General features: G+C 62.2%; 90 protein-coding genes (1 of these 90 running past the window's edge). 27 read left to right on the forward strand and 63 right to left on the reverse strand.

Annotated elements, in window-relative coordinates:
* Window positions 1-116: 116 nt before the first annotated feature.
* On the reverse strand, window positions 117-2,513 hold the full coding sequence (gspD, locus tag PQR67_RS21510; RefSeq protein ID WP_408463662.1) for a type II secretion system secretin GspD: 2,397 nt from the start codon (window positions 2,511-2,513) through the stop codon (window positions 117-119).
* Window positions 2,514-2,912: 399 nt separating this feature from the next.
* On the opposite strand from gspD, the gene PQR67_RS21515 reads away from it, so the two are divergent.
* Entirely contained in the window at window positions 2,913-3,686 is a 774-nt protein-coding gene (locus PQR67_RS21515) for a cupredoxin domain-containing protein (protein WP_408463665.1), read from the forward strand.
* Window positions 3,687-4,058: 372 nt separating this feature from the next.
* Window positions 4,059-5,273 carry a substrate-binding domain-containing protein gene (locus PQR67_RS21520; RefSeq protein WP_408463668.1) on the forward strand — a complete coding sequence of 405 codons (1,215 nt, stop codon included), beginning with the start codon at window positions 4,059-4,061 and terminating at the stop codon, window positions 5,271-5,273.
* 205 nt (window positions 5,274-5,478) lie between these two features.
* Here the strand turns inward: PQR67_RS21520 and PQR67_RS21525 are convergent, their stop codons facing one another.
* The 5 genes from PQR67_RS21525 to PQR67_RS21545 form a co-directional block, all read right to left on the reverse strand.
* Complete coding sequence (locus tag PQR67_RS21525) at window positions 5,479-6,591, reverse strand: TIGR03032 family protein (protein WP_408463671.1); 1,113 nt, start codon at window positions 6,589-6,591, stop codon at window positions 5,479-5,481.
* A gap of 106 nt (window positions 6,592-6,697) precedes the next feature.
* Window positions 6,698-19,357, reverse strand: coding sequence for a filamentous hemagglutinin family protein (locus tag PQR67_RS21530; RefSeq protein WP_408463674.1), 12,660 nt, complete (start codon window positions 19,355-19,357; stop codon window positions 6,698-6,700).
* 253 nt (window positions 19,358-19,610) lie between these two features.
* The gene (locus tag PQR67_RS21535; protein WP_408463677.1) at window positions 19,611-21,842 is read right to left on the reverse strand and encodes a tetratricopeptide repeat protein; all 2,232 of its coding nucleotides are present in this window, start codon (window positions 21,840-21,842) and stop codon (window positions 19,611-19,613) included.
* 4 nt (window positions 21,843-21,846) lie between these two features.
* Window positions 21,847-24,072 carry a tetratricopeptide repeat protein gene (locus PQR67_RS21540; RefSeq protein WP_408463680.1) on the reverse strand — a complete coding sequence of 742 codons (2,226 nt, stop codon included), beginning with the start codon at window positions 24,070-24,072 and terminating at the stop codon, window positions 21,847-21,849.
* Window positions 24,062-26,347: a tetratricopeptide repeat protein gene (locus PQR67_RS21545; protein WP_408463683.1), complete on the reverse strand. Its 2,286-nt coding sequence runs from the start codon at window positions 26,345-26,347 to the stop codon at window positions 24,062-24,064. Before PQR67_RS21545 ends, PQR67_RS21540 begins: the two co-directional genes overlap by 11 nt.
* A gap of 377 nt (window positions 26,348-26,724) precedes the next feature.
* Here PQR67_RS21545 and gspI point away from each other — a divergent pair, with 377 nt between their 5' ends.
* The gene (gene gspI, locus PQR67_RS21550; protein ID WP_408463686.1) at window positions 26,725-27,132 is read left to right on the forward strand and encodes a type II secretion system minor pseudopilin GspI; all 408 of its coding nucleotides are present in this window, start codon (window positions 26,725-26,727) and stop codon (window positions 27,130-27,132) included.
* Window positions 27,132-27,809 carry a PulJ/GspJ family protein gene (locus PQR67_RS21555; protein WP_408463689.1) on the forward strand — a complete coding sequence of 226 codons (678 nt, stop codon included), beginning with the start codon at window positions 27,132-27,134 and terminating at the stop codon, window positions 27,807-27,809. The genes gspI and PQR67_RS21555 overlap by 1 nt, the downstream gene beginning before the upstream one ends.
* Here PQR67_RS21555 and PQR67_RS21560 read toward each other — a convergent pair.
* Window positions 27,784-28,395 (reverse strand): TetR/AcrR family transcriptional regulator, encoded by a 612-nt coding sequence (locus PQR67_RS21560; protein ID WP_408463692.1) that lies wholly within the window; start codon window positions 28,393-28,395, stop codon window positions 27,784-27,786. The genes PQR67_RS21555 and PQR67_RS21560 overlap by 26 nt on opposite strands.
* 44 nt (window positions 28,396-28,439) lie before the next feature.
* Entirely contained in the window at window positions 28,440-28,748 is a 309-nt protein-coding gene (locus PQR67_RS21565) for a type II toxin-antitoxin system Phd/YefM family antitoxin (RefSeq protein ID WP_408463694.1), read from the reverse strand.
* A 452-nt stretch (window positions 28,749-29,200) separates the two neighbouring features.
* Between PQR67_RS21565 and PQR67_RS21570 the strand changes: the two genes are divergently transcribed.
* The gene (locus tag PQR67_RS21570; protein ID WP_408463697.1) at window positions 29,201-30,892 is read left to right on the forward strand and encodes a phospholipase D-like domain-containing protein; all 1,692 of its coding nucleotides are present in this window, start codon (window positions 29,201-29,203) and stop codon (window positions 30,890-30,892) included.
* A gap of 108 nt (window positions 30,893-31,000) precedes the next feature.
* Here PQR67_RS21570 and PQR67_RS21575 read toward each other — a convergent pair whose 3' ends face one another.
* Together PQR67_RS21575 and PQR67_RS21580 are read right to left on the reverse strand one after the other, a co-directional pair.
* A complete protein-coding gene (locus PQR67_RS21575) occupies window positions 31,001-32,107 on the reverse strand; it encodes an iron-containing redox enzyme family protein (RefSeq protein WP_408463700.1) in 1,107 nt (368 codons plus the stop codon).
* A gap of 165 nt (window positions 32,108-32,272) precedes the next feature.
* Window positions 32,273-33,529 carry a flavin-dependent oxidoreductase gene (locus PQR67_RS21580; RefSeq protein WP_408463703.1) on the reverse strand — a complete coding sequence of 419 codons (1,257 nt, stop codon included), beginning with the start codon at window positions 33,527-33,529 and terminating at the stop codon, window positions 32,273-32,275.
* A gap of 323 nt (window positions 33,530-33,852) precedes the next feature.
* Between PQR67_RS21580 and gtdA the strand changes: the two genes are divergently transcribed.
* The 4 genes from gtdA to PQR67_RS21600 all read left to right on the forward strand — a co-directional run bounded on the left by gtdA (window position 33,853) and on the right by PQR67_RS21600 (window position 36,969).
* Window positions 33,853-34,905: a gentisate 1,2-dioxygenase gene (gtdA, locus tag PQR67_RS21585; RefSeq protein ID WP_408463706.1), complete on the forward strand. Its 1,053-nt coding sequence runs from the start codon at window positions 33,853-33,855 to the stop codon at window positions 34,903-34,905.
* A 44-nt stretch (window positions 34,906-34,949) separates the two neighbouring features.
* The gene (locus PQR67_RS21590) at window positions 34,950-35,648 is read left to right on the forward strand and encodes a fumarylacetoacetate hydrolase family protein (protein WP_408463709.1); all 699 of its coding nucleotides are present in this window, start codon (window positions 34,950-34,952) and stop codon (window positions 35,646-35,648) included.
* Between the two features lie 66 nt (window positions 35,649-35,714).
* Complete coding sequence (maiA, locus tag PQR67_RS21595; protein WP_408463712.1) at window positions 35,715-36,359, forward strand: maleylacetoacetate isomerase; 645 nt, start codon at window positions 35,715-35,717, stop codon at window positions 36,357-36,359.
* Between the two features lie 121 nt (window positions 36,360-36,480).
* Window positions 36,481-36,969, forward strand: a complete 489-nt coding sequence (locus PQR67_RS21600) for a MarR family winged helix-turn-helix transcriptional regulator (RefSeq protein ID WP_408435974.1) — start codon at window positions 36,481-36,483, stop codon at window positions 36,967-36,969.
* 86 nt (window positions 36,970-37,055) lie between these two features.
* Here PQR67_RS21600 and PQR67_RS21605 read toward each other — a convergent pair whose 3' ends face one another.
* Window positions 37,056-38,645, reverse strand: coding sequence for an ABC transporter substrate-binding protein (locus tag PQR67_RS21605; RefSeq protein ID WP_408463715.1), 1,590 nt, complete (start codon window positions 38,643-38,645; stop codon window positions 37,056-37,058).
* Window positions 38,646-39,044: 399 nt separating this feature from the next.
* Between PQR67_RS21605 and PQR67_RS21610 the strand changes: the two genes are divergently transcribed.
* Window positions 39,045-40,127: a porin gene (locus tag PQR67_RS21610; RefSeq protein WP_408463718.1), complete on the forward strand. Its 1,083-nt coding sequence runs from the start codon at window positions 39,045-39,047 to the stop codon at window positions 40,125-40,127.
* A 223-nt stretch (window positions 40,128-40,350) separates the two neighbouring features.
* Here PQR67_RS21610 and PQR67_RS21615 read toward each other — a convergent pair whose 3' ends face one another.
* The 14 genes from PQR67_RS21615 to PQR67_RS21680 all read right to left on the reverse strand — a co-directional run bounded on the left by PQR67_RS21615 (window position 40,351) and on the right by PQR67_RS21680 (window position 54,574).
* Entirely contained in the window at window positions 40,351-41,340 is a 990-nt protein-coding gene (locus PQR67_RS21615) for an ABC transporter ATP-binding protein (RefSeq protein WP_408463721.1), read from the reverse strand.
* The gene (locus PQR67_RS21620; RefSeq protein ID WP_408463724.1) at window positions 41,337-42,323 is read right to left on the reverse strand and encodes an ABC transporter ATP-binding protein; all 987 of its coding nucleotides are present in this window, start codon (window positions 42,321-42,323) and stop codon (window positions 41,337-41,339) included. Before PQR67_RS21620 ends, PQR67_RS21615 begins: the two co-directional genes overlap by 4 nt.
* Window positions 42,320-43,294, reverse strand: coding sequence for an ABC transporter permease (locus PQR67_RS21625; RefSeq protein WP_408463727.1), 975 nt, complete (start codon window positions 43,292-43,294; stop codon window positions 42,320-42,322). The genes PQR67_RS21620 and PQR67_RS21625 overlap by 4 nt, the downstream gene beginning before the upstream one ends.
* A 25-nt stretch (window positions 43,295-43,319) precedes the next feature.
* Window positions 43,320-44,297 carry an ABC transporter permease gene (locus PQR67_RS21630; RefSeq protein WP_408463730.1) on the reverse strand — a complete coding sequence of 326 codons (978 nt, stop codon included), beginning with the start codon at window positions 44,295-44,297 and terminating at the stop codon, window positions 43,320-43,322.
* 140 nt (window positions 44,298-44,437) lie between these two features.
* Window positions 44,438-45,565, reverse strand: a complete 1,128-nt coding sequence (hisC, locus tag PQR67_RS21635; RefSeq protein ID WP_408463733.1) for a histidinol-phosphate transaminase — start codon at window positions 45,563-45,565, stop codon at window positions 44,438-44,440.
* Between the two features lie 80 nt (window positions 45,566-45,645).
* Window positions 45,646-46,410, reverse strand: coding sequence for an HD domain-containing protein (locus PQR67_RS21640; protein WP_408463736.1), 765 nt, complete (start codon window positions 46,408-46,410; stop codon window positions 45,646-45,648).
* 58 nt (window positions 46,411-46,468) lie between these two features.
* Complete coding sequence (locus PQR67_RS21645; RefSeq protein WP_408463739.1) at window positions 46,469-47,137, reverse strand: 4-carboxy-4-hydroxy-2-oxoadipate aldolase/oxaloacetate decarboxylase; 669 nt, start codon at window positions 47,135-47,137, stop codon at window positions 46,469-46,471.
* 64 nt (window positions 47,138-47,201) lie between these two features.
* Window positions 47,202-47,975 (reverse strand): RraA family protein, encoded by a 774-nt coding sequence (locus tag PQR67_RS21650; protein WP_408463742.1) that lies wholly within the window; start codon window positions 47,973-47,975, stop codon window positions 47,202-47,204.
* Between the two features lie 2 nt (window positions 47,976-47,977).
* The gene (locus tag PQR67_RS21655) at window positions 47,978-48,661 is read right to left on the reverse strand and encodes an RraA family protein (protein WP_408463745.1); all 684 of its coding nucleotides are present in this window, start codon (window positions 48,659-48,661) and stop codon (window positions 47,978-47,980) included.
* 72 nt (window positions 48,662-48,733) lie between these two features.
* Window positions 48,734-49,741, reverse strand: coding sequence for a DODA-type extradiol aromatic ring-opening family dioxygenase (locus PQR67_RS21660; protein ID WP_408463748.1), 1,008 nt, complete (start codon window positions 49,739-49,741; stop codon window positions 48,734-48,736).
* A 40-nt stretch (window positions 49,742-49,781) separates the two neighbouring features.
* Window positions 49,782-50,819 (reverse strand): amidohydrolase family protein, encoded by a 1,038-nt coding sequence (locus tag PQR67_RS21665; protein ID WP_408463751.1) that lies wholly within the window; start codon window positions 50,817-50,819, stop codon window positions 49,782-49,784.
* A 26-nt stretch (window positions 50,820-50,845) separates the two neighbouring features.
* On the reverse strand, window positions 50,846-51,628 hold the full coding sequence (locus tag PQR67_RS21670) for a FadR/GntR family transcriptional regulator (RefSeq protein WP_408463754.1): 783 nt from the start codon (window positions 51,626-51,628) through the stop codon (window positions 50,846-50,848).
* A gap of 157 nt (window positions 51,629-51,785) precedes the next feature.
* On the reverse strand, window positions 51,786-53,234 hold the full coding sequence (locus PQR67_RS21675; protein WP_408463757.1) for an NAD-dependent succinate-semialdehyde dehydrogenase: 1,449 nt from the start codon (window positions 53,232-53,234) through the stop codon (window positions 51,786-51,788).
* A gap of 80 nt (window positions 53,235-53,314) precedes the next feature.
* Window positions 53,315-54,574 (reverse strand): Rieske 2Fe-2S domain-containing protein, encoded by a 1,260-nt coding sequence (locus PQR67_RS21680; RefSeq protein WP_408463760.1) that lies wholly within the window; start codon window positions 54,572-54,574, stop codon window positions 53,315-53,317.
* Window positions 54,575-54,831: 257 nt separating this feature from the next.
* On the opposite strand from PQR67_RS21680, the gene PQR67_RS21685 reads away from it, so the two are divergent.
* Together PQR67_RS21685 and PQR67_RS21690 are read left to right on the forward strand one after the other, a co-directional pair.
* Complete coding sequence (locus PQR67_RS21685; RefSeq protein WP_408463763.1) at window positions 54,832-55,791, forward strand: PDR/VanB family oxidoreductase; 960 nt, start codon at window positions 54,832-54,834, stop codon at window positions 55,789-55,791.
* Between the two features lie 156 nt (window positions 55,792-55,947).
* Window positions 55,948-56,697: a FadR/GntR family transcriptional regulator gene (locus PQR67_RS21690; RefSeq protein ID WP_153140113.1), complete on the forward strand. Its 750-nt coding sequence runs from the start codon at window positions 55,948-55,950 to the stop codon at window positions 56,695-56,697.
* Between the two features lie 158 nt (window positions 56,698-56,855).
* Here PQR67_RS21690 and PQR67_RS21695 read toward each other — a convergent pair whose 3' ends face one another.
* From PQR67_RS21695 to PQR67_RS21755, 13 genes are all read right to left on the reverse strand, one after another.
* Window positions 56,856-57,521, reverse strand: coding sequence for a hypothetical protein (locus PQR67_RS21695; protein ID WP_408463766.1), 666 nt, complete (start codon window positions 57,519-57,521; stop codon window positions 56,856-56,858).
* 87 nt (window positions 57,522-57,608) lie between these two features.
* Window positions 57,609-58,925 carry a pilus assembly protein TadG-related protein gene (locus tag PQR67_RS21700; protein WP_408463769.1) on the reverse strand — a complete coding sequence of 439 codons (1,317 nt, stop codon included), beginning with the start codon at window positions 58,923-58,925 and terminating at the stop codon, window positions 57,609-57,611.
* A 36-nt stretch (window positions 58,926-58,961) separates the two neighbouring features.
* Window positions 58,962-59,417, reverse strand: a complete 456-nt coding sequence (locus PQR67_RS21705) for a TadE/TadG family type IV pilus assembly protein (RefSeq protein WP_408463771.1) — start codon at window positions 59,415-59,417, stop codon at window positions 58,962-58,964.
* Between the two features lie 83 nt (window positions 59,418-59,500).
* Window positions 59,501-59,953: a TadE/TadG family type IV pilus assembly protein gene (locus PQR67_RS21710; protein ID WP_408463774.1), complete on the reverse strand. Its 453-nt coding sequence runs from the start codon at window positions 59,951-59,953 to the stop codon at window positions 59,501-59,503.
* Window positions 59,954-60,053: 100 nt separating this feature from the next.
* Complete coding sequence (locus tag PQR67_RS21715; protein WP_408463777.1) at window positions 60,054-61,025, reverse strand: type II secretion system F family protein; 972 nt, start codon at window positions 61,023-61,025, stop codon at window positions 60,054-60,056.
* Window positions 61,026-61,073: 48 nt separating this feature from the next.
* On the reverse strand, window positions 61,074-62,051 hold the full coding sequence (locus PQR67_RS21720) for a type II secretion system F family protein (protein ID WP_408463780.1): 978 nt from the start codon (window positions 62,049-62,051) through the stop codon (window positions 61,074-61,076).
* A gap of 52 nt (window positions 62,052-62,103) precedes the next feature.
* Window positions 62,104-63,471, reverse strand: coding sequence for a TadA family conjugal transfer-associated ATPase (locus PQR67_RS21725; RefSeq protein ID WP_408463782.1), 1,368 nt, complete (start codon window positions 63,469-63,471; stop codon window positions 62,104-62,106).
* A 25-nt stretch (window positions 63,472-63,496) separates the two neighbouring features.
* The gene (locus PQR67_RS21730; RefSeq protein ID WP_408463785.1) at window positions 63,497-64,705 is read right to left on the reverse strand and encodes a CpaE/TadZ family protein; all 1,209 of its coding nucleotides are present in this window, start codon (window positions 64,703-64,705) and stop codon (window positions 63,497-63,499) included.
* A gap of 128 nt (window positions 64,706-64,833) precedes the next feature.
* On the reverse strand, window positions 64,834-65,148 hold the full coding sequence (locus PQR67_RS21735; protein ID WP_408463788.1) for a hypothetical protein: 315 nt from the start codon (window positions 65,146-65,148) through the stop codon (window positions 64,834-64,836).
* A 20-nt stretch (window positions 65,149-65,168) separates the two neighbouring features.
* Window positions 65,169-67,082, reverse strand: a complete 1,914-nt coding sequence (locus tag PQR67_RS21740; RefSeq protein WP_408463791.1) for a type II and III secretion system protein family protein — start codon at window positions 67,080-67,082, stop codon at window positions 65,169-65,171.
* A gap of 101 nt (window positions 67,083-67,183) precedes the next feature.
* Entirely contained in the window at window positions 67,184-68,008 is an 825-nt protein-coding gene (gene cpaB, locus PQR67_RS21745; RefSeq protein WP_408463794.1) for a Flp pilus assembly protein CpaB, read from the reverse strand.
* A gap of 127 nt (window positions 68,009-68,135) precedes the next feature.
* Window positions 68,136-68,678: an A24 family peptidase gene (locus PQR67_RS21750; RefSeq protein ID WP_408463797.1), complete on the reverse strand. Its 543-nt coding sequence runs from the start codon at window positions 68,676-68,678 to the stop codon at window positions 68,136-68,138.
* A 179-nt stretch (window positions 68,679-68,857) separates the two neighbouring features.
* Window positions 68,858-69,028 carry a Flp family type IVb pilin gene (locus PQR67_RS21755; RefSeq protein WP_028198397.1) on the reverse strand — a complete coding sequence of 57 codons (171 nt, stop codon included), beginning with the start codon at window positions 69,026-69,028 and terminating at the stop codon, window positions 68,858-68,860.
* Window positions 69,029-69,817: 789 nt separating this feature from the next.
* On the opposite strand from PQR67_RS21755, the gene PQR67_RS21760 reads away from it, so the two are divergent.
* From PQR67_RS21760 to PQR67_RS21780, 5 genes are read left to right on the forward strand one after another with little or no spacing between them, the layout of a single operon-like run.
* On the forward strand, window positions 69,818-71,056 hold the full coding sequence (locus tag PQR67_RS21760) for a glycosyltransferase family 87 protein (protein ID WP_408463800.1): 1,239 nt from the start codon (window positions 69,818-69,820) through the stop codon (window positions 71,054-71,056).
* A complete protein-coding gene (locus PQR67_RS21765) occupies window positions 71,053-72,339 on the forward strand; it encodes a glycosyltransferase family 87 protein (protein WP_408463802.1) in 1,287 nt (428 codons plus the stop codon). The genes PQR67_RS21760 and PQR67_RS21765 overlap by 4 nt, the downstream gene beginning before the upstream one ends.
* Window positions 72,340-72,363: 24 nt before the next feature.
* On the forward strand, window positions 72,364-73,446 hold the full coding sequence (locus tag PQR67_RS21770) for a glycosyltransferase family 2 protein (protein WP_408463804.1): 1,083 nt from the start codon (window positions 72,364-72,366) through the stop codon (window positions 73,444-73,446).
* Window positions 73,447-73,487: 41 nt separating this feature from the next.
* Window positions 73,488-74,249 (forward strand): class I SAM-dependent methyltransferase, encoded by a 762-nt coding sequence (locus tag PQR67_RS21775; RefSeq protein WP_408464000.1) that lies wholly within the window; start codon window positions 73,488-73,490, stop codon window positions 74,247-74,249.
* Window positions 74,242-74,616, forward strand: coding sequence for a GtrA family protein (locus PQR67_RS21780; RefSeq protein ID WP_408463807.1), 375 nt, complete (start codon window positions 74,242-74,244; stop codon window positions 74,614-74,616). The genes PQR67_RS21775 and PQR67_RS21780 overlap by 8 nt, the downstream gene beginning before the upstream one ends.
* A 52-nt stretch (window positions 74,617-74,668) precedes the next feature.
* On the opposite strand, the gene PQR67_RS21785 is transcribed toward PQR67_RS21780, so the two are convergent.
* Complete coding sequence (locus PQR67_RS21785; protein WP_408463810.1) at window positions 74,669-76,099, reverse strand: GGDEF domain-containing protein; 1,431 nt, start codon at window positions 76,097-76,099, stop codon at window positions 74,669-74,671.
* A gap of 395 nt (window positions 76,100-76,494) precedes the next feature.
* Here PQR67_RS21785 and PQR67_RS21790 point away from each other — a divergent pair, with 395 nt between their 5' ends.
* On the forward strand, window positions 76,495-77,118 hold the full coding sequence (locus tag PQR67_RS21790; RefSeq protein WP_120342748.1) for a LysE family translocator: 624 nt from the start codon (window positions 76,495-76,497) through the stop codon (window positions 77,116-77,118).
* Window positions 77,119-77,134: 16 nt separating this feature from the next.
* Here the strand turns inward: PQR67_RS21790 and PQR67_RS21795 are convergent, their stop codons facing one another.
* Window positions 77,135-78,550, reverse strand: a complete 1,416-nt coding sequence (locus PQR67_RS21795) for an aminotransferase-like domain-containing protein (protein ID WP_408463813.1) — start codon at window positions 78,548-78,550, stop codon at window positions 77,135-77,137.
* Window positions 78,551-78,706: 156 nt separating this feature from the next.
* Here PQR67_RS21795 and aptA point away from each other — a divergent pair, with 156 nt between their 5' ends.
* Window positions 78,707-80,035, forward strand: a complete 1,329-nt coding sequence (aptA, locus tag PQR67_RS21800) for an omega-aminotransferase AptA (protein ID WP_408463816.1) — start codon at window positions 78,707-78,709, stop codon at window positions 80,033-80,035.
* Window positions 80,036-80,176: 141 nt separating this feature from the next.
* Here aptA and PQR67_RS21805 read toward each other — a convergent pair whose 3' ends face one another.
* Window positions 80,177-80,701 (reverse strand): DUF6496 domain-containing protein, encoded by a 525-nt coding sequence (locus tag PQR67_RS21805; RefSeq protein ID WP_408463819.1) that lies wholly within the window; start codon window positions 80,699-80,701, stop codon window positions 80,177-80,179.
* Between the two features lie 295 nt (window positions 80,702-80,996).
* Here PQR67_RS21805 and PQR67_RS21810 point away from each other — a divergent pair, with 295 nt between their 5' ends.
* Entirely contained in the window at window positions 80,997-81,248 is a 252-nt protein-coding gene (locus PQR67_RS21810; RefSeq protein WP_120342283.1) for a hypothetical protein, read from the forward strand.
* Between the two features lie 602 nt (window positions 81,249-81,850).
* Window positions 81,851-82,441 (forward strand): DinB family protein, encoded by a 591-nt coding sequence (locus PQR67_RS21815; protein WP_408463822.1) that lies wholly within the window; start codon window positions 81,851-81,853, stop codon window positions 82,439-82,441.
* A gap of 454 nt (window positions 82,442-82,895) precedes the next feature.
* On the opposite strand, the gene PQR67_RS21820 is transcribed toward PQR67_RS21815, so the two are convergent.
* The 11 genes from PQR67_RS21820 to PQR67_RS21870 form a co-directional block, all read right to left on the reverse strand.
* Complete coding sequence (locus PQR67_RS21820) at window positions 82,896-84,104, reverse strand: ABC transporter substrate-binding protein (protein ID WP_408463825.1); 1,209 nt, start codon at window positions 84,102-84,104, stop codon at window positions 82,896-82,898.
* Window positions 84,105-84,271: 167 nt separating this feature from the next.
* On the reverse strand, window positions 84,272-87,886 hold the full coding sequence (locus PQR67_RS21825; protein ID WP_408463828.1) for a molybdopterin cofactor-binding domain-containing protein: 3,615 nt from the start codon (window positions 87,884-87,886) through the stop codon (window positions 84,272-84,274).
* Window positions 87,883-88,389: a (2Fe-2S)-binding protein gene (locus PQR67_RS21830; protein ID WP_408463831.1), complete on the reverse strand. Its 507-nt coding sequence runs from the start codon at window positions 88,387-88,389 to the stop codon at window positions 87,883-87,885. The genes PQR67_RS21825 and PQR67_RS21830 overlap by 4 nt, the downstream gene beginning before the upstream one ends.
* Window positions 88,390-88,420: 31 nt before the next feature.
* Window positions 88,421-89,620, reverse strand: a complete 1,200-nt coding sequence (locus PQR67_RS21835; RefSeq protein ID WP_408463834.1) for an amidohydrolase family protein — start codon at window positions 89,618-89,620, stop codon at window positions 88,421-88,423.
* A 73-nt stretch (window positions 89,621-89,693) separates the two neighbouring features.
* Window positions 89,694-90,407 (reverse strand): ABC transporter ATP-binding protein, encoded by a 714-nt coding sequence (locus PQR67_RS21840; protein ID WP_120294299.1) that lies wholly within the window; start codon window positions 90,405-90,407, stop codon window positions 89,694-89,696.
* Window positions 90,404-91,213, reverse strand: a complete 810-nt coding sequence (locus PQR67_RS21845) for an ABC transporter ATP-binding protein (RefSeq protein ID WP_408463838.1) — start codon at window positions 91,211-91,213, stop codon at window positions 90,404-90,406. The genes PQR67_RS21840 and PQR67_RS21845 overlap by 4 nt, the downstream gene beginning before the upstream one ends.
* Window positions 91,210-93,150: an ABC transporter permease gene (locus PQR67_RS21850; protein WP_408463841.1), complete on the reverse strand. Its 1,941-nt coding sequence runs from the start codon at window positions 93,148-93,150 to the stop codon at window positions 91,210-91,212. Before PQR67_RS21850 ends, PQR67_RS21845 begins: the two co-directional genes overlap by 4 nt.
* A 27-nt stretch (window positions 93,151-93,177) precedes the next feature.
* Window positions 93,178-93,762, reverse strand: a complete 585-nt coding sequence (locus PQR67_RS21855) for an amino acid synthesis family protein (protein ID WP_408463844.1) — start codon at window positions 93,760-93,762, stop codon at window positions 93,178-93,180.
* Window positions 93,763-93,869: 107 nt separating this feature from the next.
* Window positions 93,870-94,460 carry an amino acid synthesis family protein gene (locus tag PQR67_RS21860; RefSeq protein WP_408463847.1) on the reverse strand — a complete coding sequence of 197 codons (591 nt, stop codon included), beginning with the start codon at window positions 94,458-94,460 and terminating at the stop codon, window positions 93,870-93,872.
* Window positions 94,436-95,374, reverse strand: a complete 939-nt coding sequence (locus tag PQR67_RS21865) for a UPF0280 family protein (RefSeq protein WP_408463850.1) — start codon at window positions 95,372-95,374, stop codon at window positions 94,436-94,438. The genes PQR67_RS21860 and PQR67_RS21865 overlap by 25 nt, the downstream gene beginning before the upstream one ends.
* A gap of 40 nt (window positions 95,375-95,414) precedes the next feature.
* Entirely contained in the window at window positions 95,415-97,019 is a 1,605-nt protein-coding gene (locus PQR67_RS21870; protein WP_408463853.1) for a 6-hydroxynicotinate reductase, read from the reverse strand.
* Window positions 97,020-97,433: 414 nt separating this feature from the next.
* Between PQR67_RS21870 and PQR67_RS21875 the strand changes: the two genes are divergently transcribed.
* Window positions 97,434-98,135, forward strand: a complete 702-nt coding sequence (locus tag PQR67_RS21875; protein WP_408463856.1) for a TetR family transcriptional regulator — start codon at window positions 97,434-97,436, stop codon at window positions 98,133-98,135.
* Window positions 98,136-98,195: 60 nt separating this feature from the next.
* Here the strand turns inward: PQR67_RS21875 and pcaC are convergent, their stop codons facing one another.
* The 5 genes from pcaC to PQR67_RS21900 all read right to left on the reverse strand — a co-directional run bounded on the left by pcaC (window position 98,196) and on the right by PQR67_RS21900 (window position 102,516).
* On the reverse strand, window positions 98,196-98,591 hold the full coding sequence (pcaC, locus tag PQR67_RS21880) for a 4-carboxymuconolactone decarboxylase (protein ID WP_120342295.1): 396 nt from the start codon (window positions 98,589-98,591) through the stop codon (window positions 98,196-98,198).
* The gene (gene pcaD, locus PQR67_RS21885) at window positions 98,588-99,379 is read right to left on the reverse strand and encodes a 3-oxoadipate enol-lactonase (protein WP_408463859.1); all 792 of its coding nucleotides are present in this window, start codon (window positions 99,377-99,379) and stop codon (window positions 98,588-98,590) included. Before pcaD ends, pcaC begins: the two co-directional genes overlap by 4 nt.
* A 4-nt stretch (window positions 99,380-99,383) precedes the next feature.
* Window positions 99,384-100,763, reverse strand: a complete 1,380-nt coding sequence (locus PQR67_RS21890; protein WP_408463862.1) for a 3-carboxy-cis,cis-muconate cycloisomerase — start codon at window positions 100,761-100,763, stop codon at window positions 99,384-99,386.
* 378 nt (window positions 100,764-101,141) lie between these two features.
* Window positions 101,142-101,801, reverse strand: coding sequence for a 3-oxoacid CoA-transferase subunit B (locus PQR67_RS21895; RefSeq protein ID WP_408463864.1), 660 nt, complete (start codon window positions 101,799-101,801; stop codon window positions 101,142-101,144).
* 10 nt (window positions 101,802-101,811) lie between these two features.
* Window positions 101,812-102,516, reverse strand: a complete 705-nt coding sequence (locus tag PQR67_RS21900; RefSeq protein ID WP_408463867.1) for a 3-oxoacid CoA-transferase subunit A — start codon at window positions 102,514-102,516, stop codon at window positions 101,812-101,814.
* Between the two features lie 1,053 nt (window positions 102,517-103,569).
* Here PQR67_RS21900 and PQR67_RS21905 point away from each other — a divergent pair.
* Window positions 103,570-104,499 (forward strand): LysR family transcriptional regulator, encoded by a 930-nt coding sequence (locus tag PQR67_RS21905; RefSeq protein ID WP_408463870.1) that lies wholly within the window; start codon window positions 103,570-103,572, stop codon window positions 104,497-104,499.
* A 123-nt stretch (window positions 104,500-104,622) separates the two neighbouring features.
* Window positions 104,623-105,261, forward strand: a complete 639-nt coding sequence (gene folE / locus PQR67_RS21910; RefSeq protein WP_408463872.1) for a GTP cyclohydrolase I FolE — start codon at window positions 104,623-104,625, stop codon at window positions 105,259-105,261.
* Between the two features lie 103 nt (window positions 105,262-105,364).
* Here folE and PQR67_RS21915 read toward each other — a convergent pair whose 3' ends face one another.
* Complete coding sequence (locus PQR67_RS21915; protein WP_408463875.1) at window positions 105,365-106,282, reverse strand: DMT family transporter; 918 nt, start codon at window positions 106,280-106,282, stop codon at window positions 105,365-105,367.
* Window positions 106,283-106,544: 262 nt separating this feature from the next.
* On the opposite strand from PQR67_RS21915, the gene PQR67_RS21920 reads away from it, so the two are divergent.
* Window positions 106,545-107,615, forward strand: a complete 1,071-nt coding sequence (locus PQR67_RS21920) for a VTT domain-containing protein (protein ID WP_408463878.1) — start codon at window positions 106,545-106,547, stop codon at window positions 107,613-107,615.
* A 60-nt stretch (window positions 107,616-107,675) separates the two neighbouring features.
* On the opposite strand, the gene PQR67_RS21925 is transcribed toward PQR67_RS21920, so the two are convergent.
* Together PQR67_RS21925 and PQR67_RS21930 are read right to left on the reverse strand one after the other, a co-directional pair.
* Complete coding sequence (locus tag PQR67_RS21925; protein ID WP_408463881.1) at window positions 107,676-109,250, reverse strand: diguanylate cyclase; 1,575 nt, start codon at window positions 109,248-109,250, stop codon at window positions 107,676-107,678.
* A 113-nt stretch (window positions 109,251-109,363) separates the two neighbouring features.
* Window positions 109,364-110,230 carry a CHAD domain-containing protein gene (locus tag PQR67_RS21930; protein WP_408463884.1) on the reverse strand — a complete coding sequence of 289 codons (867 nt, stop codon included), beginning with the start codon at window positions 110,228-110,230 and terminating at the stop codon, window positions 109,364-109,366.
* Between the two features lie 428 nt (window positions 110,231-110,658).
* Here PQR67_RS21930 and PQR67_RS21935 point away from each other — a divergent pair, with 428 nt between their 5' ends.
* Window positions 110,659-112,245 carry an inorganic phosphate transporter gene (locus PQR67_RS21935; protein WP_408463887.1) on the forward strand — a complete coding sequence of 529 codons (1,587 nt, stop codon included), beginning with the start codon at window positions 110,659-110,661 and terminating at the stop codon, window positions 112,243-112,245.
* Window positions 112,246-112,371: 126 nt separating this feature from the next.
* On the opposite strand, the gene ppk2 is transcribed toward PQR67_RS21935, so the two are convergent.
* Together ppk2 and PQR67_RS21945 are read right to left on the reverse strand one after the other, a co-directional pair.
* On the reverse strand, window positions 112,372-113,298 hold the full coding sequence (gene ppk2, locus PQR67_RS21940) for a polyphosphate kinase 2 (RefSeq protein ID WP_408463889.1): 927 nt from the start codon (window positions 113,296-113,298) through the stop codon (window positions 112,372-112,374).
* Window positions 113,299-113,486: 188 nt separating this feature from the next.
* Complete coding sequence (locus PQR67_RS21945) at window positions 113,487-113,921, reverse strand: VOC family protein (protein WP_408463892.1); 435 nt, start codon at window positions 113,919-113,921, stop codon at window positions 113,487-113,489.
* 180 nt (window positions 113,922-114,101) lie between these two features.
* On the opposite strand from PQR67_RS21945, the gene PQR67_RS21950 reads away from it, so the two are divergent.
* On the forward strand, window positions 114,102-115,148 hold the full coding sequence (locus PQR67_RS21950; protein WP_408463895.1) for a S1C family serine protease: 1,047 nt from the start codon (window positions 114,102-114,104) through the stop codon (window positions 115,146-115,148).
* Window positions 115,149-115,292: 144 nt separating this feature from the next.
* On the opposite strand, the gene ggt is transcribed toward PQR67_RS21950, so the two are convergent.
* On the reverse strand, window positions 115,293-115,343 hold the end of the coding sequence (gene ggt, locus PQR67_RS21955) for a gamma-glutamyltransferase (protein ID WP_408463898.1). 1,683 nt of this gene lie beyond the right edge of the window; the window shows 51 of its 1,734 coding nt (coding positions 1,684-1,734); its start codon lies off the right edge, out of view; it ends in the stop codon at window positions 115,293-115,295.

The raw sequence follows: 115,343 nt of genomic DNA on the forward strand, positions 1-115,343 counted from the left end.
CGTAGTGCCAGCCGGCATCGGCGATGCCTCTTCCGCGATATGTCCCGCCGCGCTCACACCGGCGCGCGCTGCGGGCGACGGCATCGACAACACGGACGCTGACGCTGAAGACGTGCTCACGGCTGCGCTCCGGGGGATGCGGTGGACGGTCCCGTGGTGACGGGGTTGGTCTGCACCGCGGGGTTCACCTGCACAGCGCCACCGTTCATGACAGGATTCGTCTGCACGGCGCCGCCATTCGTGACCGGAGCAGGAGCGGAATTCACCGGCGGCGCCATCTGCTGACGACGCATCTGGTCGAGATTGAACAGATTCATCGCCGGCGACCCACCCTGGCTCGGACCGAGCGGCATTGGCGGCACCACCGGGTCGTCGTTGTCCTTCAACAGGTTGTTATCCGACTTGTACGCGCCCGTCACGCCCTGCACGTAGTCGTAGCGGTTCGCCGTCACGGCCTGCGCCGTATCGCGATCGCTGATGATCACCGGGCGCAGGAATACCATGAGGTTGGTCTTCTGGCGGGTCTTCTGCTCCGAGCGGAACAACTGGCCAAGCCACGGAATATCGCCCAGCAGCGGCACCTTGCTGTTGCTGACCTGGTAGTTGTCCTGCATGAGCCCACCCAGCACGATGATCTCGCCATTGTCGGCAAGCACCGTCGATTGCAGCGAACGCTTGGTGAACTGCGGGCCGGCCGGGTTGGTCGACACATTGGTCGTGCCGTTCACGATCGCCGAGTCTTCCGTGTAGAGCTGCAGCTTGAGAACCCCGCCCGAGGTGATCTGCGGTTTGATGTGCAGCGTCAGACCCACATCGACGCGGTCGTAGGTATTGAACGCCGAACTCGCGTTGCCGCTCGTGAGATTCGAATACGAACCCGTCTGGATCGGTACGTTCGTGCCGACCACAATCTTCGCTTCCTCATTGTCGAGCGTGATGAGGTTAGGCGTAGACAGCACGTTTGCATCGGCGGTCTGCGAAAGCGCCTGCAACAGCGCGCCGAGCCCCTTCACACCAAAGATGTTGTGCACCCAGCCGACATTGAGCCCCTGCTGAAGACCAGAGCCGCTGACGAGCGCTCCGGCGAGACCACCGGTGGCGCCAGTCGCGGCGGCTGCCGCCGTCAGATTGACGATGCTGTTGCCGTTGCCCGTCGCCAGATTGGTGCCGGCGAAAACCTCGTTGTTCGCGACCTGCCACTGAATGCCGAGATTGGCGTTCGTATTCGAGTTCAACTCGACGATCAGCGCCTCGATGTAGACCTGCGCGCGCCGCGCGTCGAGTTGGTCGATGACGTTGCGAACGCTTTGATAGACCGGTTCAGGCGCGGTGATGATGAGGGAATTCGTCGACGGATCGGCCGCGATCATGCCGCCCGATCCACTATCGTCGCCACCGCGTGCGTTGGCGATCAAGCCGCCGCCCTGGCCGACCGCGCCGCCGCTCGCACCCGATCCTGATCCCGACCCTCCCAACCCGCTGCTGCTACTCGTCGAACCCGGCAGCGGCGGCACACCAGGCGTGCCAGTCGAATTGCTATTGCCGGACGAGCCACCCAGGCCATTGCCGTTACCTTGCCCGAATCCCTGCGCGCTCGATTTGTCGCTCGATGTGCCTGTGTCGCCGCTGGCTTGCCCCAGCATGCCGCGCAGCACCTTCGCCAGATCGACCGCGTTCGCATTCGTCAAACGCACCACGTGCATGTTGCCCGGCACTCGCGTGGCCGAATCGAGCCGTGCGATTAGCGCTTTCGCATCCTTGATGCGCGACGCATTGGCCGCGCGCAGCAGCAACGCGTTGATGCGCGGATCGGCCGCGACCGACACCTTCAGCGTTGCGTCCGTGTTGCCGATACTCGTGGGGTCGAGCATTTTCTGCACGATCGGTGCGAGATCGATCGCGCTTTCGTGCATGAGCGGCACAACCTCGACCTGCTGAGACTCGCCCGAATCGATCCCCGCGATGATCGACGCGACGCGACGCACGTTGTCCGCGTAATCGGTGACGACCAGCGTGTTGTCGTTTGCGTAGGCGTTGATTGTGTTGTTCGGCGTGATCAGCGGTCGCAGCACCGGCAGCAGGTTGGTGGCCGATTCGTGCCGCAGACGAAATACCTGCGTGATCACGGTGTCGCCACGTGCCTTGGGTGCGTTGCCGACATAGGTAGGAACGCCTTGAAGCTTCGCGTCTGCTTCGGGCACGACCTTCAGGATGCCATTGTCGGTCAGCAGCGCGAAGCCTTGCATGCGCAATGCGGCTTCGAGCGTCTTCAATGCCCGTTCCTTGCTGACCGGATTCTCGGAGACGAGATTCAACTGCCCCTTCACACGCGGGTCGACGATGATCGTCGTATCCGTTGCCGAGCCAATGGCCTTGGCGACCTGTCCGATATCGACATTGGCGAAGTTCAACGTGACCTGGGCATGGACCGTCTGCGTGAGCGCCGGAATCAACCAGCCGAGCGTGAATACGATGCGAGATACAGCATGGATACCGGAACGAAAACGTGTCATGGATCTGGTTCTATGCCGCTGTGCCCAATTTATAGGAAGCAGGCTCACCTCGTTGAGCACGCACGCTATCACCCGTTTTCATGCGCGATAGGTATGCGGCTTTGAGCCTGCACTTTCGTCCGCTACGGCGCGGCAGCGTGAGCCCGTCCGTAGACAGCGAGGCAAGATTAAGCGGCCCAATAGCGACGACGTGTGACAGATCCTCAGCACAATTTTTCTTGCAGCAGTCGCAGTGCACGCGGCAAGCGTGTACGTACTGACAATCGTTCACCGAGTCGACTTAAGCGGTCGATAAGCTGATAGAGATCTTCATTCGATCCATCGCCCGTGTCGCGTCATTCGCGTACCGCACACGAGCGCCGACAATAACGACGACATCGAACAACATACGGCCAGCACATGACAGAGAAGCCGCTAGTCGATCATGCATTCCATCCGGAGCAAGACCGCCTGTTGACGGTTGAAGACTATCTGCGTGAATTTCCTGGCGACGAACAGACTGAGCAGCCCCGCGCGCGCTGTCCTTTATGCGGTGAAGCGCTGCACGTCATGCAGTCGCGTGGACGAAAGCATACTTATTACTTCTCGCATGCCGAAGGGGCGCTTGCACATTGCCCGCTGGTGACCGACGGACTGCCGAATCCGATTCTGGTCACCGCGCAACCGCCCAATATCGAACTGGAGCGCAAACAGCGCGATGCGTTCTCCCGGCACTGGCGCGCGCATTTGCATGCCATGCGAGAACACGTGCCGGAGTTGAGCGTCATACGATTCATGCGTATTGTCGAACACGCCGACGTACTGCACCTGTGGGCATGCCCCACGCTGATTCAGGCAGACGTGCCGTATATTTTTCTTGTTCTCGCCGAGTTCATTGCAAGAACACCCGGCGCGCAACACTCGGCATGGGTACGGTTCTGGTTCGATGCATCGGTGCAGAGAATCGACGATCTTCGCAAATCGCGCGCAACGCCTCCGCGCCTTTTCAGGTTGCATTACCGGGCAACGCGTTCTTCGATGTTTCCGGGCAGACGGCACCTGCTTCGATACAGTGAAGTGCCCATGACCGGCGATTTTCTGAATGCCTCGACACGTCTGGTCCGTTCTGATGTGCTCACATTCGAGACATTTCTCGCGCAATCGGAAACGCAAGGTACGGCGGCAGCTAGATAGGTGCGCCGAAGTGAAGATCAGATAGACGCAAAGCGGATATGAATAGCATTCCACCTACTTAAGACGCTGGATTGTCCGTCAATTCATTAACGCAAATGACTTTAACGGTGTCGAATATTCATCACGCATTTGAATCCGATATTGGGCATTAATTCTCCGTACCATTTGTTGCCATTTCGACTCACGCAATTCACGGACACTTCACCGTCCACGAGGGAACTCGAATCTATATTGATCAGGCGGTCAGGTTCCCTTCCGGCTGCGAAAAAATCCCTGGTTCGTTTTCCTTAAGGAATTGCGATGAAATCTAGCAAGCGTATCGTTTGTCAAGCTGTCCTGGCCGCTCTCTCGGTACTCGCAGCATCCGCAGCAATGGCACAGACGGCACCGGCTCTGGTCGGTGGCGGCTCGTCGCTGGTTGCTCCGTCGATCGGCGCAGAAATCTCGATTTTCCCCGCTGCTGATGGTACGGCTTCGTACGCATCGGTTGGTTCGGGCAAGGGTCAAACTGCTTTCCTGAACAACGATGCAACCCAGTTCAGTCTCGCTTCGGGCACGGTTGTCAACTTCGCGAATAGCGATGCAGCTCTGTCGTCGACGCAGATCAACAACTACAAGTCGAGCACAATCGGCGCTAGCAGCGGCCCGCTGATTCAGCTCCCTTACATCGTTACGCCGATCACAATTCCGCTGGTCAATGCACCGGCCGGTACGGGTCCGCAAACGACGACTGGTCAGGCTAACAGCGTCGCGCTGAACGACAATGACCTGTGCGGCATTTTCTCGGGCAAGCTGACGGACTGGAGCCAGGTCACGAACCCGGACAACGGTTCGTTCTATGCTGCCGGCCCGATCACGGTTGTTGTGCGCGGTGACGGTAGCGGCACGACCGATCTGCTCACCCGCCACCTGGCAGTTTCAGGCATTTGCACGACCGGCACTAGCGGCAACTCGAACATCGCGTTCACGGAAACGCAAACGTTCAAGACCACGCTGTTCCCGTCCGGCCTGCCGACCAACTTCGTCGAAGCGACGGGTAGCGGCGGCGTGGCCAGCGAACTTGCGACGCTGAAGACCGCAGGCAAAGCTGGCGTGGGTTATCTGAGCCCGGACTACACGAACTCGTTCCTCGCAACGTCGACGAGCGCACCGGCTGCGACGAATGCGCTGGCTGTTGCCAGCCTGTTTAACACGTCGACGGGCGCTGACGTGGTGCCGACGTATCAGAACGCCACGCTGGCGCTTGGTACGGTCGCTCTGCCGTCCAATCCGGCCGTCCAGACGCAATGGGTGCCGAACTCGGCCAACCCGTCCACAGGCTATCCGATCTCCGGCACGAGCCAGATCATCGTTAGCCAGTGCTATGCGAATCACAGCAACTCGCCGACCGTCAACGCTTCGGTAGTGGACTTCCTGAACCTGCACTACAACAACGCCAGCAACGCCGCGATCCTTCACGGCAATGGCTTTGATACGGTGCCTACGAACTATGCGTCGGCGATCACCACCGACTTCCTGACCACCGTCAAAGGCCAAACCCTGAACATCGGCAACGCCAGCGTCTGCGGCGCAGTCGCCGGTCGCTAAGCACTTGTAGAGTTTCGCTGCAGACACACCGTGCCCTCATTTTATGAAGCCACGGTGTGTTTGCAACTCGGATGAACGTGGACCACCGTACATCAAGCCACATTGTCAGTTGCATTCATTGTTTGGAAATACCCATGATTCGTGTAAAACACGTCATGGCTCGATCGTCATATCGAGCCATGTGGGAATCTTCAGGTTTGGTGAATTACGCGTTGCCGCCCTCATCATCGCGCGGCTCCCACATACCACCATGAACCGTCTCAATCGACGGAGTCTCGAACCATTGATGCGGTGCTAGAATTTCCGCGCGTCGAACGGTCGGCAGCACCTGGACATCAAAAATCTCTTCCACTCCGTTATAGAATTCCAGGATACCTAGCACGCGACCGCTCGCAAGCTCGATCGCCGCAACACCAGCGACAAGCTCACCCCTGTCTTCGATGGGCAAGCCTTGTGGTCCCCGTTTCATCCGCAATTTCGATAGACCAACGAACAGGACGCCGCCATAAACCGCCAACCCGTGCGTGAACCCGGGTAATTCGGCAACTACACGTTTCGTCCCTGTCGCGGTATCGATCTGCAGAACGTGTCCGCGGCCGCCTTCAAGAACGTAAAGCTGACCGTCAATCACCCGTGGCGAATGCGGCATCGACAGCCCTGATGCAACGATGCGTCCGCTCGGCACTTCCATGACGATGCCACCGTCGGCCATCCCTTCGCGCCAGCCATAAGACGTGTTCGTGTGACCCAGGGCAGTCGCAAACGACGCCCTGCGATCGTGAAACGCCATGCCATTCAGATGGCAGCGATCGTCGCCGGTGAAATCGGTCAGGAAAGGTGGTCGCCAGAACGGCGTGAAGTTGAAGAATCCGTCGATCACGCAAAGGCACGAAAAGCGCGTGTTGACCGCGATCACACGCGGACCGTCGAGCGCCATGTCATGCAGATCGCAATTGCCGGTGAAGTGCGCGACGCGTGGCACGAACATGCCGTCATAGTGGTCCGGGCGCGCAGGGTATTGCTGCGCGATCGCCTTTGCATTTGCAAAGACGATCACTTCGCGATGTGTGGCGATCGCCAGCCGATCGCCTTCGACTGCGAGCCCCATCGAGCGCGGCAACAGACAGGCCGACAATGTCGGGACACCCTTGTCGACGCCGAGCAATGCAACGCCCGATGGCCGCCTACTCAGTGCAAGCGAACAGTTCAATGCCTCGAGCGTCGCAAGAAAACGGCCCGTATCGCGCAAATCGATCAAATCGGGCTGCTCTGCGATCCCGTTGCCTTGCACTTCATCCTTCAGTTCTGCTGCCTCCACTGTCAATTTCCTCTCTCAGGTTGAAGCATTATTTCGAAGGTTATACATCGCCGCGGCTTCCGTCGTTCGTGCCCTCTGTCTCGCCGCACGCCACCGCAATAGCCATCTATTTATTGCCCCCCGGCTTCCGTTTCTTCTTCGAGTCATCCGAGTCGTCCGAGTCCAGGGAATTCGAGTTATCACCGAAGCCCTCCACTTCCACTGATATCACCCAGCGTCGCCCCGCCCCACCGGACGCATTGTTCCTCGCAAGATCCTGTGCCATCTGGTTCGCCGCCGATGCAGTCGAACTCGCCGACGTCAATACGCCGGCATTGACCGACTGGCCCACCGGCACACCGATGGATGTCCCTTGCACCTGAATGTTGTCCGCGTTGACAACATGCAGCGCCGCGATGTTCAGATTGCCCGACACGCGAATGCCTGCGTCACCGGCATCGACCGTGCCGCGTGGCGCGACCAGTGTGGCGTCGCCCACCGGCACACCCGGTATGGTTTGCAGCGTGGCGATACCCGCGCCGGTCACCTCGCCTCGTGCGTCCACCGTGCAGTAGTGATTCGGGTCGCACACATAGTTCGGCGGCGGCACATCGGCCACCGATTTGGAGCCCTTGCCTGCATTGATGTCGCCGTTCGAACTCCAGATGGTCATGTTGCCACCCTGCTCGGTGAAAATCCGGCTTTGGGCAAGGAGAATACTTTCGTCGGTGAAGATATTGACGTCGCCTTTTTCAAGCGTCAGGATGCCCTGCGTGCCGGGACCGGCAAGTACCTGCCCCTTGCTATTGACGATGGACGGCGGGGCCGACACGCTGCCCACCAATGCCTCACCTCCTGGCCCAAGGATCGTTACATTGCCGCCCTGCTGCGTCTGGATGGTCGTGCTGCGAATGTCCAGATTGCCGGTCTTCACGAGCGTGTTCGCCCCGTTGGCGCCTCCGCCGAGATTGTTCGCCGTGTAGCCGAGCGACGCCGGAAACAGCGTGTTGATCGCCTGGTAGCCGCGCGCATACTGCTGGTAGAACCGGCTCGCCGGGTTGTTGTAGTCGTTGCCGACGTCCGTCAGGATTTTGAAGAACACCTGCTCGACGAACTGCTGCTGGACATACGACGGCAACGCCTTGAACTGCGCCCATGCTTCGCTGCCCGTGAGTCCGCTCACGCTCTGGAGCGCGGCCTGCTTGTCTTTTGTGAGTCCGGTATCAACCGCAAGCCCCGCGTCATACTGTTGCATGAACGCGATCCCGGTGGCCCCAAGGCCCTCGATGTTGCTGACGTTCGCGCTCGCAGGATCGATGTAGGCCGAGATAAACCGCGCAATGTCGATGCCCGGGCCGACGCCGAACAATACCTGTACGTTCGCGCTTTCGTGCGGAAGGTTCGGATTGTTAGCGTTGCCAACTGCTTCGATACCGGTTGGATTCGGGGTAAATCCGTCGTTTCTGCCCGATGCAATAAAGGCTTGCTGCTGATTAGATAACGGCCCAATGTTCCGGCCCGCTTCGACGTCGAAAGTACCAGGGCCACCGAGCACCAGGCTCGGGAGGACCGACCTGGATGTAGGCAGCGGCGTGTCGTAGATATCACGCCCCGCGACAATCCGGGTGAAGTCGGACGACCGCAGATTTTGCCCCAGAAACGCCAGATTCACGATGTCCTGGCCGGCTTGGATCAGTGCGGGTTTGTCGATTACGACGCTCACATTCTGGTCGTAGAATCCTGCGTTTGTCGCTCCGACTGGCTCCAACACGCCATCAACGATGCTGCCGTTCACGCTGTAGATATGGGCCAGTTGGTTATCGTCGGCGTGCAGCGGAGTCTGTGCGTGATCCGCGCTGCTTTTACTCGTCAGACCAGGCACTGACGCCAACTGATTGGCGGACGCCATCTGATTGGCCGGCGACGGCATCAGCGACGGATCGATGTCGAGCATGCCAAATACCGCTGGCAAGCCAGCCACGAACCCAATCTGATTCGACACGTTGATAGACTGGTCGGCGAGCAGATTCAGGTTGCCGGTGGCGGACGGAAATAGTTCGCCGCCCGACGCGATCGTGATGCTGCCGGAAAACGCGGTCAGCCCAATCGATGCGGGCAACACCTGCGACTCGTCGGATCCGCCATTCCCGCCGCCGATCAGCGACTGCCCCGATATCGAGGAGCCCAGCGTACCGAACTTGACGTCGCCGGTAGTGGACGCGACGTTGACCGCCGAGTTCGGTGAGTAGCTCTGGAAATCCGCGTGCTGGCTATAAGAGCCAATGACATAGTCCACGTACGACGGATTGTAGACGCCACCAATATCGGCGCCTTGCCGCGCGGACACGTCGAGCGTGCCGTCCTGTGTCGCCAGCAGCGTTGAAACCGGAGCGATGGGCACGTTGACGGGGCGTCCGGTCCCAACGTTGTTCGCGCTGAATTGCGTATAGACAGCCCCATCGGATGCGATCGCGCCGCCAGCCTTGATGGTGCCCGTGCCTTTCGCAACAAAGTAGTCACCGCTCAGAATGTTGCCACCTGCCGTCACGATCAGATTCCCGCCACCCACTGTGACGGGTACGTTACTGCTGTTCAAATACCATGTGGTGGGCAGCGATACAGCGAGATCGGTAATGTTGCCCCCCGATCTCACGGAGACATTTCCGCCTACGCTCATCACGCCCTGGCCGAAGGCGCCAAAGTCGATTGACGTCTGATTAATCTGCGTGAAATTGGAGCCGCCGGTCTGGCTATTCTGCGTTACCGTCGGGCTGCCCGTAATTTGCATCCATTGCCACCAGAATTGACTGATGTTCGCACCCACCACCCCAGTGACTGAGCCGGTCGCATCAGTCGCGTTTTCGATGCCGGTGATATCGCCCTGAGCATGAATGGAAATGTCGCCAGCAGAGTCGGGGTTGACCGTGGGACTGACCAGTATGTCCGGGAGAGCTTGTGAAGTATTTCCCTTCACAATCGTTGCTGTGCTGCCTACCGTCGTTCCTGCCGTCGGTGCACCTGCTGTGTAAATGACCCCGGGCGCAGTCGAGTCGAGCAATGCGATATTGTTGCCCGCAGCGATATCGATCGAACCGGTGCCGGTGCGGATCATCGTTGGAGCGAGCAGCGCCACGTTGTTCGTATCAACATAGGCGAAATGGCCGTCGAGCGTCACGTCGCCGCCGCCACTAGCTGTGTTGAACATCGAGACCGCCTGCACTGAAAGCGGATTGGCGCTGGCGAGATTCGAACCGGACACCACCCAGAACGATGAGCTGGACCCAACGTTTAACGACGCTGTAGCAAGTGGCAACCCGTTGCTGGACGTTGCAACCGGCGACGGGGTGTTGTCGGTCGGTACGGATCCGACAGTCACAGTCGAAGGTGTAATCAGCGCCGTGAGTACAACTGGAGGCGGTTGCAGTGGCACCGCCTGATACGGCAAGAAAGTATTAAAAAAACCCGTTTTGGGATCCCGTTGCCCCCCCCACAGATTCATCTGCGTCGTATACGTGTTGTATTGGGAAAGGTAGCGCAAGTAAGCTGTGGGGTCCGCCAGCTCCTGGGCAGCGGTCGGGACACTTGGTGCAAGGGGTTGGCCTGACACCGGGGTCAAGCCGGAATGATCGGTTCCTCCCAAAAGGATTTTACCGTTCCAAAATTGCTGGGCCGGGTCATGCGTTCCGGCGATAATCGTTACATTGTCCAAATATATCTTGTACAGCCCGTAATACTGCGCAATTGCCGCGCTATCCCCCCCTACGAATGCCGGGTTGCTAGCAAGCGCCGGCGCGACTAGATGTCCACCGTAGTACGTATTGTTTTGCTGCGCATAGCTCCCGTATCCCCCGATGTTGTCATAAAACTCATGATGTTCTGCCGATGCACTTGAAGGCGTTGGCGGTACGATTGTAATCGTCGACAACGGCGGCGCCGTTGGATTCACAATCTGAAAGAACCCATCCGTCAAACTCGCATCCACCTGCACATCGTGCACAGCCCGGAATGTAATATCCGGCGCTTGCCCATTGAAGCGGAACGCGAGATTCGTCGGCGACGCACCCGCGCCCAGATTCCAGTTCGTCAACACGGAGATATCGCCGTTGTTGATCGCCGTACTCGGGTTGTCGAGTTCGATGCCCGGCACCACATGGAAGTTCGCCACATTCGTCGTAGCGAATTGCGCCGCGACACCCGTCAGGCCGTTCTCGACGAAGCTCATCAAGGTGCCAGGCACTGCCGCGTTGGCATCGCCGTTCACGTACCCATAGAAACTCTGGTGATCGGCATTGGCCGTCGTCGGTGTGAAGAAGTCGTTTGCCAGGTAGGTTTTCAGTTGCTGCGCGCTCGTCGGCGCAGCGAGCACGTTGCCGCTCTGATCCTTCCACGTCCCTGCAACCATGCCCGGTTGCCCGTTGCCCGCGACGCTATCTCCATACCATCCTGCCGGATCGACGATGCCGTCGAAATGCTTCGCGCCTGTACTCGGATCGGTCGTGCTCCATACCGCGTACGCTTCCAGATTGACGCTGCGCGCATCCTTGATCTGCACGCCCGGTGCCAGCGTCACGTTCACGCCGCCGTTGTCCAGCAACGGTGCACGGAAGCTCACGGTGCCGCCTGACAGCCCACCTGCCGTACCGCCCGTGACATCGATCACCGCGTTGTTGCCCAGCTTGATCACACCGGAATTCGCCGCGGAAATATTCTCATAGCCGTAAGTCGGGTTCACCGTCACTGTGCTGCCCGGCGTGCCGGTCGTGTCGATGACAATGGTGCCGCCGCGCTGGGCCGCGCTCGAACCGGTCGCAATGAGCGAACCCTCGACATCCACACCGCTTTTGCCGTACAGGCCGATCTGCCCACCGGCAACACCCGCAGCATTGACCGTGCCGAGAATCTGCACATTGCCGTTGTTCGGATCTTGTCCCCCTGCACCGCCGTCCGCAGTCAACGCCACCTGATGTGCGGTCAGCGTATTCCCCGCCGACAAGGTCAGATTTCCCGCCCCCGCCTGCACCAAAATCGCGCTATTCACACCGCTCGACGCCAGCGTGTGCGCAAGATTGTCGAGATTCACCGCGCCGCCGGTGTCGAGCGAAAACGATCCGCCCGCGAAACCTGTCGCCGCGCCGCCCTTTAGCGTACCGTTCAGATTGACCGCCTGTTGCGGCGCCGACAAGGTCAGACTGCCCGCAGCTCCGCCACCACTCGCGCCTGAGAAGTCGAGCGTGGAACCACTCAGCACGTTCACCGATCCAGTATCGGCCGTCAGCGTGATCGCTCCGGCGGGCGCGTATTCGGTGACATCGAAGAACGCTTTCGGGACACCCGCTGAACTGACGGTCGCGCTGCTGCCAATAGTCAGATCACCGGTGGTCGCTTCGAGACTCACGTTGCCGGCAGGCGCGGCAATCTTCGCGTTATCGTTGAGCGTGCCGCCGACGAAGCTCCACGCGCCGCCCATCGACGTGTTCGTCAACGCCGTGCCCGCCGCGCTATTGATTGTCAGCGCCCCGCTCGTCTTCAAGGTAGACGCCGAACCGGTAGCCGCCAGATAAACCGGTGCATTGAGCGTGACCGGCAGCGCGCCAAAATCGAACGTGCCGGTGTTCTGCCCGACGATGCCACCGGTCGCGTTCATCGTCACGTTGCCGAATCCGGACACGGTCTTGTTGCCCGTACCGAGGTCGATTTCCTTCGCGTTGACGGTTAGCGTGCCGCCGCCGCTCACACCGCTCGGAACCGGCGCGCCCGCTTCATTCGTGAACGCGACGGTCGTTCCATTAAGCGTGACCGAGCCGCCATTGCTATTGAACGTGCCCGCGCTCAGATCGACGTTATTGCCGAACGTCGCGTTGATATCGCCGACAAAGTTCATCGCACCCAGGCTGCGCAGCGTCAGTTGCTGTGCATTGGCGAGTTGCGCGAGGCCGGCCGCGCCGATCACGAAGCCGGGCAGGTTCGCGGCGGCGGCGCCCGTTGCGTTGGTGAACGTGATGGCGGAACCCGCAGCCGTGATTGCCTTGCCAGACAGTTGCGCGGTCGGGTCGACTTTCAGATTGCCCGACGAATCGAGCGTCAACGACTGCCCGCCCGAGAGCGTCGCGCCGGCGCCGACGCTCAACACTCCGGTGCCCGAGGTATCGAGCCGCGAGACCATCACGGACGCGCCGTTCGAGACACGCAGCAGCGCTCCGTCGCCGGAAATCGCAGCGGCGCCTGTCGTGCTGTTGGCAAGCTGGCCGATCGTGATCGGCACATCTTTCGCCGCCGGATAGTTGCCGCTCGCTGCAATCACACTGCCCGCGTCCACGCGCAAACCGTTCACCGCGTTCGGGTCGGTGCCGGTCGGGTCGGTCTTCGTCACCAGCAATACTTCCGGTCCCTGCAAGGCACTCGACGCGTTGTTCGACACCACCACGCTGTCGGCAATCGGCGTGATCGTGATGCCACTGCTGGTCTGGGTCCGCGTGCCGCCGATCAGCAAACTGCCCGCATTCAGCGAATCGAGATCGCTCGCGCCGATCTGCAGATAACCGGACAACGCCGGGGCGCCGTTACCGGTGATCTGAATGTCCTTCGACGCGATGTCGACTTCGGCAGGCGCACCGCCCGTGCCGGCCGCCGTGTTCAACGTCGCGCCGAGCGTCAGTCCGCTGATTGCGGCAAGCGCCAGGCGGCCGCCGTCCACCGGCAGCAGTGGCGTTACTGTGCTGGCACCCGCATTCGCCGCGAGAGTCGGGAAGAACGCATTGGCGCCGCTCAGCGTGTACTGCGAATACTGCTGCCACACCTTGCCCGATTGCACGTCGAACAGAAGCGGCGTGGCGCTGCGCGCGCCGCTGAGCGCATCGACGGAATAGCCCGCCACCATCGCCGTGCCGTCGGGAAGAACCTGCGCGGCGTTCGGCGTGACAGCCCCACTCGCGCTCGCCAGTGTTACCCGATAGGCGCCCGGCAGGGTGGCGTATTTGCCGGGCAGCAGCGTGTACACTCCCGCCGCCAGTCCCGGCACACCCGACAGATAAACGGATTGACCCACCGTGCTGTTAAGCGCCGCCTGACCGACACCCGCGCTGAGCGTTGTGGTGCTCACCGTGCCGTTCGCATTCGTCAACGGTTGCAGGCTTTGTGCAAACATCGGATCGTACGCGGCGACTGGCGACTGCGGGCCTGGCAGGATCGCGTAGACATTGCCGGCGTTGGCGTTCACCGGCAAAGCAACACCGCTCGCCGTGCTTGCGTAGCTCACGTTGTATTGCGACAGCACATCCCGGCTGCCGCCGGTACCCGGCACCCATTCGGCCGCTTGCAGGTCGCCCCCGCCAGAGAGGTCGATCGACGCGCCTGAGTTGAGCGCAACTTTGCTGCCGTTCACGCCGATGAACTTAGTAGGTGGCGCGCTCAGATCGGGCGCCGCGCTGCGGCTTGCGACTGGATTGAACTGCCACTCCACACCGTCGACCGTCGTGCCGAACGGAATGATCGTACCGTCGTTGGAAACCGAGGTTACGCTGCCGTTGCCGAGCGTAACCGAGTCCGTCGCCACCAGCGGAAGACCGTTGAACTGCGCAACCGTCGTCGTGTTAGTCGGGTCACCGACGCCGAACACCAGCGAGCCCGAAGGCGCGCGCACCGTCCCCGATTGCACGATCTGGTTGGCGTCGACAACGAGGCTGCCGCCCGCCGACAACGGTATGCCGGACGTGCCGTTGGAGAGGAACGTAATTGTGGTCGGCGCCGGTTTGCCGGTGGATGGATTGTTGGGCCCCACCGCGTCGATAATGAACGTGCTGCCCGTGGACGGATAAAGATCCGCCGCTTTGAAGGTCAGGTTGCCGGCGGTGTACAGTTCGCCGGCTTGAAGCGCGTTCGGCGAACCGCTTGCGTTACTCGCATTGGTCGAACTCATGCGGATATCGCCGCTGCTCGTGAAATTGGCCTGCCCGAAGTTGTTGAGTTGGAACTGGTTTTTCAGATCAATGAACGACGCGTTGACGTTGAGCGTACAGTCCGCGAGTGCCGTGACGGGAGTCAGATTCGTTTGGCTGGCCGTCCCGGTTAAGGATGCGCCGATCGACACATAGGGCGCGTCGATCGTGACCGTCGGTGCGCCGATTGTCTGGGTGCCTTTGGCAAGCACCGACGCAAGCGTCGAGCGCCTGGTCGAATCGGACGAGACGAGTGTAGCGAGTTGATCGCTGCTCAGCGCCACGATCTGCCCCGATGCGATCGATATGGCACGGCCCAGACTCATATCCACATTGCCAACGAATGCGACCGGTACGGGTGCGGCCGCACTGCTTGAACTGCCCAGCGCCAGCGTCGAAATCCCCGATCCATCCAGACGATCCACGGAGAACTGCAGCACGCCGCCTGGCGTCCCGGCGAACGTCTGCCCTGCAGCCAGACCGGTCGGCACGAGCGTGCCGCCTTGTTGAAGCGCTATCAGCGACGCGCCTGGCGCCGTGAATTTAGCGCCGCCACCAGGCTGGCTGGCGTTGCTGATCGGCAACTGTTGCGCAAGCAAGGTCAGCGTGCCGCCCTGCCCCTGCGCCGCCCCCGGCTGCGCCTGCAACGTGCCGTCGAAGTACAACGCACTCGATCCTGCCAGCGTGATCGAGCCCGCATCGCTCCAGACGCTCTGCGGCGCGTACCCACCCGACGCCTGCGGTTCATCGAAGACCGCCGAGGCACCCGACACGTTGATGGTCGACCCTGCCTGCGCAACAATCGCACCGGAGTCGTTCGAGATGTTCACGATGCCACCCGCCAGCACCTTGCCCGTGGTCGGCACTTCCGTTGCAAGTCCGATCTTCACCGGTGCGGCAAGCGGATTGGTCAAGGCGACGCCGGACACGTCGAGCAGCGCATTCGCACCCAGCCATACGGATTTGGTCGGCGACGTGTCATTGCCGTTGGTGAGCTGGCCGCTCTGTGCGAATGGTGAGGCAACCAAACTATCGCCGCTCAGCGTAATCGTCCCGCCCGGGGCAATGATCGATCCGAGCACCGTGACCTGTGCAGGCGAACCCAGACCGACACTCGCGCCGGCGTCGGCATGGATCGACGCGCCCTCGCCAATCGTGACCCCACCGGTCACGCCGGCGTACGAGGGAATCTGGCCAACCGAGCCGGTCGCACCGTTCCCCGTCCACGCGAGATAGTCTCCCCCTGTCATCACAAGACTCGTGGCCTGACGGTGGTAGGCGTCAATGACACCGGCCGAGACGAGGCCCGCCGCCGACAGGTCGGTGCCCGTCACTGCTCTTTGCAACGCAACGCTGTCTGGAATCAGGTTCTGCTGCGTCAGGGATACCGTCGTCCCTGGCGCGACCGTCGCGTCGTAGAGCGCGTTCAGCACATACTTGCCGAAGCCTTGTTGCGCGAAGAAACTGGCTGGCAGCACGAGATCCCATGCAGGTGCCGATGCGGCGTTGCCGCCAATCTGAAAACCCGGCGCCTGCAGCGTCAACGTGCCGCCGCCCGCGAAACCCGCGCTTCTTATGGTGCCGTCCAGCACGATCCGCCCCGCGCCGGGCTGGCTGCCTGGCAGTACGTACCCTCCGTCGCCTGTGTCGCCGTACGGAAACCAGCCGTTGGGGGTCGCATACGTGATCAGCGACACGTTGCCCGCAGTACCTTTCGCAATACCATTCTGCATCAGCATCTGGCCGCTGGACAGCATCTCGCCGCCGCTCGACACGTCCAGAACGCTACCATGTTGAAGGTCGATCGATCCCGTCGTATCCGAAACACTGGCGTTCGAACCCCCGCTATTCCGGGAAGAACTCGATTCGAGCGTCGACAGCGAGATGCTCCCGCCATTGATGAATTGACTACCGCCCTGCACGGTGCCAGACGCGGCCTGCGTGTCATTGTTGACCCACTGACCCGCCGCGCTGATCAACGCGTCCGGTCCCACAACGATGTTGCCGTTGGCCGTAATCGCAATAGTGCCGGAGGGAGCAATAAGGTCGCCGAGAATGTTCACGACACCAGGCGCGGGGCTATTCAGTGTGATCGCGCCACCCGGCTGCACCTTCAGCTGCGCTCCGCTTGCAACCACGATTCCTTTGCCCGCGGATTTGTCTTCGGTAATGCTGACCTTTGAAAAACCACCATTGTTTAGCGTATCGACCGGCACCACCATAGTGGCGAGCACGTTGTTCGGATCGGTACTCGACAATGCCGCGAGCGCGGTCGGATTGAGCGGCGTGTCATTGGTGAAACCGGGCGTCAACGTGTTTAACGACGGCGCACTGTTCTGCAGAATGATCGTGCCCGATTCGCCGCCAACCGAAGTGGGCAACGCGCCATCGGTTGCCTGTGCGCCGACGACACCCAGCGTAAACGTACCGCCGATCGGCTGCGCATTGCCTTGAACCTGCTTCGAGCCACCGAACGCCTGCGCGCTGATATCGCCGTCGAGCACCATGGCGTTCGAGGCAAAAATATTCAATGTGCCCGCATTGCCGCCGACGATGTAGTCCGCCTGATACGCCCCGCCGGTGAGCAGCGGATTGCTCCAGGTATTCGTGACGCCCCAGCGCGGATGACGCTCGACGAACTGCCCCGCGACGCCCACGTACGTATCCAACGGATTCGCCTGACCGATCGGCACGATCACGCCGTTCGCATCCACAAGCCGCGTGGTATTGACGATTCCCCCGTCGTAATGAATATAGCCGCCGTTCAGATTGAGCGACGAGCCCGCCGCCGTCATCACCTCGGCGCCGGCGAGGTTGATCGTGCCTCCATTCGTCAGCAACTGATCGACCGAGCGGGGAATCAGGCTCACGTAGCCGGCCAGATTCAGGATCGGACTGCCGACCCATTGCAGCCCGTCGGCATTGGTGCCGGACAGTGTGCTGTCGAACACCACGTTTTTCAAACCGAACAGGAAGCTGTTGCGCAGCAAGGGCGAATCGGCCAGCTCGTTCTGACCGATTCGCGGCACGGTGACCAGCGTGGACGAGATTGGCAACTCGACGTTCGCAAGACCCGAGACGTCGATGGTCGCGCCCGTGTCGAGATAGATGCGGCCGGGCACCGACGTATCACCGGGGGGCGTCACGTAGCCGGCCGCCTTGGGTGTGAGCGCCGTGACCGACACCGTGGAGCCTGGCGCTTCAATCAGCGAACCGGACTGGAACCAGATCGACCCGGCGGTCATGCCGATGCTGCCAGGCGTGAAGGTGGTGCCCGGACTGGAGGTCGCTGTCGCGCCATCGGTGTCAGGCAGGACCGTGGTGACCGAACCGTTACCGAAGATGAGTTGGCCTGCGCGGCTCGTATCACCGCCGTTGCTGTTCTTCAATTGCACAAGTGCGGTGCCCGGGTAGGCCGTGCCGGTAGGCGTGTTCGCGGCGTACTCGTCGACGGTCGAAATGGTGATGCTTCCCGGCTGGCTGACGCTCGTCGTCGTTCCCACCACCCCATTCTGCGCGACGCTGCTGCCAAGCAACGTGACATTACCGCGCGCCGCCTGCACGATACCCGTGTTCACCAGGCTGCCGGCCGGCGTGACGTCGACCGAATTGCCGTTGGTGGTCGGCACCCGCAGCGCGCCGGTCAATTCAGGCAGCAGCACCTGTGGGTTGGCCGGGTTCGGCGTCAACCCCACGCCGACGCCTGCCGCGAGTATCACCTGGCCGCCCGTCGCCGTGATGCTGCCGGCGTTGGTCACATTAGGCGCCGCCACCAGCACGAAGCCGCCGTCGCTCGCCGTGCCGTTCGCTGCTGTCGAAATCGACGCGCCAGGTGCGATCATCACGGCGCCTGGCGTTTGATACTGGCTCGCGCTGGGATCGATAACCGTATTGCCGAGCCCCAATACTTCGTTCGGGCTTTGACTGCCGCTTGCCTGCGGGTTGGTTCGCCCCGCTTCCAGCCCAGCCAGGCCGCCCGATTGCTGCAGAAACAACACGTTGCTCTGAGCGATATCGGCAGGCGTCTGAATCAGGTGGTTGTTCGCGTTCAGAAAATCCAGCGACGACGCCACCAGCGAATGCACGTTGACCTGCGAGCCCGCGCCGAACAGGATGCCGTTGCGGTTGATCACATACACCGAGCCTTGCGCTTTCACGTTGCCGAGAATCTGGCTCGGCGCGCCGCTCGGATCGTTAATGCGGTTCAGCACGACCCAGTTGTTCGCACCGTTGGTTTGCGCGCCGCCCGACTGGTTGAAATTGAGCGTGGTCTGCTTACCGACGTTCATGGTCTGCCACGTCAGCACCGCGTTCTGGCCGGTCTGCTGAATGTCGACATTGACATGCCCGCTGCTGTCGACGCTTTGCTGCGGCCCGTATGCGTTGATCCACAGCACCGGGTTGCTGGTATTGGTGTTCTGACTGATCAGGTTGCCGTTGCCGTCCTTCGCGAAGCTCACACCGGGCGCGACCTGCAATCCGCCGGCCGTCAGACCGTTCGGCACATTGGCGGCAGTGCCGGCCGCCGCGGCCGCCTGCTGCGCGGCGACTTGCGCGGCGATCACAGACGCGGCGCGGCCCAGGTTCTGAATCGACGGCTTGCTGGCCTGCAGCGCCTGCTGCGGTGACACGCCCAGGTTCGGCACGCCCGCACCAGCCGCGCCGGCGCTACCGCCTGCGGCCATGCGTGCGCCGACTTGCCCCAGATTCACCATTCCCGCTGCATGCGCATTCGCTGCCGCGCCGGCTGCAATCATCAGCGCTACGGCCTGGCAAATCGGCCGCAGAGCGATTCGCGATGCTTCGCGCGTGCGTGATGAACGTGAACGATGATTGGGCACGCTAGCTTTCATTGTCTATCCCTGAGCACTCTTGACTTGACGACCGTCAGCACAGCGCCAGGCTCGGCGCTAGTCCCCGAAACGGTCCCCCCGTATGCGACACGCACGGCCGCATTGATCCACGGGAGCATAGGGATGCCGCGTGGCAGCGATATTTACGATGATCAGGACAATTGACAATGGGTTAAAGGTACGTACCTTCTGTCACTTTGCGTTAATCCGGGCGCGGCCCGCTCAAGCCCATATCAGTGACGGGGTTCGCGCCTTACGACGCGCATCGGCTCGCGAGTTCGCGTGCAACACGCGTGACTACCTCAGCCCAATCACCTGGTTTGCGTTGACGAAAAAGCCGTGCCTGCGGATACCACGGACTGTCTTCCCGTTCGAGCAACCAGCGCCAATCGGGCACGCCAGGCAGCAAAACCCAGAACGGTTTGCCGAGCGCGCCGGCCAGATGAATGACCGACGTATCGACCGAGATCACCAGGTCGAGCGCATTCACCAGGGCAGCCGTATCCGAAAAGTCCTTCAGATCGGTGCCGAAATGAATCAGGCCGCTGTCTTCCAGTGTCTGCGCGTCGCGCTCACGCACGAACTGATGCAAGCTGAAGAAGCTTGCATGTTGCGTATAAATCGACGCCAGCGTCTCCAGCGGCAACGAACGGTTCTGGTCGTTGTTATGCGCCGGATTACCCGACCACGCGAGTCCGATTCTGAGCGTTCCGGGTCGCGCTGCGGCGTCGACCTTGTCGGTCCATATGCGGCTGCGGGTTGCGTCGGCATGCAGGTAAGGCGTCGTGGCGGCGGGTATGGTTTCGAGTTGCGTGCCGAGTGCAAATGGCACGCTTAGCAGCGGGCATTGCAGATCGAACGGCGGCAGCGGATCACCGCTTGCAAGCACTTCGCCCGGACCGTGCAGCGATTCCATCAGTAGCTTTAAAGCACCAGGCACCTCAAGGATGACGCGGGCACCCCGTTCGGCAACCAGACTTGCGTAGCGGCAAAACTGCAGCGTATCGCCATAACCCTGTTCGGCATGCAGCAGCACCGTCTTTCCCTCGACGGACGCGGCGCCGCTCCAGAGCGGTTGCCGCTCATGACGCCGATGCCGCGCAATCGCCGGATCGCGCCAGCGATTTTCGTGCTGCCGCCAGCCTGCTGCGAATTCGCCGGTCAGCAGCAGGCAGAATGCTTCGGCCGCCTCTGCCACGACCAGCGCGGGATCCAGTTCCTGTGCACGCCGATAGCATGCAATGGCCTCGGCGTGACGCTGCAACTGCTGCAACGCGGAGCCACGCATATACCATGCATGCCCCGTGTCGGGGGATGGCAAGAGCGCCTGTTCGTAGCTGTCGAGCGCGTCGTCATGGCGTCCCAGTTGCTGCAGGACGTTGCCACGGCTCCAGCAGAGTTCAGCGCTCGGCCCGGCGGCGGCAAGCGCCCGATCGTAGCTTTCCAGCGCATCGGCATGACGCTCCATCAGATGCAGCGCGACGCCGCGATTGCTGCTTGCGGCGTCGAGCCCCGGCGCGCGCGCAAGCGCGCCGTCGAAGGCAACCAGCGCATCGGCATGCCGTTTCATGCCTTCGAGTGCGTTACCGCGGCCAAGCCACGCAAGCGCATGATCCGGCTCCAGCGCCAGCAGGCGATCACAGCGCGCGAGCAATGCGTCGTAGCGATGCAGATTGTCGAGCACCACACAGCCGTTATAGAGCGCGGCAACGTCATGTGGATTCGCTTCGAGTATCTCGTCGTAGCACGCGAGCGCATCTTCTTCCCGGCCCTGCAACTGAAGTACGCCGCCGCACGCGAGCAATACTTCGGGCGTCCTTGGGCGAATCACGAGCGCGGAGCGATAAGCCTGCAATGCGCGTTCGTATTGTCCAAGGTCGCGCCACGCGTGCGCGCTGTTCAGATGCGTGGCGTATTCATCCGGCGTCAACGCCAGTGCGCGGTCATAGCTGATCAACGCGTCAGCCGGCCGGTTCAACGCGCGCAGCACATTGCCACGATTGCTCCACGCCTCCGGCAACGCGCTCGACACGGCAAGCGCCGCGTCATACGCGCTCAACGCTTCCCGGTACTGCTGAAGCGCCAGCCGCACATTGCCCAGCGCTACCAGCGCCGGCGCAAGCCGTGGTTCGAGCCGCAGCGCGCGATCGAGCACCGCCAGCGCCTCGTCGTTGCGGCCAAGCCGCACCAGTACCGCGCCGTGATTGCCCAAGGCCCATCCGTAACCGAGCCCCAGACTGAGCGAACGCGCAATCAACGGCTCGGCCGCCTCCGCCTCGCCATTGTGCAAATGCGCGACGCCTAGCAAATGCAACGCGTAAGCGTTCGCGGGATCGATCGCCAGCACGGCGCGATACCCGAGTTGAGCTTCCTCCAGTTGCCCACGTTCGTGCTGGCTCCGTGCGAACTGCAGCATCTGGTCGATCACCGGTTGTCCCGGTGTCGCGGCGGGTGACGCTAACGGTTCCGCGTGTTTGAATACCATCGGTTCACCCGTGCGGTGATGCGTTACCCGCCACCACGGATCGCAGCGCTTCGCTCACACGCGACAGCACGCTGCCCCACTTGCCCGGCTCGGACTGCCGGAACAACCGCGTATGCGGATACCACGGACTGTCGTCGCGATCGAAAAGCCAGCGCCAATCGGGCCAGTGCGGCAGCAATACCCAGCACGGCTTACCGAGCGCGCCAGCCAGATGGGCGACCGACGTATCCACGCTCAGCACCACATCCGTTAGTTCGATGAGCGCCGCGGTATCGGAAAAGTCGCGCACCTCGTCGCCGAAGTACGCAACGCCGAGCGAATCGAGCACCGCCCGGTCATCGTCACGCAGCGGCTTTTGCAGACTGACCCACTCGTACGCATCGGTGAGCACGGGCCGCAACTGTTCAAGCGCGATCGAGCGATTGTGGTCGTCCAGATGCTTCGGGTTGCCAGCCCACACAATGCCAATCCGCGGACGGCGCGTGGTGCCGAGTCGTGCACGCCACTTGTCGACGAGCACCGGATCGGCCTGCAAATACGAGGGACTCGACGGAATCGTGTCGAGCTCCGTATGAAAAGCGCGCGGCAAGCTGAGCAACGGACAGTGCAGATCGAAAATCGGCAGCGCATCGTCTTGCGCGACCAGTTCGTCGACACCGTCGAGCCCGCGAAGCAACGACTTCAATGCCGGTTGGACTTCGAGAATGACATGCGCGCCCAGCGCTTTCACGAGCGGCGCATAGCGGCAAAACTGCAACGTGTCGCCGAATCCCTGTTCCGCATGAAGCAGAATCCGCTGACCGGCAAGCGATTGTGTGCCGTCCCAAGTGGGATGCGCGAAGTCGCGTTTCTGCGAGCCGACCTGTGGTTCACGCCAGCGCCATTCATATTCCGGCCAGCCGCGCGCAAAATCGCCGGTGATCAGATACACAAAGGCCTGTGAAAAATGGGTATCGACGTCGTCAGGGTCGATTTCGAGCACCCGTTCGAACGCTTCCAATGCTTCACCGTGGCGCTTCATCACCCGTAGGGTGTTGCCACGCTGAAACACGACCATCCGTTCGCGAGGCGCAAGCGCCACGGCCCGATCATGGGCGACCAGCGAGTCTTCATACCGCAATAACCGATGCAACACGATCGCGTAACTGGACCACGCCGGGCCATACTCCGAGTCCAGTGCAAGCGCGCGTTCGCTGCTCTGCAATGCGTCGTCGATTCGGCGAAGCTGACACAGCACACGCGTGCGGTTGCATAGCGTCTCGATCGAGTTCGGCTCGATCAGCAGCGCGGCGTCATAGCTCGCCAGCGCCGCGTCGAACTGCAACAGCTTCTGCTGCGCATTGCCACGATTGGCGAGCGCTAGCGCATGGTCCGGTTGCCGCACAAGCACTCGCTCACAGCGGACTATCGCTTCGTCGTAACGTCTCAAGCGCTCCAGCACAACCGAACTGTTGTACAAGGCGTCGATGTAATCGGGTTGCCAGGCGATCGACTCGTTGAGACCGGCCAGCGCCTCGGGCAACCTGCCGAGATCCGTCAACACCATGCCGCGCAGGAACAGCAAACGCGCGTTGCCAGGCGAGATCCTCAGGGCGCGCTCGCACTGTTCGAGCGCCGCTTCGCTGCGTCCCATTCGCCTGAGCACGTCGGCGCAGTACCCCAGCACCTCCGGCGACGCCGGTTGCACTGCCCGCGCCCGCTCGAACGATGCTAACGCCTCCGGCAGTTGTCCCAACGAAAGCGCGACCGCGCCGTGACGGCACAGCGCATCGACCAGCGTCGGCGCGACCTCCAGCACATGGTTCCACGCCGATAGCGCCTCCTCAAGCCGTGTCATTTCCTCCAGCAGACTCGCGCGCTGAGCAAGCGCACGCAGATGAGCAGGATTGAGTGTCATGGCCTCGGTCAAACAGTCCAGCGCCTCGTCACGACGCCCGAGACTCGTCAGCACAGAAGCGCGATTCGCCAACGCCAATGCGGTGGGCGCAAGATCAATGGCACGCCTGAACGACACGTCGGCTTCCTCGATCCTGTTCTGCTGGAATTGCAGAACGCCGAGACCGTGCCACGCCTTCGCATGATCCGGTGCGTCGGCTAGCACGACGCGATAGCCGCTCTCCGCCTCCGCGAAACTCCCGAGTTCGTGAGCGGCATGCGCGGCGCTGAAAAGGTCCTGTGTGGCCGAATGAAGCGCGCCGACCGGCGGATTCGTCTCCACGTCAGCGCCCATGGCGCAGGCCTGCGATATCGCCGATCGCTCGCGACGTTTCTTCGAGCAGCGCGTGGGTGACAGACTCGACTGCCGAGGCCCAGTCACCCACTTTGCTTTGGCGGAACAGGCGCGCCGTCGGATACCACGGACTGTCGGTTCTACCGCTCATCCAGCGCCAGTCGGAAGGCTCCGGCAACAGCAGCCATACCGGCCGGCCCAACGCACCCACCAGATGCGCGACACCGGTATCGACCGCGATGACGAGATTGAGGCCGCTCACCAGCGCGGCCGTATCGGAGAAGTCGCGGATCTCGTTGGCCAGGTTGCGCAAGGGCAGCGCGGCGAGTTCGGCTTTGTCGTCATCTCGCACGATCTTTTGCAGACTGATCCAGTCGACGTCCGGCACTGCCTTCACGAGCGGCGCCAGGCTCGCCAGCCGGATCGAGCGATTCCGGTCGTTCAGATGCTGGGGATTGCCGGACCACACGACACCTACACGTAACCGGCGATCATCACCCAGCAGGTGCCGCCACTTCTCCACCATCTGGGGATCGGCGGAAAGATAAGGCGTGTTCGCCGGCAGCGTGGTCAGATCGGTACCGAGCGCCAACGGCACGCTGAGCAGCGGGCAATGGAAATCGTACGGCGGCAAAGGCTCGCCTTTGGAGAAAATCTGCGAGGGGCCGCGCAATGACGGCATCAGCAAGCGCAATGCCGGTTGCACCTCAAGCAAAACCTTCGCACCACGTGCCGCGATCGGCTCGACGAAGCGCACGAACTGCAACGTGTCGCCGAAACCTTGCTCCGCGTGCAGCAGAATGGTTTTGCCGTTCAAGTCCTCGGCGCCCGACCAGCGCGGCGCGCTCAGATCATGGCGTGCGTCCTTCGACGCCGGGTCGCGCCAGCGCCATTCATACTCGGGCCAGCCGCGCTCGAAGTCGCCCTGGCGCAAATAGACGAACGCACGCGCGCCATGTACGTCGAAGTGTTCCGGTTCGATTGCAAGCGCCCGTTCGTAGGCTTCCAGTGCTTCTTCGGGTTTGGCTACGTTCAGCAATACGTTGCCGCGGTTCAGCCATGCAATCGTCGAACGCGGGTCGATCTCCAGCATGCGTTCGTTGGCCGCCAATGCTTCGTCGAATCGATGCAGATCCTGCAGCACGTTGCCGCGATTGCCCCACGCCGCCGCGAATGACGGATCGACGGCAAGAACCCGGTCGAGGTCGGCAAGCGCCTCGTCATAACGGCCCAGGTGACGCAGCGCCGTGCTGCGGTTGCATAGCACACTGGTGGATTGCGGATCGAGCGGGAGCGCGGCGTCGTAGTCGGCCAGCGCCGCCGTGTAGTCCTTCAATGCAAGCCGCGCGTTTGCGCGGGTCGCCAGTGCTCTCGCGTGTTGCGGTTGCAGCGCAAGCACGCGATCGCATCGCGCCACGACTTCCTGAACGTGACCCAGGTGTTCGAGCGCCACCGCACTGTTGTAGAGCGCATCGATGAGATCCGGCTGTCCGGCGACCGCTTCATTGAAACTCGCCAACGCCTCCCGCGCACGGCCCATGTCGATCAGCAACATGCCACGCATGTTCAGAATCGCCGGGTGATTAGGCGCGATCTCCAGTGCGCGGTCATATGCGCCCAGCGCTTCGGCATGCCGGCCTAGCAGCTTGAGCACGTTGCCGCGATTGGCATGCGATTCGAAGGAACGGGGATCGACCGTCAAGGCTGCCGCATAAGTATCCAGCGCCTCCTGATAGCGGCCAAGCACTCGCAATGCGCTACCGCGATTGCACAACGCATCGAGCGTCATCGGTGCGACGGCGAGCGTCTGGTCGTAGGCTGCCACGGCCTGTTCGTAACGCCCCGCTTCGATCAGCGTATTGCCACGGCGCACCAGCGCATGCAGATTGCGCGGATCGAGCTTGAGGGCCGCGTCGAAACATGCCAGGGCTTCGTCGACCTTGCCGCCGCTCGCGAGGACAGAGCCGAGATTGGAGAGCGCCAGCGGTTGCGGCATGAGCTGCGTCGAGCGCCGCAGCAGCGCCAGCGCGAGTTCGAGTTGCCCCTGCTGGGCGTGAAGCACGCCATACAGATGCAACGCTTCGCCATCGTCCGGCTGGTCGGCCAGCAATGCCTCGTAGGCCCGTTTCGCTTCGTCCAGACGGCCGGCTTCATGCAAATGCGTCGCCTGCACGAGCGTCATGCGCGGTTCGGCATAGCCGGCCTGCGCCCCTTCGTGAATCCGCGCGCTTGCCGACGCCGGCTGGCTGACCACGCCTTGCTGTCCGTTCTGCATTGTTTGCCTCGTTATCGCGGTGGGTCCCGGGAATGTCCGTTACGGCCTGGCGCAGCAGCGTTGTATGGCGATCAGAAAGATCCGCCATGCTCGACCCGCAGGGTCCTTGCTCGTCGACAGAGATTAGCCGAGCTCGCATAACGGGCGTATGACGCAAGGTACGAACACCTTGGGTGTCGCGATTCGTATAGGCCACGCATTGTTCAGTACATTTCGACACGTACCCGGCACATCTCGCGGCTACATTCGAGATGTCCTGGCGCGGGGAGACCAATCCGTTGCGATCACAAAAGCAAACGCCTGGACATACTCCGAAACACGCCTGCTTTTCAGCGCGACGCATTGCAGCAGCATGAATTGATCCAACGACCTGACCTATGGCCCGACTACGCGACGCGGCAGTGAAACGAAGCGGCAGGCATGCGTCAGGTTTTACGCTAATCGAAGTGCTGATCGCGCTCGCGATCGTCGCCATCGCACTCGGCGCCACACTGCGGGCAATCGGTTCGTTGAGCAGCAACACCGAAGCCGCACGCACGCGGATGCTGGCGCTGTGGAGCGCGGACAACGCATTGAGTGAACTGTTGATCACGCGGCAATGGCCCGACGTGGGCCGTCGCGTTTTTGCGTGTCCACAAGGCGGGCAAGCGTTTATCTGCCGCGAGATCGTTTCGGCATCGGACAGTCCATCGATCAGGGCCGTGACGGTTGCGGTGTATCCGAACGGGTCGACCGACGCCGAACTCGCGGCCATGGCGACCGTGGTCCAGAATGAAACTCGCTAATGAAACACACCAGGCGAACCGGTCGTATCTGCCATCCAGGCTCTCGCACTGGACAGTCGGCTTTCACGCTCATCGAGATGCTGGTCGCGATTGCGCTGCTCGCCCTGGTGGCGGTTTTATGCTGGCGCGGTCTCGATGCCACGATCCGCACGCGCGAAGATGTCGTTTCGCACCTCAGCCGCACGCGCAATCTCGCGCGCTATTTCTCGCAGCTTCAATTCGATACGTTGAACATGGCCGCGCCGCAGGAAATCGGCGGTGCACCGTTGCGAATTCTGCCGAACGAACTGGTGATCGTGCGCCATCTCGGCATTGGCAACGGTCCGACACGGCTGCAAATCGTGCGCTACCAGCTCAAGAGTCGCCAGTTGATCCGCAGTGCATCGACCCCGCTCACCACGCTGACCGAAGTGAAAGACGCAGCCCTGCACATGGACGGATTCGCCGGGGTGGTCGCGTTAGACGATGTGCGCTCGATGAATGTCTTCGTCTGGATGGCGCCCGCGTGGACCGATCAGCAGCAAGTGATCACCGACGCCTACGCACGATTTCTCAGGCAATACGCGGTCGGGACGATCAGCACCATCGGCATGCCGTTGCCGCGCGGCATTCGTTTTTCGATCTCGACAGGCAGTCCGGCGGTGGGGTTTGTCAGAACGATGCCGCTCGCGCAGTAAGCGCCGCGCTGTGCTGCACGGCGATCAGTTGCCGTGCGATGTCCCACGCCATCATCGCCGAATCCGGACTCCCCGAAATCTGCGCCGTCACCGTCGCACCGTCCACCAGAATCAGCAACTGCGCCGCGAGCCGCGCCGCTACCTCCGGCTCGAACAGATCCGCGAGCAGTTCGCCCAGCAGCGCCGTGACGTGCAGCTTCTGGGCGGCGGACGCACGATGAATCGCATCGCCGTGATCGGGGAATTCCGAAGCGGCGTTAATGAACATGCAGCCGCAAAACGTCTCCTCCCTGAACCACGCCTCGTGCCAGAGAAACACCGCCTTGATTCGCTCCAGCGGCTGTTCGTACTTGTTCACATACGCGCGTAAGGACTCCGCCGCGCTTTCCTCGCGCTGCTTCAGGACCGCCAGCACGAGGTCGGACTTCGATGCGAAGTGGTTATAGAGCGTCATCTTCGCGACGCCCGATTCCATGATGATTCGATCGACGCCCACGGCGTGATACCCCTCCTTCGCAAACAACTCGGTCGCCTTGTCGATCAACCGTTGCCGCTTGCCCGAGGGCGTCTTTTGCGTCAGTGACATGCTTCGATGAGTAGAGACGATAAGATCGGGCGAGATTCCTGAATTCACTTCGCGCCCATCGCCTCGGCCATGGCCATGGCCAGATGGGACTCGGACAGTAAATGTACCGCATGGCCCATTTCACACGAGTGAATCTGCAAATCGACCTGCGCGATGCTGGTATTCATTTCGATGTCTTTCAGCTTGCCGATCAGCTCTGCCCATTGCTCGATGGATACGAGACACGCAACAGGCCTTTGATGCCGCATCACGATCAACGGCCGCGCGCACGCATCGCGCAAGGCCTTCGACGGATTCTTGCTTAGATCACGTGTGGTGATGGACAGTGCACCAAGTGTCGCCAGGTTTTCCATTTCAGCCCTCATCGCAATTGTCCGGCGGCAGCCGACGGATTGCGTCGTCTGCCGTGGTGCTTGCTGCTCTCTATGTTCTGATTGGTGTAGTTTTTTTTCGTCCGTTACCGGGTAAGGTTCAGTAACGAATTGAAACAACGCCGAGGCATTCTATACAGATGGGTCTGTTTAAGCGACAGGGAACTTTGAGATTTTCGTTGAAATATTTTTTGCAATTTGCTTTCTATAAGCCTTCAGTTTTTCAAGCTGCGTCAGGTCGAACACATAGTGGGAAACCGGTGTTCAAGCTGGCTTCCGGCATGTTTTTCACCCCTCGGTTGTACGAACAATTTTTCATCCAGATGCCATGAAAGTGGCGACCTGTCCCAGCGCGCATACCGCTGTCATGGCTGCGCCACATCATCACGTCACGCTGTGCATGAGTCGATCCGTCCTCGTCAGGGAGACATGCCATGCTGACCGCTTGCGCTGGAATCGTGTCGCAATCCGCCACCGTACCTTACACCGACGATAGCGACGCCGCGCCGGCTTCAACCGCCCAAACGCCCTCTGCGTTCGCGTCAATCGACATCGAGGCCGTGCTCGGCGCGCACGCCGATTCGTTCCGGCACGCAGGTGTGCTGTCCGTGCGCAGCGGTTTGCAATGGCCGGCATCCGGTGGTGCTGCCACGCGTGCCATCGTCGTGACGGTCACGGCGGACAAGTTGGCTGCGTTACAAGCCGGGTTGCCCAAACAGATCGGCGGCGTACCCGTCGATGTCCGCGCCGCCGACGCGATGGAATCGATGCAGGCACTTGACCCTTCACGATATTGCGCACTGGCTGACGCTCGTCACGAATTGCGGCAGCCCTATTTCGCGGACCAGGTATTCTTCGACAAACAGGGCAACCCGCTTGCGAGTCCGCCTGCACCGCTCCTCGCATTCGCCGGTGCCCGGGCGCACAAGGAAGAGATTCCGTACACGCCGGCACCCGGCGCGAGTCTCGATCCGGTGACCGGGCAGGTCACGCTGGTGCTGCATGCGAGTCCCGACGCAGGATGGGCTGAGTTGTCGCGTTTCATCGCCGGTGTTCGCGAAGACCTGGTGGTCGGTATGTACGACTTCACCTCCGCGCACATTCTCACCGCCGTCGAGGCCGCGCTTGCCGACGGCAAAAAGCTGACGCTGACGCTCGACCATCCCGCGAAGAATCCCACGGCCGATCAGACCGACGAGCAAACCCAAACCGAGCTTTCGACCAAACTCGGTGAGCGCTTCGCCGGCACCTGGGCTCTCACCAACGCCGACCCGAAGGCGCCCGTCTGGATCTATCCGAACGCGTATCACATCAAGGTCGCCGTGCGCGAAGACGATACCTTCTGGCTTTCCTCGGGCAACTGGAACAACAGCAATCAGCCGGAGATCGATCTATCGGACGTGGCAGCCGCACGCAAGCTCGCCGAGACGTCGGATCGCGACTGGCATGTGATCGTCACGAACAAGGCGTTGGCAGACACGTTCCGCGCATTCCTGCAGCACGACTATACGGTCTCTCACGATGCAATCACGCAGGCCAGGGAACAGCACATGGCTGTTCAGGGTGCTGGAGCCGCAGCGCTCGAGGTGCCGATCGAAGCGTTCGCGACCGGCCGGGCTCCGCACCAGTTCTTCGCACCGAAGACATTGACTGGGAGCGTGACGATACAGCCGCTACTCACACCCGATAACTATCAACCTCATGTTCTCGCGCTCATCGAGTCCACGCAGCAGCACTTTTACATGCAGACTCAATATATCCATCCGAGCGGACGCCCTGACGATGCAGAGCATGATGCGCTGATTGCGGCGCTAAAGGCACTGGTCGAACGCGATCTCGACGTGCGTCTGATCACCAGTCAGTTTCAGAATGACGCATGGGTCGAGAAGCTGGTCGCGGCGGGCGTGCCCTCGTCCGTCCTGCGCCGGCAGGCGAACGTCCACAATAAGGGCATCGTCGTCGATGGCAATGTCGTTCTGGTCAGCAGTCAGAACTGGTCGGCGGACGGCACGCTGCGCAATCGCGACGCGGGCCTGATCATTCACAGTGCGCAAGCCGCGGCCTATTTCGAGCAGATTTTCCTGCACGACTGGAATTATCTGGCTTCGCCGGTGGTGGCGAGTTAAGGGGCCTTGCAGAGCGCCAGATTCGTACTGGAAATCGGCTTTGAAGAACAGATACGAAACAACGTGGCAGCATGTCGTGCCACGTTGCGCCGTGCAACACGGTGTATTTCAACCAATTGCGAGCAGTCGCTCATAGAGCGCGTCGTAGTACGCCGCACACGTATTCAGACGCCATTGCGCGCCCGCATAGATGTCGTTCATTTGCGAAGGGTACTTGGTGGCGAGCGGCACGATGACGTTCGACAGCCAGCCTTCCGCGTGCACCACGTCGATGGAAACGTGTTCGTCGTAGTATTCCAACTCACCCTTCTCACCCATGCCGAGACGCCGGCATCCGCGCGTGAGCTTTTCATACTGCGAAGGATCGAGCAACTCGGTCACGGCCATCACGCCCAGCGACTTCAGACCCTGGCTGCGGTTCAGGCCCGTCATCATGAACAGGTTGTAACCCGCCAGCCCTTGCCAGCCGAGCAAGGACGCGTGATCGTCGTCGGCATGCGCAATGTCCACCGTGTGCAGCAGATGACGAAACAGCGTGACGTGGCTGCGTTGCGGATCGCCCTTGCCCGCTTCGTCCCAGAAATTCTGTGACAACTCACCGCGAACGGACGGGTCCGAGCCCAGCAACGCGAGAACGATGAGGTCGAAGAAGCGGATATTGAGCGCGCTGTCGCTGCGGAAAAACGCCGACATTTGCACTCGCGTAGCGTCTTTTTCAAGGAAATCGAATAGCGGATGTTTTGACGCACGATGCTGCGCCGACACCGAGCAGATGGCGTCGGTCAAATCGCGTGCGGTGCGCACACCGGCATCGAGCGGCGTCGTGTCCAGCGCATCGGACGCGAGCCAGCGCCGTTCGATCGCGCCGCGCAGACGAATCAGGTAGGGATTGAACTGGTTTGCACAGCGCTCGCTCGCGGCCGGCGCAACGTGGAGTTCATACAGCGCGAAGAGCGTGGCGTGCACGTCCGCCAGCGCATCGTCCTCGCCCCGCTCGAATGCGGCGTCGAGCACCTCATCCACTCGATGCCGCAGCGCCGCGAATTCCTCGGGGTGGTCGTCGAAGTACAACTCCAGTTCGGCACCCTCGATCATGGTGCGAATGGCTGAAGCGATATCTTCTGATTCAGCCAGACGGATCGAGGTGGGTAATGATGAAGGATCACGAAACGGCAAACGGATCGCGTGTTCCGATTCGGCGCGGACGCTAAACATGGGGGCACTCCAACGAGACATGTTATTTATGCATCCACGCGCGTGCGATGGATGGCCTGACGCGATGTCAGGCCGACATTAGCGTGCGGTAAGCGTCAGTGCCTGAAGATTGTCTCGGCGCCGCGTTGCGCTCGCGTGTCTAAATGTACTTACAATCGGATTTCATTACCCTACCCGTTGCCTCGCCTTCAGATCGTCGAGATGAAAACCAGCGACCGTCTTGTACTGGTTCGCGATCTGACTCAGTTCCTCCGCGCTGACCACGTCTTCGATCCGCTCGAAACGCTGTCCCTGCGTGCGCTCGTGGACCACCTGCAAAATCCGGTCGGGCGGCGCCTTGCGGTTCATCAGCACGACATCGCCGGTTGCCTTGACGCGCGCTCGATCGTAGGCAAGCAGTGCCTCCTCGCAGACGCCCAGTTCCGCGCAGCGGTCCGCCAGAAAGCGGGCGTCCAGAATCGCCTGGCCGGCGCCGTTCGAGCCACGCGGCACCATGGGATGCGCCGCATCGCCCAACAACGTGATGCGGCCGAAGCTCCAGCGCGGCAACGGATCCTGATCGACCATCGGATACTCCAGAATCGTTTCCGTGGCTTCGATCATCGCGGCCACGTCGAGCCAGTCGAAATGCCAGTCCGCGAATGCCGGGAAGAAATCGGCGAGACGCCCTTTACCGTTCCAGTCACGACGCGCGGGTTGTGGCGCCTCGATCTCGGCAACCCAGTTCAGCAACTGGTTGCCCGCTGCGTCCACGTTATCGCGGATCGGGTAAATGACCATTTTGCCGTGCGTCAGCCAGCCTGCGCGCACCATGCTGCCACCGCTCAGGAACGGCGGAGCGACGATCGTTCCGCGCCACATGTTGAAACCGGAATAGCGCGGCGCGCCTTCGTCCGGATAGAACTGTTTGCGGATTGCCGAGTGAATGCCATCACACGCCACGATTGCCGCGCCGCTGGCGAAATGATCGTGGCCGGCGCTATCGGTAAAGCGCGCGGTTGCGCCTGATTCGTCCTGGGTGGCGCCGATACAGCGGCGGTCTGTCACGACACTGTCCGGACCCAGGCGTTCACGCACCGCTTTGAGCAATACGCTCTGCAGGTCGCCGCGATGGATCGAAAATTGCGGATGCTCATAACCGGCGAAACGCCCGGCTGGTTCGCGGTAGATCAACTGGCCGTGGCGATTGAAGAACACCGACTCCTGGGTCGTCACACCCACTGCGGCCAATTCGGCGAGCAGATCGAGTTCCGCCAGTTCACGCGTGGCATGCGGCAACAGGTTGATGCCGACCCCGAGCGGTCTGATTTCAGGCGCGGCTTCGAAAATGCGGCTCGCGATACCTGCCTTGTTCAAGGTCAGCGCCAGCGTCAATCCGCCAATCCCTGCACCCACGATGATCACTTCACTGTCCTTTTTCATCTGTCTCCTCTTTCGTGTTGAGCGCGGCGTGGCGCGCCGTTGAATGCCGCCGTTAAATTCCGCCGTTTAGTCCGTTTCCGCGCTGCTTGTTTATTCATCATTTGCGCAGACGTCTGCCTAAATATAGTGAGCTGTTTCTGCTTCGTCAAGCAGTTCATCCCGACAACGGAATTCATTTGACACGGTGATCGAGATTCAATATCTTTTGACATACGTCTGCCGATTATTTATCCGCACACCATCAGGCAACTTCACGTATCGCCGAATCGACACACACCGCTCGACGCGACACGGCGGTTCCAGAAAAGAACAGGAGACAAGCAATGAACACCGGCCTTCCCACATCAGACAGGAAAGCGTTCTACGAGCAGATCCGCGAACTCAACATGATTCCCCTATGGGAATCGCTCAGCACGTTAGTGCCGCATCAGCCCAATGGACCCTGCGTGCCCGCGCTGTGGAAATGGCGCGATGTGCTGCCCTACATCGAGCAGGCCGGCACGCTGATCACGGCGGAGGAAGCCGTGCGCCGCGTGCTCGTACTGGAAAACCCCGCCCTGCCCGGCCACGCCAGCGTGACGCAATCGCTCTATGCCGGATTGCAGCTCATTCTGCCGGGCGAGGTTGCGCCGGCCCACCGCCACGTGCAATCGGCGTTGCGCTTTATCGTCCATGGCCGTGGCGCCTATACGGCGGTTGACGGCGAACGCAGCACCATGATGCCGGGCGATTTCATCATTACCCCAAGCTGGACCTGGCACGATCACGGCAACGACGGCATTGACGGCCACAGCGAGCCGGTGGTCTGGCTGGACGGGCTGGATATCCCGATGATTCGCTTCTTCGATGCGGGTTTCGAGGAGAAAAGCGCGGCGATGTCGCAGCGTGTGACGCGTCCGGAAGGCAATGCGCTCGCGCGCTACGGACACAACCTGTTGCCGGTCGACTATCAGCCTTCATCGCCGACCTCGCCTATTTTCAGTTACCCATACGACCGCACGCGCGAAGTGCTCGATCGGCTCTATCGCGACGGTGAACTCGATGCCTGGCATGGCATCAAGCTGCGCTACGTCAACCCGGCAACCGGCGGCTGGCCGATGCCGACACTTGCGACCTTCATGCAGTACCTGCCGGCCGGCTTCTCAGGCAAGCCGTTCCGCAGCACCGACGGTGCCGTGTATTCGGTTGTCGAAGGCACCGGACACGCGATCATCGACGGCCAACGCTTTGAATTTGGCCCGAAGGACCACTTCGTCGTGCCGTCATGGAAAACATTCACGCTGCACGCGAACGACGACGCGGTCCTGTTCAGCTTTTCGGACCGACCGGTGCAAACCGCGCTCAACATCTTGCGCGAAGAAAAACTGGATGCGTGAGCGCGGCGATCGTACACAACACAATCACACATGGAGAATATTCAATGAGTCTGGTCTTTGAGTCCGCGCCCGCGGTAACAGTCCCGGTTGCCGGTTCGGACGACGCGTTTCCCGTGCGCCGCATTTACTGCGTGGGGCGCAACTACGCTGCCCATGCGCGCGAGATGGGTTTCGATCCCGACCGTGAGCCGCCGTTTTTCTTCTGCAAGCCGACCGATGCGATCGTCTATGTCGCACCGGGCACCACGGGCGAATTTCCGTACCCGTCCGAGACGGACAACTGCCACTACGAGATGGAACTGGTAGCCGCAATCGGTAAGGGCGGCAAAAACATCGCCGTCGAGGCCGCGCTCGGCCACGTGTTCGGCTATGCACTCGGACTCGATATGACGCGCCGCGATCTGCAAATGGACATGCGCAAGATGGGCCGCCCATGGGACATCGGCAAGGCGTTCGATCACTCGGCGCCGATCGGTCCGCTGCATCGCGCTGAACAGACTGGGCATCTGAAAGACGGTGCGATCTGGCTGAATGTCAATGGCACGTCGAAGCAACGCGCGGACGTCTCGCAACTGATCTGGTCGGTCGCGGAAACAATCGCGTACCTGTCGCGCTTCTTCGAACTGGTGCCGGGCGATCTGATCTATACCGGTACACCCGAAGGCGTCGGCGCGGTGGTCAAGGGCGACGCGATGCACGGTGGCATCGACGGTCTCGGCGAACTCCAGGTCAAAGTGGTCTGAACGACTCATGTCACGACGGAGCAATACGGGTCATGCCCGTACTGCTCCGTTAATCGAGGATATTCCGTGCAGCTTCACAATTTTTTCCGCAGCTCCGCTTCGTACCGGGTACGGATTGCGCTGGGTTTGAAAGGCCTGCCGTTCGACTACCTGCCCGTGCATCTGTCGCGCGACGGCGGCGAGCAGTTCGCGCCCGCCTATCGTTCGCTCAGCCCGGAGGCGCTCGTCCCCGTGTTCAAAGACGGTGAGGTGTCGCTCCATCAGTCGCTTGCGATCATCGAGTACCTGGACGAACTGCATCCCACGCCACCGCTATTGCCGGCCGATCCGCCCGGCCGCGCCACGGTGCGTGCGTTGGCTCTCGACATCGCGTGTGACATCCATCCGCTCAACAACCTCCGCGTGCTCAATTACCTCGGCAACAAGGCTGGTCTGACACAGGAAGCGCGAGACGCCTGGTATCACCACTGGGTTCACACCGGTTTTTCCGCGCTGGAAACGCGGCTTGCCCGGAGTCAGACAACGGGTGAATTCTGTTACGGCGACCAACCGACGCTAGCCGATCTCACGCTCGTGCCCCAGGTTTTCAACGCGCAACGTTTTAACGTCGAGATGAATGCCTATCCGGTGCTCAAGCGCATCGCGCAGCGCTGCCTGCAGTTGCCTGCGTTTGCTGCGGCTGCCCCTGCGCAGCAGCCAGACGCACAGTAAGCCGCGCGGATGACGCCCGTCATCCGCTCCACTCTGCTATCCGCCGCTCACACTGCGCGATAATATCGGCCAGTCACGTTTGCCGCCCGAGCACGGGCGGCCCACTTCCAGATACGAGTCCATGGCAAAGAACCCTGTGGCGCGCGATACGCGCCAGACGCCGCTCGACCGTCTGTACGCCCGCCCCGGCTTCATGATCCGGCGGGCCCATCAGATTTCGACCGACCTTTTCATCGAAGCCTGCGCAGCGCTCGACATGACGCCCAGCCAATACGGCGTGCTGTATATCCTGTTCCACAGCGGCCCGCTCGAACAGATCGGCATTGCCCGTCTGATCGGCCTCGACCGCTCGACCACCGCACTGGTCGTCAAGATCCTGAGCGAGCGCGGCCTGCTCGAAAAAACAAAAAGCGAAACGGACCAACGCAAAGTGGAAATCTCGCTGACGGAGGCGGGCCGGCAATGCTTCCGCCAATGCGAGCGTTATGCCCAGAAATCGGTCGACGCGTTGCTCGCACCGTTCGAGCCTGCCGAGCGCACGCAATTTCTCGCGTTGCTCGACAAGTTCGTTTCGCACTTCAACGACAACACGCGTGTGACGCTGGGATAAAACAGATCGGCGAGCCCTTGCCCGCCGATCCGTTCGTTGTTCACTGTTTGCGCTGCTCGTCACAGATGCACAGCAGCGCGAACAGATTACTTCGAAGGTGCGGCATCAAACCCGTACATCTGCGAATCGACGCGCGGCACGATGTGAATCCCGTTACGCGCGGCGAAGGTCGAAACCTGCAGATGGGTCGGGATGATGCCCACTTCATCGTGCAACACCTTCGACGTTTCCTGGTACAGCGCTTCACGCTTCGCATCGTCGACCGTTGCCAGCCCCGCATTCAACGGCTTCCAGAAGTTCGGCGAATCGTAGGTCTGGATGTTGATCTTGCGGAACGGATTGTTGGTCGGATTCGAAAACAGCGATTCGAGCTGCACGCCCATGTCGCCCGCGTCCGCACCCCAGCCGATCATGAAGAAACCCATTTGCAGTTGATTCACGCGTGAGATGAAGGTACCCATCGGCTGCGTCTCGACCTTGGTCTTGCAACCAATGCGCGTCAGCATTTGCGCGACCCCCTGGGCCAGTTGCGAATCGTTGACGTAGCGATCGTTCGGCGCAAACAGCGTCAGCGAGAAGCACTCCGGGTAGCCTGCTTCTGCCAGCAGTTTTTTCGCTTCGTCAGGCTTGTACGGGTCGGGCGGCAGCGCCGGGTTGTAGCCGAACATGGTACTCGGCACGCTGTTCTGCGTGGCTACGCCCAGCCCTTGCAAGACGCGATCGACCAGCACCTGACGGTTAATGGCGAGCGAGAACGCACGGCGCACGCGCACATCCTTGAACGGATTCTTGCCCAACGGCTTGCCGTTGTTGTCCGTTACATACGGCGCGTTGTCGTTTAACTGATTCATCACCCAGAAAACCATCAACGTGCTGGGCTTCGTGTAGACGGCGAGCTTTTTGTCCGCCTTGATTCGCGAGACATCCGCGCTCGGCACATCGATTACCGCGTCGACGTCGCCCGACAGAATGGCTGCCACGCGCGCCGCCGCATTCGGCAGGATACGCACCGTCACCTTGTCATAGGCCGGCTTCTCGCCCCAATACGCGTCATTGCGGACGAGTTCGACACGATCGCCGCGCAAAAAGCGCGAAAACTTGTACGGCCCCGTGCCGACCAGACCCTTGCCGGTTTCGAAGTCTTCGCTCTTGAGCCCCTGCGTGTCTTTCTTCGACAGCATGAAGATCATCGACAGATAGTTGGGCAGCACGGCCAGCGGTCGCGCCGTGGTTAGCTTGACCGTGTACGGATCGACCACCTGCACCTTGGTGATGTCTTTTGTGAAGACGCCGAACGTGGCCGGCGAATTGGTCAGCGTATCGGGACGCGCCAGCGAATAGACCACGTCGTCCGCCGTGAACGACGAGCCGTCCTGGAACTTGACGTTCTTGCGCAGCTTGATTTCCCACGTCTTGTCGTCAAGCGGTTTCCACGACTCGGCAAGCCCGGGTTGCAAGCGGCCGTCTGGCGACATGTCGATCAGCGGCTCGAACACATTACGCGCAACGTTGCGGTTGCCCGGCAAGTTGGCGAACTGCGGATCGAGCGATGTGACGTCTGCGCTGACCCCATACTTGAATTCCGCTGCACCTGCATTCTGCTGCACAAATACGCTCGCGGCCAACGCACCAGCCATAACCGCCAGCCGGCCCCAGCCCCGCAATGTTGTTCCCATCTCCGTCTCCTATATGTGCAGAACCCGCAAGGGTACCCGCTTTATTGAGGGAGCCTTCAATCACTTGACGGCTCCCCTCTGAAAACAGCGCACCGGCCTGAAACACCCGCGCATTAACGGCAACTGCGCGCCTGAGTCACTTCGTGTTTACGAGCATCTTCGCCGTGCCAAAATTCTTTCTGTATAACTATATTATCGTTATACACTTCTATCGAAGTCAAGCACTGCTCAAGTTGATGACGGGCGATGCAGGACCGCCGCACGGCCTTTCGTTCCCACAACGAAATGGTTGCGCGTGCAACACGTTGCGAGGCGGGAACAACTGCGCGCGAAGCCTCGCAAAACATGCGGCATCTTCAACAAAACTGGCGCAGACTATTCATGGAAAGGAGACAAACAATGAGAAAAACCCTCGCCGTACCTCTTGCTGCCGTGTCACTTTGTACTTTTGCAGCGGGTGCACAGGCGCAGAGCAGTGTGACGATTTACGGGATCGTCGACTCGGGCATCAGCTACGTTAGCAACAGCGGCGGTCATTCCGCGTGGGTCTTCGACACGGGTGTCCCTCAGGGCAACCGGCTCGGCTTCAAGGGCACCGAAGATCTGGGTGGTGGCCTGCAAGCGCTGTTTCGCCTTGAAAACGGCTTCAACCTGAACGACGGCAGCATGGGTCAGGGTGGCCTCATGTTCGGGCGCCAGGCTTACGTCGGTCTCGCGAACCAGATCGGCACGCTGACGCTCGGCCATCAATACGACTTCATGGGCGACATCATCGGCAACTTTTCGATCGCCTACATCGCCGGCGTGTATGCGTTCCATCCGGGCGACTACGACCGCGTATCGGGCGACCGGCTGGATAACACGGTCAAATTCGTCAGCAACAATTTCGGCGGCTTCACCGCTGGCGCGATGTACGGCTTCGGTAATACGGCGGGCAACTTCCATCAGAACAGTTCGATGAGTTTCGGCCTGACCTACGATCATGGCCCGCTCAGTCTCGGCGCAGCCTATACGGACATCAATAACTTCCGCATCAATCCAACCAACGATCTGGGCGTCAACACGCTATTCGGCCAGCCGCTAACGGGTAGCGCGATCGTGGCCGACAGCATGAAAACATGGGGCCTCGGCGGCAGCTATTCGATCGGCAATGTCGGCATCATGGCGAACTACACCGGCACGCGGATCTCGTACATGGGCAATTCGGCAACACTGAGCACCGTGGAAGGCAGCTTGCTGTACCACTTCACACCGGCGCTGGTCGCGGGCGCAGGGTACGCCTATTCGAAGCTCGAGAGTTCGCACTGGGGCCAGACGTCGGTTGGGATCGACTACTTCCTGTCGAAACGCACCGACCTGTATGCCCAGGCGAACTATCAACTGGCGAGCGGTGACGGTACGCGCGCGGTCATCCTGGCGCTGCCGACGTCGAGCACCAACAAGCAGCTTGTCGCCGGCGTGGGCATACGCCACAAGTTCTGACCCGGGTTCGAACCGATTGATCGCGAGACGTGCCGCTCGATAGCGAGAATCGAGCGGCGCAATTTGATGCCGGCGCAAGCCGGCTTTTTTTCGCCGCGGGATTAGGACTCGCACGGATACATCGACTCACGTTTGCGCCACCCATGAAAAAGCCCGGTGGGAACCGCACGGCATTGCTGCCATGCAATTCACACCGGGCCAGGCTTCAAGGGTGACGGTGCCGTCAGTCGATCAGATGACACGCCGCGAATTGCCCGTCGGCAGCACGCTTCAATTCAGGCGCGGTCTCTTTGCAAACCGGCAACGCGTGCGGGCAGCGCGGATGGAAGTGACACCCAGGCGGCGGATTCAGCGGCGACGGAATCTCGCCCTTGATGGCATAGAAAGTCTTCTTGCGCTTGTCGAGCGACGGCACCTCCGCCAGCAATGCCTGCGTGTACGGATGCCGCGGGTTCTGATAGACCTGCTCGGTGGGTCCCGATTCAACGATCTTGCCGAGATACATCACGACAATGCGATCGGCAATATGACGCACCACGCCCAGATCGTGGCTGATGAACAGATAGGTCAACCCTAGCTCTTCACGCAGTTTGATAAACAGGTTCAACACCTGCGCCTGGATCGATACGTCGAGTGCCGCCACCGACTCATCGCAAACGAGAAACTTCGGATTCACCGACAGCGCCCGCGCGATACCAATACGTGCGCGCTGGCCGCCGGAGAACTGATGAGCGAAACGGTCCATCGAATCCGGATCGAGACCCACCCGCTCAAACAGCGCCCCGACGAAATCGCGCGTGTCCGCCTTGCGAATGAAACCGTGCACATGTGCCCCTTCCGCGACGATATCCGCAGCCCGCATACGTGGATTCAGCGACGCGTACGGGTCCTGGAAGATCATCTGGATATCGAGTTCGGCGCGATTGCGCTCGCGCCGTCCGAGCGACGCCATATCCGTATCCTGCCAGTAGCGTTTGCCGCTAGTCGGCCAGTAGACGCCCGCCGCGAGACGGCCGACCGTCGACTTACCGCAACCGGATTCGCCGACCAGACCGACCACCTCGCCCGCGCTGACGCTCAGGCTCAGATCGGTGACCGCATGCACGCCCTTAGGTGGTTGCCGTCCAGTGACTGCCCGGACCAAGCGCCCGGTTGCATCCTGTCTGGGTGCGAACGTCTTCGTGACGTTGCGCAATTCAAGCAGCGGGGTCATGCAATCTCCTCGTGTTCATCGACGACGGGCCGGATACAGCGAACCATGTGGCCGTCGTGGTCAATCGACTCGGCAATCTCCTGCGCGCATTCCGGCACCGCGGATGAGCAGCGCGTACGGAACGCGCAGCCGCCGCCCAAGGCGAGCAGCGAAGGCGGTGCGCCGGGAATCTGCCGCAACATCACGCCTTTGGGATTGCGGCTCGGAATCGAATTCATCAAACCGCGCGTGTACGGATGGCGCGGCGTATCGAGCACCTGATCGACGCTGCCATATTCGGCGATCCTGCCGCCGTACATCACGCACACGCGATCCGCGAGCCCCGCGACCACCGAAAGATCGTGCGTGATCCAGATCAGCGCCGTGCCCGAGTTGCGGCAGAGTTGCTGGATTTCACCGAGAATCTGCGCCTGAATGGTAACGTCGAGCGCGGTAGTCGGTTCGTCGGCGATCACTACCTCGGGCCGGTTGATCAGTGCAATCGCAATCGCAACGCGCTGACGCATGCCGCCGGAGAACTGATGCGGATAGCACTTCAGACGCTCGTCCGGCGCGGGGATGCCAACTTGCGCAAGCGCGGCGCGCGCTTCGTCGAGTGCCGCCCGACGGCTCATCGGCCGGTGCGCGAGCACCGCCTCGATCATCTGCGTGTCGATACGCAGCACGGGATTGAGCGTCATCATCGGATCCTGGAAGATCATCGAGATCCGGTTGCCGCGAATCTTGCGCCACTGCGCTTCGGTGCATCCGGCCAGCTCCTCGCCCGCGAGTTTGATGCTGCCGCCCACCACCTTGCCCGGGGGGTCGATCAAACCCAGGATCGAATAGCCGGTTTGCGATTTGCCGGATCCGGACTCGCCCACCACGCCCAGAATTTCGCCGCGCGCGACGCTAAAACTCACACCGTTTACCGCTTTCACGATACCGCGCGGTGTCGTGAAGTGGGTGCACAGATTGTCCACCTGCAATGCGGGCTGAGTCATTTCTTCAACCTCGGGTTGAGCACATCGCGCAGGCGATCCGCCATCAGGTTCAGGCACAGCATCAGCAACAGCAGCGCGACGCCGGGGAAAACGCTGATCCAGTAGGAACCGGACAGCAGGTAGTTATAGCCATTCGAAATCAGCAGCCCAAGCGACGGCTCCGTAACAGGCAGCCCGAGACCCAGAAACGAGAGCGTCGCCTCGAGCGAGATCGTGGTCGCCATCTGCACGGTGGCGACCACCAGCAACGGCGGTACGCAATTGGGCAGCACATGGCGGAAGATAATCCGCGTGTCGCTCAGTTTCAGGCAGCGCGCCGCCTCCACGTACTCCTTGCGCAACTCGACGAGTGCCGAGCCGCGCGCGGTACGCGCATACACCGCCCATTGAACCAGCACGAGTGCGTAGATGATCTTGTCGACGCCCTTGCCGAACGCCGCGATGAACACCAGCGCAATCAGAATCGAAGGGAACGAAAGCTGGATGTCAGCAAGCCGCATGATCAGTGCATCGACCTTGCGTCCGTAGAACGCGCCGACGAGACCCAGCGCGACGCCGATCACCAACGCGAGCACCGTGCAGGCGAGGCTCACGTACAGGCTCGTGCGCATGCCGTAGAGAATCGCGGACAGCATGTCGCGCCCCTGATCGTCGGTGCCGAGCCAGTAAATGTGCGTGCCCATCGATGCATGCGCGAGCGGCGGCAATTGCGAATCGCTCAGGTCGAGCTGGGCGAGATCGTAGGGATTCTGTGGCGCAATCCACGGCGCGAATACCGCCAGCGCGGCAATCGCGATAAATAGCACGAGCCCGATGAGTGCAAGTTTGCTCTGGCTAAATTCGCTCCACAGCGCACTGAGTTGACCGCCCATGCGGGCAAATCGATGCGGGCGTTTCACCGGACTAACCGTGGGGGCGGTAGAGTCGGTGGAATTGGCGGATACAGCGGATTGAACGCGCGGTTCAGCCATGGTCGTTCCTGTCGTGGGTCCCATGTCAATTCACCTCCGCCGTCACCGAGATGCGCGGATCGAGCAGCGAATAGAGAATGTCGACGACCAGATTGATCAGCATATAAATCGCCCCGACGGTCAGCAGATAGGCGATGACCACCGGGCGATCGAGCGCGTTGATCGAATCGATCAGCAGTTTTCCCATGCCGGGCCATGCGAACACGGTTTCCGTGACGATCGAAAACGCGATCAGCCCGCCCAGGTTGATGCCGATCACCGTGACGAGCGGGATCATGATGTTCTTCAGAATATGCACGCCGACAATGCGCGACGTGCTCAGTCCTTTGGCGCGCGCGAACTTGACGTAGTCGGTCAAGGCGGTTTCGCGCGTCGACGAATACGCGAGCCGGATAATCAGCGCGATGTTGAAGAGCGAGAGATTCAGCGCCGGCAGCAGCAGGTGCTTCCAGCCGTCGAGCGTCAGAAAGCTCACCTGCATGCCGAGCCATGACGTCGTCGTGCCGCGTCCGCCTGAAGGCAGCCAGCCAAGCAGCACCGAGCAGACCAGGATCAGGATCAACCCGACCCAGAACGTCGGCAAACTGAAACCGATCGTCGACGATGCGGTAATGAGGCGCGAAGACAGTTTCTCGGGGCGCAATCCCGCGTACATGCCAAGCGGAATGCCGATGACGATGGCCATCAGCATGGCGATCACCGACAACTCGAGCGTCGCGGGCATGCGCGAAACGATCATCTGCGCAACCGGTGCACCGGTCAGGAACGACGTGCCGAAGTCACCACGCAGCGAATGTGTGAGGAAATGCCAGTACTGGAGCCACCACGGCTGATCCAGTCCGAGCGATGTAATGATGCGGGTGCGCATCTCGGGTGTGGCGCTGTCGGGCACCATCAGCGCAATCGGATCGCCCACCACGTAGACGCCGGCAAACACGAGCAGCGACATCGCCCAAAGCGCAAGGACGCTCTGGAACAGTCTCCGCAGAATAAACTCAAACATGGATTGTCTCGCTCCAACGGGGATCACTTCAAGCGACAGGACTTGTATTTGCCTGTTTGTGGCCACGGATGCTGCGGGCGGTCCGTGGCCGGGCTTTGTCTCGAAAGTATAATATAGTTTAATTTAGGTGAGTTTCCATCTCACGCGTTGACGACCACCAGCTCACGCAACGCCGCAAAGAACCTTTCGTTTTCCTGCGGCAATCCAACCGTCACGCGCAACCACTCGCCGAGGCCGTAGTCCACCACCTTGCGCACGATGATGCCGCGCCTGAGCAATGCATCGAACAACTCGGCCGAATTCCCGACCTTGATCACGACGAAATTGCCCTGGCTCTTCACATAGGGGAGTCGCAGCGCGTCGCACACTTCGTAGAACCGCACGATCCCTTCACGATTCAGACGATACGATTCATTCAGATAGTCGTCGTCGTTCAGCGCGGCGATGGCGGCGGCCTGCGCCAGTGAATTGACGTTGAAGGTCTGCCGCACACGATTCAGAAGGTCGGTGACGTAAGGCGTGGCAATTGCGAAGCCGACTCGCAGACCGGCAAGGCCGAACGCTTTCGAGAACGTTCGCGACACAACGAGATTCGGATAACGCCGCACAAGCTCGGTACTGTCGTAGCGATGATGCGGTTCGAGATATTCGTTATAGGCCTCGTCCAGCAGCACAACGACGTTAGCGGGAATGCGATCGAGAAACGCGGTGAGTTCGTCGGCACTGAAGAACGTGCCGGTCGGGTTGTTCGGATTCGCGAGGTACACCACGCGCGTATCGGCGTTGACCGCTTGCGCCATGGCGTCGAGATCGTGGCCGTAGTTTTTCGCGGGCACGGCGACCATTCGCGCGCCGGTTGCCTTGACCGCGTTCTGCCACGCCATGAACGCGTATTGCGACGACACGGCATTGCAATCGCTACCCGGTTGCGCGGCCTGCAGGAACGCACGCGCGACAAGTTCGAGAATGTCGCTCGAACCGTTGCCAAGCGTAATCCAGTTGCGTTCGACGTTGTACTTCTGGCCCAGCGCCACTTTCAGCGCATGCCCGTTGGGATCGGGATAGCGGGCGCCGCTGTTGACGATCGCGTCGATTGCCGCGCGTGCTGTCGGCGGCATGCCGAGCGGATTTTCATTCGATGCGAGCTTGATGATGCTGGCTTCCGGCAGTCCGTATTCGCGCGCCGTTTCTTCGATAGGTTTGCCTGCCTGATAAGGCTTCAACGAGCCGACATAGGCCGGAGCGACAGGACGCAATTCGTTTGTCATGGGAACACCTTTGCTGACTTCGATAGAGGAATGAGAATGCATGGCGCGCCGCCGGCGCACCATTCGCAGCCACCTGGCAATTACAGGAATTTCGTCGGCCAGATCATCGTGCGCCAGATGTGCGCCGACGGACTGCCGTCGAAACCGAGCCCTTCTTTCGGCTGCCGGAAATTGCGTCCGATGATGTCGACGAAATCGTCGAGACTCACCACCGCGTTCGGATCGAACGAATAGATGTCGTGCAGCGTGATCGAGCGGCTCGACATGTACCACTTGTGATTGCGTGCGTATTCATAGTCGCGTTTGATATATGGCTCAGGCTCGTAGTCCTTGCCGAAATAGCGCAGATACGCATCCGGATACCCATAGCCCACCGATTCGTCCGCGAAAAAACGCAGCGCCTGGTGATACTGGATGGCCCAACTGACCTCTTCGTCCACATACGGCGCGATCATCTGCGCGCCCCAGTAGCCATGATCGCCGCGAATGAAACCGGCCACGCTGATGTCATGCAACAGGCAGGCCAGCACGATCTTCTCGCTCTGCCCGGCTTTCAGTGCATGCGCCGCACTTTGCAACACGTGATTGGCCGGCCCGAAGCGGTACTTGAAAAAATCGATCAGGGTGGGCTGCGCGGGCATCTTCTGCAGACGCGGATCGTCACCCATCATGAAGTGGCCCGTGCCCGGCGGCGGCGCAATGGCCTGGGTCGGATCGCGGTCGCCCGACGTGTAGATCACCGATTTCACCACGCGCCGGTCCAGCTCCGCGATCATCTCGTGTTCAAGCGCGTCGGCGCGCTCGGAAAGCGTAGGCTCCTGACCGCCTGCGGTTTGATTGCTCATTGCGATTGCTCCTGTGTCTCTTCTGTCTCTTCTGTCTCTTCGGTCCCGAACCGCGCGTCTAGCGATTCCAGCCGTAAATATCGAGCGTCAACTCGCCTGCGGCGATGCGCGCGAGTATTTCCGCTTCCTTGTCCTCGCGCTCGCGCGCGGCGCGCAAGGTCGCGTCGATCGATTCCTGCGCGAGCACCACCACGCCGTCCGCGTCGCCCACCACCAGGTCGCCCGCCCGCACGGCGACATCGCCGATCCGCAACGGATGATTGATCCAGCCGCGTGCCGCGAAATCCTTGGTCGTGCCACGAATGCACAAACCGCGCGAGAACACCGGAAAACCGATGCGCGTGAGCAATTCGGCGTCGCGAACGCAACCATCGATGACAAGACCCGCCACACCGCGCTCCTTGGCCGCCGTCGACATGACCTCACCCCAGTAGCCGGCTTCGTAGTAGTCGCTCGTGTACACCACCAGCACGTCGCCCGGCTGTGCGACGACCAGCGCGCGATGCAGCCAGAGATTGTCGCCGGGCGGCGAATGCACGGTGACTGCGGGGCCGCAGACACGGAACGCGGGACTAACCGGCTTGATCGCCGAAGGCAGCGCGCCCCGTTTGCTGGCCGCTTCGAGCAAGGTCGCCGAGGGAAAAGCGCGGGCCGCCTCGATCACTGCCGCGGCCGGCCGCTCAATCGATGCGGTGACCAGCGGCGAATCGATAAAAGGGTACGACATGGTGTCTCCTGATGGATATTCTGATAATTCGCGTGGCGTAGCGCGGCGCCGTGCATGCGCTCGCTCAGGCGCTCACTTTGGTCTGCAGCGCGTGATAGCGATGCTGCTGGCGCGCCTCGTCGAGCCGCATGCCTTGTCGCGCCGCTTCGCGAATCGCATGCTCCGCGGCGTGAATCTCTTCGGCCGCGGCCAGCACGCGGTCTTCGTGAACGCGCGGAATCACGATCACGCCATCCGCGTCACCAATCAGCAGGTCGCCGGGCAATACGCGCGCGTTGCCGATATTGACCGGCACCTGGGTACTCTCGACCTGCACGCGGTCTTTACCGGTACGCATCCAGTGCCCTTTGCTGAACACAGGGTAACCCAACGATAAACACAGGCTCACGTCGCGGCAGATACCGTCAATAACGGTGCCGGCGATTTTCCGCCGATGGGCGATTTCCGTGAGAATGTCGCCCCACACCGTGCATTCCTCACGGCCGGCGTTATCCAGCACGATCACACCGCCTTCCGGTACATCGTCGATATAGTCGCCGACGGTGCCAGGCGGCGTGGTCGGCGGCCCGTAGAGAATCGTGAAGGCACGGCCGCACAGCCGGAAACTCGCGTCGCGCGGCTTGATCCCGGTACATTGACCGACAATGCCGAGGCGATCCAGCGCATCGCTTAGTGTGGCGGTATCGAAGCGCTGGGCGCGCTGCGCATTGCTGTCGCTGGCGTTGTTCCCGTTGTTCGCGTTGTTCCCGTTGTTCCCGTTGTTCCCGTTGTTCCCGTTGTTCCCGTTGTTCCCGTTGTTCCCGTTGTTCGCGTTGTTCGCGTTGTTCGTCTCGCTCATGGTTATCCCCTGTCCTGCAGCATATATTCGTAGTCCGCACCCATCACCTGTGCAATGGGCACGCCATTCAGCAGCTTTTTCGCCATTGCCGCTTCCTTGCCTGCGATCTGCTCGGCAGCGGCGAGCACGCGCTCGACGTCCGCGGCGGCGATAAAGATCACCGCGCTGTTGTCGGCGATGACGTAGTCGCCTGGATAAACACATACCTGTGCCACCGTGATCGGCACATTGGTGCCGGCTTCCGCGACGCGATTACGTGCCGTAAAGGCCGTCAATGCCCGTGCGAAAACCGGGAAGTCGTATTGGCGCGCTTCATCGATATCGCGCACAGGACCCTCCGCAATCACGCCCTCGATGCCGCGTAACGACGCGCCGAGCGAGAGAATGCCGCCCCAACTGCCCGCGTCGAGCCCCGTGCGCTGCTCGACCACGATTACATCGCCCGGCCCGGCGGATTCGACAGCCGTCGTGCCGAGATGGCGCGGCGCCCCGGCATGCGCGGCGGCGCTCACTTGCGCGGCCTCCACCAGCTTCACGGTCACGACCTTGCCGGCGATGCGGCGCGAGGTCGAACGTTGCGGCAAACCGGTCACCGTACCGGTCAGACCGAGCTTGTCGAGTGCATCCGATACTGCGCAACAGTCGAGCCGCTGCAGGCGTCGGGTGGTGTCATCTGCTTGTTTCATGCGTGTCTGCTCCGTTCCTCAGCTTCGTTCTCGTATTCGTTTTTGCCACTGTCGCTGCTGCGTGGTGGCCGTTCATTCCCAGCAGGCAAACGCCATCCCCGAGCCCGTGCCGGCTTCCGAGCGATAGCAGGCGACGTAGTCGATCAGCGTCATCTCGAGCGACGCGCTCGCGGCAAGACCGACAAGCGGCAACCAGCTCTTGATTTCCGACGTATTGCCGTTGAAATACGGCTCTGGAATATCGCGCAACGTGGCCTCGTCGCGTTCGGCGAGCGCGGCCAGCACGCGGCGATCGAGGGCTTCGTCGACCACGAAGTGACTCATACCGCCCGAGGCGACCACCACCACGCGAAGCGCCGGCGGCAAACGCCGGATCGCCGCGCCGAGCGCGTGACCGAGCGCGAGGCAGCGCGCCACGCGCGGCTGATTCGGCGCCACGCCCACGTTCAGAAACACGGGCACCGACGGCGGCGGCGCATCGCGCATCACACGGCGATAGACGAAACCGAACGCATGCGGAATGCCGTGCTGACGGTCCTCGCCTTTGGGTAAGCGGTTCGACACGGCAATGTCGAAACCATCGTCGACCAGCGAGCGCACCAGCGTCACCGCGTGATCCGGCGCGCCGGGATAAACCGCCCCTTCCGGCGGACAGTGGCCGTCCTCCGCCTCGGCGACTCCCGGCGGCAAACGGCGGCGCTGCTCGTCCGACAGTGGCAGGTTCTCGATCTGCTCACCCGCGAATAGCGTGATCGCCGGTGTCAGGTCGTCCTTGAACACCTCGCGCTGATCGTTGCCGAGCACGATGACCAGATCGGCCTTCATCGCGTGGAAGCGCTCGGCAAGCGTATCGAGTGCGTGCTGGCAAGCTGCGTAACGTTCCTGCCTGGACGCTTCGGTGATCGCCGCTGCAAACCCGGGCGCACGTGCTTCCAGCAAGGCCGGGTAGTCGTACGAACGACCTTGAAACCAGTGCGCTGGATTTTTCAGGTCCGCGCCGGCCCGCAAATGCCAGAGCTCGGGTGGCATCGACAGCAAGGGGCCATGCGACGTGGCGATTGCGCCGATCAGCCGTGCCATGCCACGCTCCCGTTGAATGTGTTTTTCATAGCCGATGCCTTCAACGTGCCGCGGCTGTGCCGGCCGGTTGGTCGAGGCGGAACACCTTGCGTGCGTTGCCTTCGAAAATCATCCGTTTCTCGTCGCCGCTCAGCCACTCGAAACCTTCAATGATCGGACGAATATCATCCAGCCAGCGGCCTGTCTGCGGGTCTTTCACCGTGCCGACTCCCGGCCGCTCCGCGCCGAAGATGCAGCGGTCCGCGCCGACCGTCTTGATGAGCAGACGCAGCGCTTCTTCCGAATACAGCACCGTGTCGTAGTAGAGGCGGCGCAAGCTGTCGAGAAACGGCTCGCTCGCGCGGCCCGGCCGCAGCGAAGGCGCCTGGAAGCGGCCGAATTGATACGGCACCGCGCCGCCGCCGTGCGAAACAACGATCTTCAACTGCGGGAAATCCTTGAAGACGCGTGAGCGCGCAAGCGCCATCACCGCAATCGTTTCTTCATTGATGAAGTGCAGCGAGTAGTTGTGCCGCTCTGACCGGCATCCCGCCGAATGCAGGTACGCGGGCACATCCAGCTCGACGAGCTTCTCATACAGCGGATACCAGTATTCGTTGCCGAGGTCGGGCACCTCGTTGGTCGCGAGACCCTCGCTCGGGTCGGTATTCAGCAGCACGCCGACGAGACCGAGCTCCTTGATGCAGCGCTCGAGCTCCGGCAGCCATCCGCGGACCGGCTCGCCCCACGCCTGCGGCAAGCCGCCAAGACCGCGAAACGTCTGCGGCATCAGCCGCGCCTGTTGCGCGATCATGTCGTTGGTTTCCACGGTGAACCAGTGGACGATCTTCGCGGGTTTTTCGCTATGCATCATCTGATACGGACGCGGCGAAATCAGTTGCAAGTCCGTGCCGATGTCACGCAACTGCTCGACGTGCGACTTGGTGCCGAAAGTCGGTGCATGGAGCACCGCCATCATTTCATCGTCGCTGATCTGCGCGGTGCCACGGCCGTGCGCGCCGCGATGGGAAACAAGGCCGGACTTCCAGACGTAAAGAGAATCCGGCGCGGTAACGTGCGCGTGCGCATCGATGATCATGAATGTCTCCGTTAATTAGTGTGAGTTCAGGCCCGGACCGCTTCCGGATCGGGCTGGATGTATACCGTCGGCGTGATCGGAATGAAGCTCGTGCGGACAATCCGGATTCGCTCCTGCATCAGACTGCGCGCCAGTTCGACTTCACCGCGGCACACCGCATTGAATAGGCGCCGATGCGAAGCAATCACGCGATTCGCCGTATCCGCGCTCGTATAAGTGGCAAGCAAAGGTGTCAGCACGAAACGCAAGGCCTTGAATTGCGCGAGCAGAACCCGATTGCCCGACGCTTCAACGAGTGCTTCGTGAAACCGCAGCGACGCATCGGTGAAAGTATCGAGTTGCTTGCGCGCGTCTTCCACGCCATGCAACGCGTCACGCAGTGCTGTACGGCGCGCCACCGTCAGGCTTTCTGCCGCCTTCTCCGCAGCCAGCACCTCGATCGCCATTTGCGCGTCGAACACCTCGCTCGCGCCGGCGCCGATCAGGCTCAGTTGTATCGACAGCGCGTCGGCAAAACGCTCCAGGTTCGCACCGGCAATCCATACGCCGCCCTTCGCGCCCATGCGGATCTCGACGATGCCGACCGCTTCCAGCGTTCTCAACGCATCGCGGGCGGCGGTGCGGCTCACATTGAATTGCTGTGCGAGCGATGCCTCACTGCCGAGAAAATCGCCCGCCTTCACCTGCTTCGAGAACAGCGCTGCTCGCACTTGCGACGCGACGCGCCATGAAAGCTTTTCCGTTTGCACGGACTCCCAGACTGTCGAAGTCCGAGCGGATCTGGCATCGTGCGGAATAGGTTCATTCATCAGTCGTACGAATCGTATTGGCGAATCCATGAGCAGGTTTCGAACGATGCTCGGAGGTTTCACGGCTTCGGGGGAATGGTGTTAACTATAATATATATAACTTTTCTGAGATTAGCCAGCGGCGATCGACGTTTCGACCGCCGCTTTCACCGCTTACTCAGGACACGGCCTGCTGCACGAACTTCGTGACCAGGTACGCCTGCAAGCCTTCGACGCCGTTTTCCGAGCCAATACCGCTCTCCTTGACGCCGCCGAAAGGCACTTCAGGCCCGGAGACCAGCATGCTATTAATGCCGATCATGCCGGCTTCGAGCCCATTCGACAGTTGCAACGCGCGTCGATCCGAGCCCGTAAATGCATAGGCCGCAAGGCCATATTTCAATCGATTGGCGCGCTCGAGCACTTCTTCGACGGTCTTGAAGGAACTGAAAGGCACCACCGGACCGAACGGTTCCTCGTTCATGATCCGCGCCTGTTCGGGCACATCGGCCAGCACGGTCGGCGCGTAGAAAAACCCAGGGCGGTTCAGACGCTGGCCGCCGAGCAGCAATCGCGCACCGTGCGACACCGCATCCTTGACGAACTCGTCCGCCGCGGTGAGCCGGCGTGCGTTGGCAACCGGGCTCGCCTGGGTATCGGGCTCGAAGGCCGAGCCGACCTTCAGCTTCGCGGCCACGTCGACGAACTTGTCGATGAAGGCGCCGTACACGCCCTCCTGAATGTAGAAGCGCGTCGGCGAAATGCAGGCTTGCCCGGCCTGGCGAAACTTGGCATTGGCGGTCATGGTGGCAATACGCGCGACGTCGACGTCGTCGCAAACGATCATCGGCGCATGGCCGCCCAGTTCCATCACCAGCTTCTTCAGACCGTGCACCGCGGCCAGGCCCGCGAGATGCTTGCCGACCGGAATCGACCCCGTGAATGCAACGGCCTTGATGACGTCCGACGCGATCAGATATTCCGAGATCTTTGCCGGCACGCCGAACACCAGATTCAGCACACCGGGTGGCAAACCCGCGTCCTGAAAGCATCGCACCATCGCAATGGTGGAGCCGGGCGTTTCTTCGGCCGCCTTCAGAATCACGGAGCACCCTGCGGCGAGCGCGGCCGCCACGGTGCGCGCGGGAATCCGCACGGGAAAATTCCATGGCGTGAACGCCGCCACCGGTCCAACCGGCACCTTCAGCACGAGCTGACGCGAATTCGGCAGCGGACCCGGCACCACACGCCCATAGGCGCGACGCCCTTCTTCCGCGAACCATTTGACGATATCTGCTGAGCTGTGCGCTTCCTGCAGACCGTCGGCCAGCATCTTGCCGTGCTCGAAACTCATCAGCGTGCCGATCTCGTCGGCGCGTTCGTGCATCAGCGCAGCGGCTTTGTCGATGATGGCAGCCCGCTCGGACGGGCTCGTGCGCGACCATGTGGCAAACCCGGCCGCCGCCGCGGCAAGTGCATCGTCGAGGTCGGACTGGGTGGCAAGCGGCAACTGGGCGAGCACCGTTTCGTCAGCCGGATTGACGACCGGCTGGGTATCACGCCCTCCCGTGCGCCATTCCCCGTTGATGAACAGCCCGAGTTGAACGTCGTAACTTCTGGTATGCATCTGCGTCTCCGATATCTGATGTCCGGTCGGCGCAAGGCGCCGCCGTGTGCTGTTTTCGCACCGTTACTTTAGCGCGGACCTCAGGGCTCCATGCCCATTGCATCGAGAAAAGCCTTCCTGACATGTTCCGGCTGGCCCGCCTGAAAGCGGAAATCCTGCAAGTGATGCTTCCACAAAGGATGATTCGCGATCTCCGCGCGCGTCATGCCCTCAACGAACGTGGCGCGCGCGGCAATCGGCAATTGCACGCATTCATTGAGCTTCGGATCGCGGATGATGCCCTTCGGCTCGCCGCCGTTCGCAACCACGTCCAGTTCTTCGAAGAAGCGCCGGCGCAGCATGACGATGCCGCGATCGCTGCTGCCCAGGTTTTCTTTCGTGCGATCGGCCACCACGCCTTGTCCAGCCCACGCGACAAAATCCTGGTTCATCACATGACTCGTGATCCAGCGGCCGGTTTGCGGATCGGTCACCGGACCGTGCCAGGTCGGCACACTCTTTTGCTCGTACGGTTCGCTTTCCTTCGGTACGCGGGTGAAAGCCCACGTCACGCTCAAGGTGCGCGAATCGTCGACCGGCACGCGCCACTCGAAATGTTCACCTAGAAAGAATGCATTCGGCCACAGGCAGACCCGGCCGATCGACCAGAGCGGATCGTTTTCGTCCGCATCGCCACGCAGGCGCTTGTAGATGAACCCATAGTCGAATTCGTCGAAATCGAGCTGTTTGTGGGCGGGCGAGTACGGGCCCATCGCGCCATTCAGGCGTGTGGTCCAGTTGTTATGCATCCATTCGAAGTGGATGGGGTCGATCGAGTTCTCCTGGCATTGCAGCCAGTTGCACGGCACTTCGGAGATCACGATCTGGGCGAAACCGTTCTTCCAGGAGAACGGCTCCCAGTTCGGCACGAGCGGCGCGGGTTGCGGCCCAAGGTAGGCCCACAGAAGACCCGCCTTCTCCTCGACCGGATACGCCTTGATCTTCACGCGCTCTTTCAGCTTCAACTGCGGATTCGCCAGGTCCTCATACGGCTGCTCCGTGCATTTCCCGCCCTGGTCATAGAGCCAACCGTGATAGTTGCAGCGCAGCCCGCACTTTTCGACGAAGCCATAAGCCAGGTCGGCGCGACGATGCGGACACTGCCGATCGATCAGCCCGAAGTTGCCGCTCAGGTCCTTGTACAGCACGAGGTCTTCGCCGAGCAGGCGCACCGGCTTGACGGCCACTTCGTCGAATTCGCTCACGCCCGCAATCGGCATCCAGTAACGGCGCAGCAGCTCGCCCATCGGCTCGCCCGGCCCAACCTTCGTCAAGAGTTCGTTCTTCGCTTGGGACAGCATTCTTCAAGTCTCCATTGTTATCGCCCGGCCGGTGCATCGGACACACGAACGCTTCGGCAGCCTCGGCCGGCCATCATTTCTGTCGCTTCCAGCATCGCACTAATGATAATACACATTAGACATTATAGAAGCATCGATCCATTCGATCAGCTTCGGCTCCGTGCTTGTCGCTGCTGTTTCGATAATATATATTACACATAGAAACGTGCGCAACAGAATTTGCGTCTGCGCGGCGAGACAACTCCGGACGAGTCAACATGAAGAAGGCTATGGAAACACTACAGGTGCAACTTCGCGCGATCAGATACGAGGCGCCGACCATCAATACGTATGAATTTCACGCACCGGATGGCGCGCCGCTGCCGGGCTTCACGGCCGGCGCTCACATCGATCTCCACTTGCCCAACGGAATGATCCGCAGCTATTCGCTGTGCAATTCTCCGGCGGACACGCACCGCTATGTGATCGGCGTGAATCGCGATCCGTCGAGCCGCGGCGGCTCCGCGTGGGTGCATGAGACGCTGCGCGTCGGCGCGGTGCTGACGATCGGCGCGCCCGCCAACAATTTCCCGCTAGTCGAAGACGCCGCGCATACGGTGCTCATCGCAGGGGGAATCGGTATCACGCCGCTCATGGGCATGATCCGTCGCATGGAAGCACTGGGGCGATCGTGGGAGTTGCACTATTGCACGCGAACCCGCGAGGCCACTGCCTTTGTCGGCGCGTTGCATCAGTACGGCTCGCGCGTACAGTTTCATCACGACGATGAACCGGGCGGAGAGCGGCTCGATTTCGCCACGGTTTTGACGCAGCACGACGAGCGCACGCATTTCTATTGCTGCGGCCCTTCGGGCATGTTGAATGCGTTCGAAGCCGGCGCTGCGAACCGTGGCGGCGGCGCACGGTTTCATGTCGAGTACTTCGCGTCCGGCGAAGCGCCCGCAACGTCAGGCGGCTTTAACGTGCAACTCGCCCGCTCGGGCCGCGTGATTCAGGTGAGCGCCGGCAAGACGATTCTCGACACCCTGATCGCCGAAGGGATCGATATCAGTTACTCCTGCTCGCAGGGTGTGTGCGGCACATGTGAAACGCGGGTGCTCGCAGGCGTGCCCGACCATCGCGACATGGTGCTGACAAAGAGCGAACAGGAGGCAAACCGGTCGATGATGATTTGCTGCTCGGGCAGCAAAAGCGAGTGTCTGGTACTCGACTTATGATCGCCGGAACGTGCTGGCGGAGATGCGAATTGTATAACCGTATGATTATTCAATGGCTATGCTAACATCGCGATCAGTCTTTCGGGGTCGCACCACGCCTTGCGTGCGTGCGGCTTCGGTTCACCCCGTCGCAACGCTCAGGTCCGGAGATCCGAATTGAAAAAAGGTACTGTCGAAACTACGCCGCTGTGGGAACCGGTGCAGACGGAAACCTTATCCTGGCGCATCGTTTCGCAAGTGCGCGCAGCCGTGTTTTCCGGTCAGATCAAGACGGGGGATTTTCTCGGTAGCGAAACGTCGCTGTCCGCCCAGTTCAACGTCAGCCGCATGGCCGCTCGCGACGCATTGCGCACGCTCGAAGCCGTCGGCATTGTGGAAATCCGCATGGGCGCGAAAGGCGGCGCATGGATTGCGGAAGGCAATCCTGAGCGCTTCGCAGACGCGCTGGCCATTCAACTCCACCTGATCGGCGTTACCGGCGAGGAAATCTTCGACGCGCAAATGGCGATTGAAGTCACGTCGGCAGAACTTGCGGCGCAAAACGCCACTGAAGAAGACCTCAGGAAGCTGAGCGCAATCCTGGCCGAACTGGACAAGCTGCGCGACGACCCGCTTGCGTTCACGGACGCGTCGCTGCGCTTTCATGAAGCGATTGTGGAGTCCTCGCACAACCGGGTGCTGCTCGCGCAATTCCGCGCGCTGCGTTTCGTGTTGCAACCGCTGCTCGCGCCGAACACCACGCATGCCATCGCCGCACGCGTGATCCGCTCGCACAAGTCGGTGCTCAATGCGATCGAAGCGCGAGACGGCGCCAAGGCACGCGAAATCATGCAGCAACGGGTAAAAGTGATCCGTTCACGCGTGCTGTCAGGCACCGCCGCTCAACACGCGGCCGACGACGAATAAATTTCGTCCGTCACCTTCCGGCCATATGCCGGTGCCAAGATGACGCTTCGTACCCGCCCCGGCGGCTCGAGAACGTGCAGCCGGATGCGCTGCAGTCCGACACCGCCCGGGCGGGCACGCTTCCCGCGCAACCTTGCGCGGGAGCGTGACACCTGGGTTTAGCCCTTCGCGGGACGCCCCGTCTTCACCGTCTCGAGCGACGACACGGCGGCCAGCAGACGCTGCGGCGCTGCCGATTCCAGCATCATCAATCCGGCTCGCAGCAACTCGCTTTTCTTGACCGACACGCCGGCCTCGAGGCACTTCTGCTTGAGAGACGCAATCCGGTCGTAATCCGATTTCGGCATCGTGAAGCTGTCGCGCACGACTTTCTCTTTCTTCGGCGGCTTGGCTTTCTTCGCTTCAGGAACGGCGACCGGCGCAGCTTCGGCAGTGGCCGCACGCTTCGGTTTAGCCGCCTTCCTGGCGGCGGGCGGCGCTTCCGCTGCGGCCGAACTCTTGGCTTTTGCCGTTTTCTTGACGGTAGGTGCCGCTTCAACGGATGCCGAACGCTTCGCCTTAACCGCCTTCTTGACTTCGGGCGCTGCTTGCGCAGGCGCCGAACGCTTGGCTTTGGCGGCCTTCTTGACCGCAGGCGCTGCTTCTGCGGACGCCGAGCGCTTCGCCTTAGCTGCTTTCTTGACGGCCGGCGCCGCTTCTACCGCTACTTCTGCCGCCGCTTCCGGCGCGGCTGCGGGCTCCGCGCCATTCGCCGCGTGCTTGCCCGAGCTCTTCGGGAAATGGAACGCTTTCTTGGTGTGCTCTTTGGTGACAGGTGCCGACATGGTTTCCTCCGCAGTAATAATGGTATAAACAGTATATACCGTTTATTCACCTATCGGACCAGACGGCGCAGCCCCCCTGCGCCGCCCTCAGGAAGCACTTAGCGGTATCAACCTCGGCTTCGTCAGGCTGTATGCGATCTGCCCGAACAGCGTATTCAGGCTGTTGGTTCCGCCGGCGGCATTCGCACAGGTGTCGGAGTAGAAATACGACGAGTTCGTCGCGATAGATTCCATCGTATTGCAGGCGGTAAGTTTGTCGTTACCGTCACCGCAACTCGGCGCCGACGCGGCCTCGCCCCCCAGATACGCCACCGTGTAGATCAGGGTACCCGTGTTGTTCTTGATGGTAGCCGCCGCGTTGATGGCCGCCTGGCACTCGCTTCCATAGGTACTGCTATAGGTGCTGCCCAGTTGGCTCGTGGTCGAAGTCGCTATACCGTCGCTAAGCAGAATGATCACGTTCTGTCCGGGGGGGCTTTCCGTTGCAGCCGTGGCGGTCAGCGACGTTTGCGCCGCCGTGATCGCCTGCGCGTAGAACGTGCCGAGCCCGCCAGGCGCCGGCATGCCGCCGCAACTGCCGCCGCCCAGTGCCTGCACGATTGCGGAGCCGGTATTCGCTTGCTGGTTGCTGCCCAGATAGCCCGAACTCGCGGAGGCGATCTGATAGCTCGCACCGGAGGCCGAATAACTGCCGGCAATGGTCGGCGAATGTCCGCTACACGAGAAATTGTAAGTCGACGATGTTTGCGGTGGAAACGCCATCAATCCCACCTTGTCGCCGGCGTTGGTCAAGCCGGTCAGTAGTTTCAGCGCGCCCGCCTCGGCACACTGCAATCTCGTCTGCGCCACGCCCTTTGAGTTTGTGCAGTTACTGTCGGTGGTGGTGCTCATCGATCTTGTGGTGTCGAGGATGATCATGACGTTATAGAGCGCGGGCTCAGCGCCACCGCCTGCCCCCGCCACGGAAGTTGCACTGATCGTTTGCGAAGTCATGCCGAAGACCTTTGCAAAGAAAAGCGGCACCGTCGCTTGCTGGGTCACCTTGATGCCGTTGTATCCGGATGCCGCCTGTTTGTACGGCAGCGTGACGCTGGACAAGGTCAGGCCGGTTACGGTGGCGGTCGCCGGGTTGACGCCGCCGGGCATGGTATTGCCCTGCCCCGCGGTGAACGCTTGGGCGTCGCTGGCGGCGGTAGCCCATGGCTTGGTCCAGAGATCCACCGCCCCGGCCAGCGCCGCGGCGTCGGTGGCGCTCTGCAGGCGCCGCTGGCTGTATGCCAGGTAGCCGTAGTCGACGGCAAGCGCCGCGAACCCCAAAAGAACGATCAGAGAAATCGCCACCACCACGGAGACGGCCCCGCGCTGGCGCGCCGGCGAGGCGTGAGGCCCAAGGTTATTTCTCATGATTGCATGCCCTCCCAGACGATTGAACCACTCACCCTATTGCACGCGTTCCACCGCGGTGGCATTGAGCGCGGCCGGCATCATCGAATAAAGACCGGCCAAGGCTCCCTTGAACAGGGGAGAAAAATTACTGTAGGTCACAGTGACGGCCGCGGTTGCCACGGCCGCTCCGCTTGCGGCGCTCGTCAGATCCGACGCGCAAGCGGTGTCGCTGGTGCAGTTGCCGCCGTTGACCGAGGCGGTGATCGACAGGTTTCCCGTAGTCAGCACTGCTGCCGATGTTTGCACCTGGGTTTGCGTCCCCGTATAGGGACTGGTCGTGCCACGCTGCGACGCAAAATAGCGCGCACCCGCCGATGCGGCGTTGGCGACCATTACGTAATTGCCGAGCAGCCAGCCGAACTGTGCAAGGCCGAGCGCAATCGCGAGAAGAATGGGAACGAGCAGGGCAAACTCAACCGCCGCGATTCCTTTCTGTTTCTTTAACGTCATGGCCGCACCCCACTCGCAAATTCGCAGCGATCGCCTACGCGACCCGCGCGTGCGCGTTGCCGGAAGTCTTGCTTGCTCGGGTTTCATTGCACCAGCTCCGACATCCGCGCACTCAAGCTGGACGGCATGATGGACCTGAGACCGTACAACGCGCCGTTGAAGAGGGGTGCGAACGAGTAACCGAGCGAGACGCTCGCCTCGGTTCCCGCCGTCGGCGCCTGGGTTGACGTCCCCAGCGCGCTCGCGCAAGTGCTATCGCTGGAACAGGTTGTGCCGCCGACGCTCATCGTGATGGTCAGCGCACTCTTCAATGCCGCCGTCGACGCGAGGATGGCCTGCTGCGTATCGGTGTACGGCGTGGCGTAGCCGCGTTCGGATGCAAGCTGGTGGGCGCCGAGCGACGCCGCGTTCGTCAGCATCACGTAGTTATTCATCAGCCAGCCGAATTGCACCGTGCCGAACAGACACGCCAGCAGAATCGGCAACACAAGGGCAAACTCCACGGCTGCCCCGCCACGCTGATTCTTCCGTTTCATATGTCCTCCCCGATCGTCGATGAACGCGTCAAGCTTCCTGTTTCCTGTTCCCTGGCTGCACCGTGGAACGCTGCGGGCCGTCGTTGCGAACACGCCGCCGTCATCCCGCCGAACCCATCATGCTGGGAAGCAGAACCCGGTAGATGTGAATCATGGCCGGCCCCATGAGGACCACAAGCAGCGCCGGGAAGATACAAAAGATGAGTGGAAACAGCAGTTTCAGCGCGATCTTGGCGGCCTTTTCCTCGGCGCGCATCCGGCGCCGGGTACGCAGCGTGTCGGACAGCACCCTCAGTGAGGTCCCCACACTCGTGCCAAAGCGTTCAGCCTGAATCAGCATGGCGCTGAACGAATCGATATCCTCAACACCCGCGCGCAGCGAGAAATTGCGCAGCGCTTTTTCCTTGGAGAACCCTGAGCGCATTTCAAGCAGCATCAACTCAAGCTCGCTCGCCACCACCGGACTGCGCATCCTGATCTCGTCGCCCACCTTCATGAGTGACGCGTCCAGACCCAGCCCCGCTTCGACGCAGACGGTCAGCAGATCGAGGGTGTCGGGAAAGTCTTCCATCAGGACGCGTTTGCGCCAGGCAATGCGTTTCGCCAGCACCAGGTTGGGCAAGTACAAGCCGATGGCGCCAAGCGCGGTCAGGAGTATCAGACGCTCAAAGGTCGTCGCGGCACTGGACATGCTGACCAGCCAAAGCAGCGCGAGCAGGGGCAACGCGATCGCCAAAGCGGTCTTGGCGGCGAAATAGATCGGTGCGGCACTGGGCGAACGCCAGCCGGCATTCGCCAGATGCAGGCGTAGCGCGGACTGCTCCCAGCCGTCCTTTGGCACGGACAGCTTCGAAATGGGTTGGGAAATCTCCGCGATTTTTTCGAACCAGGAAACATCCGGCGATTCCGGCGCCTGCTCGGCCCCGAAGGCGAGATTCGTGCCGCCGGCCTGCTCGATCCGGCGCCGCAGATCGCGCGGCGCGACAAGATGCATCGCGCCGAATGCGGCGGCGAACACAACGGCGAACACACCGGCCAGCAACAGAATCTGTGTGGCGTTTAGCGTCTGCATGATTTCTCCCCGATAACGTGTCGTGTGCTCTGTGGCAAACCGGCGGCACTAGACCCGGATCCTGACGATGCGGCGCATCCAGAGCGCGCCGAACACCATGGATACGAGTACTGTTCCGAGCATTTTTACGCCCACCGGGTCTTGCCACAGCACATCGAGAAAGCCGGGATTGCCCAGCATCATCAGTACAGCCGTTCCGAACGGCAGCAATCCGAGGATCCAGGCGGACAGCCTGCCTTCGGCAGACAGGACGCGAATCTTGTCGAACAGCTTGAATCGCTCGCGAATCAGTGCGGCGATACTGTCCAGCACCTCCGAGAGGTTGCCGCCGGTCTCACGCTGAATCACCACCGCAATCACGAAGTAGCGCAGATCGCGGATCGGCACACGCGTGGCGAGATTCGTCAGGGCTTCGCTGATCGAAACGCCGTAGTTGATCTCGTCGAACGTGATGCGGAACTCACCGCTCATCGGCTCCGCGAACTCGGTGCCGACCATGTCGATCGCGCCGGTAAAGGCGTGCCCCGAGCGCAACGCACGGGCCAGCATGTCGCAGACGTCCGGCAGTTGCCGCTCGAGCAGACGGATACGCCTGTTGCGCCGGCGCTGCACATACAGGACCGGCAACAGCGTGGAGAGCGCGGCGCCAAGTGCCGTGAAGAGCAGCGGCACCGCGAACAACGTGCCCATGAGTAACACGAGCGGCGGCAGAACGGCACAGGTTCCAATGAACCGCCCGACCGTCCATGTCACACCCGACTGCTGGAGAAACAGATCGATCGCATGCACGCGCGGCATTTGCAACAGGAGCTTTGCGGGTAGCGACGAGCCGGCCAGCATGCGCGTCTTGAGAATCGAGAGCCGCTCCGCGCTGACCTGGCCGCCCGCGGACACCGCGCGAATCCGCGAATCGACCCGGCGCGCAATGGGTCCGTGCCGGCTGTTCCAGTACTCGTACGCGCCTTCCATCGCCAGCGCCACGGCGACGAACAGCAGAATGATCGACGCATAAAAGATCGGTGTCATGCGAGTCTCCTGAAACACAGGACAATCGGGTTACGCTCTACAAGCATGGATGTCAGGTTGTTTCGAAGCGCCGGGCCGGATCGTAGACATGGTCCGAGGGCGCGACGCCGAACGCCTGCAATCGCTCGGCAAATTTCGGCCGGACGCCGGTCGCGCTGAAATGCCCGCGCACGCACCCCTTCGAATCGACGCCGGAGCGCTTGAACACGAAGATCTCCTGCATGTTGATCATGTCGCCCTCCATGCCGGTCAGCTCCGAAATGCTGACGATCTTGCGCCGGCCATCGGTCAGCCTCGTGGCCTGCACGACGACTGAAATCGCCGAGGCAATCTGCTGGCGCATGGTTTTGGTCGGCAGCGAAAGACCGCCCAGGTTGATCATGTTTTCAAGGCGTGTCAGCGCGTCGCGCGGGGTGTTGGCGTGGATCGTGGACAGCGAGCCTTCGTGCCCGGTGTTCATCGCATTGAGCATGTCGAGCGCCTCCGCGCCGCGCACTTCGCCCAGAATGATGCGATCCGGGCGCATCCGCAGGGCATTGCGCACCAGCGTGCGCTGGGTAATCTCACCGCGCCCTTCGATGTTCGGTGAACGCGTTTCCAGTCTCAGCACGTGCTCCTGGCGCAGTTGCAGCTCGGCGGCGTCTTCGATCGTGACGATGCGTTCGTCGCCGGGAATGAAACCCGAAAGAACGTTCAGCAGCGTGGTCTTGCCGCTGCCCGTGCCGCCCGACACCAGAATGTTCACCTTGGCGCGCGCGAGCGCATCGAGCACCTCCGCCATCGGCGGCGTCAGGCTTTGCAGTTCGACGAGGTCGGCCACCTGGAGTGGATTGGCGGCGAAACGGCGGATCGACAGCAAGGGGCCGTCGACAGCGCATGGCCGGATGATCGCATTCACGCGCGAGCCATCTGGAAGACGCGCATCGACCATGGGGCTCGATTCATCGATATGCCGCCCGACACCGGAGACGATTTTCTCGATCACCTTCATCAGGTGTGCGTCGTCGTAGAAGGTCACCTCGGTGGCTTCCAGACGTCCCCTTCGCTCGACGTAGGTATGGCGATACGTATTCACCAGAATGTCGGACACGGTGGGGTCGCGCAACAGCGGCTCCAGTGGTCCGAAACCGAACATCTCGTCATGCACGTCGACCACGAGTTGCCTGCGTTCGAGATCGTTCGCGGGGGCTTTCTGATCTTCGAGGATGCGCCCGATCAGCGCGGCGATTTCCTGCCGGACCTGTTCGGGAGGCAAGCGCGAAAGGCGTTCCAGTTCGACGCGGTCGAGCACGGCCTGATGAACCTCGCGCTTCAGTTTCTGATACGCGGCGCGTATCATGCCGCCCTGCAAATTTGCCAGGTCGGAAGCCTCGCCCACGGGCTGGATGCGTTGCGCGGAAATCTGCTCACGAAGCGACATGATGGTCCCCTTTGTCCCTTTGGCCTTACATCATTTCAAGTTTCGGCGCGGCCTGACGGCCCAGCAGCCGTGAGAACACCGAGGCGCGATTGGCACGTCCCCGGCCCGGCGTCGATGCACCGCTCACGATGCTTTCAGCGAGCGTCTGCAGGGCGCGCGCTACACCGCTGTTGTGAGCCGTCTGCGATATCGGCAGCCCCTGGTTCATGGCGTCGGACACGACCACCGGGTCCTCCGGAATGACTTGCCACGCCTGCATACCCAGGACCTGTTCGAGTGCCGCGCGGGCGCGTTCAGCATGGCGCGCGTAGCGGTTCAGCAGCAAGCGCATCTGGTCGGGTGCGTACCCGAGCGAGCCGAGAATTTCCTGCAAACGGCGGCCGGCGCGCACATGCGGCATGCTCGCCTGCAGCACGATATGGATCTGCTCGCTGCTGTCGAGCGCATGCATCGACAGTTGATTGATGGTCTGTCCGAGGTCGAAGAGCACGAAGTCGTAACGCGGCACGGCAACGCCCAGAATCCATTCGAGACGGTCTTCCTTAAGTTCGGCGGCCTTGATCGGATCGCCCGCTCCCGCCAGGATGTGAAAGTTATCCGTGACGTGTACGAGGCTCGCGTCGAAGAACGCGAGATCCATCCGCTCGATCTGCGAACAGACTTGCGGCAACGTCGACGGCGGCGTTTCCTCGGATACGAGAAAGGCCGCGTCGGCGAACTGCTGGTTGAGGTCGATCAGCAGGACCCGCTTTTGTGCGAGGCTTGCGATCGCGTGCGCGACATTGCAGGCGATAAAGCTGGTTCCCGCGCCGCCCTTGCACGACATGAACGACAGGATCCGGGTTTCGCGTGCATTGCCGGACCCGCATTGGGTCTGTGCACGCCGCAGGGCTTCGCCTAGCGCGCGCGGATCGACCGGCCAACTGAGTACATCGCGAAAGCCCGCGCGCATCGCCGCGATCAACGTCTGCGACGAGGTATCGGGAATCACCAGGATGCAGGTGAGTCGCGCGTGGGCGTGGTGGAGCGTCTCGACGACGGAGAGTTCGACGTCGCCGAGCGACGCAGCGTCGACAATCAGGACATCGAAGGCATCGAGACTATCCCCCCGCTCGCTGAGCCGCGACGGCTTGCCGGTCGCCCGGGTGGCGCGGCAACCGCCACATTCGCCGATCAGACGCACGATCTGGGCGAGCCGCGTGCTGTCTTCAGAGAGAGCCAGGACATTGATCATGATGTTCTCGAATAGACAAACGAAGGTAACTGGCGAAGCTCGCCGTCAGCCGGCGCCGCGTGCCCTGCGAACTCCGCAAGCTCGGCAGGCACGGTGCGAGGGGTGACGCTCGCCCGCCCAGAGGGCGGTCACTGACCACTGGATCCGCCGCCATTGCCGCCGCCAATACCGATCACGAAGGCATTCGGCGTGGTGGGCGGCGCCTGGAACGATTTGTCGTACGCGTCTTGTGCCGCCACGGCCGCCTTGCCGTCGACGCCCGGTGCCGACGGCGCATGCTCGCCCGCGTGCGGATCGATGATCTGCATCTGGGCGGCCGTGCGCGCCGCTTCGCCGAAATGCGCGTCCCACACCGGCGTGCTGGTCATGCAGCCGCCAAGTGCCGCGCTCAGCGTCAACATGAGTGCCGCACGCCCCGTCAAAACGAAATGTTCGAGTTTCATGAGATTCCCCTGATCGCGCATCAATGTTCGTCGGCAAGATGGGTTTCGCCCGAGTTGGCGAGGCTCTGCTGGCTAGCCGGTGTGGTGCGCTTCGCCGTGTCGGCCGTCACTCTCCTGTCCGTGACGGAGGGCGCTGCGGCAGCCGGAAGTGGCGTCGCCACCGGTGCCGCAGCGGGTGTCACGCCACCGTCGGGCGGACCGGTTACCACCGGCGCCGGCCGGTCGGCCTGCGTATTGCGCGGCGGCAGTGCAGCGGGCGTGTTCAACTCCGCTGCAGGTGCCGGAGCAGGCTGCGGTGCGTTCGGCGTCGCTGAAGCCGGCGCGGCGGGTTGAGGCTGACGGCCTTCCATGTTGCCGGTGGCATAGACGCCCGCGTCCGAGGTCTGCCTGAAACTATCGGTCGGCAGCGGATAGTCGCTGCTCGGCAGCGGCTTGACGAGATGCACGGTGATGATGAAAACGAGTTCCGTGCGATCCTGCTGGAATGACGTGCTGCGGAACAGCGCGCCCAGCACCGGCACCTCGCCGAGGCCGGGAATTGCCTTGAGCGACCCCGTGATGTTGTTCTGGATCAGCCCGCCAATCGCAAAGCTCTCGCCGTCGTTCATCTGCACCGTGGTCGACGCGCGACGTGTGGTGATGAGCGGCAGGATCGCCGATCCGCTGACGTTGGACGCGGTGACCGTCACGCCGGTCGGCGACAGTTCGGAGACTTCAGGCGCCACCTTCAGGTTGATCCGGCTGCCCGCCAGCACAGTCGGCGTGAACTTGAGACCCACGCCGAACTCCTCCTCCTGCAGCGTGATCGTCGAGCCGCCGGTACCGTTGCTTTGCGGCACCGGAATGAAGACCCTGCCACCGGCGAGGAACGACGCCTCCTGCCCACTGAGGGTCACGAGGTTGGGTTCCGCGAGAATCTTGCCGAGACTGTCGGTCTTCTGGGCGTCGACCGCTACATTGAACGGCAGCTTGTTCGACTTGCTGACGGCAATGCCGTTGCCCACACCCGCAAGCAGGCTGCTTACCAGCGCGCCGGTCCACGAGCCGAAACCGCCCTGGATATTCACCGCTGCGCCGAGCTGGTTGAGCAGGGTCTTCGAGACCTCGGCGACCTTGACTTCGACCATGACCTGTTGAGGCGAATCGACCGTCATCATGTTGATCACTTCGGATGCCTTACTGACGCTCGTGCTCTGCTGGGTCAGGCTGGAACCCCCGTTGCCGAAGTTCGCGGTGCTCGCCTGTTGCTGCTGGGTAGGCTGCGCGCCCGCGTAGGCGTTCGCGATCTCCATCGCCTGCTGGGCGGCTTGAGCGCCTGACACGCGCCCCGCCAGCACGAGGTTGCCGGCGGCGGTCGATACCCGGATGCCGCGCTCGGCGGGCAACAGTTGCTGCAGGGTTCGCTGCAAGCCGTCCGAGTCGATATTGACGATCACATCGATGATCTGGCATTGACCGCTGCGTCCCTGGACGATCATGTTGGTCGTACCGACCGTCATGCCGACGAGATAAAGCGTGCGCGGCGAAACCAGCGTAGCCTGCGCGACAGTCGGATTGCCGAGCGTACGATTGCGCGCCGGCTCGGCGAGCGGCACGAGCACCGATTTGCCCACGGCCACCGCGACGCTAGATTCATCGCGAATCTCGCCGCTGCAGTTAGGTCCGCTCAACGGCACGGCGCCGACCGACTTGCCGCTGGCCGCCGGACCCGACGGCATCGGCGCCATGCTGATCATCATCGGCACCGGTCCGCGGCCCACCGGCAACGCTGCGTTCGCGCCACCTTTGCCGGGCGCGGGCATGCCGTTGATCTCCTGCGCGGCGCCGTGTTGCGCGACCACCATGCCGGCGCACAGCGCTGCGGCGAGTACCGTGCCGCTCAGCGAGCGGCGACGCGCGTAGCTGCCCGACGAGAACCCCAGTTCTGTTTTCATGTCTTTATGCCCCCGTTGCTCGATGCGTGTAAGCCGAGACTTTCGTTCTTGCCTTTGTCATGCCGGTCGCGACGCCTCGTTAAAGGCACGCCACGGCCGGCCTAAAAACATTCGACACTGCCCGTCACGCCCGACAGCACCCCGACACAGTCGCGCTTCGGGGCCGGGCGGGCGGCATAGTGCGTGCGCACCGGATGCACCGGCTCGACCGCCGGCGCGGATGCCGGTACATCGAGCAAGGTGAGTTTCGTTGCGCCGTCGGTCGAAGGTGTCTGCTTGTCGACCTGGTTGCGCAGAACCAGCGACAGCGTGCCCACGCTGCGCGCGAGGTCGAGCTTCTCCGCCTGATCGGGCGTCACTTCGAGCGTGACGGCGTTGACGACTTTCGGCGCCGTGTCGTCGCGGCTCACCTGCTGAGCCACCGCGAGGACGAGGATCTGTTCGAGCACGATCTTCGAGATGCTCTGCTGGGCGTCGCTCGCGCCGGGCTTTTGCGTATTCACGATCACGTCGACGTAGTTGCCCGGCAACGCGAAACCGGCAACGCCGACCACATCGTTGACGCGCACCGTAATCGCCCGGCGGCCTGAGCCGATCACCGCCGACAGACCGCCCTTCGTGCCGATCGGCGCAAGCTTCGAATCGAGCACCGGTTCTCCCGGCGCGAGACTTGTCAGCACCACCCGCCCTTCAAGCGCTTTCTCGTCGGCGAAGGCGCCGGGCGGCACGCTGCCCGAGGGCCAGTTGATCGTGCGGATGAGGGCGGGCGTCAGCGGCTCGCCGAGATTGACGACACCCGCCGCCACGGCCACCGGCGTGACAGCGCCCGACGACGTCTGCAGCAGCCATCGCGAGGCCAGCACCACGGCAGCGAGACCCGCCAGCATGGCGAACGCGAGCATGACTAAAGCGCGACGATTTTTCATGGCAACACACTCCTGCATGGTTCATAAACACTTGCGGATTGACCGGATGCCCGCGTTCGATACAGCTGCCCAAAGTGAAGGCGGCTGGCCGCAAACCACCTTCACGTCCTCTGCCTTCCTCACGCGGCTAGAGGGTCGCCGCGAACAGCACGCCCAGCGTGCCGGCCGCCATTGCGACACCGTAAGGAATCGCTCCCACCGACTCAGGTAACGCGTGGCCGTTCGCCACAACCTGTCGCGGCGCCGAACGCCACGAACCCACGATCTGCCGCAGGTTGGCGATCAGTTGCCGGAAACGGCCGCGGCTCACCGCCAGTCCCACCGACCACACCCCGCCGATCAGAAAGGTGGCGAGCGCAATACGAAACGTCATTGCGGGGCCCACGAATGCACCGATCGTCAAGAGCAGCTTGACGTCTCCTGCCGCCATGCCGCGCAGCAGATAGAACGGCAACAGCAGCGCGAAACCACACGCGGCGCCCAACAGCCACTCAAGCCCACCGCTCGACGGTCCGTGCAACGCAACTTGCACGCAGAGCGCTGCGGCGAGGCCGATCGCAATGACACGATTCGGTATCCGGCGCGCGGCAATATCCGTGCTGGCCGCCACAATGACCAGCACGATCACGCATAGCGGCACGGGTTGTGGCGGCAGGGGTGGCAGTGTCATGAGAGGCCTCGCTCCGTCGAACTACTTTTTCACGCCATGGCAGCAGCGACGACATCCGCTACGCACCGAATACAAGGGGCCGGTCAGGTGGCCCGGCGCGACCCGCGCGCCTGACCGCAAAACCAGGCCGAGGATCGGCGGACGAATAGCACCTCCACATTCGTCCGCCGGCAGGCGCCCTAGACCGATCCCGCGATGTCGCTGAAAACCGCTTTGAGGTTCGTGCCGAGCGTGGTTACCGTCCCGATGATGACGAGAGCGATCAGCGCGGCGAGAAGGCCATATTCGATGGCCGATACGCCGTCTTCGTCGCGAACAAAACGTGCTGCCTGGGCGATGAAATTTTTCATGACAGACTCCTTCGTATATCTAAATAAAAACCCTTAACCACGATTGGTTTGAGGGAACGTACTGCCGGCACTACGAGAAAACTGGCGATCAGTCGGCAACCATCGGCGTCCTGCCTTCGTTCGCGCAGACGTTTGACGGTCTGCAGCTTCGAACCCGGCAATACAACCTCGAGGGTTGCCAGCGTGGCGATTCTTTTCCGGTCCGGCTGCAGCTTCGTATCGTCCGGCCGTCACGTCCTCGACTTGCGCCCCCAGTCCATAGCAAAGGTGGGGCCAGCAACACGGAAAGTCAGGAAATACAAGGCTCCCAGGCTAATGGCTTACGGCGCGGATTTAACACTCGCGCACGAAATGTCTCGCGTCCGCGACGTTTTTCAGCCTCGCCGAAAAAAGGCGGAATCGTCGAAGACCCGTACTGGCCGTGGCTTTGAGGAATTTGCTCAGGACATACCCTGATTCAGCGCAGGCCTCAATTTCCGCGAAAACGGGCATGCCTCGCGAAGGGCATTTGTACAAAGTGTCGCAGCGGTGAGACCGGTAAGCGCGCTTGCGCACATAAGCGTGTCCAATTTCGCCGCCATGAAGGGGCTTTGACCGCTCTTGCCCCTCTCGATGGAAAACGCCCCCTTGCAAGTCGATTAATTTTCTTCCAACAATGAGTGAACAGAGAACGCATGAACGAGACTCCTTAAGCGAACTTCCAGACCAACGCTTAGGAATCGGAATAAACAATCTGAATGACCGGATGCGCCACGCAATCCGATCCGGACCACACAGAAGGCGGGGATCATGTACGTTTCACAGCCCGGCGCTCGCGGCAGCGATCGACCTGTTCACAGTTTGCTCACACCCGAACGCGTACTCGCGTATAGCGCCGCGATGCTGGTGCTGTATGTGGCATTTCTGGTGATCTGGGCATGGGCGAGCAACGGGTTCACCGCCGGAGATTTCACGAGGCCAGGTATCGACTTTTCGGTTTTCTGGTCCGCTTCGTATGCGATGCTGCACGGCCCGGCGTGGCAGGTTTACGACTACGCTTACTTCCAGAGCATCGAGGCGTCGCTGTTCCAGCTTCCTCGCGGCAGTTTTCTCCCCTGGCTGTACCCGCCAACCTTCCTGGTGTTCATCAAACCACTCGCCCTGGTGCCGCCTGTCATTGCCTATTTCCTGTTTGTCGGGCTCAGCACGCTGCTGTTCATCCTCGCCACACTCAAGCTGTCCCGGTTCGCTTCCAGCATGGGCGGTTCACGTCTTGCCAGATTGATTGTTGTAGCCTGTCCCTGCGTTTTCGTAGCGGCCGTCTTTGGACAAAACTCGCTGCTGACCGCCGCGCTTGCGGCGCTCGCCGTCCACTGGCTCGCCCGGCATCCGGCTCGCGCCGGACTGTGTATCGGGTTGCTGGCCATCAAGCCGCAAATGGCCGTGCTGTTGCCGTTCGTGTTGATCGCGGCGCACGCATGGCGAGCCCTTGGCGTTGCCGCGCTCTGCGCGTCGTTGTTCGGCGCGCTAAGCGTCGTGATCTGCGGGGTGCAGTCACTGCATCTGTTCATGCTCGGCACCGCGCTCGCCCGCGATCTCATACTCGAACATGCCCGTCGTTACTGGCTATCTTCACCTACCACGTTTGCCGTTCTGCGTGAGGGCGGTGCGCCGCTCGCCGCCGCCTACGCAGCGGAAGCAGGCGTGGCACTGATCGCCGTGGCGGCAGCCTGTCACATCTGGAAGACCACTGCCGACACCCGTCTGCGCGGCGCGACTCTGGCCGTTGCCACCCTGCTCGCGAACCCCTACGTGTGGCACTACGAACTGGCATGGCTCGGCATCGCTATCGCCTGTCTCACCGCAATCGGATTCGAACAGGGATGGCGACGCGGTGAACAGGCCGTGCTGGTGCTCGCCTGGTTACTGCCGGTGTACGAATTCTTCAACCGTCTGGCCGGATTGCCGCAGATCGGACCCGTCGTCCTGTTGCTGATGCTGTTGCTGATCCTGCGCCGCGCGCGGATCGCCGAGGAGGTGACGTCATGAACCCGCAGTCGTCGAACACGTTGCCGCTACATAGCCCGGCAGAACCGGCCGGATCGGCGCGCAAAAACTCCGCGGGTGGCACACACTGGCTCGACAGTCAGCGCCTGTCGCTCTATTCGATAGCCGCCCTCGCCTGCTATGCCGTTTTCCTCGTGGTCTACCTATACCGCGTGATGTGGCAGCAACGCGCCGATTTTCCGCCTCTGGCAATGGACTTCCTGCCGTTCTGGAGCGCATCGTTCCTCGCGCAGCACGGCCACGCTGTCGACGCCTACAACCTCAAGGCGCTGACCGATGTCGAGATGAACGCCGCGCCCTATTTCCGCACGATGGGCAGCATTCTGCCCTGGCTGTATCCCCCCAATTCGCTGCTGATCATGTCGCCGCTAGCCCTGCTGCCGTTTCAGGCAGCCGCTGTGGCTTTCATTGCCGGCACGTTCGCGCTGTTCGCCAGAACGATCCACTCGATCGTGCCGCGCCGGCAGACTGTCCTCGTCACGCTGGCCTTCCCCGGTGTCGCGCTCGTTGCGGTGATGGGACAAAACGGCATGCTCACGGCGGCGCTAGCCGCGTCTGGACTGCTTGCGTTGAGGCGCCGGCCGCTGGTCGCGGGAATATGCTTCGGATTGCTATGCATGAAACCTCATCTGGTTCTGCTATTTCCCTTCGCTTTGCTCTGCGCCCGTTCATGGCGCGCCTTGCTGGCGTTCACGCTGACCGCCGGGTCGACACTCGCGCTGGCGGCCGTGTTGTTCGGCCCAGGTACATTCGCCGCTTTCCTGCACAACGCAAGCATGGCGGCGGGTTTTGTCGAATCGGGACGCGCCGCCATGGCGCGCGTGCCAACGGCCTTCGCCCTCGCGAAGCTCGCGCATGCCCCTTCGGCGCTTGCCTACGCGGCTCAGGCAATGAGTGCCGCGCTGGCGGTTGCTGCTGTCTGGTATGCGTGGCATCGGCAATGCGCGTATGCGCTGCGTGCCGCCACGCTGGTCTGCGCCAGCCTGCTCGTCAGTCCATACCTGTACGACTACGACCTCGCCTGGTACGGCGTGCTCATCGCCTGGTATTGCCGCGACGCCATCGACCACGGATGGCGACGCGGGGAACGCGAATGGCTGGTCGCTTTGTGGCTCGCGCCGTTGGCGGGCATGCTGATTATCAGCCGCCTGCCGTTCCAGTTTCTACCGCTCCTCACATTGACCACGCTCGGCATGCTGGTGCGGCGCATTGCACTCGAACGCAACCGTGCGATGCCAACACGTTGCACCCAATACACCGTATGAACGGGAAAAAAACGGGGAAATACCATGTCCACTCCTGCCAGCAAACCATTGATCTCGCTTGTCGTGCCGTTCTACAACGAACATCAGGCCATCGACCACTTCTTCGCCGCCGTCGTGCCGATACTCGAATCGATCGAAGGCACGCGCTTCGAAATCGTCTGCGTCAACGACGGCAGTAGCGACGGAACGCTCGACAAGCTGGTCGCCGCCGGCCTCCACGACAAACGCATCCGGGTTATCGACCTGACACGCAATTTCGGCAAGGAAGCGGCTTTAACGGCCGGCATCGACGAAGCGGTCGGCGACGCCGTCATCCCGATCGATGCGGACCTCCAGGACCCGCCGGGCCTGATCCCCGTGATGGTGGAACACTGGCGCGCGGGAGCCGAGGTCGTGGCCGCCAAACGAACCAACCGGGCCTGCGACACCTTCGCCAAACGCACTGCGGCGGCGCTCTATTACCGCGTGCACAACGCGCTCTCCGAGGTCAAGCTGCCCGAGAACGTCGGCGACTTTCGCCTGATCGACCGCCAGGTCGTCAATGCGCTGCGCAGCCTGCCGGAACGCCGGCGCTTCATGAAAGGCCTGTTTGCATGGGTTGGCTACCGAACCGTCATCGTCGAATACGAACGCGAGGCGCGCAGCGCGGGGCACTCGAAATTCTCCGGATGGAAACTGTGGAATTTCGCGCTCGAAGGCATCACGAGTTTCAGCACCGTGCCGTTGCGAAGCTGGACCTATATCGGTCTGTCGATCGCCACGCTGGCATTTTTCTACGGTGGTTTTATCGTTGCGCGCACGCTGTGGTCGGGCAATCCGGTCCCCGGCTACGCGTCCACGATCTCGCTGATGCTGTTCATGGGCGGGATCGAACTGATCGGTATCGGTGTAGTAGGCGAATACGTCGGCCGCATCTATTACGAGTCGAAAAAGCGCCCGATCTATCTCGTGCGACGCCGCTATCAGGAGAAGACCAAGGTCAGTGTGCTGCATCGCGACCGCCCACAGACACGCACCATCCATGCGCCGCGTCCCGACGTCGTCCGCAGGCGCGTGGCGCCGGTCGCGCGAGTCGTCACGAACCGTTTCGATCAGCAAACAGGCTAGCAACCGGTCAACGAATCGCCTCGCAGCGCAAGGAGCCCATGATGTCCCCTGATGCGTATCTGGAAATGGCCGAAACCGAAGCGGAACACTGGTGGTTCCGTGGCCGGCGCGACGTATTGCAAACCGTGCTGCGCCATCTGGCGCTGCCGCCCGGAGCGCGCGTGCTCGAAGTGGGTTCCGGCACGGGTGGCAACCTCGACATGCTGGCCGAATTCGGCACGGTGAGCGGCCTCGAGATGGACGGCACGGCGCGCGCGCTATGCTCGCAAAAAACCGGCGGACGCTTCGACATTCGTGCCGGGCGCTGTCCGGAAGAGGTTCCGTTCGGCGTTGAATCCAGCGAACGCTTCCACCTGATCTGCTTCTTCGATTGTCTCGAACATATCGCCGACGACGTCGGCTCGCTCGCGCGCATGCAATCGTTGCTGGCGCCAGGTGGCGTGATCGTCGTAACGGTGCCGGCCTGCCAGTTTCTGTGGAGTGCTCACGATGTGTATCTACGGCATTACCGGCGCTACAGCCGCGCTTCGCTCACGCAATGCATCCGCGCGGCAGGTTACGAAGTCGAGCGCGTGACGTATTTCAACTCGCTGCTGTTCCCCCTCGCCGTGGCCGCACGATGGTTCGACCGCCTTCTCGGGCGCCGCAGATCAACCGGCGACGCAGTTCCGGTCCAACCGCTCAACGCCCTGCTCTATCGTCTGTTTAGCGCCGAACGTCATTGGCTTGCACGTGGTGCGCTGCCCTACGGGGTGTCGTTGCTCGCGATCCTGCGCAAACCGCGGGAGAACAGCGGTGAATAGGGCCGAGCGGATCAAGGTACTGCGATTTGGCGTGTCCGGCCTCTTTGCAACCGGCCTGCACGTGATTGTCGCCATGACGCTGATCGTGCGCGCCGGTACCGAACCCGCGCTTGCAAACGCGCTCGCCTTTGCGTGTTCGACGGGAAGTTCCTATCTCCTGAACACCTTCTGGAGTTTTTCGTCTTTTCCCGCACTCGCGAATATCTGGCGCTTCGCGATGGTTTCTCTGGGCGGCCTCACACTGACCGCGCTCGTCGCTCATGCCACGGCAGTCGCTGGCGGCGGCCCCGGATTGGGCATCGCCATGGTGGTCTGTGTGGTGCCGCCGGTTACCTTCATTGCGCATCGGTGGTGGACCTACCGGTGAGACGGTCCTAGTGACGCGCCGCCGTCATCGAGGCACGCAATCAACTCTGCGGCTAAGCCGATGCAACCGTATCGTCTGCGCCGACCACGCAGTTTCTTCCACTATGTTTGGCCGCGTATAACGCCTGATCCGCGGCATTCGTCAATTCATCCAGTGAGGCGGGATGTGAGCGCCGGCCGGTGGCGCAGCCAATGCTCACGGTGAAGGGTGGCACTGCCGCCGAGGGCTCGATCGGTGGCCCATGTTCCACTTCATAACGGATGGCTTCAGCAATCTGGGCGGCGCCTCGTTCGTCCGTGTCGGGCAACACGACGACGAATTCCTCGCCGCCGTATCGCGCCGCGAGATCGCCACGGCGGCGCGTGTGCCGGTCGATGCATGCCGCCAGATGTTTCAATGCGACATCGCCCTGAGCATGGCCATGCCGGTCGTTGTACTGCTTGAAGTTATCCGCATCGACGAACAGCACCGACAGGCAGCCATCGTTACGTTGCAGTCTTCCCCACTCGTTATCGAGGACCTCGTCGAGCGCGCGGCGATTCTTGAGCCCCGTCAGCGAGTCGATTTGCGTCATTTCCATCAGCAGCACCTGCGCTTTTGCATAGTCCCGTAGCGCAAAAGCAAGCAGCCAGACCACCGCGCAGAACGCGAGGCTGACCGACGATGCGGCGATTCCGACGATCCATGACAAGCGCCTCCATGAGGCCAGCACATCGCCTTGGGCCGGCGCAACGACGGCAATGAGCGGCGTGCCGGGAACGCGCTGGAACGTATACAGACGAATGATCCCGTCGGCGGTCGAGGGCGCGGCATAGAAACCGGAATCACGATTGACCATGCGCGGAAAGGTCGGCGACGCACCGAAATTGACCGGACGGGAGGGGCTGAAGGGAGGATTTCTGGCCACCAGCGTGCCATCGGTACGGACAATCGCTGTGATACCGCGCGGCCCCACGTCCAGATTCGAAAGAAGCCGCTTGAAATAGCTGGCATCGATAGCGACGACCACGATTCCGCCGAACGATCCATCCGGCCGGTTTATCCGTCTGCTCACCGCAATTGTCTCTGAGCCGGATAGCGTTCGAGCCTGATAGATGTGTGACACGTAGAGTCCAACATCCGGCGACTCGCGATGCACCTTGAAATAGTCCCGATCGCTGAAATCCGAGTGGAGCGCATTGGAACAGCAACCATCCAGCAGACGTCCGCGATCGTCGGTCAGCCCCACGCCGATCACGTATTCGGCCGCGGTGCGGTCAAACAGCAATTCGTGCCGCAAGTCGGGATCCATGTTCTGGATCGCGGGCTTGTCCAGAGCAGAAATCAAACCGAGCAGGGCATTGTTGGACGTATCGACGGTCCGGGCGATGTTGCTGACCAGAACGGCGGTGACGTTTCTGGACGTTTCATGAGCATGGGCGATCGCACCGTCGCGCGCCGCCATCAGCGTGACCAGGCTGATGGCCATCACGACCAGCGACATGAGGGTGCCTAGCGCACCGACGATCAAAGGATGGCGGCCTGCGAGAACAGCCAGCTTTCCTGTGGACAGAGAAACAGACACGGTAATGTTCTTGTGGGTGCACTCGGTCCGAACCTCGCCGCCCCGCGGTCATAGCAATGGGAACGAACGGCGGTAGCGGATCCGGCGGCAAAGGATTGCCCGAGTGCCGTAAAAAGCCGATGACCGGGTTAACGGCAATGGCCGGGAAAAATGGAGCGCGCTGTCGTTTTCGTGCCGCCATCCAAGTCCACCCCAGCCCCACCCCATGCCCCGCCTGTACCGGATACCATCCCGCAAAGCGTACAGGTACTGTACCGGCATGCTTCGCTAGAATGCTCCAAAGGTTTTACTGAACGCCACCGGAGCCATCCATGATGTCTTACCTCAGCCTCAGCGCGCTGCCCGCCGGCATTCTGTTCGCGCTCGTCACCACGATCACCCCCGGTCCGAACAACACCATGCTGCTGGCCTCGGGCGTCAACTTCGGCTTTCGCCGCACGCTACCGCATCTCTCCGGCATCAGTGCCGGGGTCGTCCTGTTGATGCTCTCGGTGGGGATTGGTCTGGGCGAAGCTTTCGTACACTTCCCGGTCCTGTACACGGTGCTCGAAGTGGCGAGCGTCGCGTATCTGCTGTATCTCGCGTGGAAAATCGGCACCTCGGGCGAACTGAAGGTCAAGAAAGGCGATCACCGCCCCATGAAGTTCCATGAAGCCATCGCGTTCCAGTGGGTCAATCCCAAGGCGTGGATGATGGTGCTGACCGCCGCCACGACGATTCACCTGAGCCAGAGCACCAGCATGAACGCCATCGCAATGGCGGCGATCTTTTACGTGATCGGCTTTCCCTGCATCTGCCTGTGGGCCGGCTTCGGCACCGCAATGCGGCGTGTGCTGTCGGACCCGAAGCGCCTGCGCATTTTCAATGTGGCGATGGCGCTGCTGCTGGTGCTCTCGCTGTATCCAATCGCGCTGAAGCTGCTCGGTCTGTCCGCCTGAAAGCGGGCACGGCTAGCTAGATTTCGCCCCGCCCGATTCGTTCGATGAACCGCCATAACGCGTCGTCGGTCGAGTACGGCGCGTTGAAACGGAACCACGCGCTCGGGGCGTCATCGGGACGGAAGTAGGAGCCGGGCGCCAGCCAGATGCCATGCGTGAGCGCGGCGGTCGCCACTTCACCCGCGCGCTCCGCTTCGATCGGCAGCCGCGCCCATAGAAACAGGCCGGCTCGCGGCCGATGAAACAGTTCGAGGCCGAGCGAATCGAGCCGCTCTTCGACGCTCGCATGCGCGAGCTTGAGCCGCTCGTTGACGGCTTCGACGTGACGCGCATAGCGCCCTTCAAGCAACACCTTGTCGACGATCCGCTCGATCGCTTCCGACGAGGTCAGTCCCACCGCCATTTTCGTGCGCGCCAGCTCACGCAGGACCGCCCGCTCGGCCACCACATAGCCGCAGCGCAGCCCCGGCGTCACCGTTTTCGAAAACCCGCCCACGTAGAGCACGCGCTGCAAGCCTTCCATCGCGGCGAACAACGGCGCGCCGGGCGGCGCCAGTTCGCGGCTGACGTCATCTTCGATCACCCACATGCGCTGACGCTCGGCGATCTGCAGCAAACGGAATGCCGCCGACATGCCGAAAGTCACGCCGGTCGGATTCTGCAGCGTGGTGTTGACGAAAATCGCTTTCGGTTTGTGTTGCGCGACCAGCGCTTCGAGCACGTCGGTATCGACACCCGCCGGCGTGCGCGGCACGCCATGCACCACCAGCCCCGCGAGCTTGAGAATCTGCAGCAGATTGCAATAACCCGGATCTTCGACGATCACGGCGTCACCCGCGCGCAGCAATGTGCGGACGATCAGGTCCAGCCCTTGCGTCGCGCCCTGCGTGAGCAGCACGTTGGAGACGTCCACCGGCAAACCGCGCCGGTCGAGCTGCTCGGCGATCCGTTCGCGCAACGGCGCGAAGCCGTACGGATGCCCGTAGTCGCCGAGACGCGCCGCCGGCACCCGGCTCATGGCCCGCAGCGCGTGCTGCAAACCCGTCTCGTTGATCCACTCGTTCGGCAGCCAGCCGCCGCCCGCCTTGATCGGCACCGAATGGTCGGCAAACACGTCGGACAGCAGCCAGGTCGCCGTCAGACTCGGCGGTTGCCAGTCGGTTGGGGCGACCCGTGCGGACTGCGCGCGCGCCGCCACGCGATAACCGGAGCCACGCCGCGCCACCACGAGGCCCATCGAGACAAGACGGTTGTAGGCCTCGGTGACCGTGAAGGTGCTCAGTTCGTGGCTTTGCGCCAACTGCCGCACCGAGGGCAACAGCGCGCCGGCGCGCAGCGACTGCGCCTCGATCGCGCTCGCGAAGCCCTGCACCACCTGCTCGACGAGCGTGGGCGCGGCGCGCCGGTCGCGCTCAAGTTGTAGTTCGATCATGATCGGGAGTGAGGAGGCGACACAGTTATCGTATTTCCACCAACACAGTTAGCGCCACACTGCGTCAACTGTTTATGCCGCCATTAAACCGCGAACGCTACAGTTTTGGCTATGCCCCGAAGGAAGTCCTTGGGGGACCACTTCGAGGAAAAAACCATGACTTCGCGCCCCGTCATCGACGATCTGTCGTCTTTCTGGATGCCCTTTACCGCCAACCGCCAGTTCAAGGCTGCGCCGCGCCTGCTGGAATCGGCCAAGGGGATGTACTACCGCACCACGGACGGGCGTGAAGTGCTCGACGGCTGCGCCGGTCTCTGGTGCGTGAACGCCGGCCACGGCCGCGACGAAATCGTTGCGGCGATCACCCAGCAACTGTCGACGCTCGATTTCGCGCCGACCTTCCAGATGGGCCACCCGTTGGCATTCGAAGCGGCCAAAAAAGTCGCCGAACTGATGCCGGACGGCCTCGACCGCATCTTCTTCACGAACTCCGGCTCGGAATCGGTCGACACCGCGCTGAAAATCGCGCTGGCGTACCACCGTTCGCGCGGCGAAGGCCAGCGCACCCGCCTGATCGGCCGCGAGCGCGGCTATCACGGCGTGGGCTTCGGCGGTATTTCGGTCGGCGGCATTGCACCGAATCGCAAGACGTTCTCCGGCGCGCTGCTGCCGGCGGTCGATCACCTGCCGCATACGCATAATCTTGAACACAACGCGTTTTCGAAAGGCCAACCTGGCTGGGGCGCCCATCTCGCCGAGGAACTCGAACGCATTGTCACGCTGCACGATGCCTCGACGATCGCCGCTGTGATCGTTGAACCGGTGGCCGGCTCGACGGGCGTGCTGATTCCGCCGCAAGGCTATCTGCAGAAGCTGCGCGAGATCTGCACGAAGCACGGCATCCTGCTGATTTTCGACGAAGTGATTACCGCTTTCGGCCGCATCGGCAAGGCGACGGCGAGCGAATACTTCGGCGTGACGCCGGACCTGATCACGATGGCCAAGGCGATCAACAACGCCGCGATCCCGATGGGCGCGGTGGCCGCGAGCCGCACGATCCACGACACGATCGTCAACGGCGGCGCCCAGGGCGCCATCGAGCTGTTCCACGGCTACACGTACTCGGCCCACCCGGCTGCGGCGGCCGCCGCGGTCGCGACGCTCGACCTGTATCGCCGCGAAGGACTGTTCGAGCGCGCGGCAACCATGGCGCCGAAGTTCGAAGCCGCCGCTCACTCGCTGCGCGGTGCGAAGCATGTGAAGGACGTGCGCAACCTCGGCATGATCGCGGGCGTCGAACTCGAGCCGCGCGACGGCGCGCCGGGCGCGCGTGCTTACGAAGCGTTCGTGAAGTGCTTCGAGGCGGGCGTGCTGGTGCGCTTTACCGGCGATATCCTCGCATTCTCGCCGCCGCTCATCATCGACGAAGAGCAGATCGCGCACATCTTCAAGACTGTGGGCGACGTGCTGGCAACCGTGCAGTAAGTAAGACTCGTGGGAAGATGCGGCGCGCGTGGGGTGCGCGCGCTGCATCGCTGCCGGCTCGACTGAGTCCTTTCGCGTGCGGCGCTTCGAAAACCTGCGGCAAGACTCGATGCCGCGCTGCACCCCTCCCCAGTACTACCGTCAATGGTGCGCACGGGTAGCCCGTGTGTGCGCAGCCTTCTTCGCTGCCGCCGAGCGGCCCGAGGCACCCTTGGTCGCCGCGGCCTTCTTCGCCGCCGCGGAACGGCTGGCCGCCGGGCGCCTGGCCGCTGCCGCCCTGGTCTGCTTCGACAAAGCCGTGCGGGAGACACCAGCAGTACTTTCACGCTTCAATGCACTGGATGCGGCGCGCGAACGCTTCGCTGCCGACTCGCTGCCTGCTCCCTTCTTCGCCGTGCTCTTGTGCTGGCCTGCGGCGTTATCCTTCGCCGCTTTCTTGCGGGTCGTCTCACTGACGGCGCCCTTCTTCGGCGACTTCACGGCAACGCCTGAGCGACGTGCTTCCGACAGGCCGATTGCAATCGCCTGTTTGGCCGACCTCACGCCGTGCTTGCCGGCGCGCACCTTATCGACCTGTTCCTTGACGAATTCCCCGGCCTGAGTACTGGCTGCCTTGCCGGCACGCTTATCGGCTTGGGCACGCTTGATGGTTTTGTGTTCGGGCATGACGGTTCTCCAGTTAGCTGTTGGCCCTGTGCACTGAGCAACGCGTGTGCCGGGGCTGTTTGCCGTGCGGGGCCATGCGGCCTGAAGGCTTGTCTGCTGGAGATTTGGCGCTTTTTTATGCGATGCGGCGAGCATTTGGGCTGGCCTTGCCGGTGGCATGGTCGAGCTTCGGAGAGGCTCGTTGCGGTGCAGCGAAAGCTCGGGAAATTGCCCGCTAACGCTCGCGCGTGCCGTCTGGACGGCGTATGGTGGTGGCAAGGGCTGGCGTCATGGTCCGGCCCAACGGGAGACGTCCATGAAGATACCTACCGTTCGCGCAGGCGCGCATATCGAAGGCGTGCATTGGGTTGCCGAGTATGCTGAAGACGTTCACGAGATTCGCGTGTTTCGCGAAGGCCAGGAAGTGGATGTGCATAACGCGCCGTCCGCGCTGTTTGGCGACGAGGAAAATGCCGGGTCGAAGAGTACTGCGGACCATCGAGGGGTGGAGGCCGCCGTGCTGGCTTATTTGAGGCGGTTTGTGATTGAGCATGATGCGGAGGAATGAGGGTTGGGCCTGCTCGGCGCTTGGTGTTTGTGTGCCTACGGCTTTGACCTTTGCTTGATTTGTTAATGGTGTATTTTGTCTGTATGCCTACGGTGTTGGCCTTTCCTTGATTTGTTTGTGGTCTATTAGCGTTGCCCCTGTGCGGGGCGGCACCTACTTTTCTTTGCCTGCCGCAAAGCAAAGTAGGCAAAAGAAAGCGGCTCACACCGCTAGCTCATAAGCGGGTCCCCCGCGCAGCCACGGTAGTGGTGCATCTGGAATCCGTGCTCCCGCACACTCCGCGCAGGTGACAAGGCGCTCATACTTTCCGTCTCGCACTGCGTGCTTGCCGGAAGGGGCGCTGAAACGCGTGTGGTTCTCTTATGACGTCGGGTCGTGAGTTGATTGTCGCGCCTCGTTGGTCGCGAATCGCGACCAACTTCGAGTTTCCAGAACGTGAGCGCCGGTCGTGGCGACCGCTTCGATGTCACCCCTCGAATGCGTTGGCGCGGGGTTTTCCGCGTCGCTGACGGGCGATCTGAAATGCGAGTGGACGTAGGGTGCTCATCCGAAAATAATACTGATGACGCTCACTTGTTAGTTGAAATGGGAAGATTGCCGCTATGGGTGCAAACGAATTACTGTTCCGGATGTTTCGCTACCAGGCGTGGGCGAATGAGGAAACCCTGGAAGCAATGAAGGGGTTGGGCGCTGAACATCATGCCGAGGAGCGACGTATTGCTCTTCGACTGATGAACCATTGCCTCGTGGTGAACAAGATCTTCGCGGCTCATCTTGTTGGCGAGCGTCACGGTTTCTCTGCCGACAATACGCCTGACACGCCCGAGCTGGAGGATCTGCGCTCTGAACTGGTGGCTGTCGACCGCTGGTATCTCGACTACGTGAAAGCGGTTACATCAACTACGTTGTCCCAATCGGTTCCCTTCGCATTTACCGACGGTGACAACGGGTACATGACGCGTGAAGAGATGCTGACCCATGTCGTCACTCACGGCGGTTATCATCGGGGCGAAGTGGGACGGGTGATGATTCAGGCTGCCGCCAGATCAGGAGAAAACATCAAGTTGCCATGGGACACCTACGCGGTCCATCTCCACGGAACTGAATCCGCCCGCCGACTCCAAGGCAGGCAAGAACGAGCGAAAACAGCAATGAACACCGCAACAGACGGTAACCTCCCGAATGCCCGCTAAGCACCGACAACAGCCCACGACACGACAGGACACCACCGAAGATTGACAACAGCGCACGGTCAATAAAGTACCGCGTCGGCGCGCGCAGCGCCGGAAGAATGACACCCATGTCACTAGCGCCGAATGCACGAGAACACTGATTCCAGATGCACCACGTTCGATGAAGTACCGCGTCGGCGCGCGCAGCGCCGCCGGAAGTAAGACAGCCTTGTCACTAAGGTTGAATGTGCGGGAACACAGATTCCAGATGCACCACTACCGCGGCTGTGCGGGGGACCCACTTAAGAGCTAGCGGTGTGAGCCGCTTTCTTTTGCCTACTTTGCTTTGCGGCAGGCAAAGAAAAGTAGGTGCCGCCCCGCACAGGGGCAACACTAATAAACCACTAACAAAGCAAGCAAAGGCCAACACCGCAGGCACACAACCAAAGCGCCACGCAGGCAAAAAAAACACCCCTCACTCACCCGCCCTCAACTTCCTAACCTCCGAATCGGAAGGCTGCACACTAGCCCCATCAACATACCGATAAGAAGTCATCACCCCCTTCCCATCCTTAACCCCGGTAACACCGACAAACGCCCCCATCGTCGACTGATTGTCCTGAGCCCGATAAGTAATCGGCCCGAAGGGCGTATCCACCCCTAACCCCTTGAACGCGGCAGCGAGCTTATCCGGATCGGTAGACCCAGCCTTCCTGATCCCCGCCGCAATCGACATCAGCGCCGAATACCCCACCACCGACCCAAGCCGCGGATAATCGTGGTACTTCGCCTGATACGCATCCACAAACTTCCTGTTCGCCGCCGTATCGATCGAATACCACGGATAACCCGTCACGACCCAGCCAGTCGGCGCCTCCGCCCCCAACGGATCGAGGTAGTCCGGTTCGCCCGTCAGCAACGACACCACACTGCGGTCCTTGAACAAACCGCGTGTATTGCCCTCACGCACAAACTTGCCGAGATCGGCGCCGAACAGCACGTTGAAAATCGCATCCGGCTTCGCATCGGCAATCGCCTGCGTGACTGCGCCCGCGTCGACATTCCCCAGCGGCGTCGCCTGCTCGGCGACAAACTCCACGTCCGGTTGCGCCGCCGTCATCAGCTTCTTGAATGTCGCCACCGCCGATTGCCCGTACTCATAGTTCGGATACACGAGCGCCCAGCGCTTCTTCTTCAGCTTCACCGCCTCGGGCACCAGCATCGCGACCTGCATGTACGTCGAAGGACGCAGACGGTAGGTGTATTTGTTGCCGTCGGCCCAAACGATCTTGTCGGTCAACGGCTCGGCCGCGAGGAAGAAAATCTTCTTCTGCTTCGCGAAGTCGGTCAGCGCAAGACCCGTGTTCGACAGGAAACCGCCAAACAGCAATTGCACCTGCTCACGCGCAATCAACTCCTGCGCAACACGGATCGTGTCGCCCGGATTGCCGTTGTCGTCGCGCGACACCACTTCGAGCTGTTTGCCAAGCACGCCGCCCGCCGCATTCACCTGATCTAGTGCAAGATTCCAGCCGTTCTTGTAAGGCCCGAGAAAGGCAGGCTGCGCCTTGTAGCTGTTGATTTCACCGATCTTGATGGTCTGCTGGGCGCTCGCGCCAAAGGCCGCGAGCGATACAAGCGTTGAAACCGTGAGGCGAGAGATCCATCCTGCGCGCGTGGTCATGCGTTTCTCCGTTATCAGAAGGATTGCGGGAATGCGGTCGTTTTTATCAAGCGTTCAAGCGTATTGCGATTTGTTCGGCGATTTGTTCGGCGAGCCGTGTTGCAACCTGTGCTGCGAGTAATGCTGTGAATGCCGCGGCAAACCGTGCAGCAATGCGTGCGGCGACGTCACTCTGCCCGCGGCGTCGCGCGGATTCTGCTGACGCTCGCCGTGACGTCCTGCCAGGCCGGCTTGCCGCCCGCAAATTGCTGACGCAGGTATGACACGAGTTCGGCGACCTGGGCGTCGTTGAAACTGTCGCGGTAAGCCGGCATCGTACCGAGTTCGGGGCGCGCAGGCGAGCCGATACCATCGAGAATCACGCGAATCAGATTATCAGGCGTCGTGCTGTGCAGATTCGTGTTAAGCGCCAGCGAGGGATGAGCGCCGAACAACTGCGGCCCGCTGCCCGTGTGATGACAGGCTGCACACGCGCCGTCGAACAGACGTGCGCCGAGCCCGGTTGCCGGTCCCGTTATCGCGCTGGCGTGCTCGTATTGACGCGCCATCGCCACCGGATCCACATTGGCCTCCAGCGGATTCAACGACGCCAGATACGTGGCCATCGCGCGAATATCGCTGTCGGGCAAGGCCGTCAGATCGCCGACGACCGGCGCCATCGGCCCGGCCGCGACACCATGCAGCGGCGCATGACCGTGGCGCAGATAGCTGAACAGTTCGTCTTCGCTCCAGGGAACGGGCGCGTTGGAAAGCGCCGACAGCGCGGGCGCTTCCCACCCTTCCGCGATGCCGCCGCCCATGAACGCGGCGCCGGTTTTCTCGGCGCCGAATGCATTGCGTGGGGTATGGCATGCGCTGCAATGGCCGAGGCCGTTGACGAGATACGCGCCGCGATTCCATTGCACGCTTTGCGCCGCATCGGCGGGCAGCGGGTTACGGCCAAGGAAAAGCCCGTTCCACGCGGCCATCAGCGGACGCACGCTGAACGGATACGCCAGCTTCGTTTCCGGCGCACGGGCGCGCACCGGCGTTTGCGCCATCAGATACGCGTAGAGCGCCTTGAGGTCGTCGTCGGAAGTGTTTTTGAACGACGTGTAGGGAAACACGGGATAGAGGCGATGTCCGTCGCGGCTGATACCTTGCCGCATCGCCCGCACGAATGCGTCGAGCGACCATGTACCGATGCCCGTTTGTGCATCGGGCGTGATGTTGGTGCTGTACACAGTGCCGAACGGCGTATCGAGCGGTTTGCCGCCCGCGTTCGGCACGCCGTTGTGCGCGGTATGGCAAACCGCGCAGTTGCCCAGCGACGCGAGCAGCTTGCCGCGCGCCACCAGTTCGGGCGCAAACGCGCTCGCGAGCGGTGGCGCAATCGGCGCGATGGCTTGCGGCGACATGGCCAGCACGCCCAGCCAGCCGGCTGCACCCGCGGCGATCGTGCCGAAAAAACCAAGCCGGCGGCGCTTCTTTCGGCGCGCCGCGGCTTCTTCAGCTTGCGCATCGGCAAGCGCCGCGCGAATCGTCTCGGGTGTGAATGGCGGCCTGCGAAAACGCACGCCGGTCGCGTCGTACAGCGCGTTGGCGATCGCCGCCGCGCCCGGCAACGAAGCCGATTCGCCGGTGCCCATCGGCGGTTCGCCGTGACGCGGCATCATCACCACGTCGATGACAGGCACTTCACGGAAAGTCAGAATCGGATACGCGCCCCACTCCTGACTCGTCACCGCGTTGTCGCTGAACGTCACGCGCTCTTTCAGCGCGCGGCTGGTTGCCTGGATCACATTGCCGTGTATCTGATGACGCACGCCGTCGGGATTCACCATCATGCCGGTGTCCTGCCCGACCACCACACGCGTCACCGCAAGCTCGCCGCTTTTGCGATTGACTTCGATGTCGGCGACCCACGCGGACCACGCGGCACCGAAGCCGGGGAATTTGCTGTGCATGTAGCGGGCGTAAGCGAAGCCTCTACCGCGCACAACGTCGCCCTGTTCCTGAACCTCATCCTTCGACGTGGTGGTACGTGTTTGCCAGCCGGCTTTCCCGGCCACCGCCTTGACGAGATCGATCGCACGCGGATCAGTGAGATGTTTCAACCGAAACTCAACGGGATCAACGCCTGCTTCTACCGCGAGTTCGTCGATGAAAGATTCATGCGCGAACGTGTTCGGCAACGCGGACACGCCTCTTAGCCAGGAAGCGCGCACGATCGGCGCCGTGTCGTCGCAGACAATGCGCATGGCCCGGTAGTCGTATGGCGGCACGGACGTGCGGTCGCCCATTTCGAAGACTTGCGGCTGTGCGGAGAGGGTTCCGGTAAGCAGCAGCGCTAACGTGGGCGCGTCGTTCGATGGATAGCGCGTCGCGAAATCATATGCGGCGAGTTCGCCTTGCGCAGTTAAAGCGCCGCGCACGTCCATCAATTGCGCAGCGCCTTTGGGCTCCCAGGCATGCTCGTCTTCGCGCGATAGTTGCACGCGCACCGGACTGCCGGTCGCGCGTGAGAGCAGCGCGGCGTCGGCGGCAACGTCGTCCGCGCAATTGCGGCCATAGCATCCTGCCGCTTCCATGCGCACGATTTCGATCTGCGCTTCATCCATCGCCATCAGCAACGCGAGATCGGCACGCAACGAATGAGGATTCTGCGTGCCCGACCAGACCTTCAGTTTCTCGTCCCGGCAATCGGCCACCGCGCACGAGGGCCCAATCGACGCATGCATCTGAAACGGCCATACGTAGGTGCGCTCCAGCGTTCGGGCAGGATCTTGCGCGAGCGCTGCGTCGACATCGCCTTCAATCACCAGATCGCGTCGTTTGGCCGGATTGGCTCTGAGTGCGGCTTCCACTTCCTCGCTGGTTTCGAGCGGCGGCAAACCTTCTACCGCTTTCCACCGCACCTTCAATCGCTTCGCCGCCTGCTGCGCGATCTCTTCGCGCTCGGCGACGATACCGACGAAATCGCGGATCACCACCACCTTGACGATGCCGGGCAAGTCACGAATCGAATCTTCATCGACGTGCAGCAAGCTATTGCCGATGAACTCGCCCTGCGCGACACCCGCATAAGGCGGCCGTACGACGCGGCCGTGCAGCATGCCGGGCACGCGCACGTCGTGCACGAAACTCAATTCGCCCGTGGCCTTCGCGGGAATATCGACACGCGGCGAGCTTTTACCGACGATCCTGTACGTGTCGGGCGATTTCAAAGGCGCATCGGTGGCGAGCGTCAATTCGATGCGCCGGCCGGTGACCAATTCGCCGTAGCTCAGGCTTTTGCCCGTATCGCCGTCGCGCTGAAAAACCACGCCGTCGCGCACATCGAGCTGCTCCGCGCTTACTTTCAGACGCGCCGCCGCTTCCGTGAGCAGAAATTGCCGCGCTTGCGCCGCTGCGTGCCGTAACGGCACGGCCGAAATCTGGATCGTCGCGCTTGCGATCGTGGGCCCCTGATTCGGCGCTTCGTTCGTGTGACCAAGCACGATCGAGACGCGCGTCAACGGCACATCCAGTTCTTCCGCAACGATCTGCGCGAGCGCCGTGCCGATACCGGTACCGAGATCGACGTGACCGTTGAACGCCACCACGCTGCCGTCGTCGCGCACGACGAGAAACATGTCGGCTTCCGTCGGCACGAACATGGAGCGCGAGCCCGGCTGCCCGGGCGCCGCGCGCACCGGCGCTTGCGGCGGCCGGGTGACGATCAGCACATTCTGCGCGTCGTAGAGTTGCTGCCGCGACGGCGGCGCGGCCCGGCGATCGACACTGAAATCCGGTCCTGTCATACGCGCGCTCCCAGATCCGGCGCCGGTTGCGCGGCGAGCAATTGCGCGGCGCGCTGCACCGCGCGCACAATCTCGACATGCGTGCCGCACCGGCAGAGGTTGCGCGACAACTCCCGCCGAATCGTCTCGACACTCGGATGCGGATCGCGGTCGAGCAACGCTTTGGCGGTCATGATCATGCCGTTCAGGCAATAGCCGCACTGCGCGGCCTGTTCTTCGATAAAGGCCTGTTGCACCGGATGCAGCGCGGCGCGGGTACCCAAACCTTCAAGCGTGGTGATCTCGCGGCCCAAAGCAACCTTTGCGGTCGTCACGCACGAACGTGTCGGCATGCCATCGAGCAACACCGTACATGCGCCGCATTCGCCGAGACCACAGCCGAACTTCGGACCGTTCAACGCGAGGTCGTTACGCAGCAGATACAGCAGTGGCGTGTCGGCAGCGGCGCTGACCAGATGGGTCGCGCCGTTGACGTGCAGCGCAAGAGGCGCCGGGCGGTTCATGACAATGCCGGCCACGCCGTGCGGCGCGCGTTCAAAGCACCACCGGCACTTCGGTCGCCGGCGGTGTATTGCGGCTGCGCCTGCAGCGGATCAAACCGTCGATCATCACCATGCCGACGCCAGGAATATCGCCGAGTTGCACGCTTTCCAGCAGCGTATCGGCCGCTGTGTGCTGAGCGCGGTCCATGAAGACGAGGTCGGCGGGACGGCCCACTTCGATCAACCCCTGTCGCAGATTGCGTTGCCGCGCGGTGTTGCCGGTCGCGAAACAGAAGGCGATTTCCGCGGGGACATCCGCGAGGCTCGAGATCAGCGCGATCATCCGCAGAATGCCGAGCGGCTGCACGCCGGAACCCGCCGGGCTATCCGTGCCGAGAATGATCCGATGTGGACACTTCAACTCGATCGCATGGCGCGCGGTGAGCAAGGCGATCCGTTCGTTCCCGTTGTGAACGATCTCCAGCGCGCGGCTCGATTGCTCGCACAGATCGCATACGTGCCGGTAGGATAGCGACGTATGACCGCCGTTGATGTGGCCGATCACGTCGGCGTCGGCGGCGAGCACCACGTCCCGATCGATCAGACCCGAGCCCGGAATCGACGGGCCGCCCGTGTGAATCGTGCTTTGAATGCCGTACTTGCGTGCCCAGGCGACCATCTGCGCCGCTTCCTCGCCGCCCTTCACACTGCCGAGACCGACTTCGCCGAGCAGCTTCACGCCCGCTTCCGAGAGCTCCTTGAAGTCCTCTTCGACCATGCCCTTCTCGATCACCGGCGCACCCGCCATGACCTTGACGCCGCCGCCGACACCCGCGCCACGCATCCCTTCAAATGAACGTTGCGCGGTAATCGCGAGCGCCTTGACGCCGACCACGTCTTTCGGACGGCCAGGCAAGTGCACCTCGCCGGCGGAGATCATGGTCGTCACGCCGCCGTTCAGATTCGATTCGATCCAGCCCATCTGATTCTGCCGTGGCGTCCAGTCGCCGAACACCGGATGCACGTGAGAATCGATCAGACCCGGCGCGACCGTCGTGCCTTTGCAATCGACGGTCGTTCGCGCGCCTTCGAGGTCGCAATCTTTTTCGCGGCCGAGCGCGACGATCACGCCGTCGTCGATTACCAGCGTGTTCGCATCGAGAATCGGCTTATCGATGTCGCCGGATAACAGCAGACCGATGTTCGTTACGACGACCTTGCCCGACAAGCCTGTCAACGTCTCTGCTGCCATCTGCCTCTCCTTTCGCAACGACTGCCCAGCGCCGCATGCGCGCACAGCTTGCACGCTTCATGCGACGATGGAATCACACGCTCAGATAAGCGCGCCTCACTGTTTCGTTCTTTGCGAGTTCGCCGATCGTGCCGCTAAAGCGGATCTGCCCTTTTTCGAGCACGTACGCGCGGTCGCTGACCAGCTCGGCGAAATGCAGGTTCTGTTCGGACAACAGAATTGAAAGCCCTTCGCGCTTGAGTTCGAGAATCATGTTCGCCATCTGTTCGACGATCACCGGCGCGACGCCTTCGGACGGTTCGTCGAGCAGCACCAGGTACGGATTGCCCATCAGCGTGCGCGAGACGGTAAGCATCTGCTGCTCGCCGCCACTCATCTGGCCGCCGGGGCGTTTCGGCATTTCGCCGAGGTTGGGGAACAGGCGGAACAGCTTTTCCGGCGTCCATTGCGGCGCCCCTTCACGCGGCGGCTGACGGCCGGTATCGAGGTTTTCCATCACCGTCAGATCGGAAAACACGCGGCGGTCTTCCGGGACGAACCCCATGCCCATGCGCGCGATACGATAAGGCGGCAACGCCGTGATGTTTTGCCCGCGAAAACGCACTTCGCCCTGACGGCGCGGCAGCAGACCCATTACCGCTTTCATCGTCGTCGATTTGCCGGCGCCGTTGCGGCCCATCAGTGCGACCACTTCGCCGCGGCCGACTTCAAGACCCACGTCGAACAGAATGTGCGCGCGGCCATAGAACGCATTGAGGCCGGAAACCTTCAGCATCGGCTCGCTCATTGCAGCGCTCCTCGTCCGTGCTGCCCGCCTGCCGCTTCATGCAGCGGCGCGCGGGGCTGGAAGGTTTTGCCGGTGCCGAAATAGACTTCCTGCACGCGGGCGTCGTTGCGGATCGTTTCGGCGTCGCCCTCGGCGATCAGCTTGCCGCGCGCGAGCACGATCATGCGATCGGCGTACGCGAATACCACGTCCATGCTGTGCTCGGTAAACAACACGCCAATCTTGTGTTCCGTGACGAGACGCTTGGTCAGCGCCATTAGCTCGTTGCGTTCCTTGGGCGCCATGCCAGCGGTGGGTTCGTCCATCAGCAGCAGCTTCGGGCGGTTGGCCAGCGCAATTGCGAGTTCAACGCGTTTGACGTCCCCGTAGGCGAGCACGCCGCAGGCGCGGTTCGCGTCGGCGCCCATGCCGACCTGTTCGAGCAGCGTCATGGCTTCGTCGGCGTAGCGCGAGCCTGCGGATTTCCACAGACCGAATGTCTTGCGTTCGCGTGAGACCAGCGCCATCTGCACGTTCTCGAGCACGGTCATGGAATTGAAGGTCGCGGCAATCTGAAACGTGCGACCGACCCCCAGCCGCCAGATATCGCGTGGCCGCATGCCGACCAGTTCGCGATCGTCGAGGCGAATCGAGCCGGACGACGGCTGCAGTTGCCCATTGACCATGTTGAAGCAGGTCGACTTGCCCGCGCCGTTCGGACCCAGCAGAGCCAGCAATTGGCCTGCTTCAAGATCGAAGGACACGTCGTCCACCGCTTTCAGGCCGCCGAACGACTTGGAGAGACCGGACACGCGTAGCAAACTCATAGCCCCTCCTTGATCGCCGTACCCCGTGATGGCGATGGAGCACGCTCTTCCGCCTTATCCACCGTATCGTCGCCAAACCGCTCACGAATGAAACCGACGATGCCCTGCGGAAACGCGATCACCAGCAGCAGAATCGTGAAGCCCAGCAACGCCTGCCAATAATCGGTTTGCCGCGCGACGGTGTCCTGCAGCCACGTGAACACGGCGGCGCCGACGATCGGCCCGGTCAAGGTCTGCAAGCCGCCGAGCAGCACCATCACGAGGCCATCCACGGAGCGGCTCACGCTGATCACCTCCGGTGAAATCGTCCCTTTGGAGAAGGCATAGAGCGATCCGGCAAGCCCGCAAAACAGCGACGCGACGACAAACGCCGCCCACTGCACGCGTTTCACGTCGATACCGATTGCCTCGGCGCGCAGCACCGAATCGCGCGACGCCCGCATCGCGTAGCCAAGCGGCGAGAACAGCATCTTGCGCAGCAGCCACACCCCCACCACCGCGCAGGCGAGCGTCAGATAATAGAAAGCCACCGGCGAGGACAACCAGTTCGACGGCCACAAGCCGAGAATGCCGTTACTCCCTCCCGTCACGTCGTCCCACTGGAACACCACCGACCAGACGATCTGCGCGAACGCAAGCGTCAGCATCGCGAGGTAGACGCCGGAGAGGCGCACGCAAAACCAGCCGAACACGAGTGCGCCCGCCACCGCGAGCAGGGGGCCGAGCAGCAACGCGGCTTCCATCGGCAGATTCAACACCTTGAGAAACAGCGCGGCGCCGTATGCGCCCAGGCCGAAATACGCGGCGTGGCCGAACGAATGCATGCCGCCGGGGCCCATGATGAAATGCAGACTCGTTGCGAACAACACGGCGATCAGAATTTCGACCAGCAGCACAGGCATGTAGGGAAACGCATTGGCCGCAAGCGGCGCGAGCACCAGCACCAGCAAGGCAATCGCCGCCAGCCATTTCAGACGCTTGCCCGCGGGCCGCAACGGCGCTTCAGGCGCGGCCATGCCGCGTACCGCGGCGCTCGCCTTGCCTAGCAGGCCCCAGGGCCGCACCACCAGCACCACCGCCATCACGACGAATTCCGCAACGAGCGTAAAGCGGCTCAACGACAGATCGAACCCGAACACCGACACATGGCCGATGCCGATGCAAAGCGCCTTGATCTCGGCGATCAGCAAAGCGGCGACGAACGCGCCCGGAATCGACCCCATGCCGCCGACCACGACGACGACGAACGCATTGCCGATCGTCTCCAGATCCAGCGACAGATTCGCCGACATCCGCGGCCCCTGCAGTGCGCCGCCCAAACCAGCGAGAAACGCGCCGACGAAAAACACGCCGGTAAACAACCATGCCTGATTGATGCCGAGCGCGCCGAGCATCTCACGGTCTTGCGTCGCGGCGCGCACCAGCGTGCCCCAACGGGTACGCGTCAACGCATACCAGAGCAGCAGCAACACCACCGGCCCGATCACGATCAGCGCGATGTCATAGGTCGGCAGCGGATGCCCGAGAAACTCGACTGCGCCAGCCAGATGCGGCGCACGCGGTCCGAACAGGTCCTCCGGACCCCATAGCCATAACGCGGCGTCGCGAAAGATCAGCACCAGCGCGAATGTAGCCAATAGATGAAACAACTCGGGGGCCTGGTAGATGCGCCGTAACACGATCATCTCGACCAGCGCGCCGAGCACCGCCACCACCAGGGCCGCAGCCAGCACAGACAGCCAGAACCCGCCCACCGTATGGCCGAAACGGCTCGCGATGCTATATGCGACGTAAATGCCGAACATATAGAACGAGCCGTGCGCGAAGTTGACGATGCGCGTCACGCCGAAGATCAGCGACAATCCGGCGGCAACGAGAAACAGCGTCGACGCGTCGGCGAGTCCGTTGACCAGTTGTACCAGCAAATTCGAAAGCATCGCGACCCTTGAAATAACTCAGCGAACTCAGCGTAAACCGTCTTCGCCCTTGATCTCACTCACCTGCAAGCCGCCGATGCGCGGCAGCGGCCGTCCCGACGCGGTCACTGCAACAGCCACGACGATCTCATTCGCGCGCGGCGCGTCCGAGACCCGCGCCTCGATCGCGTCGAAGTGACTGCGCACGAAAGCAGCGTCCTTGTGGCCGAGCGGAACGTCGATCGCCGTGCCGAGCGTACCCATTTTTTTCGCCGACGGCACCAGCGCCGCGCCCTTTTCGACGGCGGCTCGCAGCGGCGCACCGAGTTTGGGATGCAGGATCGCAGCCGCATGCTCGAGTTCGCCCGCTTCGCCAACGATCGCGGCCTTGCCGTAGCTTTGCGCGTCGCCCGGCTTGATGCCTAGCGCGTCGACGCATTTGTTGCCAAGCAGGGCACCCAGTTCCTCGCCAGCCTCGATCAGCGCGTCCAGGCTGGCCTCATAACGGCCCGCGTAGGGATTATCGATCACCGCGATCGCGACGGCGCGGCGGACCGGCGGCTCGATAGTCTGCCCCATTTCAATGCGTGTTTCATCGACCTGCACGATCAGCTTGCGAAGCTTGATGGCCATTTCATTCTCCGGGTTTCGATGCGTGTTCTGCCTGACTGCCTCAGCTTATTGCGTCAGCTCATTGCGTCAGCTTGATGTTTCTACGCTATGTGCGGATCAAGCGCCGCTCAGCGCAAGCCGTCCTTGCCCACAATCGCCTCCTTCGCGAGCCCGCCGACGCGCGCATGCACGCGCTGGCCCGTGCTCATCACGAGGATATACACCAGTTCGTCCGCGGCAGGGGCGCCGGGCACGCGCACTTCGATTGCGTCGAAATGGCTGCGCACGTAGCTCGCGTTGACATGCGTCAGCGGCACATCGAGCGCGGTGGAAGGCGCGCCGACTTTCTTGGTCGACGGCACGATGGCGTTGGTCGGCACGCCATTTTTCTCCAGCAATTCGCGCATCGCATAGCCGCCAGGCACATGCCACAGCGCGCCATGCTCGAGTTCGCCACGCGAGCCGACGATCGCACCCTTACCGTAGCTTTCAATCGAGGCGTGCGGCACCGCCATCGCCGCCAGCAACCGTTGCGCCATGTCGAAGCCGATCGGTTTGAGCGCTTCCATGGCGGGTTCGATTCCGGCTTCGTAGCGGCCGGCGAACGGATTCGTCATCACCGCGGCAATCGCGCCGCGCCGCAGCGGCTGCGCGGGGGCGGGGCCGAACTCGTGAAAAATGTCTTCGACGTGCGTCAGCACGCGGCGTATTTCGAACACGGAGCCTCCGTTGTTATTTCAGCGCGATTCCCGGACAACGCGCCCTGGTAATGCGTACCCGCCACACGCGCCCGCCCTTGCAGGAACAGCGCGGCGCCTTCAATCAAACCTTGTTCCTGCAGCCGCCGCGCCGCATCGACACCGCGCGCCAGCGCGAAATCGATCAGCGGTTGCGGCAAGGACGGCACGTCAACCGTGACTAGCAGGTCGCCCAGATCGCTATCGTCCTTCAACGAGGAAGCCGGCCGGCGCGCGATGCCGGCATGATCGAGATTGACCGCGTTAGCGATTATCGTCGCGGCGGCGTCGGCGGTGGCGGCGTTGCGGGCGAGCACCGTCACGCTGTCGGCGATACCCAGGCTAAAGCTGCGCCCGCGCCAGCCGCTGGTCGCGATGCCGCGAACCGGCATGGCGGCCTGGAGTGTCAGGTTGGCGTCCAAAGCCAGATCGTCGGACAGCCTCGCACCGGCGAGCGCCGCCAGATCGGCGAACACGCCCACACGGTACTGTTGCCCTTCAGTCATATGGAGGGCGATGTCACCGCCGTTGTTGATGAAGGCTCGCGCTACGCCTTCGCGCGCGAACGCCGTGATCAGCTCATCCGCGACGCTGCCCGCAACGGCCGCCATCGGGGTGATGTAACGCGCACGGTGAGGGTGGCATGCGTTCCACATGCGGCGCGCAACGGCCCCATTCAGCGTGCAGTCACCTGCAGCCGCATGGCTCGGCACAGGCTGCCGAAGCAGCGTCAGCTCGCCGACCAGTTCAGGCAACAGCTCGACAAAGCGTGCCCAGCAGACCTCATACGCGGCTTGCACCGCCGAGGGCTCGCCGTCCGCGCTGAGGATCAGATCGATGGGGCCATGCTGCCAATGCCAGCGGGCCGCGTCGAGCTGGGTGCGAGTTGCGTTCATGGGGTTCGTCGGGTTCGTCGTACCGGTCATGGCGTTGCAGTTAGCCGAGCGTCGGCGGCATGGCGGGTGGCCACGGGTTGTCCGGATTGCGCGCCAGCGTTCTGCGCGCCAGCGGCGCCCCTTCCGTATGATCCGGCCCGTTCGCCAGCACGCTGGCCAGTGAACGCACCGCGTCGAGATGGCCGCCGAGATCGCGATACGCGTCATAGGTCATCGTGAATTCGATCGGTGCGACGATCGCGGGCGTCGGCACGGTGCCAAACGACCGGTCGGGCATGCGCGAAACATCCACCATCACGGTGATGCCACCGCCCGGCCACACATAGGCGGGCGCGCCGCCACAGGTTACGTTGACCCGTTTCTGTTTGATGGCGCGTGTGAGCAGGACCGGATTCTCCGTTGCGCCCGCTCGCAGGCTGCCGCCCGCGCCGCCGAGAAACAGCACGGTCGCAAGTGACGGCTCGCAGTTCTCGCCGATCCGTTCGACCGTGCGGCGCACGGCATCCGGCATGGCCGCGAGACGCGGCACGAGGTTCTGATCGAGCTCATACCACTGCGCGTGTTCGCCGGTGGTCGACACCATCAGTAAGCGCATACCCGGCTTCGCCACGGCGGGATCAAAGCCTTCGACAATGGCGAGCGGGTCCTGAATGTCGGTGCCGCCCCAACCGGTGCCAGGATTGGCGACCTGGAAATAGCGGCCCGGCGTCGATTTGCGTCCGCGAATCTTCAGACCTGAGCGCGTCATGCCGAGGCAGCGGCCCGCCTGGTGTTCAGTCAGCACGCCCGTGATGTGATCGTCGACCACCACCACTTCGTCGGCGTGACCGAACCACTGCTTGGCGAAGATACCAATGGTGGCCGACCCGCAGCCCACCCGCATGCGCTGCTCTTCCACGCCGTCGACAATCGGCGCCGCGCCCGCCCGAATCGCGAGACTCGCCCCGCCGTCGATGGTCAACTCCACCGCTTCCTTGTTGCCGAGCGCGAGCATCATGTCGCACGTGACGCGGCCTTCTTTCTTGCTGCCGCCGGTCAGATGATGAACGCCGCCGAGGCTCAGCATCTGCGAGCCGTACTCGGCCGTGGTCACATGGCCGACGATCTCGCCCTGGCAACGCACGTTCGATTGCTCCGGCCCAAGAAAGCGGTCGGTATCGATCTTCACCTTGAAACTGCAGTAGCTGAAAATGCCCTCGGTGACGACCGTCACCATGTCGACGTCGTCGAGCTTCGAGGCAACAATGAAAGGCGCGGGCTTGTAGTCGGGATACGTGGACGATGCGCCGACGCCGGTGACGAACAGCGCCTGCTCCGCAACCGGATCGTGCACTTCCGACGCTGCACCAAATTCGACCGTGGCCTGTGCGCTGCTCGCGCTCGCCTCAGGCAAAGGGGCGCGCGACAGAAACACCACGGGGTCGACGCGAATCAGCCGCCCATCCGCATTTGCATAACGATCGCACGCGCCCGTGCGGCCTGCCGATATCTGGCACAACACCGGGCATGCATTGCATTCGATCTTGTTCGACGCCATTCGCTCGCTGCGTGGCACCGCTTTCTCGAGCACGGTCGGGCCTGGCGTCGAGGCGGTTTCGCCGTCGACGCGCTCCGCACCGAAATCGACCTTCGTATGTTCTGTCATGGTGGGGTTCCCATACGACGACATTACAATCGATCCTGCCCGGCTGACGAATCGCCCCTGTTTAAAGGGTCTTTCGCGTGATCCGCGTTTTTCCATGTTGCGGTCACTCACCGTTCGTGTAGTATCCGCTACACCAAACTTGCCTGAAATCTACTCGATCAAAATAGACTGCGCAACGAGTTTCCCGGTGAGTGTCCGAATGCTGCGGCGCGGCATCGCCGTATGAATCAGGCTTCAAATCTACGCCGAAGCACGTGATCGTGCCGGGCATGTCGCCACGCCTGATAGGGGCTGTATGATGAAGGCGCTCCGTGCTCGAGCGTACCTGAATGAACCTGAGTGTGACTGTGTGTGACCTGGCGGCTGCGGCACATGCCGTTCAACCCGACGCTAACAAAGAGATCCGAGACCGTCATGAGTCCCACTGCCGCCCGCAAGCCGGGCGCTATCGGCATCCGAGCGAAACAGGCGCAAGACACCCGCGCCAAGATCCTCAAAGCGGCCATCAAGGTCTTTGCCAAGCAAGGCTTTGCAAGCGGCCGGGTTGAAAGTATTTCGAAGGCCGCGCGTTCGCACGACCGGATGATCTATTACTACTTCGGCAGCAAGGAACAGTTGTTCGTCGAGGTTCTGGAAACGATCTACACGCAGTTCAACGAGGCCGAAAGCAGGCTCGATCTCGATCTGGACGATCCCGTGCATGGTCTCGAACAGATGGTCGAATTCGTCTGGCAGTACTACCTCGATCATCCCGAGTTCGTCACGCTGCTGTCGAGCGAAAATCTGCATCAGGGCAAGCACGCGAAGAAATCGTCGAAGCTGAAGGAGATTTCCGGCTATGCGATTTCGGTCGTGCAGAAGTTGCTGGACGCGGGCCAGGCGCAAAACGTCTTTCGTGCCGACGTCCAAGCGCGCGATGTGTACCTGATGATCGCGTCGCTCGGCTATTTCTATAACGCCAATCAGTACACGCTGGGTGCGTTTCTCGGTGAACCGCTGATGGACAAAGCCGCCCTTGCGCATTGGCACGGGGTCATCAAGGATACGGTGTTGCGCGCGGTGCGCCTGCAATTGCCGGCCGACACCGCGGTGATAAACAAGAGCAGGATTGCCTGAAGCGCGTTTCGTCTCACATCCGCTTCAGGCCGCCGCTTCAGGCCGCCGCTTCAGGCCACATTAAGGCTTTGCCGCTGCGGCGTCGTCTTCGCGGAACAGCTTGTCGGCCAGGTGGAACGCCGAGTTGGCCGCCGGTACGCCGCAATAGATCGCGGTTTGCAACAGGACTTCCTTGATCTGCTCACGCGTCACGCCGTTGTTTTTTGCGGCACGCAAATGCAATGCGAGTTCTTCGCTGCGATTGAGCGCAACCATCATCGCGATGGTCAGCAGACTGCGCGTGTGACGCGGCAAACCTTCGCGCGTCCAGATTTCGCCCCATGCATAGCGGGTGATCAGATTCTGGAACTCTTCGGTCAACTCCGTGCGATTCGCAAGCGAGCGGTCGACGTGCGCACTGCCCAGTACCGCGCGACGCACACCGAGTCCGGCTTCGTAGCGGTCTTCGTCGTTCATTTCTGCTCCGTCAGGAAGTCGAGCACGGTCTTCGTGAAGGTCTCGGCCTTCTCAATGTTGGAAATGTGCGAGGCGTCCAGTTCGACATAACGTGCGCCCGGAATCGCTTGCGCCAGTTCGCGGCCCTGTGCCGGTGTTGCGGCCAGATCGTGCGTGCCGCTGATCACCAGCACAGGCAGCTTGATGCCGGGGACTTCGGGGCGCAGATCGGTAGCGTCGATGGCCTCGCAATTCGATGCGTAGCCTTCCTTGTCCGTGTGCACGAACACGTCGCGGATCATGGCAAGCACCACCGGTTCGCGTTCGATGTAGTCAGCGGTGAACCAGCGCGGCAAGACCGCGTCGGCCAGCGCGAGCATGCCTTCCGTACGCGCCCTTGCGGCGCGCGGCACCCACACTTCCGGCGAACCGATGCGCGCCGCCGTGTTGCACAGCACGACGCGCTCGAGACGATTCGCGTGACGCGCGGCCAGCGCGACGCCGGTGAGGCCGCCCATCGACACGCCGCAGAAATTCGCGCGCGCGATTTTCAGCGTGTCCATCAGACCGAGCACGTCGCCGGTCAGTTGTTCGATCGTGTACGGGCCTTTCGGCGCTTCCGAATGACCATGACCGCGCGTGTCGTAGCGCAGCACGCGGAAATGTTTAGACAGCGCCGCGACCTGCGGCGTCCACATCGACAGATCGCTGCCGAGTGAATTCGACAACACGATCCACGGCGCGTTGCCGTGACGGTCACCGTCGATTCGATAGTGCAGCTCGGTACCGTTGACTGCGGCGTAAGGCATGCCGTTACTCCCTGGAAGTGGCGCGTTTGGCGCGCGTGTGATGAAGTGCCAGCGCGGCGTCCACATAAGCGTGGGCCTGGCCAACGTATTGGGCGGGATCGAGCAGTTGCTTCAGGCGCTCGATCGAAAGATGTTCGGTCACGGCGGGGTCCGCCGAAAGCACGTCGAAGAGCGTCTTGCTCTCCGCGATTGCCGCTTTGGATGCGCGCTCAACCAGATGATGCGCATCGAGCCGGCCGATGCTGTCGCCGAGCGCGAGCATCACCGCTTCGCCGAGGATCAAGCCGTGCGTGACGTCGAGATTCCTGGCGAGACGCGGCACATTCACGTTGAGCCCCGCGGCGATCTGTTCGATGTTGGCAAGCGCGCCGCCGGCCAGGCGCGCGAGGTCCGGCAGTGCGTCCCATTCGGCTTGCCAGCCGCCGAGCGCGCGCTCGTGCTCCTGCACCATGCCTGCGAATACCGTAGCCACCAGCCCAGGGGCGCGCGTCGCGGCCGTCAGCACCGCAGCGCAGCCGACCGGGTTGCGCTTGTGCGGCATGGTCGACGAACCGCCCTTGCCCGCTGCGGCGGGCTCGGCCAGTTCGTCGATTTCGGTTTGCATCTGCAGGGAAATATCGCGCGCGATTTTGCCGAGCGTGCCGATCAGCATGCCGAACAGCGATGCCGTTTCGGCGATGCGATCGCGTTGCGTGTGCCATGGCAAGGTGGGCACCGCAAGCTTGAGTTCCTGAGCCAGCGATTGCGTCACTTGCGGCGCCGCGTCGCGCAGACTCGCCAGCGTGCCGGCCGCGCCGCCGAATTGCAGCACCAGCACGCGAGCACGCAATGCATCGAGCCGCTCGCGATGACGTAGCAGTGCGTCGAGCCACTGCGCGAATTTCAGGCCAAGCGTGATGGGCAGCGCCTGCTGCAACCAGGTGCGGCCGATCATCGGCGTCGCGCGATGGGTGGCCGCGAGTTTCGCCAACGCGTCGCACGTGGCTTGCAAGCCGCTGTCGAGCAGATCGAAGGTGTCGCGCAATTGCAGTACCGTCGCCGTATCGATGATGTCCTGACTCGTCGCGCCCCAATGGACGTACTTCGACGCTTCCGCATCCGCTGCTTTGACGCGCGCGGTGAGTTGTTTGACGAGGGGAATCGCGAGATTGCCACCGAGCGCCGCGTCGCGCGCCAGTGCGTCGGCGTCGAGTTGATCGGCCTGGCAGGCGCCCTCGATGGCGGCCACGGCGCGGTACGGAATCACGTTATGCGCCGCCGATGCGCGCGCGAGCGCGGCTTCGACATCAAGCATGCGTTGCAGCGTGGCACGCGGCGCCCAGATGTCGTTCATCGGCTGTGTGCCGCAAAGGAGGCCGGTCAGACGGGCGCTGGAGTCGAGCATGATGGCGTCGATGAGGGAGTCGAAAGTAAAGGTTTCGCCGCAGCGGCCTGGACGCAGGGTACGGCGCATCCCGATGGGCTATCTATCGAGAGCGTACCGCACACGGCGTTGCAGCGCATTGGGCGCCGAACATCACCACGACGGCGGAGTGGATACGCGTCGCTGCCGCATCTGCCGCAAGGGCGTATGTGCTGCGCCTATGTGGCGTGCTGTCGTGCTGTCGTGCCACTCGCCACTCGCAGGAGGCTTACCCCCATGCGCGTTCCAGTGGACCGGCGAAGGGAGCGCGGGCGCGGCGGGCGTGTTTCGCTGCCTCGCCCGCGTTTCGGCTTCTCTGCGCAAGGCAGGCGTCTACACCCCTGCCTTGCACAGCGATGCTCAGGCTGCGCGAGCCGCTTGCGTGCCGTCGATCAGCGGCACGCCGGTCAGTTTGTGCAGCGCGTCGAAGTCGATATCCGAGAAGATCTCGCGCACGACAAGGCCTTCATCGGTGACGTCGATCATCGCCAGGTCCGTATAGATTCGGTCGACGCAATTCACGCCCGTGACCGGGTACGTGCATTCCGCCGCGATCTTGCTTTCGCCCTGCTTGGTCAGATGCTCCATCATCACGTAGACCTGCTTCGCGCCGATGGCGAGGTCCATGGCGCCGCCAACTGCCGGAATCGCGTCGGGCGCGCCGGTGTGCCAGTTCGCCAGATCGCCCTTTGCCGACACCTGAAACGCGCCGAGCACGCAGAAATCCAGATGGCCGCCGCGCATCATCGCGAACGAGTCTGCGTGATGGAAGTAGGCGCCGCCCGTGAGCAGCGTGACGTGCTGCTTGCCGGCGTTGATCAGTTCGTCGTCTTCCTCGCCCTTTGCGGGTGCCGGGCCCATGCCGAGCAAGCCGTTTTCGCTGTGCAGGAAGATTTCCTTGTCGGCGGCGAGGTGGTTGGCCACCAGCGTGGGCACACCGATGCCGAGGTTCACGAAAGCGCCTTCAGGAATATCCTGGGCAACGCGCTTGGCCATTTCATCGCGGGTCAGTTTTTTCATGTCGGTCTCCTCAGGCGGCGGTCGCGGATGCAAGCTCGGTTTGATGCACAGCTTGCGGCACTTCGATGACGCGTTGCACGAAGATGCCCGGCGTGATGATGTTTTCCGGATCGAGCTCACCGAGCGGCACCACTTTCGATACCTGCACGATGGCTGTTTTCGCCGCACTCGCCATGATCGGGCCGAAATTGCGCGCGGTCTTGCGATAGACCAGATTACCCCAGCGGTCGCCCTTGAATGCCTTGATCAGCGCGAAGTCAGCATGCAGCGGCGACTCCAGCACGTAATGCCTGCCGTCGATCAGACGGGTTTCCTTGCCTTCGGCGAGCCTCGTGCCATAGCCGGTGGGCGTGAAGAACCCGCCGATGCCGGCGCCTGCTGCGCGAATGCGTTCCGCGAGGTTGCCTTGCGGCACCAGTTCGAGTTCGATTTCGCCGGCGCGATAGAGCGCGTCGAACACATACGAATCGGTTTGACGCGGGAACGAGCAGATGATCTTGCGCACGCGTTTGGCTTTGAGCAGCGCCGCGAGGCCGATGTCGCCGTTGCCGGCGTTGTTGTTGACGATGGTGAGTTCGCGCGCGCCCTGTTCGATAAGCGCGTCGATCAGCTCGGACGGCATACCGGCCGTGCCGAAGCCACCGATCATGATGGTCGCGCCGTCGTGGACATCGGCAACCGCGGATTGAAGTGACTCGAAAATCTTGTTGATCATGTCGAATTTCCTTTGGGGGCGCTGCGTACCGGTGGGCTTTTTGCCTTGGCAGGCAGGGGCTTGTGCGGGACGGTCTCCGGGCCTGGGGTGGCGATGGCTCGCTGGCAGGCGATGCGGGCTGGCGCCTTTGGTTTGTTTGCTGTCGATTTTTGTTCGATATGTGAACATGGATTCGATTAGCGAACGTTGAGGTGATTATGGTTGCCCTTTGGGCGGATTGTCAAGGTTGGGGATTGCACTTAATCATAGGGTTTTTGGGGTTTGGGTTTTTGCCTGCCCGGCAAGGGGCTGCTTGCCTGCTGGGCCCTTGTTTGTCTGCGGTTTTTTTGCGTTGGCTTTTCCTTGGTCTGACTTCTTTGGCCTTTCCTTGCTTTGTTAGTGGTCTATTAGCGTTGCCCCTGTGCGGGGCGGCACCTACTTTTCTTTGCCTGCCGCAAAGCAAAGTAGGCAAAAGAAAGCGGCTCAAACCGCTAATTCTTAAGCGGGTCCCCCGCACAGCCACGGTAGTGGTGCATCTGGAATCGGTGCCCCCGCACACTCCGCGCTGGTGACAAGGCGCTCGTCAGTTCCCACTCCGCACTGCGTGCGTCGCGGACGGGCCTGCATGGGAAACCAGAGGCTTCGTTGCGCGTGGTGGGGACCACCGGCTTCGCCTCGGCAAAATGCCGAATGCAGCGGGCGGTGTGTGAAATGGCCTTCGGCGCGCGCAGCGCCGCCGGAAGTATGACGGCCTTGTCACCAGGCCTGAATGTGCGAGAACACGGATTCCAGATGCACCACTGCCCCCTCCAAGCCAGGGGACCCGCTTATGAGCTGGCGGTTTGAGCCGCTTTCTTTTGCCTATCTTTTCTTTGCGGCAGGCAAAGAAAAGTAGGTGCCGCCCCGCACAGGGGCAACGCTAATAGACCAATAAGAAATCAAGGAAAGGCCAACACCACAGGCAAACCGCTGAACAGGCAAACAAAAAACCACTATCCCAAACCAAGATTATTAAACTACCCTCTATCCAGATTCCCAATACCCCCAAAGCGCCGCAGGCAAAAAACCCGCAACATGCCCGACACTCACCTGGATCTAAACCTGATCCCCTACCTCGTAGCAATGGAAGACACCCGCAACGTCAGCCGCGCGGCGGACCAGCTCGGCGTCAGCCAACCCCGCGTCAGCACCGCGCTAGGCCGCCTGCGGGAATACTTCGACGACCCGCTCTTCGTCAGAACCTCAAAGGGCATGGAACCCACGCCGCGCGCGCTCGCCATCCTCCCCGCCGCCCGCGACGCGCTTCTGCGGATCGAGAAAGGCATGCTCGACGTGCAGGACTTCGAGCCGGCCACGAGCACCCATACCTTCTCCATCGCCCTCTCCGACGTCGGCGAAATCGTCTTCCTGCCGCGGCTGCTGCAACTCTTCGCCGAACGAGCACCGCATGCGAATCTGCGCTCCGTGTCGCTCCCGCCCTCGCATGTGGAACGCGGACTCGAATCGGGCGACGTCGATCTCGCGGTAGGCTATTTTCCCGATCTGTCAGGCAACAACTTCTTCCAGCAACGGCTTTTCACCCATCGATTCATCTGTCTGATGCGCACGGGGCATCCGCTTTCGAAAGCGCCCCTCACGCTGCCTCAGTACGTGGCGTCAGGCCACGCCGTGGTGCGTGCCGAAGGACGCAGCCAGGAAGTCCTCGAACACTACCTGGAAAAGAAACGGATCAAGCGCCGCGCGGTACTCGAAACGCCACACTTCATGAGTCTGCCGTTCATCCTCGCGCGCACCGATCTGCTTGCGACCGTGCCGCACGCCATCGGCTTCGCATACGTCTCGGAGCACGCGTCGATCACGCTGGTCGAGCCGCCGCTGCCGTTGCCACGCTTCGATCTGCGCCAGCACTGGCATCGCAAATTCCATAACGATCCGCGGGGAAGCTGGCTGCGCGGCATCGTCGCCGAGCTTTTCAACGACGATATGGACGAGTGGCCGAAGTAATCTCACGCCCCGTCAGCGAAAGGGGCATCGACACGATACGACGCAAAACATGGAACAATGGCCGCTACTCATTGACCCCGCGCGCCCCGTCTAGCGTCGACGCGCGCCCCGGAGGAACGACGGATGGCCAGTAGCAAAGCAAAGAAAACCAAACCCACGGCCGCAGTAGAGCGCCCCAGCCGCGAAGAAGCTGAAGCAGCCGTACGCGTGCTGCTGCGTTGGGCCGGCGACAATCCCGAGCGCGAAGGCCTGATCGATACGCCATCGCGCGTCGTACGCTCCTATGAGGAGTTCTACGCGGGTTATCAGGTCGATCCGCGCGAGATCCTCGCCCGCACCTTCTCCGAAGTGGACGGCTACGACGAAATGATCGTGCTGAAAGACATCCGCTTCGAAAGCTATTGCGAACACCACATGGTGCCGATCATCGGGCGGGCACACGTTGCGTATCTGCCCGAGCATCGGGTGGTCGGCATTTCAAAGCTGGCACGCCTCGTCGATGCCTTCGCCAAGCGTCTGCAGATCCAGGAAAAGATGACCGTGCAGATCGCCGATACGTTGAACGAAGTGCTGCAACCCGCGGGCGTCGGCGTGATTCTCGAAGCCGCGCATCAATGCATGTCCACACGAGGCGTGCACAAGGCCGGTGTCACGATGGTCACCTCACGCATGCTGGGCACGTTCCGTACCGATCCGTCGACGCGTCGCGAGTTCTTGTCGATCGTGGGCAATCCAGGGGTGGTGGCAGTCGCCAATACCTGAATGGCGATCCGGTCGTGCCGCGCAGCAGGCTGCGGCGTTGACCGCCACTTCGCGCCTGTCCGCACCGCGCCGTCCCTGCGGCTCAGGCCGCTGCTCCGCCGCCTCAGGCCGTGCCGCGAGCAGCACGGCGCGCAGTCCGCATCTGGCCGAAGGTCGCCAGCAACACGGCGCCCAGCACGCACGCGACACCCCAAAGTTGTGCCGTGCTGACCGGTTCCCGCAGCACGGCAGCGGCCAACGCCACCGCGCTCACCGGCACGAGGGCGGTCATGAGTCCGGCTTCGGCGCCGCTGATGCGCGCCGCGCCCGCATACCAGAGAACGAAGCCGGCCACGGTCGGCACCAGTGCGTAGTACAGCACACCGCTCAGCGCACCCGCACTGAACGGCACGCTCCAGGGCCGCTCGAAGCACGCCGGCACGATCGCCACCGCGAAACCGATGCCGCACATCAACGCCGACAGCGGCAGCGGCGCGACCGGCGTGTGCAACTTGCGATTGAGCAGAATAAAGAGCGCCTCACAGACAATCGCCGCGAACACCAGCGCGTTGCCGGCCAGCGAACGGGCCGCATGCGGCGTGGTGAAATCGTCGATATGCACGGTACACACCAGCACGCCCAGGGTGGCAAGCACGATCGCGCCGAGCAATGCGGGCGCGGGGCGCTCACCCAGCGCGAGCATGGCGACCATGCCGGATACGGCAGGCAGGGTGCCCGCAATCACGCCGGCATCGGCGGCCGAGGCGAGCTTCATCCCGCTGATGAGCAACACCGTATAGCCGACGCTGCCCGCCCCCGCCTGGGCAATCACGAGCGCCGTATCGTGCCGGTCGAGACGGGGCCAGCGCACGCCACGCCAGCGCATCACCAGTACAAACAGGGGAAAAGCGATGGCAAAACGCAATGCGGTCGCGCTGAACGGCGGCAACCCGCTGGCGATCGATTTGCTGACGACAACGGTGCTGCCGACCCCGATCATCGCCAGCGCGCAAAACACGTAGCCGACATATCGTGAATTCATGCTGTTGTCCTGTTCCTGTGAACGAACAGGCAGATTAGCCGCGGCTAACGCCCACGGTCTTGAACAAAATTGCAGAGAAAGGATCTGCCGGCGGACCAGCGTGTACCGTCAGCCTGACGAAATATCGACTCCGGTCAGGCACGAATCCGGCTTACAGTCAGGTGGATGCAGCCGGCGCTCCGGCAACGCCCATCGAGTATCCTGATCAAAACAGAATCCCGCCACAGCGGCGGACCAACCGCAAAGAACAGGAGTTCCGCAATTGGTAGCGTTTCCGTCGTCGGCGGTTTCAACCTGGGGCGGCGCAGTCGTCTTTCTCAACGTGCTGTTGACTCGCCTCGGGCTGCCGATCCCCGCGGTCCCCGTGCTGCTCTTCGCGGGCTCCGCGATTGCCGCCGGCACCCTGTCTTTCTGGCCGATCCTGGTGGCCGCCGTGCTCGGCGCGCTGATCGGCGACGGCACGTGGTTCGCAGCGGGCCGCATCTACGGACGCAAGTTGATCGCCGCCTTGAGCCGGATCTCCCCGGCGGTCGACGCCAGGCTCGAAACAGCTCGCTCGCTATTCGAGCGCTTCGGCGTACCGCTCGTGTCGATCTCGAAGTTCGTCCCCGGGCTGGGACTCATCACCCCGCCGCTGATGGGCACGACAGCCGTGGACAGCCGCATCTACGCGGCGTGGGACCTCGTCGGCGCTCTCGCGTGGGCCACCTTCTGGCTGCTCGGCGGCGCCGCGGCGGAGCGGCAGTTGCATATGCTGCTGACCTTCGTCAGAGCGCGCGGCGGCACCGTGATCGACGTCCTGCTGGCCGCGGCATTGCTCTATCTGCTGTACCGCCTGCAGCAGCGACGCCGCGAGCGGCGCCGTCTCGCCCACGCCGCCTCCGCGCCCGCCTCACAAGAGGCAGCGACACCCGGCGGATGGCGCCGCATCATGCCTCGCAAGATCCTGGACGCCCGGGCGGCCCCATCGGCGGACGATGCGCTGCACCCTCTTCCCGGCGTGCTGGCGCTCGACCCGCACTCGCCTGAACAGATCGACGGCGCGCTGCTCGCTTATGACATGGTGATTTACTGCATTTGCCCGGATAGCGCGATCGCTGCCGAGATCACGCAGCGCATGCGCCTGAGCGGCTACACGCGGATTCGCGCCCTGAGGGGCGGCCTCGACGCCTGGCAAAGGCGCGGATTTCCGGTCGAACCACGGGTGCCGGCGGGCGAATCGGCCACCGGCAAACATGCGCCGGCACAACGCGGTGAGACAGGCGGCACGGTGACGCTGCGCGGGTTCGCCCCCCGGCGCGGCAAAAAAGCGCTTGGGCCGGTCCCTGAATGATCATCCAGCCTGGCGCTGCAGCGCCGTCGCACGCAAGTCGTTGCCATCGCGTGCCAGGGTTCAGGGCGACGAACCCTGCGCCACCGAACGCACCGCCGACATGGCCGAGTTGACCCGGTTGCGCCCTGCGGCCTTGGCGGCGTACAACTGCCGGTCGGCCGCGGCCAGCAGATCGAGCGCATTCGCACCTTCCGCCGGTACACAGGTCGCGCAACCGATGCTCACCGTGACCGCGACCGCCTCACCATCGCGATGCACGACTCGCAGACTCTGCACCTTGCTGCGGATCTGCTCGGCGACGTTGAGCGCGCCTTCGGCAGTCGTGTCCGGCAAGATGACGGCAAACTCCTCGCCGCCGTAACGCGCCACCAGATCCAACGGGCGCTGCACCGTGGCAGAGATGCATTCGGCCACGGCAGTCAACGCTTCGTCGCCGCTCGCGTGACCGTAGACGTCGTTGAAATGCTTGAAATGATCGATGTCGATGAACAACGCCGCTAGCGATTGCCCGGAGCGCCGCGCGCGCCGCCATTCTTCGCCGAGACGCTTGTCGAGCACGCGGCGATTGCTGAGTCCGGTAAGCGGGTCGGTCGCGGCGAGACGCATCAGCGCCGCCTGCGCGCGCGACTTGTCGCGCAATGCGAAAGCAAGCAGCCACGAGACCATCACGAATACCGCGCCGAAGGCGAGCGTCAACACGCCGGCGATCATGCTGCGACGCCGCCACGGCGCCAGCACCTCATCCACGGAGGGCGCCACCGCCGCGATCAGCGGCGTACCCGGCACGCGTGCATACGTGAACATCCGGCGCACGCCGTCCACCGCCGAGTTCGCGATATACGAGCCCGAGTTATGGGCGGCCATCACCTGAAAAGTCGGCGACTTCGCAATGCTCGAGCCGATATCGAGCGAGGAAAACGGCTTGCGCGCGAGCAAGGTGCCGTCGTCCATCACAATGAACACGGAGCCCAGTTCGCCCGTATTGATCCGGTCCAGCAAGTGCTGAAAGTACTCGATACGGATCGCCAGAAGCGCAACGCCGCCAAACCGGCCATCGGCTTCGTTGATGCGCCGTGTGAGGCCAATCGAGAGCTTGCCGTCACGCAGCCGTGAGCGATACGGGTGGGATAAATAGAGCCCGACAGCCGGACTGCGTTGATGCACCACGAAGTAGTCACGGTCGCCCAGACTCACGGAGGCGTCGACCTCGTCGTTCTGCGAGGCGATCACCCGTCCGTCCGGACCGAGCACATAGGCGCCGCCGAGGTAGACCGCGGTGGTTGCGCGATCGAATAGCACGGCGCGCCGCAAGCCGGGAGGCAGAGCCCACGTGGCAGGATCCCGTGCCCCGTCCACCATCGCATCCAGCGACAAATCGTAGATCTCGACATTTCGCTCGAGATCGGTGGAAATGATAGAGACGAGATTTTGTGCCGTTTCGCGCGCATGGTCGAGCGCGTCGGCGCGGCCGCTGCTGAGTGTCAGCAACGTCAAACCGGCCATCGCCACGGCGACCAGGGTGCCGGCCACGCCCGCGAAAAACGGGTGGTTGCCGACGTAGCGCGCCACATCGGCACCACCGGCGCGCGACATGAATCGCAGCCGTCGGCGCAGCGAAAGCGTTTGATGTGCCACGTGCGCATCGCCTCCTTCGCAAAGAGTCCGCCTGACGGATCAGGTACGGACGCACAGCCAAACGGGTTATGCGGGCCGCCTCGCTCAAGCGTGCGGCCGCCCCTTTGGCCGGATCACCGTTTGCGCAACAGTCCCGCTGCCGCGCGCATCCGGCGTTTGCGCGCTTTCCTGAACCAATGAAGCGCGGCGTCGGCGTCGCCGGATCCCGCTAGTAAGTCCAGGTTGTCGCGCAGCAGCATTTCGCTTGCGACAATATCGTTCAGCGCACCGAAACGTTTCTGAATCTGCTTTAACTGCTTCAGGACGGGTTTGTGGTTGCCGCTCAGAACCGGCTCGAAAAACTCGAGCAGATAGCGCACTTTTTTCCCCGCCTTCCTGACGTCGTGGAACGCGGTGTAGTTCGAGCGCTTCGCGCGAGACGCGCGTTTTATACGCTTTTTCAGCGACCGTTCAGAAGCGGCCACGCGCCGGTCGACGAATGTTTGCAACGGCACGCGTTCGTGAGCCGTGTTCAATTCCTTACTGACGCTGGTCAGCGCGTCTTGCAACAGACGTTTGACGTGGGCGTTTGAAAGCGTTTCGCGGCTCGTCGCCAACGCGCTGCTACGCGCCGCCTGGAGCTTCGGCGCAAGCTCGTGCGCAACGCGTTCGTCCCTGGCAATCAGTTCGATCAGAATGTCCCAATCGCGCGTCTTGCCGGCTGCCGTCGCCAGATACTTATATAGCGCCCGTTGGTGCGTATTCCCGGCTTTGTCCAGCAAGGGTTCGAACGCCCACCACAACGAGCGCAAGCGCCGCAGCGATACGCGCAGTTTGTGCAGCGCTTCGGGTGACGCGTCTTCATGCACCTCATTGGCGTGTTCGATCGCCTCATCGATCAGCGGCGCCGCGTACGACGCGAAAGCCGCCTGCGCCGAAGACGCTGCTTCGGCCGGCATGCTATCCGCAACCTGTCTGTCGACCTTGCGACTCGCTTGCATCGCCGGACGTCCTTCAAAGGTCCATTTATGTCAGCCTAGCAAAAAAAGGTCCCAGTGGATATCCGCCGACGCGTCGCCTACACTGCACGAGGATGGTCCGGGAAAAATGCGCGTCGCATGGGGCGAAATCCGCCGGGCGTCGCCGCGGTCGCCTGGATCGTGCGATTCCATCAGAATCCGCATGCGACCTTCCGCGATAGTTGAACCAGCCCGTCCGGTCCGTGGCGCGAATGCATTTCGCGCATAGTTCTTTTCGGACCACTTATCATTATCGAACGCCGCGCAAACGGCAGCTTGGCCCGTAACGCCAACCTGCACGCACTTCCCACGAACATCCGTCCCGCATAGCTGTCACGTCATTGTCATCATTACGTCACACAGGCACCGCAGGATCGGCAGTTCCGTGACAACTTTTTGAGGCTTATGCCATGCCGGAACTTTCGTACCCGCAACCGGGCGCCGCAAGTGGAAAGGGCCGCAATCTCGGCCTGATCATCTTCCTCATTGTGATTGCGATTGGCGCCGTTTATTGCGCCATGCACCTGGCAACCGATCTACAACCGGTTCGCGAAGGCTCCGTCCTGCCCTATTTCCTGCTCGGTGTTGCGCTTCTGATCGCGCTCGGCTTCGAATTCGTCAACGGCTTCCATGACACGGCCAATGCAGTTGCCACCGTGATCTACACGCATTCGCTCGCGCCGAACTTTGCGGTGATCTGGTCCGGCACCTGGAATTTTCTCGGTGTGCTGACTTCAACGGGCGCGGTCGCGTTCGGCGTTCTGCAACTCCTGCCCGTCGAGCTGATTCTGCAAGTGGGCAGCAGTGCGGGTTTCGCGATGGTCTTCGCTCTGCTGATCGCCGCGATCATCTGGAATCTGGGCACCTGGTATTTCGGACTGCCGTCGTCGAGCTCGCATACGCTGATCGGTTCGATCATCGGCGTAGGTCTGATGAATCAACTGATGCATGGCGCGAACGGAACGAGCGGCGTGGACTGGAATCAGGCGCTCGGCGTGGGCAAATCGTTGCTGTTTTCGCCGCTGGTCGGCTTTCTTGCGTCCGCCTTGCTACTGCTGATCCTCAAGGCCGTGGTGCGCGTTCCCGCGTTGTATGCGGAGCCGAAGGGCAAGAAACCACCGCCGTTCTGGATTCGCTGCCTGCTGATTCTGACTTGTACGGGCGTTTCGTTCGCACATGGTTCAAACGACGGACAGAAAGGCATGGGTCTCATCATGCTGATCCTGATCGGCACGGTGCCGACGGCGTACGCGCTGAACAAAGCCGTCACGCCGCCGGAAACGCAGACCTTCATCGCGGTGGCGCAACACGCGTCGATCACGCTCGGCAAATACACGCAAGGCGCCGCGCCGTCCGCCGATCCGCGCGCCGAAGTCGAAGCGTACGTGCGCACCCGTCAGTTGACGCCCGCCACCGTGCCGGCCTTGCAGCAACTCACCACGCTGATTGGCCAGCAGGTCGGCGCATCGGGATCGATGGCAGCCGTGCCGCAAAACATCGTCGATAACGTGCGCAACAATATGTATGTTGCGTCCGAAGCGATTCGCCTGATGGACAAGAGCAAACAGCCGGCCTTCTCGCCGGACGACGCCAAAGCGATCGACAACTTCAAGGCGCAAACCGATCACGCCACCAAGTTCATCCCGACATGGGTCAAGGTTGCGGTCGCCATCGCGCTGGGCCTCGGCACGATGGTCGGCTGGAAGCGCATTGTCGTCACGGTCGGCGAGAAAATCGGCAAGCAGCATCTGACCTACGGACAGGGCGCCTCGGCTGAAGTGGTAGCGATGCTGACGATCGGCGCAGCCGACATGTACGGCTTGCCGGTATCGACCACGCACGTGCTGTCCTCAGGCGTGGCCGGCACCATGGCGGCCAACGGCTCCGGCTTGCAATGGGCCACGGTGCGCAGCCTGATCCTTGCCTGGATACTGACACTGCCGGTTTCAATCGCGCTGGCGGGTGGTCTTTACTGGCTGTTCCGGATGGTATTCTGAAACGGCTGAAATCGCCTGAACCGCTGTAGCCGGTAGCAAGTCCGGCCACGGCGCAGACAAAAAAAGCGCGGCTTCTGCCGCGCTTTTTTCATTCCACCGGGCCGAAACCCGCAACGCCAACCTCGATCAAAACACGTCGGGCACGATCATCGACGGCGGCACCGGCTGGCGGCTGTATTCGTCGTGATAGACCCGTGCCGGCAATTCGACGAGCGAATGTTCGATCTCATGGTACGGCACCTGGCTCAGCAGATGATGAATGCAGTTCAGGCGCGCGCGTTTCTTGTCGACCGCCTGCACGACCCACCACGGCGCTTCGGGAATGTGCGAGCGCTGCAGCATGACTTCCTTTGCCTGCGTATACGCTTCCCAACGGCGCCGGCTTTCCAGATCCATCGGACTGAGTTTCCACTGCTTCAGCGGGTCGTGGATACGGTTCTGGAAGCGGATTTCCTGTTCTTCGTCGGTGATCGAAAACCAGTATTTGAGAATCTGCACGCCACTGCGCGCCAGCATCTTTTCGAATTCCGGCACCGAGCGGAAAAACTCTTCGTACTCGTCGTCGCTGCAAAAATTCATCACACGTTCGACGCCCGCGCGGTTGTACCAGCTACGATCGAACAGCACCATTTCGCCGCCGGCCGGCAGATGCGACACGTAACGCTGGAAATACCATTGCGTGCGTTCGCGATTGTTCGGTGCCGGCAACGCCGCCACGCGGCACACGCGCGGATTGAGCCGCTGCGTGATGCGTTTGATCGCGCCGCCCTTGCCGGCTGCGTCGCGCCCCTCGAAAATCACCACCAGGCGATGGCCGGTCTGCACGATCCAGTCCTGCAGTTTGACGAGCTCGCCCTGCAGGCGGAACAGCTCGCGGAAGTACAGCTTGCGCGCCTCGCGATGCTCGGGCGTGAAGCCGTCCGCACCGTCGATAATGCGGTCGTCGACCTCCATTTCGAGCTCTTCGTCGTACGCGTCGATGAGGTCTTCCTCGAAACGGCGTTGCCGTTCTGCCATGACTTCGGCCTCGGGTCTCGGATCCAGCTCTTTCATTAGGACTCTCCTGGCAACGGAAATGGTTAGGCGCGCGGCGCATACGCGTCGCGAACGGGTTCGATTATCGAAGCGCGAGGTGTCAGCCGTGTTACCGGCGCGGCGGCCGGGTCCTGCGGCGAGCGGTTCGCATGCGGCCTGCGCGCCTTCTGGTGAGCCATGATAGCGAGTTTTGCGCGGCCGCCCGCCTAACGCAATGGCTTCGCGAAGCTGAGTTCGTGGCCGTCGGGATCGGTAATGTGGAAATAGCGCTCGCCCCAGGGTGCATCCGACGGTTCGAGCGACGGCTTCAAACCCGCCGCCAGCGCCTTGCGGTAGAGCGCGTCGACATCCGAGACATACATGATCACGCGGCCCCACCAGTTGACTGGCGCGCGCGTGTCGACAATCAGGTTCAGATACGAACCGCCAAATGCGAATGACGTGAACGCTTCGTGCGAACCGCCGAATTTGACCGGAAAACCAAGCGCTTCGTAAAACAGCACCGCGCGCGGCATATCGTGGGTCGCGAGCGTGATGGCGCTGAGCGACTCGATGCGTGGCCCGGGCGGCTCCGTCGGATCTGTTCGCACACTAGATGCGGCAGAGGCTGCGGCTGCGGCTGACGTGGTAGGTGAGTTCATGGCGGCTACCTCCTGCCTGGCATGGTAACGCCGGACGGACCTGTATGGGGTTTCGGACCTTGGCGCAGGCGTTGCCTGACGCAGGAAAGGTCCAGTAGCCGGCCTCGCCCCCGCCGCACCCGCACTTGAAAACCCCTCCGCCGCCCCGCATCTGGATTCCCGTTTATCCGGAGCATCGCCATGGGAAGCCGTCCACGCTTCATCGATGACCTGTCGCGCGCCGCATCCGACGCCCCCGGGCCCGATCCCCTCACCGTTTTATCCGACGACGCCCTGCTCGACGCCTACTCCCGCACCGTAATCGGCGCGCTGGAACGCGTTCAGCAGGCCGTCGCCTTCATTTCCGTCGAACGCCGGCTGCCCGGCGCGCCCGCCGGGCACGACAGCCGCGGCACGCGCGGCGGCACCGGCTCGGGTTTTCTGTTCACGCCCGATGGCTATCTGCTCACCAACAGCCACGTCGTGCATGGCGCCACGCACATCACGGTAACACTCGCCGATGGCTCGAAATTCGACGCCGATCTGGTCGGCGACGATCCCGGCAGCGATCTGGCCGTCCTGCGCATCGGCTCGCCGGAACCGTTGCCGCACGTCGAACTCGGCGAATCGTCGAAGCTGCGCGTCGGCCAGATCGCGATCGCGGTAGGCAATCCGCTCGGCCTCGCGCAAACCGTGACGACCGGCGTGGTCTCGGCGCTTGGCCGCTCGTTGCGCTCGAATTCGGGCCGCATGATCTACGACGTGATCCAGACGGATGCCGCGCTCAATCCCGGCAATTCGGGCGGCCCACTGATCAATTCGGCCGGCCAGGTGATCGGCGTGAACACCGCGATCATTCCCGGCGCGCAGGCGATCTGTTTCGCCACCGCGATCGATACGGCCAAGTGGGTCATCATGCAGATCTTCACGCATGGCCGCGTACGGCGCGCGTACATCGGCGTGGCCGGCACCACGCGGCCGCTGTCGCGCCGCGTGCAGCGCTATTTCAGTCTGAGCCTGGAGAGCGGCGTGCACGTGATGGAAATCGTCAAAGGCAGTCCGGCCGCGCTCGGTGGGCTGCGCACCGACGACACGATTGTCGCGATCGACGCGCTTGCGGTGCAAGACGTCGATAGTCTGCAACGCACGCTCGACGCCTCGCGTATCGACAAGCCCGTCAGCGTAACCGTGTTGCGCGGCGCGCAACGGCTCGAGTTGACCTTGACGCCAGTCGAACAGACAAGCTGACCAGACGTTCGCGCAGCGGCTCAATCAGGCTTCACGCGCCATAAGTCTCGCGGATAAAAAAGGCCTCACGCTCAAACGAGCGCGAGGCCTTTTTCTGCATGCGGCGCATCAGCGAAGATGCGCCGCGCAGATGCACTCAACCGTTCACTGGATCACCCGCGCAACACCACGGCCGCGTGGATCGCTTGCGGCTTC

This window comes from Paraburkholderia fungorum (assembly GCF_046026025.1).
In the GTDB taxonomy this organism is placed as follows: domain Bacteria; phylum Pseudomonadota; class Gammaproteobacteria; order Burkholderiales; family Burkholderiaceae; genus Paraburkholderia; species Paraburkholderia fungorum_E.

Bases quoted from the DNA above. Each gene is read 5' to 3' on its own strand.
- gspD (WP_408463662.1), bottom strand. From the start codon at position 2,513: ATGACACGTTTTCGTTCCGGTATCCATGCTGTATCTCGCATCGTATTC.
- PQR67_RS21515 (WP_408463665.1), top strand. From the start codon at position 2,913: ATGACAGAGAAGCCGCTAGTCGATCATGCATTCCATCCGGAGCAAGAC.
- PQR67_RS21520 (WP_408463668.1), top strand. From the start codon at position 4,059: ATGGCACAGACGGCACCGGCTCTGGTCGGTGGCGGCTCGTCGCTGGTT.
- PQR67_RS21530 (WP_408463674.1), bottom strand. From the start codon at position 19,357: ATGAAAGCTAGCGTGCCCAATCATCGTTCACGTTCATCACGCACGCGC.
- PQR67_RS21535 (WP_408463677.1), bottom strand. From the start codon at position 21,842: ATGGTATTCAAACACGCGGAACCGTTAGCGTCACCCGCCGCGACACCG.
- PQR67_RS21540 (WP_408463680.1), bottom strand. From the start codon at position 24,072: ATGGGCGCTGACGTGGAGACGAATCCGCCGGTCGGCGCGCTTCATTCG.
- PQR67_RS21545 (WP_408463683.1), bottom strand. From the start codon at position 26,347: ATGCAGAACGGACAGCAAGGCGTGGTCAGCCAGCCGGCGTCGGCAAGC.
- gspI (WP_408463686.1), top strand. From the start codon at position 26,725: ATGGCCCGACTACGCGACGCGGCAGTGAAACGAAGCGGCAGGCATGCG.
- PQR67_RS21555 (WP_408463689.1), top strand. From the start codon at position 27,132: ATGAAACACACCAGGCGAACCGGTCGTATCTGCCATCCAGGCTCTCGC.
- PQR67_RS21560 (WP_408463692.1), bottom strand. From the start codon at position 28,395: ATGTCACTGACGCAAAAGACGCCCTCGGGCAAGCGGCAACGGTTGATC.
- PQR67_RS21565 (WP_408463694.1), bottom strand. From the start codon at position 28,748: ATGGAAAACCTGGCGACACTTGGTGCACTGTCCATCACCACACGTGAT.
- PQR67_RS21570 (WP_408463697.1), top strand. From the start codon at position 29,201: ATGCTGACCGCTTGCGCTGGAATCGTGTCGCAATCCGCCACCGTACCT.
- PQR67_RS21575 (WP_408463700.1), bottom strand. From the start codon at position 32,107: ATGTTTAGCGTCCGCGCCGAATCGGAACACGCGATCCGTTTGCCGTTT.
- PQR67_RS21580 (WP_408463703.1), bottom strand. From the start codon at position 33,529: ATGAAAAAGGACAGTGAAGTGATCATCGTGGGTGCAGGGATTGGCGGA.
- gtdA (WP_408463706.1), top strand. From the start codon at position 33,853: ATGAACACCGGCCTTCCCACATCAGACAGGAAAGCGTTCTACGAGCAG.
- PQR67_RS21590 (WP_408463709.1), top strand. From the start codon at position 34,950: ATGAGTCTGGTCTTTGAGTCCGCGCCCGCGGTAACAGTCCCGGTTGCC.
- PQR67_RS21600 (WP_408435974.1), top strand. From the start codon at position 36,481: ATGGCAAAGAACCCTGTGGCGCGCGATACGCGCCAGACGCCGCTCGAC.
- PQR67_RS21605 (WP_408463715.1), bottom strand. From the start codon at position 38,645: ATGGGAACAACATTGCGGGGCTGGGGCCGGCTGGCGGTTATGGCTGGT.
- PQR67_RS21610 (WP_408463718.1), top strand. From the start codon at position 39,045: ATGAGAAAAACCCTCGCCGTACCTCTTGCTGCCGTGTCACTTTGTACT.
- PQR67_RS21615 (WP_408463721.1), bottom strand. From the start codon at position 41,340: ATGACCCCGCTGCTTGAATTGCGCAACGTCACGAAGACGTTCGCACCC.
- PQR67_RS21620 (WP_408463724.1), bottom strand. From the start codon at position 42,323: ATGACTCAGCCCGCATTGCAGGTGGACAATCTGTGCACCCACTTCACG.
- PQR67_RS21625 (WP_408463727.1), bottom strand. From the start codon at position 43,294: ATGGCTGAACCGCGCGTTCAATCCGCTGTATCCGCCAATTCCACCGAC.
- PQR67_RS21630 (WP_408463730.1), bottom strand. From the start codon at position 44,297: ATGTTTGAGTTTATTCTGCGGAGACTGTTCCAGAGCGTCCTTGCGCTT.
- hisC (WP_408463733.1), bottom strand. From the start codon at position 45,565: ATGACAAACGAATTGCGTCCTGTCGCTCCGGCCTATGTCGGCTCGTTG.
- PQR67_RS21640 (WP_408463736.1), bottom strand. From the start codon at position 46,410: ATGAGCAATCAAACCGCAGGCGGTCAGGAGCCTACGCTTTCCGAGCGC.
- PQR67_RS21645 (WP_408463739.1), bottom strand. From the start codon at position 47,137: ATGTCGTACCCTTTTATCGATTCGCCGCTGGTCACCGCATCGATTGAG.
- PQR67_RS21650 (WP_408463742.1), bottom strand. From the start codon at position 47,975: ATGAGCGAGACGAACAACGCGAACAACGCGAACAACGGGAACAACGGG.
- PQR67_RS21655 (WP_408463745.1), bottom strand. From the start codon at position 48,661: ATGAAACAAGCAGATGACACCACCCGACGCCTGCAGCGGCTCGACTGT.
- PQR67_RS21660 (WP_408463748.1), bottom strand. From the start codon at position 49,741: ATGGCACGGCTGATCGGCGCAATCGCCACGTCGCATGGCCCCTTGCTG.
- PQR67_RS21665 (WP_408463751.1), bottom strand. From the start codon at position 50,819: ATGATCATCGATGCGCACGCGCACGTTACCGCGCCGGATTCTCTTTAC.
- PQR67_RS21670 (WP_408463754.1), bottom strand. From the start codon at position 51,628: ATGAATGAACCTATTCCGCACGATGCCAGATCCGCTCGGACTTCGACA.
- PQR67_RS21675 (WP_408463757.1), bottom strand. From the start codon at position 53,234: ATGCATACCAGAAGTTACGACGTTCAACTCGGGCTGTTCATCAACGGG.
- PQR67_RS21680 (WP_408463760.1), bottom strand. From the start codon at position 54,574: ATGCTGTCCCAAGCGAAGAACGAACTCTTGACGAAGGTTGGGCCGGGC.
- PQR67_RS21685 (WP_408463763.1), top strand. From the start codon at position 54,832: ATGAAGAAGGCTATGGAAACACTACAGGTGCAACTTCGCGCGATCAGA.
- PQR67_RS21695 (WP_408463766.1), bottom strand. From the start codon at position 57,521: ATGTCGGCACCTGTCACCAAAGAGCACACCAAGAAAGCGTTCCATTTC.
- PQR67_RS21700 (WP_408463769.1), bottom strand. From the start codon at position 58,925: ATGAGAAATAACCTTGGGCCTCACGCCTCGCCGGCGCGCCAGCGCGGG.
- PQR67_RS21705 (WP_408463771.1), bottom strand. From the start codon at position 59,417: ATGACGTTAAAGAAACAGAAAGGAATCGCGGCGGTTGAGTTTGCCCTG.
- PQR67_RS21710 (WP_408463774.1), bottom strand. From the start codon at position 59,953: ATGAAACGGAAGAATCAGCGTGGCGGGGCAGCCGTGGAGTTTGCCCTT.
- PQR67_RS21715 (WP_408463777.1), bottom strand. From the start codon at position 61,025: ATGCAGACGCTAAACGCCACACAGATTCTGTTGCTGGCCGGTGTGTTC.
- PQR67_RS21720 (WP_408463780.1), bottom strand. From the start codon at position 62,051: ATGACACCGATCTTTTATGCGTCGATCATTCTGCTGTTCGTCGCCGTG.
- PQR67_RS21725 (WP_408463782.1), bottom strand. From the start codon at position 63,471: ATGTCGCTTCGTGAGCAGATTTCCGCGCAACGCATCCAGCCCGTGGGC.
- PQR67_RS21730 (WP_408463785.1), bottom strand. From the start codon at position 64,705: ATGATCAATGTCCTGGCTCTCTCTGAAGACAGCACGCGGCTCGCCCAG.
- PQR67_RS21735 (WP_408463788.1), bottom strand. From the start codon at position 65,148: ATGAAACTCGAACATTTCGTTTTGACGGGGCGTGCGGCACTCATGTTG.
- PQR67_RS21740 (WP_408463791.1), bottom strand. From the start codon at position 67,082: ATGAAAACAGAACTGGGGTTCTCGTCGGGCAGCTACGCGCGTCGCCGC.
- cpaB (WP_408463794.1), bottom strand. From the start codon at position 68,008: ATGAAAAATCGTCGCGCTTTAGTCATGCTCGCGTTCGCCATGCTGGCG.
- PQR67_RS21750 (WP_408463797.1), bottom strand. From the start codon at position 68,678: ATGACACTGCCACCCCTGCCGCCACAACCCGTGCCGCTATGCGTGATC.
- PQR67_RS21755 (WP_028198397.1), bottom strand. From the start codon at position 69,028: ATGAAAAATTTCATCGCCCAGGCAGCACGTTTTGTTCGCGACGAAGAC.
- PQR67_RS21760 (WP_408463800.1), top strand. From the start codon at position 69,818: ATGTACGTTTCACAGCCCGGCGCTCGCGGCAGCGATCGACCTGTTCAC.
- PQR67_RS21765 (WP_408463802.1), top strand. From the start codon at position 71,053: ATGAACCCGCAGTCGTCGAACACGTTGCCGCTACATAGCCCGGCAGAA.
- PQR67_RS21770 (WP_408463804.1), top strand. From the start codon at position 72,364: ATGTCCACTCCTGCCAGCAAACCATTGATCTCGCTTGTCGTGCCGTTC.
- PQR67_RS21775 (WP_408464000.1), top strand. From the start codon at position 73,488: ATGTCCCCTGATGCGTATCTGGAAATGGCCGAAACCGAAGCGGAACAC.
- PQR67_RS21785 (WP_408463810.1), bottom strand. From the start codon at position 76,099: ATGTCGCTGGTCGTGATGGCCATCAGCCTGGTCACGCTGATGGCGGCG.
- PQR67_RS21790 (WP_120342748.1), top strand. From the start codon at position 76,495: ATGTCTTACCTCAGCCTCAGCGCGCTGCCCGCCGGCATTCTGTTCGCG.
- PQR67_RS21795 (WP_408463813.1), bottom strand. From the start codon at position 78,550: ATGATCGAACTACAACTTGAGCGCGACCGGCGCGCCGCGCCCACGCTC.
- aptA (WP_408463816.1), top strand. From the start codon at position 78,707: ATGACTTCGCGCCCCGTCATCGACGATCTGTCGTCTTTCTGGATGCCC.
- PQR67_RS21805 (WP_408463819.1), bottom strand. From the start codon at position 80,701: ATGCCCGAACACAAAACCATCAAGCGTGCCCAAGCCGATAAGCGTGCC.
- PQR67_RS21810 (WP_120342283.1), top strand. From the start codon at position 80,997: ATGAAGATACCTACCGTTCGCGCAGGCGCGCATATCGAAGGCGTGCAT.
- PQR67_RS21815 (WP_408463822.1), top strand. From the start codon at position 81,851: ATGGGTGCAAACGAATTACTGTTCCGGATGTTTCGCTACCAGGCGTGG.
- PQR67_RS21820 (WP_408463825.1), bottom strand. From the start codon at position 84,104: ATGACCACGCGCGCAGGATGGATCTCTCGCCTCACGGTTTCAACGCTT.
- PQR67_RS21825 (WP_408463828.1), bottom strand. From the start codon at position 87,886: ATGACAGGACCGGATTTCAGTGTCGATCGCCGGGCCGCGCCGCCGTCG.
- PQR67_RS21830 (WP_408463831.1), bottom strand. From the start codon at position 88,389: ATGAACCGCCCGGCGCCTCTTGCGCTGCACGTCAACGGCGCGACCCAT.
- PQR67_RS21835 (WP_408463834.1), bottom strand. From the start codon at position 89,620: ATGGCAGCAGAGACGTTGACAGGCTTGTCGGGCAAGGTCGTCGTAACG.
- PQR67_RS21840 (WP_120294299.1), bottom strand. From the start codon at position 90,407: ATGAGCGAGCCGATGCTGAAGGTTTCCGGCCTCAATGCGTTCTATGGC.
- PQR67_RS21845 (WP_408463838.1), bottom strand. From the start codon at position 91,213: ATGAGTTTGCTACGCGTGTCCGGTCTCTCCAAGTCGTTCGGCGGCCTG.
- PQR67_RS21850 (WP_408463841.1), bottom strand. From the start codon at position 93,150: ATGCTTTCGAATTTGCTGGTACAACTGGTCAACGGACTCGCCGACGCG.
- PQR67_RS21855 (WP_408463844.1), bottom strand. From the start codon at position 93,762: ATGGCCATCAAGCTTCGCAAGCTGATCGTGCAGGTCGATGAAACACGC.
- PQR67_RS21865 (WP_408463850.1), bottom strand. From the start codon at position 95,374: ATGAACGCAACTCGCACCCAGCTCGACGCGGCCCGCTGGCATTGGCAG.
- PQR67_RS21870 (WP_408463853.1), bottom strand. From the start codon at position 97,019: ATGACAGAACATACGAAGGTCGATTTCGGTGCGGAGCGCGTCGACGGC.
- PQR67_RS21875 (WP_408463856.1), top strand. From the start codon at position 97,434: ATGAGTCCCACTGCCGCCCGCAAGCCGGGCGCTATCGGCATCCGAGCG.
- pcaC (WP_120342295.1), bottom strand. From the start codon at position 98,591: ATGAACGACGAAGACCGCTACGAAGCCGGACTCGGTGTGCGTCGCGCG.
- pcaD (WP_408463859.1), bottom strand. From the start codon at position 99,379: ATGCCTTACGCCGCAGTCAACGGTACCGAGCTGCACTATCGAATCGAC.
- PQR67_RS21890 (WP_408463862.1), bottom strand. From the start codon at position 100,763: ATGCTCGACTCCAGCGCCCGTCTGACCGGCCTCCTTTGCGGCACACAG.
- PQR67_RS21895 (WP_408463864.1), bottom strand. From the start codon at position 101,801: ATGAAAAAACTGACCCGCGATGAAATGGCCAAGCGCGTTGCCCAGGAT.
- PQR67_RS21900 (WP_408463867.1), bottom strand. From the start codon at position 102,516: ATGATCAACAAGATTTTCGAGTCACTTCAATCCGCGGTTGCCGATGTC.
- PQR67_RS21905 (WP_408463870.1), top strand. From the start codon at position 103,570: ATGCCCGACACTCACCTGGATCTAAACCTGATCCCCTACCTCGTAGCA.
- folE (WP_408463872.1), top strand. From the start codon at position 104,623: ATGGCCAGTAGCAAAGCAAAGAAAACCAAACCCACGGCCGCAGTAGAG.
- PQR67_RS21915 (WP_408463875.1), bottom strand. From the start codon at position 106,282: ATGAATTCACGATATGTCGGCTACGTGTTTTGCGCGCTGGCGATGATC.
- PQR67_RS21930 (WP_408463884.1), bottom strand. From the start codon at position 110,230: ATGCAAGCGAGTCGCAAGGTCGACAGACAGGTTGCGGATAGCATGCCG.
- PQR67_RS21935 (WP_408463887.1), top strand. From the start codon at position 110,659: ATGCCGGAACTTTCGTACCCGCAACCGGGCGCCGCAAGTGGAAAGGGC.
- ppk2 (WP_408463889.1), bottom strand. From the start codon at position 113,298: ATGAAAGAGCTGGATCCGAGACCCGAGGCCGAAGTCATGGCAGAACGG.
- PQR67_RS21945 (WP_408463892.1), bottom strand. From the start codon at position 113,921: ATGAACTCACCTACCACGTCAGCCGCAGCCGCAGCCTCTGCCGCATCT.
- PQR67_RS21950 (WP_408463895.1), top strand. From the start codon at position 114,102: ATGGGAAGCCGTCCACGCTTCATCGATGACCTGTCGCGCGCCGCATCC.